This window comes from Nocardioides sp. YJ-D4, from assembly GCF_054031495.1.
Genome location: NZ_CM132932.1, coordinates 4725702 through 4838436, shown reverse-complemented (window position 1 = coordinate 4838436; position 112735 = coordinate 4725702). Strand labels below are relative to the sequence as shown.

Here is a 112735-nt window from a genome sequence, read left to right as displayed (position 1 = left end):
CATCTTCACGGCCCGCTCGTCGGTGCGCATCACGTAGTGCGCCGCGATCCCCTTCAGCAGCGCGATCTCCAGGCGGGTCTGCTCCGGCACCACCAGGTCGGCGCCGTAGCGGACGTAGGGACCGCCGCCGGCGGCGTACGTCGCCTCCCGCACCGCACCGCAGAACCGGCCGATGATGTCGGAGGTCAGGTTCTTGAGCATGGCCCGGGACCGGCGAGAGGCGTCGTACGCGGCGCCCTCGGGGATCCAGCAGCCGGCGGCACTCAGGTCGGCGATGGTCGAGACCGCGAGAGTGCGGTCGAAGCCCGGGACGTACCAGTCGGCGACGGTCGCGGCGACCCCGTCGAGGTCGAGGCGGGCGAGGTCGATCTTGCCCGCGACGATGCCGTCCTCGACGTCGTGGACGGAGTAGGCGACGTCGTCGGAGAGGTCCATGATCTGCGCCTCGACGCACTGCCGCTGTCCCGCGTCGGCCGCTCGCAGCCAGGTGAAGACCGGCAGGTCGTCCTCGTAGACCCCGAACTTGGACCCCTTCCGCTCACCGAAGCCCCACGGATACTTCGTGCAGGCGTCCAGCGTCGCCCGGGTCAGATTGAGTCCGACCGAGCGCCCGTCGGCGTCGAAGGTCTTCGCCTCCAGCCGGGTCAGGATCCGCAGCGTCTGCGCGTTGCCCTCGAACCCACCGATGCCCTTCGCCTGCTCGGCGAGCACGTTCTCGCCGTTGTGCCCGAACGGTGGGTGCCCGAGGTCGTGGGCGAGAGCCGCGGTCTCGGCGATGTCGGGCTGCGGCGAGTCCGGTCCGTTCAGGGCACGCGACAGATCTCGCGCAACCTGGGCCACCTCGAGCGAGTGGGTCAGCCGGTTGCGTACGAAATCGTCGGCCTGCGGTCCCACGACCTGGGTCTTCGCCGCCAGCCGCCGGGTCGAGGCGGCGTGCACCACGCGGGCGCGGTCGCGCTCGAACTGCGTACGCTCCGGCGCGACCACCCGCTTGGGCGGCTCGGCGACGATCCGCTCGCGGTCGGCGGCCCCATATAGCTCCACATCCAGGAGGCTATCGGCTACAGCGGGATCGCCGTGGTCAGCACCCCGATGGCCAGCATCGTGAGCGACACCGCAGCCGCGCGCCACAGCACCTTCTTGTGGTGATCGGCGAGAGGCACCCGTGCCAAGGTCACCAGCAGCAGGATGGCGGGCACGAGCGGGCTCTGCATGTGGAAGGTCTGACCGGTGATCGAGGCACGCGCCATCTCCTCCGGAGCGATGCCGTAGGTCGAGGCCGCCTCGGAGAGCACCGGGAGGACGCCGAAGTAGAAGGCGTCGTTGCTCATGAAGAAGGTGAACGGCAGGCTGAGTACGCCGGCGATCACCGCCATGTGCGGGCCCAGCGCGGGCGGGATGATGTCGATCAGCCACCGCGCCATCGCCTCGACCATGCCGGTCCCCTGGAACACTCCGGTCAGCACGGCCGCGGCGAACACCATCGCCACCACGGAGACGATGCTCGGGGCGTGCCGGGTGATCGCCTCCTGCTGCTCCTTGACCTGCGGGAAGTTCACGACCAGCGCGATCGCGGCGGCGACCATGAAGAGCACCAGGATCGGCAGGACGTCGATCACCAGGACGACCAGCAGCGTGGCGGTCAGGAGCGCGTTGAACCAGAACAGCCGCGGTCGCAGCGTCGAGCGGTTCGGGTCGAGCCCGTCCGCGAACCAGTCGGCGTCGTCGTCCTCCGCGTCGTCGCCCGAGCCGCCTCCTGCACCCGCCGAGGCCGACGCGGGGGCACCGGCACCGACCAGCACCCGCTCCTCGGTCGTCCGGGTCATCTCGGTCAGCTCCAGCGAGCCGATCCGGCGGCGCTCGAGGTATCCCAGGTGCACGGCGAAGACCAGCACGACCGCCAGGCCCGCGATCATCGACGGGATCATCGGCACGAACACGTCGGACGGGGAAACCCCGAGCGAGGCGGCGGCGCGGGCCGTCGGACCACCCCACGGGAGGATGTTCATCGCGCCGTTGGCGAGGCCGGCCACGACGGTGAGCACGACCGGACTCACCCCGAGCTTCAGGTAGAGCGGGAGCAGCGCGGAGGTCACGATGATGAACGTGGTCGACCCGTCGCCGTCGAGCGAGACGACCATCGCGAGGACAGCGGTCCCGACGACCAGACGCATCGGGTCGTAGCCGACCATCCGCAGGATCAGCTTGACCAGCGGGTCGAACAGGCCGACGTCGATCATGATCCCGAAGAAGATGATCGCGAAGAACAGCATCGCGGCGGTCGGTGCGAGCTCCTTGACCGCATCGACGATCATGTCGCCGATGCCCAGCCCGGCGCCCGCGGCGATGCCGAACGCCACCGGCACCGCGATGAGGCCGACGACCGGGGTCGCCCGTCTGGACATGATCAGGAACATGAAGAGGGCGACCATCATGAAGCCGAGTGCTACGAGCATTGCCGATCCTGGTTCTGTACGCCGTGTGCTGACCGTCACGTGGTGACACCCGAGACTGCGGGTGACGCGCACCACAGGTCAACGTTGCCGTCGTAACGGACGTTGTGGTCGTTGCGGTCAAGCGCGAGACGGCCCTCAGGGCAGCAGGATCGCGAAGTCCTCCGCGTTGAACCCGGCCGTCGACATCACGTCGTCGAGCGTGATTCCCGAGAGCTCGTCGAGGACGGCGCGGGCGACGCGGCGGTCGAGGTCGACGAGGACACCCTGGATGTTGGCACCCACCGCGCAGGCGGGGTTGGGGCCATGGATCCCGAGGACCTGGTCGTCGCCCTGCAGCACCTGCCACACCTGGGCGAGGTTCACCGTCTTCGGGTCGACCGCCAGCTCCCATCCCCCGTGGGCGCCGGGCCGGGACCGAACCAGACCGGCCGTACGAAGCGGACCGAGCACCTTGCGCACATGGACCGGGTTGACCGCGGTGCTGCCGGCGAGCTCGTCGGAGCTGACGGGGGTCGTGCGGCCGGCGGCAGCGCACGAGGCGAGGTACGTCAGGACATGGACGGCCACCGCGAAACGGGTGTTCGTCGGGGCGGCCATACCCCCATCTTGCCTTATTGCCATCGGTATGACTACATTTATGAACCGTCATCGCCGTGATTACAGTTACGGCACTACCGATAGGACTCCCATGACCATCGCCATCACCGGCGCCTCCGGCCAGCTCGGCCGCCTCGTCGCCGACCAGCTCCTCACCACCGTCGACCCCGCCGAGCTCGTGCTTCTCACCCGCGACCCCGCGAAGCTCGCCGACTACGCCGAGCGCGGTGCCGACGTCCGTGCCGCCGACTTCAGCAAGCCCGACGAGCTGGTCGAGGCCTTCGCCGGCGTCGAGCGCGTGCTGCTGATCTCCACCGACGCCGTCGGCGCCCGTGTCGAGGGCCACCTCGCCGCGATCGACGCGGCCGTCAAGGCGGGCGTGCGCCACATGGCCTACACCTCGGTCTCCGGGCCGACCGCGGACAACCCGGCCGGCGTCGTCGCCGACCATGCCGCCACCGAGGAGGCGCTGCGCGAGAGCGGCCTGGCGTGGACCATGCTCCGCAACAACCTCTACGCCGACATGCAGGTCGACTCCGTCACCCAGGCCGCCGCGACCGGGCAGCTGGTCACCAACTTCGGCGACGGCGGCGCGGCCTACGTCACCCGGGCCGACTGCGCGGCTGTCGCCGCCGGGGTCCTGACGGGCGAGGGACACGAGGGCAAGGCGTACGACGTCACCGGCCCGCACGCCTACACCGCGGCCGACCTGGCCGAGCTCGCCACCGAGAAGTCCGGCAAGCCGGTCGAGGTCGTCCAGGTCGACGACGAGGCCTACACCGCCGGCCTGGTCTCCGCCGGGCTCCCCGACTTCATCGCCCCGCTGCTCACCTCGTTCGGCACCGCGACCCGCCTCGGCAAGCTCGCCACCGTCACCGACGTCGTCGAGCAGGTCGGCGGCCGCAAGCCGACCCCGCTGAGCGCGCTGATCTGATCTCGCCTTGGCGACTCGGCGTAGATTTGGGGTGACTGACCGGGGATGAGGCTCCATTCGGACACCTCTTGTGCCGGTCGAGAGGCGGGCACCATGTCGACGTCGCGAGAGATCGGGCTGTGACCATGGCCGGCATCGTCCTTCGCGTACGACTCATCGGCGGTGACAGCCTGGACGTCATCTACGACGACGCAGAGACGGCGAGCGAGGCCGAGACGATCGACCACCTCGCCGCCGTGCTGTCGAGCGACACCGGCGTCATCCGCTGCAAGCACGGCGAGCGACTGCTGCTGTTGTACGCGCGAGGGGTCTCCACGGTGGAGGTAGCGCCACGGGGCGCGGTCCTCTGAGCGACAAGCCCCGCCGAGTCGGCTCGAACTGACCAAAACCACCGCCGAGTCGGCGCGTCATGACGCGCCGACTCGGCGGCGTACTCGGTCAGGACGAGCCGACTCGGCGAGTCAGTTGACGGCTACGTGCACGTGGTCGTAGTGGTTGGCGGTCGGGTCGCCGCGGTCCTCCATCGGGCGCCAGCCCTCGTCGGCCCGGATCACGGACCGCATCATCACGGCCCGGGAGGTCTAGCATGGAGACAAGCGCCACGGACTCCCCGAGGCGGCGAAGGAGAGCGGCATGACTCGGCCGTTTGCGGTGCGGGCCGGCGACGGCCGGGCCATGACGACGCCCACGGGTGACCAGGTCACGGTCAAGGCGGACACCGGAAGAACCAGCGGCTCGATGACGGTGCTCGAGTTCGTGATGGGCCCGAAGCAGGGACCGGCGCTGCACACCCATCTCCGTGAGGACGAGCTCTGGTACGTCCTCGAGGGAGAGTTCCGATTCAAGGCGGGTGATGCGATGTTGCAGGCATCGACCGGCGGCATGGCCTTCGGGCCCCGCGGTGTACCGCACTGCTTCCAGAACATCGGCGAGACCCCCGGTCGGTTGCTGGTCGTCACCACGCCGTCGGGACTGGAGCGGTTCTTCGAACAGGGCGCCGAGGTGTTGCTCTCCGACCCGGTCGATCCGGACGCCCTGGCTTCGCTGGGACGGGCCAACTGGCTCGACTTCGTGGGTCCACCGCTGAAGGTCTCCGACCCTATTTGACCCCACGAACGGACGGGGCGTGCCCTCTCAGATCGATATTCTGCTGTTCGAAGGAGACGGCGGGTGAACGAGGCTGCAGACATTGTGACGCTGGCGCGGCAGGCGCACGGGGACCACGACTGGGTCACTGCCGCGGCACGGTTCGATGTTGCCGGGCGCGAGCAGCTCACCGCCGACGACCTCGCCGCCTACGCGGATTCGCTGTGGTGGCTGGGCCGGGCCGAGGACAACCTGCGGCTGGAGGCCGCGGCGTTCGAGGCGTTCATGGACGCCTCCCGGCACGCTGAGGCCGCGTGGACGGCCGTACGTCTCGGACTCTTCCACCTGGGACGGGGCGACGTTCCTGTGGGCACGGGCTGGATCCGCCGCGCCGGGCGTCTGGGCCAAGAGCTCCCCGAGTGCCCCGCACAGGGTCTGCTGCTCCAGGTGACCGAGGTCGAGCCGAGCCTGCAGGCTGGGCGGCCGACGGCCGCGGTCGACGCGGCCCGCCGGATGCAGGACCTCGGCAGGCGCATCGCCGAACCGTGGTTGATGCTGCTGGGCCTCAACTGCGAGGGACGCGCGTTGATCCGGGCCGGCCAGGTGGTCGACGGGATGGCGTTGCTCGACGAGGCCATGATCACCGCTCCGGGCAGCGACCTCGCGCCGTTCATGGCGGGATCGCTCTACTGCCACACCATCGCCGCTTGTCACGAGGTCGGCGACCTCCACCGGATGACCCGCTGGACCGACCTGACCGAGCACTGGTTGTCGACGCTCGCCGGCATGGGGGTCTTCGGTGGACTGTGTGCGGTCCACCGGGCGCAGCTCCACCTCCTCCACGGCAGCTGGAAAGACGCCGAGATGTCCGCGTCGAAGGTCGTGACGGACGTTACGATGCGGGTCGACTACGTCGCGGAAGCCTGGTACCTCGTCGGTGAGACCCGCCGGCTGCGAGGAGACCCGACCGCCGCTCAGGCCTACGGCGAGGCGCACGCACGTGGTCGGGACCCGCAGCCGGGTCGAGCGCTCCTGCAGCTCTCCGGAGGCGATACCGCCGGAGCCGCGACAACGGTACGCACCGCCGTAACCGCGGTCGGCGACGATCCCTTGCGACGGGCACCGCTCTGCGCCGCCGCCGTGGAGATCGAGCTCGCCGCAGGGCGACTCGATGATGCGAGGGCGGCTGCAGCCGAGCTCGTGGAGACCGCGACGACGTACGCCACCTCTGGGCTGGAGGCGATGGCGACCGCTGCACGTGGTGCGGTGCTCCTTGCCGAGGACAACGCCCAGGCGGCCCTCCCGGTGCTGCGCGACGCCTGCCGACGCTGGCAGGAGCTGGGCGCGGCGTACGAAGCCGCAGGCACCTGTGCCCTCCTCGCCGAGGCCTACCGATCACTCGGCGACGAGCTGTCCGCGGCGGCAGAGGCCGCGCAAGCGGAAGCGACCTACGTACGGCTGGGGGCGCACCGGCCAGCACCGACGCTTCCCGACGGACTGAGCCGACGCGAGTGCGAGGTGCTGGCACTGGTGGCAGACGGCCGCTCCAACCGGGAGATCGGCGAGACGCTCTTCATCAGCGACCGTACGGTCGCCCGGCACCTGACGAACATCTTCCACAAGATCAGGGTCACCTCCCGGACCCAGGCCGCCCGCTACGCCATCGACCACGGGCTGACCGTCACCCGGTGAGCCGACTACGCAGAACCGCGTAGTCGGCACCGACAGGTTGGCCGATGACACCGATGCCGGCCACCCGCCGCGCGTCCGAAGATCCCCGTAGACGCGCCGAACGGCGGCGCCTCGATCAGGAGCGATCACCATGACCGACACGAGAATTCACCGAGCGGTGTCCGCCGACGGCGTCACGATCGCGGGACGCGTCTTGGGAGACGGGCCGGCACTGGTCCTGGTCCACGGCGGCATCGGCGACGGCGAGACCGCGTGGGACGCCATGCTGCCCCACCTCACCGACCGTTTCACCTGCTATCTGCCGAGCACCCGCGGGCGGGGCCTGTCGTCGGATGACCCGGACCACTCGCCGCCGCGCCTCGAGGACGACATCACGGCGTTTGTCGACAGCATCGGCGAGCCGGTCCACCTCGTCGGCTGGTCGGGCAGCGGGGCGTGGGTCCTGGGCGCGGCCGCGCGCAGTGACGCTGTCGCTGCCGTGGCGGTGTACGAGCCGACGCTGGTCCCGCTCATGTCTGAGGACGACCTCGTGGAGACCTTGGGCACGATGCACCATGTCGGCGCAGCGGCCGCCGACGGCGGGCTCGTCGATGCGGTACGCGTCTTCACCTCGTGGATCTGCACCGAGGAAGAGACCGCCGCGCTGACGCAGACGACCTTCGACGACGTGTGGGCCTTGCGGGTGCCGGCGATGCTCAGATTCGTGCAGCAGGACGGGTCGTACGAGGGGCCACGGTCCACCGACGCCGAGGCGCTCGCTCGGGTCACGGTGCCACTGCTGGTTCTGACGGGTCAGAAGACCCGACTGCGGTCGTTCTTCACCGCAGTGGCGGAGTTCATCGCCCAGCACGTCGCCGGCTCTCAGGTCTGGGAACTGCCAGGGGCCGGACACTTCGCGCCGGTGCTCGCGCCGCAGTCGGTCGCCGATGAGCTGATCACCTTCTTCGAGGCCTTGCCCGCCGAGTCGGCTCGAACTGACCAAAACCACCGCCGAGTCGGCGCGTCATGACGCGCCGACTCGGCGGCGTACGTGGTCAGGACGAGCCGACTCGGCGACTCAGTTGACGGCTACGTGCACGTGGTCGTAGTGGTTGGCGGTCGGGTCGCCGCGGTCCTCCATCGGACGCCAGCCCTCGTCGGCCCGGACCGGGGTCCAGATGCGCTGGTACCAGATGATGTCGTAGATGTTCAGCGCCGCGGCGTGCTCCTGGACGAAGGCGGCGATGGCGTCGCCGAGCTCCTTGTCGTCGGTCATGAAGTCGAGCGCCTTGCCGTTGATGTGCTCGCCGTGCGGGTCGTAGCCGTACGTGGTGCCGGAGGCGACCGCGGGGAACGCGTTGCAGACGGCGCGGTAGAGGTCGACCGCGTCGGGGACGAGACCGTCCTCGACCGAGGAGTCGCCGCAGGCCGAGAAGTCGAGTCCCGCCGGGGCGTCCTCCGACGGCGTCGGGGAGGGCGTGGGGGTCGGCGTCGGAGTGGGCTCCGGCGGGGGTTCGGGCTTGGTCTTGCCGAGGTTGCCCTCGGGGATCCACACCGGGTTGCCCTCCAGGACGATCTCCTGCCGGCCACCCTCGTCGCGGCCGGTGTAGTAGACCGCGCGCCCGAGCTTCAGCTCGCCGAGCTCCTTGGCGCGCTTCCCGTAGGAGGCGTAGACGGTGACGTCCTCCTGTACGTAGCGCAGCACCGCCTTCTGAGCACCGCCGCTGACCGACGTCGGCCGCTCGATCAGCGACTCGATCGTGGCGACCTCGCTCAGCGCATTGATCGCCGCCTCTCCCCCACGCTCACCGCTGCGGCTGACCGTCGTCTCCCGGCCGGTGACCTCGCGGCGGTCGTTCGACATCCGGGTGTCCTCCCGGGTCGTCGGCAGCGGCGGGACCTTCGCCTTCGCCTCGGCCTCGGCCTCGATGCGCCGATCGGCCAGCGACGGCAGCCGGAGTCCGGACTTCTCCTCCACCTCGGAGATCACGACGCCGGGGTTCGCCGCGGCCGCCCCGGCGGCCATCGCACCGCTGGTCGCGAACGTCACGATCCCTGCGGTCGCCACGGCGTTCTTGGTTCTACGGACAGCTCGATAATCGCCTCTGTGGCTGGTGGCCACTGCGCAATCCTTCGCTCGACAATGTGGGGGTATCGCCCGAGAGCACCCTTCGCCACGTCCGCTGAAGCTGGGTCGTGAGCCCGGGCACAGCGCCTGAGTCAAGCACACACCTGCGGGGGTATCCCACGACGGGTCGGAGACTTTTGCGAAGTTGTTGATCTTCCGACGGAGCGAAAACGCAGGTCGGCCCGGGCTTCGAGAGCCCGGGCCGACCTGTCGTCGAGACCAGTTGTGTCAGTTCGTCGAGACGTGCACGTGGTCGTAGTGGTTGGCGGTGGCGGACCCGCGGTCCTCCATGTAGCGCCACCCCTCCGAGGCACGCACCGGCGTCCAGATCCGCTGGTACCAGATGATGTCGTAGAGGTTGAGCTCCGCGGCGTGCTGCTGCAGGTAGGCGGCGATCGAGTCGCCGAGCGCCTTGTCGGAGAGCATGAAGTCGAGCGCCTTGCCCGAGGAGTGCTCACCATGGTCGTCCCAGCCGCCGACGGTCATCGAGGCGACCTCCGGGAAAGCGTTGCAGACCGCGCGGTAGACGGTGACCGCGTCGGAGACCAGGCCGCTCTCGACCGAGGGGTCCCCGCACGCGGCGGTGCTGATGCCGGCTGCGACGCCTGTCGTCTCGGGCTTCTCGTCGCTGAGGTGGCCGCTGGTCACCCAGGCGACCTCGCCGTCGACGAGGATCTCGTCGCGGCCGGACTCGGTGCGGCCGGTCGCGTAGACCAGCTCGCCGGCCTCGATCTCACCGGACTGGGTGGCGTGCTTGCCGTAGGCGGACCAGAGGTTGAGCGTCTCGTCGGTCCAGCGCTTGACCGCCTTGGCGGTGCCGGTCTCGACCTGCTCGGGACCCTTGGTCAGCGTCTCGACCGAGGAGACCGACTCGCGGTCGCCTCCGTCACGGCTGACGACGGTCTCCCGACGGTCGCCGGCGACGCGCGCGTCGTCACGGGTGCTCGGCACGTTGGCCTGAGACGAGGAGAGGGAAGCGCCTGCGTTCTTCGCGATCAGGGAGGAGGTTGGCTCCGCGAAGGCGGCTCCGGCGCCGACTGCGGCACCTGTCGCGAGAACCGCGACCCCTGCGCTGACAACTATGGATTTGGTCTTACGGACGGCCCGAGTGTCGCCTCTGTGGCTGCCGGCCACTCGCAATCCTTTGCTCGACTACATGGTCTGTGCCCGAGATTCCCACGGTTTCAACGGAAGAAACCCGTCGAGAGTTGTGCTGGTGGGGGCTCGGCACGGCAATGAGTACAACACACACGACAGGGGGTATTCCAATTCCCTTACCGAGTTTTTGCGTAGTTTTGTACCTGTCGAGCGACTGATTCCGAAGGCTCGAAACGCGCCTCGAGACCCGTCCGAACGGGCCCCGGAACCTCAGCCGCCGGAGGTCTCCGACACGTTCTCGGCGAAGCCGCAGCCGCGCCCGTCGGCGTCGTCGAGCCACCCCTCCGGAAGGACCACCTTGTCCCGCGGCGCACCCTGCCGCCCACGCGGCGTACCCAGCTGTGACGAGGGGAAAGGCTCGTTCCGGTCGAGCCTGGCGAGCATCTCGTCGAGGTCGGCGAGACTGTTCACCAGGCCGAGGGTGCGGCGCAGCTCGCCACCGGCGCCGAAGCCCTTCAGGTACCACGCGATGTGCTTGCGGATCTCCTTGCAGCCGCGCACCTCGCCCATGTGCTCGCAGAGCAGCTCGGCATGGCGCCGCATGATGTCGGTCACTTCGCCGAGATTCGGCAGTACGTTGACCGTCTCACCGGCGAAAGCGGCCGCCAGGTCGCGGAAGAGCCAGGGACGTCCGAGGCAGCCGCGGCCGATGACGACACCGTCGACACCGGTCTCCTCGACCATCCGGATCGCGTCGGCCGCCTCCCAGATGTCGCCGTTGCCGAGCACCGGGATGTCGACCGAGGCCTTGAGCTCGGCGATGGCGTCCCAGTCGGCGGTGCCGGAGTAGGCCTGGGCGACCGTACGTCCGTGCAGCGCGATCGCGGCGGCACCGCTCTCCTGGGCGATCCGGCCGGCGTCCATGTAGGTCAGGTGGGCGTCGTCGATGCCCTTGCGGGTCTTCATCGTCACCGGTACGCCGTAGGGCTCCGCCGCGCGCACGGCGTGCTCCAGGATCTCGCCGAGCAGGCCGCGCTTGTAGGGCAGGGCTCCCCCGCCACCCTTGCGGGTCACCTTGGGCACCGGGCAGCCGAAGTTGAGGTCGACGTGCGCCACCCCGTAGTCGGCACAGAGGATCTCGGTCGCCTTGCCGACGTAGACCGGGTCGGTGCCGTAGAGCTGCACGCTGCGTACGGTCTCGGCCTCGTCGAAGACGAGCATGTCCTTGGTGTGCTGGTCACCCTCCACCAGGCCGCGGGAGGTGATCATCTCGCAGACGTAGAGACCGGCACCCTGCTCGGCGCACAGCCGACGGAATGCGGCGTTGGTGACACCGGCCATCGGCGCGAGCACCACAGGGGTGTCGACGGTCAGGCTGCCGAACTTCAGAGGGCCAGGGAGGGACATGGCCTCTATTGTCCGGCCAACCTCGAAGCGTACGAAATCTAAGGAGTCGGGGAGGCGGACGGGGAGCCGGAGGGCTTCGGCGCCACGTACGGCGTCGGCTCGCTCTCCCAGGTGATCGGGTCGAACTCCTCGTAGGGCCGGAAGCTCACGCCGACGAGCTTGCCCTGGTCGGGGACGAGCATGACCAGGCAGGCGTTGACGCTGTCGCCGGCCGCGAACGGCTTGGGGAGGGTCTTGCCGTCGCAGGGCTTGAACGGCTCCTTGAACGCGGCCGCCTCGACCAGGTTGCCCTCGTCGTCGAGACCCCACAGCGGTACGTCGTAGCCACCGAGGTCGACGTCGCCGTCGTTCTTGATGGTGGCGCGGACGAAGTAGGGAGCGCGGGCCAGCGTCGCCTCGTCGAGCTTCCAACCGGAGAAGGTCTGCTTGTAGGAGGTCGACTCGAGCTTGGTGACGGTGATCGAGAGCTTGCCGTCGACACCCTCCTTGGGTGACCACTCGACGGTCGCGGACTCACCGAGATCGCGGTCGGCACCGGGCTCGGTGAGCGCCCCGGCGGAGGGCGAGGCCGATGCCGAGGGCGATGCGGAGGCCGAAGCGGAGGCACTCTCGGACGGCTTGGGCGCGTTCGTCCTCGGCGCGGTGCCGCTGCACCCCATCACTGACATCGCCATGACCGCACCCGTGAGGGATGCGGCGAGTACGGACCCCGCTCGTTGCATAGGGATATCCTGCCGCACGCCTTTCGAGATCGTGCGGCAGGACGCCCCCTGCAAGGTTTACGAGGTGGTAACGGCCCGGCGTCGAGCTACGTGCTCAGGCGCCGATCAGACGCTCGGCGAAGTAGCGGCTCACGCCCTCGAGCGGGATGCGCTCCTGCTTCATGGTGTCGCGCTCGCGGATGGTGACCGCGTTGTCCTCGAGGGTGTCGAAGTCGACCGTGACGCAGTACGGCGTGCCGATCTCGTCCTGGCGGCGGTAGCGCTTGCCGATCGACTGGGAGTCGTCGAAGTCGACGGCCCAGTTCGCACGCAGCTCGGCCGAGAGCGCCTTCGCCTTCGGCGAGAGCGCCTCGTTGCGGGACAGCGGGAGCACGGCGATCTTGACCGGCGCGATCCGGTGGTCGAGACGGAGCACGACCCGCTTGTCGACACCGCCCTTGGCGTTGGGGGCCTCCTCCTCGGCGTACGAGTCGACGAGGAAGGTCATCAGGGCACGGGTCAGACCGGCCGCGGGCTCGATGACGTACGGCAGGTAGCGCTCGTTGTTGGCCTGGTCGAAGTACTGCAGGTCCTGGCCGGAGTGCTTCATGTGGGTGCCGAGGTCGAAGTCGGTGCGGTTGGCGATGCCCTCGAGCTCGCCCCACTCGCTACCGGGGAAGTTGAAGCGGTACTCGATGTCGACGGTGCGCTTGGAGTAGTGGCTCAGCTTCTCCTTGGCGTGCTCGTAGTGGCGCAGGTTGTCGGGGTTGATGCCGAGGCCGGTGTACCACCGCGTGCGCTCGTCGATCCAGTACTGGTGCCACTCCTCGTCCTCGCCCGGCTTGACGAAGAACTCCATCTCCATCTGCTCGAACTCGCGGGTGCGGAAGATGAAGTTGCCCGGCGTGATCTCGTTGCGGAAGCTCTTGCCGGTCTGGGCGATGCCGAACGGGGGCTTCTGGCGGGTCGAGGTGACCACGTTGGCGAAGTTGACGAAGATGCCCTGTGCGGTCTCGGGACGCAGGTAGTGGAGGCCCGACTCGTCCTCGAGGACACCGAGGTGGGTCTTGAGCATGCCGGAGAACTCGCGCGGCTCGGTCCAGGCGCCACGGGTGCCGCAGTTCGGGCAGGCGACGACCTCGTTGATGTCCACGGTGTCGGGGTCGTCGATACCCTTCTTCTCCGCGTACTCCTCCTGGAGGTGGTCGAAGCGGTAGCGCTTGTGGCACGACTGGCACTCGACCAGCGGGTCGTTGAAGGTCTCGACGTGGCCGGAGGCGACCCAGGTCTGGCGCGGCAGGATGATGCTCGAGTCGAGGCCGACGACGTCGTCGCGCTGCTGGACCATCGCCTTCCACCACTGGCGCTTGATGTTCTCCTTGAGCTCGACACCGAGGGGGCCGTAGTCCCAGGCACTCCGGGTGCCGCCGTAGATCTCGCCGCTGGGGAAGACGAATCCGCGCCGCTTGGCGAGGGAGACGACGAGGTCAAGGGTCGATGCTGGCGGCTTTGCCACGATGAATGCTCTCTGCTCGAGGTGAGCCCGGCCGGCTGCCGGGCCCGGTGTTGAGGGGGATGTCTACAGCGACAGGGAAATCCTATCCGTGGTGTCATCTTGTTATGTACGCCGCCCGCGGGGCCAATTCGCTCGGCCGCTCGGGCATCTGCCGATAGCGTCGCTGGGCATGGAGTCGAACGCGCGTCGTCTGTGGAAGCTGCTCGAGCCGATCCATGCGGTGGGCTACTTCTCACCCGAGCCGATCGCCCAGCTCAAGGAGGCCGGCTACCGCGGCTACTGGATGGGCTACTTCGCCGCTCGGTCCGCTCCGCTGGGCGCCGTTCCGGGCGAGGTCGTCCATGCCGTCTTCTACAACTTCGCCTTCTCACACGTCTCCCGGGCGCTTCCCGACGCCTGGACGTACGCTCCGCCCGAGGCCGCGCACGATGCCCGCCGCTCCGGCGCCGTCGCCGCGCTCCGCCGTCAGCTCGGCCCGCTCGCCGATTCCGACGACCTGGCCCGGGCTGCGTCGCTCGCCTCGCGAGCCGCTCTCGGCGCTCCGTTGGAAGGCCGACCCCTGTACGCCGCACTGCGCTCGCTCCCCGTCGCCGACGACCCGCTGACCCTCCTGTGGGAGTCGGCGACGCTGCTGCGGGAACACCGCGGCGACGGTCACGTCGCGACGCTGTTGGCTAACGGGATCGGGGGCCGCGAGTCGCACGTCTTCCATGCCCTCGCCAACGGCACCTCCCCGTCGGTCTACGCCACCTCCCGCAACATCCACGAGACCGAGTGGGACACCCTCGTCTCCGGACTGCAGTCCCGCGGGCTCGTCACTGACGACGGCCAGTCCCTCACCGAGGCAGGCCGGGAGACCAAGGCCGGGATCGAGTCGACGACCGATGCGCTTGCCGGCACGGCGTACGCGACCCTGGAGCCTGCCGAGATCGACGAGCTCATCGCGCTGCTGCGGCCACTGACCAAGGCCGTCGTCGCCTCCGGTGAGATCCCCGGCCAGTCGCCGATGGGCCTGAACCTCGACGACATCTAACCCGTTGCCGCTCCGAATCCAGGGGGTCATGCTGGGACCCATGGCCATGAAAGACCTCGATCCCCGGCTCGCACCGATCCTCGAGCTGGCCGCGGTCGCCGCGCAACGCCCCGAGGTCGACGTCGATGAGGAGACCCTGCGCGAGATCTTCGAGGAGGCCGCGATGTTGCTCGACCTCGGAAACGTCCTCGACGAGCTCGACGACCACGACTCCGGCAGCGTGGTCGCCGGCCTGTGCACCGACCTGCTGGCCACCGACCCCGCCGACAGCGTCCGCGCCCGCGCCGAGCTCGCCCTGGCCGACGAATCGCTGCACGACCCCGAGGCCGCCGCCGTCGCCTTCCGCATGGCTGCCCACGCCCTTCGCCTCTGACGCACACGGTGTCGGCAGCAGGTGGGGCGCGATCGTCTCGGCGGTCTCCACGGACATCAGCGGCTCGGGTCGTTGAGGGAGAGGATCTGGCGGCGCTCGGCGTACTCGTCTCGGAGGTCGTCGCGCCGGCGTAGGATGTCGCGGACGGCCAGGTGGTTGCGTACGTTCATGGTGCCGGCCGCGCACACGTACACGTGGCGCCGGGGTCGCCCGTTCGGCGCGACGGTCATCGCACCGGCTTCTAGGATCTCGGCATGAGCCAGCCCGCGACCACCTCCCCTCTCCAGCTCGGCCGACAGGGGTTCGGTGCCATGCGCCTGCGCGACACCGAGCCCGGCGACCCGGACCGGGACCCGTTCCGTGTCGTCAACACGGCGCTGGACGAAGGGGTCGCGATGATCGACACGGCTGAGCTGTACGGCAACGAGGAGCTGGTCGGCCGCACGATCGCCGCCCGGCGCGACGAGGTGGTGCTGGCCAGCAAGTTCGGAGTCGTACGGACCGACGGCCGTTTCGATGGCCCTCCCGACGGCTTCGAGGTGCGAGCGGACGCCGGGCAGGTTCGGCGCTCCTGCGAGGCCAGCCTTCGCCGGCTCCGGACCGACCGGATCGACCTCTACTACCTGCACCACCGCAGCGAGACGGTCCCCATCGAGGAGACGGTCGGAGCGATGGCGGACCTCGTCCGGCAGGGAAAGGTCGGCGCGATCGGGCTCTCCAACGTCACCGCCGAGGATCTCCGACGCGCCCATGCCGTCCACCCGGTGGCGGCGCTCCAGGAGCACTGGTCGTTGGCCGAGCGCACGGTCGAACGTGACCTCGTGCCGGCCGCGGCCGAGCTGGGCGTCGCGCTCGTCGCCCACTCGCCTACCTCGCACGGTGTGCTGCACGGTGCCGCGGGCGACGCTGCCCCGACCGACGAGAGGCAGGTGGTCCTCCGCGAGATCGCCGCAGCGCACGGGGTGTCGGCAGGTCAGCTCGCGATCGCGTGGGTTCACAGCCGTGGGCCCCTGCACGGCCTCGAGGTGGTGCCGTTGCCCGGGACGACGCGCGCGAGCCACGTTCGTGCGAACGTGGCTGCCCGGGCGATCGTCCTCGGTGCCGAGGAACTACGGCGACTGACGGCGGCGTGGTCACCGACCGCCTGACCGCAGCGGTGCTCGGGCGCGCGCGACCTGCTCACCGCCGACCCGGCCGCCAGCAGCCGCGCCGGAAGCATCAGCGGCTGGGGTCGTTGAGGGAGAGGATCCGGCGGCGCTCGGCGGCGGTCAGGTCGGCGGCGGCGAGGACCTTCTGCAGGACGTCGGACTTGCGGGCGATGTAGGTGTCGATGTCCATGTCGGGGTCGGCGGCCAGCGCCAGCTTCACGGCTGCGTACTCGTCGCGAAGGTCGTCGCGGCGGCGTAGGACGTCGCGGACGGCGAGATGATTACGTACGTTGAGCGTCCCCGCGGCGCAGACGTAGACGTGGCGTCTCGGGTCATCGTCGGGGGCGAAGAACGCCTCGCGGCCGGCGACGCCGAGGTCGCCGCGGTGGACGTAGCCGATGCGTACGAGCGCAGCGACCGCAGCGGGGACGTCCTCCGGCGCGACGATCACGTCGATGTCGAGGATGGGCTTCGCGGCCAGCCCCGGGACCGAGGTCGAGCCGACATGCTCGATGCTCGCCGACGGGCCGTCGGCCAGCGCGCCGCTCAGCGCCGCGGCGACCTTCTCGAACCGGTCCTGCCACGAAGGGTCGTACGCCACTACCTCGATGCTCACAGGCACCAGAGTCTGGCAGGTCGGCTCAGGCTTCGGCGGCGAAAGACCCAAGCCGCCGACGCGGGCCGGTGACGAACCCGGCGACGGCGTCGGAGAGCGCGAGGACGAGCGCCGCGGGGGTCGCGGCGCCGACCAGGACCGCGGAGGTGACCACCGGGCTTCCGGACAGGTCGAAGAGCAGCCAGGCCAGCCAGGTGGCTCCGGCGGTGAGGAGCACGAGGATCGCGGAGCCGGCGAGGAATCCCTTGAGCCCACCGACCACACGGGCGGCGAGCGCCGCAGGGGCCGCGATGGCCACGCAGAGCGCTCCGACGGCAGCCCCGAGAATTACGAGCACCGGGCCCGCGAGCGGTCCGCCCATCCCGTGGCCGCCGGTCGCTGATGCGACCAGAAGGCCGAGGTAGACCAACCCTGCGAGCACCGGGTAGGCGAGCCCGACGAGCACCATGGTGACGACGAAGGAGGCGATGCGAACGGCGGTCACGGGCATACTCATGCGCTCATGATGCCCGGCACCCCCGCGCGCCGCCGCAGACGTTGACCCTTCGTTGACGAACAGAGCCATGGTCAATCGATCCGCGGTCAGCCGACGTGCGCCTCGACCTGGGCGAGGAGCGGGTCGCGAAGACCGACGGCGTCGTGCGCCCAGAACGCCTCACAGTAGACGAACGCACCGGTCATCCAAGGCTCGTACGCCGGGAGCCGGGTCACCTGGAACGCCTGCTGCGGAATGCGGGACGAGGGGGCGGTGAAACCGAGCGGCGTCGCGGCCGAGAAGCCGCGGGAGCCGTAGTAGTCCCAGCCTCCCTCGAGAAAGACCGCCGGAGCCTCGAGGCGCTCCGCCTCCGCGAGCGCCGCTGCGACCAGCGCCGTGCCGATCCCGGCCCGCTGGCGGTCCGGGCGCACCGAGAGCGGACTCAGCACGAGCACGTCGACGAGCCGCTCGCGCGCGTCCACCCACGAGCGTGACAGCGCGAGATGGCCCACGATCTCGCCACCAGCGACCGCGACCAGGCTCGCTCGCAGCGCACCGGAGTCGGCCAAGGCACGCAACAGCCGCACGATCCGCCCGTCGGTCTCCTCCTCGAAGGCGCCTGCGGCAACGGCCTCGATCGCGGCCTGGTCGTCGGGAAGGGCAGCTCGGATCTCCATGGCCGAACCGTTTCACGGCTGCATCACCGCCGCTAACGGGTTTCGCCAGCGCGGTCAGACCCGCCCACGGACCATCCCGATGAGGCGGTCCAGGACCTCCTCGGGGGCGACTTGGACGCCGTTGTGGAGGTGGGCGTTGGTGATCCAGGGGCGGAGGGTGGGGACCAGCTCGGCGGTGGCGAGGGAGTGCTCCCGCAGGACGTAGGGGTCGTCGTAGTAGACCGCGGCGGCGCACGGGACGTCGACGGCGGCGAGCACGCTGGGGTCGTAGAGGCTCGGCCACTGGCGCTCGGCCAGCAGGTCCGCCGTCTCGGCGAAGGGAGCCAGCAGCGGATCCTCCGTCAGGTGCCATGGGAAGAGGTGCTCGGCGGTGAAGAGGGTCGGGTCCTCGTACGCCGCGGGCTGCACGCGCGCGGAGGCCCACCGGGTGGCCTGGGCATCGGCGTAGCAGGCCTCGTGGACGAGTACGTAGAGCGGCGAGTGGCCGCTGAAGGGCAGCAGCGACGCGACCTCGTGACCGAAGCCGAGTCCGGCCGGGTCGCGCTCGAGGAGGTAGTGGATCTGCTCGGAGCCGCCGGTCATGCCGAGGCGGTTGCCGATGGAGCGCGCCTGGCGCGCGGAGAGCGGGCCGCCGTGCGGGAGCCGGATCTCGCCGGCGTCGCACCGCTCGATCAGCGCCCGCATCCGGTCGCGGTCCCGGGGAAACCTGGCGTAGTGGCGCTCGGTGAGCTCGATCGTGCGGGCGAACGTCGCGGCGTAGATCTCGTCGACGGGCAGCCCGACCGGCGGCACTCCCCCGGTGAACATCACCTCACGCAGCGACTCGGGATGGGCGGAGAGGTAGCGCAGCGAGCAGAACCCGCCGAAGGACTGGCCCAGGAGCGACCAGCGCTCGATCCCCAGGGACACGCGGAGGAGCTCGGCGTCCTCGACGATCGAGTCGGCGCGGAAGTGGGCCAGGTGGTCGGCCTGCTCCTGCGGGCTCATCCCGGTCATCGCGGTGAGCGGTGTCGACCGTCCGGTCCCGCGCTGGTCGAGGAGGATCAGCCGATAGTCCTCCAGCGCCCGTTCGAGCCATCCCGGCACCATCGGCAGGTCGATCGGGCGCGGGCTCTCTCCGCCCGGGCCGCCCTGGAGGAAGAGCAGCGCGTCGCGGTCGTCGCGATCCTCCGGACGGCGCACCTCGCGGGCGAAGACGGTCAGCGTCTCCGGCCCACCGCCGCGATGATCCAGCGGCACCTCGATCTCGTGCTCGATCAGGACCAGTCCGGGGATCGTCTCGGTGTGCACCAGCCGATCCTATGCCGGTCAGATGGACGGCGGCGTTGCGGTACGGCCCGACAGAACCTAACCTGAACACCGTTCAACTGAACGTTGTTCAGGTAGCCATCCCGAGGAGACTCCCGCATGACGACAGCCTTCGACCAGCTAGCCGACCGGATCCTGTCCGGCGGGGCCGCCACCGCGGAGGACGCAGTGGCCGTGCTGCGTACCCCCGACGCGGAGCTGATGGGCGTCGTCGCCGCGGCGGGGCGACTGCGGCGCGAGCACTTCGGCAACACCGTGAAGGTGAACTACCTGGTCAACCTCAAGTCAGGGCTGTGCCCGGAGAACTGCAACTACTGCAGCCAGGCCCTCGGCTCGCAGGCGCCGGTCCTGAAGTACTCCTGGCTCTCGAAGGACGAGACCCTCGAGCAGGCCGGTGCCGGGCTGCGTGGTGGCGCCACCCGTGTCTGCATGGTCTCCTCGGGCCGCGGACCGTCCGATCGCGACATCGACAAGGTCGTCGAGATGACCTCCGCGCTGAAGGACGCGCACGAGGGCGTGGAGGTCTGCGCCTGTCTCGGACTGCTCAAGGGTGGCCAGGCCGAGCGGCTCAAGGCCGCCGGGGTGGATGCGTACAACCACAACATCAACACCGCCGAGTCCAACCACGACAACATCGTCCAGACCCACACCTACGAGGACCGCGTCGACACGATCGGCAAGGCCAAGGACGCCGGCCTCTCGCCGTGCTCAGGCCTCATCGCGGGTCTGGGCGAGACCGACGAGCAGCTCGTCGAGGCCCTCTTCGCGCTCAAGGAGCTCGACGCCGACTCGATCCCGGTGAACTTCCTGATGCCGTTCGACGGAACGCCGTACGAGAACACCTGGGAACTCTCCCCCACCCGCTGCGTGAAGATCCTGGCGATGGCGCGCTTCGTCTGCCCGGACAAGGAGATCCGGATCGCAGGCGGCCGCGAGATGCACCTGCGCTCGCTGCAGGCTCTTGCCCTCCAGGTCGCCAACTCGATCTTCCTCGGTGACTACCTGACCTCCGAGGGGCAGGACGCGTTGGCCGACCTGGAGATGCTGCGCGACAACGGCTTCATCATCCTCGGCATGGACGAGAGCGCGTTCGGCGAGCTCATCGAGGAGCACCGCACCAAGGTTGCCGCGCGAGCAGCGGGCGGATGCGGCAGCAGCTGCGGTGATGGCTGCGGCTCTGCTTCTGGCGGGGCATGCGGTGGTCACGACGAGCAGGGCGGCCCGGTGATCCGGCGCCGCGGAGCGGGGACCGATGTCGCTGCCAATGCTTGATCTGGGCGCTGATCGGGGCGCTGATCGGGCCCACGACCTGCTCGCGTTCGACCGCGAGCACCTCTGGCACCCCTACACCTCGATGACCGACCCGGCACCGGTGCGGCTCGTCACCGGCGCCGAGGGCGTACGCCTACACCTCTCCGACCACGACGGCGAGCGGCTCGAGGTCGTCGACGCGATGTCGTCGTGGTGGTCCGCGGTGCACGGCTACCGGGTGCCCGAGCTGGACGCCGCGCTCGCCGAGCAGGCCGGCCGGATGGCGCACGTGATGTTCGGCGGCCTGACCCACGCGCCGGCGATCGACCTCGCCGAGCGGCTCGTCTCGATGACCCCGGACCCCCTGCAGCACGTCTTCCTCGCCGACTCCGGCTCGGTCAGCGTCGAGGTGGCGATCAAGATGGCGCTGCAGTCGCAGCGCGGCCGCGGTCAGCCGGAACGGACCCGGCTGCTGACCGTGCGCGGCGGCTACCACGGTGACACCTTCGGGTGCATGAGCACCTGCGATCCGGTCGGCGGGATGCACTCGATGTTCACCGACATGCTCGCGCCGCAGGTCTTCGCCGAGCGCCCGCCCGCGCCGGGCGGCGACGTGGAGGCGTGGGCCGAGGGCGTACGCCGCCTGGCGGCCGAGCACGCCCACGAGCTCGCCGGGATCATCCTCGAGCCGCGGCTCCAAGGTGCTGGCGGGATGTGGGTCTACGACGACCAGTGCCTGGTCGTGCTCCGCGAGATCGCCGACGAGCACGGCCTCGTGCTGATCTTCGACGAGATCGCCACCGGCCTCGGCCGCACCGGCGACCTCTTCGTGTCCTCGCTGGTCACCCCCGACATCCTCTGTCTCGGCAAGGCGCTCACCGGCGGCTACATGACCCTGGCCGCGGTGCTGACCACCACAGATGTCGCGCACGCGATCTCCCGGAGCGAGTCGGGCGTGCTCATGCACGGGCCGACCTTCATGGGCAACCCGCTCGCCTGCGCGGTGGCACTGGCCTCGCTCGACCTGCTGGCCGCCCGAGGCTGGGAGCAGGACGTACGCCGGGTCTCCGCCGCGCTCTCGACAGGCCTCTCTCCGCTGGCCGCCGCGCCCGGCGTCAGCCAGGTCCGCGTCCTCGGCGCCGTCGGCGTGGTCCAGCTCGACCATCCGGTCGATGTCGCCAAGGCCACCGACGCCGCGCTGCGTGAGGGTGTCTGGATCCGGCCGTTCCGCGACCTGATCTACACGATGCCGCCCTACATCACCGGCGAGGACGACCTCGCCCGCATCTGCCGGGCCGTCGCCGCGGCCGCGGAGGTGGCCTGAGATGGGGTGGCAGACCTGGCTGGAGGAGGCAGCCACCGCGCGCGAGGCGGCAGGCCTGACCCGGCGACTGCGACCGCGCGGACCCGACGACGCCGTCGTCGACCTGGCGGGCAACGACTACCTAGGACTCTCCCAGCACCCCGAGGTACGCCGCGCGGCAGCCGAGGCGGCGATGCTCTGGGGCGGTGGCGCGGGTGCGTCTCGGCTGGTCACGGGCACCTTGACCCTGCACGGCGACCTGGAGGCCGAGCTCGCCGACTGGCTCGGCCAGCCGGGCGCGCTGACGTTCTCGACCGGCTACCACGCCAACCTCTCGGTCGTCGGCGCACTCGCCGACCGGACCGCCCACGTCGTCTCCGACGCGCACATCCATGCCTCGCTGATCGACGCGGTGCGGCTCTCCCGGGCGCAGCTGACGGTCGTGCCGCACAACGACGTGGCGGCGGTCCGGGCGGCGCTCGCCGCGCGCCCCGGCGTACGCAGCCTGGTGCTGGCCGAGTCCGTCTACTCGGTCCTCGGCGACGAGGCACCGCTGACGGAGCTGGCCGAGGTCTGCGCGGAGCACGGCGCGCTGCTCGTCGTCGACGAGGCCCACGGCGTCGGCGTGCACGGACCGGGGCTCGTCCACCGCCACGGCCTCGCCGGGCGGCCCGACGTACTCGTCACCGCGACGCTCTCCAAGAGCCTCGGCAGCCAGGGCGGAGCCGTCCTGGGGCCGCAAGCGGTCCTCGACCATCTGGTCAACACCGCCCGCCCGTTCATCTTCGACACCGGCCTGGCGCCGGCCTCCGCCGCCGCAGCCCTGGCCGCGGCGCGGGTCGCGCGCGCTCGACCGGACCTCGCCGACACCATCCGCGCTCGCGTCACCGACCTGGCCCGGACCCTCGGGGTCCCTGCCCCCGCCGGCGCGGTGCTGTCGGTGCCGATGCCGTCGCCCGAGACAGCCGTCTCCGCGCAGGCGGCCCTGCTCGCCGAGGGCGTACGCGTCGGCTGCTTCCGCCCGCCGTCGGTCCCCGACGGCGTCTCCCGGCTGCGGATCACCGCCGGGGCGGGCGTCACCGCCGAGGAGTGGGAGCGGGCAGCCAAGGCCATCGACACGATCGTGGGTGAGGTGCGGTGAGCGAGCGGCCGAATGTTCACCGAGGTAACTCGGTCAGCGCTCACTTCCTTCGCGGAACTCCACGAAGGAAGTGCACCGACACCGAGGTAACTCGGTCAGCATCCCGAGGCATGGCATGAGCGGGCGGGTGGTGATCGTCACCGGCACCAACACCGGCGTCGGCAAGACCGTCGCGACGGCGACCCTGGCAGCCCGGGCACGTACGAACGGCGATAAGGTCGCGGTCGTGAAGCCGGTGCAGACCGGCACCGCTGACGGCGACTGCGACGCCGCGGAGATCCACCGGCTGACCGGGATCGAGGTCCACGAGCTCACCAGCCTGGAGGAGCCGCTCGCACCCGACACCGCCGCCCGGCGGGCGGGGGTGGAGATCCCGCCGGTCGCTGCGTACGCTCCGACGATCTCGGCCCTGACCAGCGAGAACGACCTGGTTCTCGTCGAAGGTGCCGGTGGTCTGCTGGTACGCCTGGACACCGACGGCGGCACGCTCCTGGACCTGGCCGACGCACTCCTCGCCGGCGGCGTACCGACCTCGTTCATCGTCGTCACCGCGGCGGGACTCGGCACTCTCAACCACACCGAGCTGACCGTGGCCGCGCTGAGCGCTCGTGGGCACGAGCCCGACGGGCTGATCATCGGCTCCTGGCCGGGCGATCCAGGGCTGGCCGAACGGTGCAACCGCATCGACCTGCCCCGTGTGACCGGCGTACCCCTGCTGTTCGGCATCCCGGAAGGAATTGACAACCATTCTCAACTGACCTGAGAATGGTTCTCATGACCCCCACTACCCGCTCCGTAGGCCTCCTTGCCGCCGGCGCACTCCTGCTCACCTCGGGCTGTGCCGCCCTCTCCGACGACTCCGGTTCCTCCGCCTCCGGTTCCGACTCGGGGAAGGTCCAGATCGCAGCCGCGTTCTACCCGCTGGAGTTCGTCGCGGAGCGGGTAGCGGGTGACCTGGCCGAGGTCACCCCCCTCACCAAGCCGGGCGTCGAGCCGCACGACCTCGAGCTCAGCATCAACCAGACGGCCGCGCTGCAGAGCGCTGACCTGATCCTCACCGAGCACGGCTTCCAGCCCGCCGTGGACGACGCGGTCGAGCAGGACGTCAAGGGCGAGGTCGTCGACGTCGAGAAGCTCGTCGAGCTCCGCAAGGCCGAGGAGGGCCACGAAGAGGGCCACGAGGACGAGCACGCCGAGGGCGAGGAGGCCGCCGCCGAGGAAGAGCACGCCCACGGCGAGTCCGACCCCCACTTCTGGCACGACCCGCTGCTGATGGCGCAGTACGCCGAGGGCGTACGCGACGCTCTGGTGAAGGCCGACCCCGACAACGCCGAGACCTACGAGGCCAACGCCAAGTCGCTGACCGAGGACCTGACGACGGTCGACGAGGAGTTCAAGACCGGCCTGGCCCAGTGCAAGATCAAGGACGTCGTGGTCTCCCATGACGCCTTCGGCTACCTGGACAAGTACGGCCTGGAGTTCGAGTCGATCGCCGGTCTGACCCCCGACGCCGAGCCCAACCCGGCCCAGCTGGCCGAGATCGGCGAGCACGCCAAGGAGCACGGCGTGACCACGATCTTCTCCGAGCGCCTGGTCAGCACGGCCCTCGCCGACACCCTCGCCGACGACCTCGGTCTGAAGACCGCGGTGCTCGACCCGATCGAGGGCCTCTCGGCAGACACCGAGGGAGAGGACTACCTTTCCCTCATGCGCCAGAACCTCGACGCCCTGAAGGCGGCCAACGGTTGTCAGTGACCAGATCAGGGACCGGAAGCACCGTCCCCGCCGATGTCCCCGTGCAGCTCCTGCACGGGGATGTCGCCCTGTCCGGACGTCCCGTCCTTCGCGAGGTGGACCTGACCGTCAAGCGCGGTGAGTTCGTCGCGCTGATGGGCGCCAACGGCTCCGGCAAGTCGACGCTCGTACGCACCCTGGTCGGCCTCAACCCGCTCTCGGCCGGTCGCCTGGAGCTGTTCGGCCGCCCCCTGGCCGGCTTTCACGACTGGTCGCGGGTCGGCTACGTGCCGCAGCGAAGCACGGCCACCGGCGGCGTACCCGCCTCGGTCTGGGAGGTCGTCGCCTCCGGCCGGCTCACCCACCGCAAGCTGCTGCGGCCGCTGCGCAGCGCCGACCGGGCCGCGATCCGGGCGGCGCTCGAGGTCGTCGGGATGGATGCGTACGCCCACCGCGGGGTCGCCCAGCTCTCCGGCGGTCAGCACCAGCGGGTGCTGATCGCGCGGGCGCTCGCCGGCCGTCCCGAGCTGCTGCTGCTCGATGAGCCCACCGCCGGCGTCGACCTGCCCAACCAGCACGCGCTGGCCGGGGCTCTCGGCCGGCTCAAGGACGACGGCGCCACGATCGTGCTGGTCGCCCACGAGCTCGGGCCGCTGGCTCCGCTGGTCGACCGCGCCGTCGTCATGCGCGACGGGCGCAAGGCCTACGACGGCCCGCCCCTCTCCGATGCCGACGTCCACGCCCAGGGCTTCGACGCCGGTCACGTCCACTGCGACGACGCCTCGACCCCCAACCCGAACGCCGCCGTCCCGACCCCCCTCAAGGAGCTCTGATGACTCTCCTCGAGCTCTTCTCGGTGCCGTTCATGCAGCGGGCCCTGATCGCGGCGTTCCTCGTCGGGATCGCCGCTCCCGCGGTCGGCACCTACATCGTGCAGCGACGGCTGGCGCTGATGGGCGACGGCATCGGTCACGTCGCCGTCACCGGCGTCGCGATCGGCCTGTGGACCCAGACCTCGCCGACCTGGGCCGCGGTGGTCGTGGCCATCGCCGGGGCTGTGGTCATCGAGGTCGTACGCGAGCGCGGCCACGCCGAAGGTGACGTCGCCCTGGCGATGCTCTTCTACGGCGGGCTCGCCGGGGGCATCTTCGTCACCGGGCTGGCCGGCACCGGCGCCTCCCGGCTCCAGGAGTTCCTCTTCGGCTCGATCCTGACGATCTCGGTCGACGACCTGCTTGTGACGATGACGCTCGCGGTGGTGCTCATCGTGATCTGTGTCGGCCTCTCGCCGCAGCTGTTCGCTGTCTCCCAGGACGCCGACTACGCGAAGGTCGCCGGGCTGCCGGTGCGGTTCTATTCGATCCTGGTCGCCGTGCTCGCCGCCCTGAGCGTGGTGATCGCGATGCGCACCGTCGGGCTGCTGCTCGTCTCCGCACTCATGGTCGTGCCGGTCGCGATCGTGCAGCAGCTGACCCGGTCGTTCCGGATGACGCTGCTCGGCGCGATGGGCGCCGGCCTGGTCGCCTCGGTCGGCGGCCTCGTGCTGGCGGCCGCACTCTCCCGCACCGGCGCCAACGTCCAGCCCGGCCCCAGCATCGTGCTGGTCGCGCTGGCTGGGTTCTTCCTGGTCTGGCCGATCGGCGCCTGGCTGCGCCGGCGGCGGGCCCTGGTGGCCCCGTTCCCGGAGACCGAGCCCGTGGAGAAGCCGGTCGATGAGGCCCACCCGCACCACCACGGCGAGAAGTGTGGCCACGTCGCGGTCGAGCACGGCGACCACGTCGACTACATCCACGACGGGCACCGGCACGCGGCGCACGTCGGCACGGAGGGAGAGCACTATGACGAGCATTGATCCGCCGAGCTCCCTGCGCCCCACCAAGCAGCGGCTCGCCGTGGCCGAGGCACTACGGGCGTACGACGGCTTCCACTCCGCCCAGGAGATCCACTCCCGGCTGGACGGTGCCGTCGGCCTGGCCACCGTCTACCGCACGCTGACGGCGCTGGCCGAGGCCGGCGCGGTCGACGCGATGCGCTCCGAGGACGGCGAGACGATCTACCGCCGCTGCTCCGACACCCATCACCATCACCTGGTCTGCCGTCAGTGCGGCCGGACCGTCGAGGTGGAGGGCCCTGCCGTCGAGCGGTGGACCAAGACCATGGCCGAGGACAACGGCTTCACCGACGTCTCCCACACCCTGGAGATCTTCGGCACCTGCACCGACTGCCGCTAGGGCTGGACCGGGTTCGGCAGCGCGCCGCCGTAGCGGCGGTCCCGGGAGGCGTACGTCTCGATGGCGTGCCACAGGTGGCGACGGTCGACGTCGGGCCACAGCACGTCGGTGAAGACGAACTCGGAGTAGGCGGCCTGCCAGAGCATGTAGTTGGAGAGCCGCTGCTCACCGGAGGTGCGCCAGATGAGGTCGGCGTCGGGGAGGTCGGGGACGTAGAGGTAGCGCTCGAAGGTCTTCTCGGTGATCTTCTCCGGACGCAGCTTCCCGGCGCGTACGTCCTCCCCCATCCGCCGCACGGCGTCGGTGAGCTCGGCACGACCGCCGTAGTTGACGCACATCGTCAGCGTGCAGACGGTGTTGTCCTTCGTCATCTCCTCGGCGATCTTGAGCTCGTTGATGACGGACTTCCACAGCCGCGGCGCGCGACCGGCCCAGCGCACCCGGACCCCGAGCTCGTTCATCTCGTCGCGGCGGCGGCGGATGACGTCGCGGTTGAAGCCCATCAGGAACTTCACCTCGTCGGGCGAGCGCGACCAGTTCTCGGTGGAGAACGCGTAGGCCGAGATGGCCTTCACGCCGATCTCGATGGCACCTTCGACGACGTCGAAGAGCGAGGACTCACCCTCTTCGTGGCCCTTGGTCCGGGGGAGGCCACGCTCCTTGGCCCATCGGCCGTTGCCGTCCATGATGATCGCCACGTGGTGCGGGACGAGGTCCTTGGGGACCGGGGGCGGGGTAGCCCCGGACGGGTGGGGTGTTGGGGTACGGACCGGCTTGCTCACGAGGTGCAACCCTAGTCGGGCGATACCCAGGAGGCGGCTGCGGCCCGGGAGGCTGCGGCCTGGGCGGGACCATCGGGCGCCGGGGCGCGTCGTACTCCATCTCCTCGGGTCGACCGGCCGGGCCGGGGACGGTCAGCGCGCCGACGATCGTGGTGATCGGCATCGCCAGGACGACCCCGATGCCCGCGGCCATGGTGGCGACGATCTCGCCGGCCATCTGCTCGGTCGTCAGCAGCGAGAGGAAGGTGCGGTCGTAGAGCTGGATCACCAGCAGCAGGGTGAGCGCGCTGCCGACGTAGGCGAACACGATCGTGTAGATCGTCGAGGCGACGTGGTCGCGGCCGATCCGCATCGCGCCGCGGAAGACGTCCCAGCGCGAGGTGTCCGGGCCGGCGGCACGCAGCTCCCACACCGCGGAGGCCTGGGTGATGGTGACGTCGTTGAGCGCGCCGAGGCCGGCGATGATCACCGCGGCGACCAGCAGGGTCTGCAGGTCGAGCGCGGCGTCGAGCGAGGAGAGCGTCTGACCGCTCTCCGAGCCCAGTCCGGACAGCCGGCTCGCACCGATCGCGAAGGTGCCGATCAGCGCGGTCACCGTGACTCCGGCCAGGGTGCCGGCGAGCGCCACCGACGTACGCACCGAGAACCCGTGGGTGGTGTAGAGCACCACGTAGAGGATCAGCACCGAGGAGACCAGCGCGACCCACGCCGCGGGCTCGCCGGAGAGCAGCGCGGGCAGCAGGAACAGCCACACCACCGCGCCCGCGAACCCCAGGCCGAGCACCGCCATCAGCCCGCGCATGCGGGCGACCGCGACGACACAGACCACGAAGAGCCCGACCAGCAGGAGCAGCGGCGGCCCGCGCTTGACGTCGAAGAAGGCGTACGTCGCCTCCCCCTCTTTCTCGGTGCGGGAGAGCTCGACCTCGTCGCCGGCCTCCAGCCCGGAGCGGGCCATCGGGGTCGAGATCTCCACCGCGACCTCGGCGCCGGTGTCGGGTCCGCTGGTCAGCGTCGCGGCGGCGGTGTTGCAGCCCTTGGGAGTGCCCTCGGCGCTGCACGGCTCGGCGACCGAGGTGATCTCGGCCGTCTCGAAGACGACGCCGTCGGCGACGAACTCCTGCGACCCCTGGAGCTTCTCGACAGCGGCGCGGTCGGGCCACCACAGGGCCACTCCGACGACGGTGATGACGGCCACGAGCACGAGCGAGACGGTCAGCACCATCCGCGGCAGGGCCTCGACCTCCACCTCGGCGTCGTGCCCACCGTGGGAGTGGCCGTGGGAGTGGGCCATCGTTCCTCAGCTCTCGACGTATTCCAGCGAGCGCAGGTTGCGGTCCAGATGCCAGGAGAGGTACGCGGCGACCAACCCGCTCGCCTGCCTGCTGGTCCGGTCCTCGGCGCCGCCGACGGTATCCCAGTCACCTGAGAGCAGCGCACCGAGGTGACTGAGCGTCTCGGGCGAGGGTGTCGCCGAGCCCGGCACCCGGCAGGTCGTGCACAGCGCGCCGCCCATGGAGACGTTGAACCACCGGTGCGGACCCTCCAGGCCGCACCTGGCACACGCCTCGAAAGAGGGCGCGTAGCCGGCGACGGCCAGCGAGCGGAGCAGGTAGGAGTCGAGGACGTGCCGGGGCAGCCGGTCGCCCTGGGCGAGCACGCGCAGCCCGCCGACGAGCAGCAGATACTGCTGCGGCGCCGGCTCGCCCTCCTCGTGGACCAGCCGGTCGGCGGTCTCGAGCATCGCGGTGCCGGCGGTGTAGCGGTCGTAGTCCAGTCCGATCCCGGCGTGGAACAGGGTGAGCGTCTCGGCCTGGGTGATCGTGTCGAGGTTGCGCCCCTCGGCGAACTGCAGGTCGACGTGGGTGAACGGCTCCAGCCGCGCACCCCACCGCGAGGTGGTGCGCCGCACGCCCTTCGCCACCGCACGCACCCGTCCGTGGTGACGGGTGAGCATGGTGATGATGCGATCGGCCTCACCGAGCTTGTGGGTGCGAAGCACGATGGCCTCGTCGCGGTAGAGGGGCACGGTCCCATTCTGCAGCACTCGCCCGGCCATCGGGTGCCGCCGGGTCCGCGTCGCCGAGAAACCGGATAATCCGGCGAGAAACCAGATCATAATGCGCCATGCCCAGGATCAGCCCTCGGTCCACCTTCGCCGTAGCCGACGTACCTCGAAGGCTGACCTTCGACCAGCTCAGCCTGTTCACCATGCTCTGGGCCGGACAGGGTCTGATCCAGCTCCTCACCTATGAGTACTTTCCCCACGACGCCCTGTTCGGCCTGCTTCTGGTGGCAACGCTCGTGGCCATCGTCCTTCCCAACCGTACCCTGGCGCTCGCGACGATGGTCGTGCTCAACCTGGCCTACTCCTGGGCGCACCTGCCCTATCAGGTCAACCATCATCTGCTCGAGGACTGCATCAATCTGATCCTGCTCGGCGCGCTGGCCATCGGGTGGATGCGGCGCAGACGCGGTCGAGCCGAGCTCGGCATCCGCTCGGCGACGTACGAAGCGTTCGCGGGTCCGGCCCGCGGTGCCGTGGTCGTCATGTACCTGTGGTCGGGGATCGCGAAGGCCAACACCGACTTCTTCGACCCGATGGTGGGTTGCGCGACCACGCTGCTCGGCACCGCCCTCCATGCCGAGCAGAACAGCGCGATCGTGGCGTGGCTCGCGACTCCGGTCACGGCCGGCACCTTGGTCACCGAGATCGCCTTGGGACTGCTGCTCGCCTTCCGCAGAACGCGGTTCCTCGCCATTCCGATCGGGCTGTTGTTCCACCTCTCCCTTGCGGTGGTCCCGATCGCGGCGATCCAGGCGTTCAGCTACGCCGCCGTCGCGACGTACGCCTTGTTCCTCAGCCCCCAGGTTGCCAACGCAGCCAGCGACCTGGTCGGCAACAGCCTTCGTCGGCTACGACGCCACCTGGTCGCGACCGTCGCGAGCGGTGCGGTGGCGGTCGGCGTCCTGATGGTCGCCGTGACGCTCGCATCCAGGGCCATCGGGGACGACGAGGCCTTCACCTATGCCCGGGTGGGCCTGTGGTTCCTCGGCCTCGTGGTTCTCATCGTCGTATATTTTCGATCCCTGCTCACGGTGGTACGCCGCGACGGGCCGCGTGCGGTAGCCGTCTCCGACCCGCTGTTCACCGGATCGCCCGTGCTGTGGGGTGTGACCTTGCTCGTCCTGGTGAACGGCAGCCTCCCCTACCTCGGTTTCAAGACACAGACATCGTTCACGATGTTCAGCAACCTCTGGACCGAGGACGGCCGGACGAACCATTGGTTCATCAGCCCGGCCATCCAGATCGGCGACTATCAGGGCGACCTGGTCGAGATCATCGAGACCGATGACCCCGAGCTGGCCGCGGTCGCTGACGCCGAGCACTCGTTGACCCGGTTCGAGTTCGAGCGGATTCTGAGCGCGAAGGACGACATCTCCGTGGAGTGCAGCTGTTATGGGCAGATCCGTCGGATCGAGAAGGTCGACGGCGAGTTCATCGGATATGAACCCCAGTTCTCCTACAGCCCGTTCTTGGGCAGGGTGTTCTCGTTTCGCTCGGTCCCGGACGGCAAGGTCGCCTGCACCCAGTGACCACGCTGCCGACCTCACGTCGCAGCCACACGATGGCAACGACGCGTGTGGGTGACCGAGATCGGTCGGCTCGTCTCCTATCGTGCCGGTCATGAGCTCAACAGGCATCGCGACCGTGCCGACCGACCCCGCGCACGACGACCGCAAGCCCGGCACCGCCGCCGGACCGCCGGTCACGGTCGTCGACTGGCTGATGCTGGCGCTCGCCATCGTCTCGGTCGCGGCGGCCGTGTGGGTGACGTTCTGGGACGTGCCGCAGGTCTGGTACGACCGGGTCGTCGCGGCCGACTACGTCGTGTGCGCCGTCTTCGCCATCGAGTTCGTGTGGCGCTGGACCCGCTCGGGGCTCGGGTGGAAGTTCCCTCTTCTCTACTGGTACGAGCTGCTCGGGATGATCCCGCTCGGTGTCGCCGCCAGCCCGGCCTTCCGCGGCCTCCGGCTGCTGCGGATCGTGCTGATCCTGCTCCGGCTGATGCGTGCGGCCGACCGGGCCTTCGGCGACCGCGTCTCGGCGTACGTGGTGGGGAGGTTCTCGGGGGCGATCGTCAACGCGATCCGCAAGCCGATCACGGTCGCGGTGCTCGACGAGGTGATCGCGGTGATCCAGACCGGCAACTACACCCGGCACATCTCCAGCGCGATCGAGGAGAACCGGGCCGAGATCGACACGCTCATCGTCGACCTCATCCGCCAGGACCAGGCGACCGGGAAGCTGAGATACCTCCCCTTCCACGACGACGTCGTCCGTCTCGTGGCCGATACGGTGCTGCGCCTGGTCGACGAGGGCCTGGCCGACCCACGGGTCCACGAGATCATCTCCGACGCCATCCGCGAGTCCGCCAAGGAGCTGCGGGAGAACGTCGGATCGGACCAGCACGCCGCGGTCAAGCGCGACCAGGAGCGGTTCGGGAAGTAGGTCTCGTTTTCTTTGCGAAACCGACTGAAGTAGGTGTCACCGCGGCCCGTCGGGTCGGATTCAGGGCATGATTCGGCCATGAGCGCGACCTTCCCGACACATCTCGGGCGGCTACAACAGGTCCGCCACATCGGTGCCGGCGCATTCGCCTCCGTGTGGCTCTACTACGACCCCGATCTCGACTCCCATGTCGCGGTCAAGGCGCTCTCCCCCGGCTGGGTGTCGAACCCCGAGATCCACAAGCGATTCCTCCAGGAAGCGCGGCTGCTCCGCTCGGTCGACTCACCCCATGTCGTACGTGTCTACGACATCGGCCAGACGTCCACCGGCATCCCCTTCTTCGTGATGTCGTACGCCGACGGCGGCTCGGTCGCCGACCTGCTCAAGGGCTCGCCGGCCGGCCTGGACGTGCGCGAGGTCGCCGACATCGTCTCGCAGGCCGCCGACGGCCTGATGGCCCTGAAGGCACGCGGGGTGATCCACCGCGACATCAAGCCCGCCAACCTGCTCCTCACCTCCGAGACCTCCGGTGGCACCGCCGGCGCTCGCCGGGTGATGATCGCCGACCTCGGCGTAGCCCGCTCGCTCGACTCGCTCAACGAGGTCACCCGCGACATCGGCACCCCGTCCTACATGGCGCCCGAGCAGCTCGACCCGTCACTGCCGATCGACCACCGCGCCGACGTACGGGCCCTCGGCGCCGTCGCCTGGGCCCTGCTCGCCGGCCGCTCCCCCGCCCCCGCGCTCGGCCTCACCTCCCGGGTGCCCGAAGCCGGCACCGTGCGTCCCCTTCCCGCCTCGATCAGCCAGGCCATCGGCCGGGCGCTGGAGCCCCGGGCCGAGGACCGCTGGCCCGATGCCCGCTCCTTCGGCGACGCCCTTCGCGCAGCGGTCCAGGGCGCTGGTGCCGCCGGCGCGCCACACACCCCCACCGCGCTTCAGCCTCCCCCGCCCACCTCGACCTCGCCGTGGCAGAAGTCGGCGGCCCCCGTGCCGCCCGTCGGCCCGCCCAGCGGACCACCACCCAGCGGGCCGCCCAGCAGGCCACCCACCGGATCGCCGTTCGACCAGCCGACCACCGTTCCGACGAGCGCCGGGTCCCAGCAGCGGCCGAAGCGGCGCACCGGGCTGCTCGTCGGCGGCGCGATCGCCGCGGTCGTGGTCATCGGCCTGATCGGCGGCCTCATCTATCTGGTGAGCAGCGCCGGAAGCGACATCCCCGAGGCCGGTGAGTGCCGCGACCTCGACTTCGACGCGGGCAACACGTTCGTCGACGAGACGGCCCCGGTCGACTGCGCGGAGCCGCACACGCTCTACACGTTCCACGTCGCCACCGACGTCGAGAACTACAACGACAACGAGGCCGCCGGCGCCGCCTGCTACAGCCGCATCGAGACTGGGCTCGGGCTGCGTCCCGAGATGATGGCCCGCACGGCCTACCTGGTGAACTGGTACTGGCCCAAGGAGTCGACCTGGAACGACGGCGACCGCTATGTCAGGTGCGACATCGTCGTGACGGTCCTGAAGGCCCCGCTGGTCGACCTGCCCGAGGACCCGATCCCGGCCCCGGCGGACCTGCGAGCGTGCATCGACAGCACCGTCGACAAGATCGTTCGCTGCGGGACGACCCATGACTACGTCGTGGTCGACACCTTCGAGATGACCGGTGACGCCTACCCCGACCAGGCCGAGACGAACGCCCAGGGTCTGGCCGGCTGTCCGACGGACGCGACCATGTTCAAGCCTCCGTTCGAGTCTGCCTGGAACTCCGGCAGCCGGATCGGCCTCTGCGCGAAGTACGACGTCGGCTCCTAGGAGACCCTAGGAGATCAGCGGCGCCAGGCGCCTGACCGCCTCCCGGAGGCGGTCAGGGGTCGTCGCCGCGTAGCCGATCACCAGGCCGGGCGGCCCCTCACCCTCGCGGTGCCGGCTCAACGGGTGGACGGCGATGCCCGCCTCGAGCGCGGCCTCGGCGACCGCCGCGTCGTCGACGCCGTCGGGCAGCGTCGCCAGCACGTGCAGCCCGGCCGCGACGCCTCGGACCCGGACCGCCGGCAGGTGCTCGCCGAGCGCCTCGAGCAGTGCATCGCGGCGAGCCTTGTGTCGCTGCCGGACCAGCCTCAGGTGCCGTTCGAAGGCACCCGAGGTGAGCATCCGCGCCAGGGTGATCTGGGGTAGCGCCGGGCTGGCCAGGTCGAGCCAGTAGCGCGCCTCGACCAACTCCTCCTGCATCCCGGACGGGGCGACCAGCCAGCCGATCCGCATCGCGGGCGCGAGCGTCTTGGAGACGCTGCCGAGGTGGACGATCTGGTCGGGTGCGAGCACCTTCACGGCCGCGACCGGCGGCCGGTCGTAGCGGTGCTCGGCGTCGTAGTCGTCCTCGATCACCAGCCGGTGTGGCACCGCCCGGACCCACTCGACCAGCTCCCGGCGCCGCTGCGGGGAGAGCACGACCCCGGTCGGGAACTGGTGCGCGGGCGTGACCACGACGGCATCGACACCGCTGGCATCGAGCGCCGCGACGTCCAGACCGTCGCCGTCCACCGGCACCGGGACCGTCGTCATCCCCCACCGCTGCAGATGCACGCGGCCGCCGTACGATCCCGGCTCCTCGAAGCCGACCCTGGTCCGGCCGCGCTCCTCGAGCCAGCGTGCCAGGAGCACGAGTCCCTGGGCGACGCCGTTGATCACCAGGATCTCGTCGGGAGAGACCGTGAGGCCGCGGGTCCGGCCCAGCCAGACCGCGAGCGCCTCCCGCAGCGCCGGCACGCCGCGCGGGTCGCCGTAGCCGAGGTCGGCGCTGCCGATCTCGGTGAGCACCTCCCGTGACGCCTTCGCCCACGCGGCCCGCGGAAAGGCCGAGAGGTCGGGCACTCCCGGGGAGAGGTCCAGCTCGGGCGTCGGCAGGCGCGTGGCGGCGCCGAGGCGGCGTACGGCTCCGGGGACCGCGCTCACGCGGGTGCCGCCGCCGCTGCGGGCCGAGAGCAGTCCCTCGTCGGTGAGCCGCTGGTACGCCTCGACCACCACCCCGCGCGAGAGGCCGAGCTGGGTGGCGAGGGTGCGCGACGCCGGCACCCGAGCCCCGACCGCGAGCCGGCCGTCGGCCACCGCGTCGCGCAGGGCACCGGTGAGCCAGGTCGCCAGGCCGCCCGGCGGCACCCCGGCCGGGTCGAGCTGGAGGAAGTCCGCTCCGGTCACTTGGTCCACTCTGCCATGTCGATCTTGGATCTGTCTGCCAGACCAAGTTGGAGCGAACCTCGTAGACATGACCACCGAAGCCCTCCCACACCCCGATACCGCCGACGGAACAGCGCTGCACCGCGGCACCCTGATCGGCATCGCCTTCGCCGCGGCCGGGATGGTCTGCGTCGGCAGCAGCGTCGCGGTCTCGGCGGCGATCACCGATGCTCCGCTCTTCACCCTCCAGTCCGTCCGCTACGCTCTCGCCGCCCTGCTCCTGCTCGTGGTCGCGCGCGTCACCGGCTGGCGGGTGCCGCGCCCGCGCGGGCGCGAGTGGCTCTGGCTGGCCGGGGTGGCGACCGTGGGGCTGGTGCTCTTCAACGTCGGCGTCGTTCGAGGCGTCGCCCATGCCGAACCGGCGGTGATCGGGGTGGCCGTGGCCGCGGTCCCGATGCTGCTCGCGGTCGCCCCGGCGATCGCGACCCGCACGCTCCCGGCGCGCCCGGTGATCATCGGCGCCACAGTCGTGACGACGGGAGCGATCCTGGTCCAGGGCTTCGGACGGACCGATGCGGCGGGCATCGGCTACGCGATCCTCGTCCTCGTCTGCGAGGCGGGCTTCACGCTGCTGGCGGTGCCGGTCCTCGCTCGCCTGGGTGCCTTCGGCGTCTCGTTCCACTCGGTGTGGATGGCGGCCGCCGGCATGGCCGTCATCGGTGTCGCGGCCGAGGGTCCGGCGGCCGTCACCACGCTCGACGCCGTCGACCTGCTCGCGGCGCTCCATCTGGCCGTGGTCGTCACCACGCTCGCGTTCCTGCTCTGGTTCACCGCGGTCGGGCGGCTCGGCTCCGGGCGCGCCGGCCTGCTCACCGGCGTCGTGCCCGTGGCCGCGGCCGGCCTCGGCGTACCTCTCAACGGGGTCGTGCCCGGCCCGATGGTCTGGCTGGGCACGGCCGTCGTCGCGCTCGGCCTGGTGATCGGGCTGCCCGGGACGCCGAGTCGGCGCGTTCGAACGCGCCGACTCGGCAGGTCCCGGCAGAACCTCAGCCGCGCGGGATCGTGACCGCCTGGGCGCGGTTGGCCGCGCAGACGACGGCCCGCAGGGAGGCGGTGACGATGTTCTCGTGGATGCCGATACCCCAGACGATCTCGCCGGCGATCTCACACTCGACGTACGCAGCCGCGGACGCGTCGCCACCGGCGGAGAGAGCGTGCTCGGCGTAGTCGAGGACCCGGATCTCGGCGCCGGCCTCCTTCAGCGCGTCGACGAACGCGGCCACGGGGCCGTTGCCGACGCCCTTGTAGGTGCGCTCCTCGCCGCGGACCCGCAGGTCGACGACCTGCTCGTCGCCACCTTCGGCGTCGGTCACCGAGGACCAGCTCTCCAGGGCATACGGCTCCTCGCGCTCGAGGTACTCGGCGGAGAAGATCGACCAGATCTCCTCGGGGCTGACCTCGCCACCCTCGGTGTCGGTGTGCTGCTGGACCACGCGGCTGAACTCGATCTGCGCGCGACGCGGCAGGTCCAGGGAGTGCTCGGTCTTGAGCAGGTAGGCCACGCCGCCCTTGCCGGACTGGCTGTTGACCCGGATGACGGCCTCGTAGGTGCGGCCGACGTCCTTGGGGTCGATGGGCAGGTAGGGCGCCTCCCACGGGATCTCGCTGGTCGGCTTGCCGGCCTCGGCGGCGATCCGGTCGAGGTCCTCCAGACCCTTCTTGATGGCGTCCTGGTGGGAGCCGGAGAAGGCGGTGTAGACCAGGTCGCCCGCGTAGGGGTGGCGCGGGTGGACGTTGATGTTGGTGACGTACTCGACCGTACGGCGGATCTCGTCGATGCCGCCGCCGACCCTGAAGTCGATCTGCGGGTCGATGCCCTGCGAGAAGAGGTTCATACCCAGGGTGACCAGGTCGACGTTGCCGGTGCGCTCACCGTGACCGAACAGGCAGCCCTCGACGCGGTCGGCGCCGGCCATCAGGCCCAGCTCGGTGGCCGCGACCGCGGTGCCACGGTCGTTGTGCGGGTGGAGGCTGATGGCGGAGTGCTCGCGGCGGGTCAGGCCCCGGCCGAAGTACTCGATCTGGTCGGCGTAGGTGTTCGGGGTGGACATCTCCACGGTGGCGGGCAGGTTGAGGATGATCTCCCGGCCGGCCTCCGGCTGCCACACGTCCGAGACCCGCTCGCAGACCTCGAGCGCGTAGTCGGTGTCGGTCTGGGTGAAGATCTCCGGGCTGTACTGGTAGCCGAAGTCCTCGGTGCCGATCAGCTCGGGGACGTGCTCCTCGGCGTACTTCATCACCATCTCGGTGCCGCGGACCGCGATCCCGATGCACTCGGCCGGGGTCACGTTGAACACGACCCGGCGGAACAGCTCGGCGGTGGCGTTGTAGAGGTGGATCGTGGCGCGCGGAGCACCGGCGATCGACTCGGCGGTGCGCGAGATGAGGTCCTCACGCGCCTGGGTCAGGACCGAGATCTGTACGTCATCGGGGATCCGGTCGTCCTCGATCAGCTTGCGTACGAAGTCGAAGTCGGTCTGGCTCGCGCTCGGGAAGCCGACCTCGATCTCCTTGTAGCCCATCGCGACCAGGAGCTCGAACATCCGCAGCTTGCGGGCCGGCGTCATCGGGTCGATCAGGGCCTGGTTGCCGTCACGCAGATCGGTGGAGAGCCAGCGCGGAGCCTTGGTGATCTTCTTCGTCGGCCAGGTGCGGTCGGGTACGTCGACGGGCACGAACGCGCGATAGCGCTCGAACGGCATCCCCGACGGCTTCTGCTGGTTGCTGGAGTTGCTCAGGTTGGTCATGGAGTCCTCATCAGGTGGGAGCGAGTGCCGGCGCACGTCGGACCTCCGCAGCGAGGGAGTCCGGCTTTCTCAGACCCCGCTGCGGCAGCTAAGGAGGAGGCTGCGCATCATGACTCGGTAACAATAACAGAACAGAACTGGCAGACTGGCACCGAAGTGACAACCAAGGGGAGGAACAGGCGTGGCCCAACTGGAAGAGCTCACGGTCGAGGAGTCCTGGCGGCTCGCGACGGACACCCAGGTGTCCCGGATCGGCTGGACCGGCCCGCGCGGCCCGGTGGTGCTACCGGTCAACCACGTCGTGCACGAGGAAGCGCTCTGGATCCGCACCTCCGCGCACTCCTCGATGGCCGAGCAGATCGACGAAAGCGCCGTCGCGCTGCTGGTCGACGACCTCGACCCCGACACCCATGTGGGCTGGTCGGCGCTGTTCAAGGGACACGCGGAGATCCTCTACCGCGACGACCAGATCCCCGACCTCGTCAAGAACCTCCACCCCTGGCCGGCCGGGCCGCGTCCGTTGTGGGTACGGCTGCGTCCCAAGGAGGTCACCGGCCGCCGTCTGGGCGCTGACGGCTGATGCCTCGCCTGCTCGTCGTCCACCACTCCCCCACCCGGTCGCTGCGGCGTCTGACCGACGCGGTGGTCTCCGGCGCCAACGATCCCGAGATCGAGGGGGTCGAGGTCGTCGTACGACCCGCGCTGGAGGCGACGGCCGACGACGTCCTGGCCGCCGACGGCTATGTCCTCGGCACGAGCGCCAACTTCGGCTATATGTCGGGCGCCCTGAAGCACTTCTTCGACTCGATCTTCCTGGACGTGGGCGGCGCGCTCGACCCCTCTGGCGGCGCCGGTGAGTCGGCGGGTGCCACCGCCAAGCGGCCCTATGGCTTCTACGTCCACGGCCGCTACGACACCACCGGCGCGATCCGCTCGGTGCAGTCCATCGTCGGTGCGCTCGGGTGGGCCCAGTCCTACGACATCCTCGACGTCCTGGGAGACGTCGAGGACGCGCATGTCGAGGCGGCGTACGAGCTGGGAGCCACGCTCGCGGCCGTCCTCGACTGAGCTGTGCTCCGCTCTGGGCTTTCGGCCCTGCTCAGGATTCGCAAGTAGAGTCGATCCCCGTGATCGGCCATACCCCCAGACGTACGACATCTGTGTCGCTCCTGATCGTGGTGCTCGCCGTCCTCGCGCTCAGCGGGTGCGGCGGTGATCGGGCGGCTGCCAAGGGCGAGGACCCGAAGCAGGTGGACTCGACCGCGCTGCCCGAGGTCGGCAAGTGCCGCAACCTCACCCACGAGGACGTCGCCGAGGCCTACAACTTCGACAAGTACGTCGCCTGCGACGAGCCGCACAACGCCGAGACCTTCGGCGCCGGACCGCTCCCGGACGAGTTCAAGGACGCGGAGTACGGCGACGAGAAGGTCAACGAGTGGGCCTTCAGCCAGTGCCGCAAGCTGCTGGAGAAGTACGTCGGCACCAACCAGAGCGTGCTGATGCGCTCGATGCTCTCCCACGTCTACTTCGGACCTTCGGAGAAGGCCTGGGACGAGGGCGCGCGCTGGATCCGCTGCGACGTGGTCGGTGGCGGCCAGCAGGGCGCCGAGTACGTCGACCTGCCGACCACCACCCGCAACCTTCTCAAGGTCAAGAACATCGAGGACATCGAGGACCGCTGGATGGTGTGCGCGCAGGGCAAGACGGTCGCCTCCGCGAAGGTGCCCTGCTCCGAGCCGCACCAGATGCGCGCGGTCACGACCATCAAGCTGGGCGAGGACAAGACCAAGTTCCTCGGTGTGGCGGAGTCGAAGAAGAAGGCCTCGCAGTACTGCAAGGGCTCGGTCCAGGCCTGGATGGGTTACCCGGAAAGCTTCGACTACGGGTACACATGGTTCGGAGAGAAGGAGTGGAACGCCGGCAACCGCTGGGCGGTCTGCTGGGCGGTGACCGAGGAGTGAGCATGCGAGACACGCTGAAGCGGAGCCCGAAGCGAGCGGCGCCGTTGTGGGGCGCTCTCGTCGTCGTGGGGGCCATGGCTCTCGCCGGATGCGGCGGCAGCGAGCCGAAGTCGGCTCCGTCACCCTCGTCAGCGCCTCCGTCCGCCTCCGCATCCGCGGCGCCCTCCCCGAAGGAGGGGGCCTGCTACAACCTCACCTACGACGAGGCGCTGGCCCCGACCGCCGGCGGCACCGCGGTCTCCTGCAAGGGAAAGCACACCACCCAGACGTACGCCGTGGGCCGGCTGAGGAACGTCGTCGACGGCCACCTCGTCGCGGTCGACTCGGAGCAGGTCGCGGCCCAGGTCGCCGAGGCGTGCCCCAACAAGGTCACCAAGTACCTCGGTGGCGACGCCGACGACCTGCGCCTCTCGATGCTGCGCCCGGTCTGGTTCACGCCGACGATCAAGGAGTCCGAGGCCGGCGCCAACTGGTTCCGCTGCGACGTCATCGGCATCGCCGGCCCCCAGGCCCTGATGACCCTCAAGGGCAACATGAAGGGCGTCCTGGGCGACTCCAAGACCGCCGAGCCGTTCCGGATGTGCGGCACGGCCTCGCCGAAGTCCGAGTCCTTCAAGCGCGTCCCCTGCTCCCTCAAGCACACCTGGCGCGCCCTGTCGGTCATCGACCTCGGCTCCGGGAAGTACCCCGGCGAGTCGAAGGTCAACAGCGCCGGCGCCGAGGACTGCAAGGCCGCTGCCGCCGAGGTCGCCGACGACCCGCTCAAGTACGAGTGGTCCTGGGAGTTCCCCAGCGCCGAGCAGTGGCAGGGCGGGCAGACGTACGGGATTTGCTGGGCGCCGAGCTAGGGCTGTTGGAATACCCGGTTAACCGGGTATTCCTGCACTTCTCGGGCATTGCAACACCTGAGAAGTGCAGGAAACACCCGAGCGCTGTGACCGGTGAGACGTCTGGGACTAGAACCCGAGCTTGCGCAGCTGCCGCGGATCCCGCTGCCAGTCCTTGGCGATCTTGACGTGCAGATCGAGGTAGACCGGCATGCCGAGCAGCTCCTTGATCTGCAGGCGGGCGCGCTGACCGACGTCCTTGAGGCGTGAGCCCTTGTGGCCGATCACGATGCCCTTCTGGGAGTCGCGCTCGACGTAGAGGAAGGCGTGGATGTCCATCAGCGGCTTGTCCTCCGGGCGGTCCTCACGCAGACGCATCTCCTCGACGACGACGGCGATGGAGTGCGGGAGCTCGTCGCGTACGCCTTCCAGGGCTGCCTCGCGGATGAGCTCGGCGACGATGATCTCCTCGGGAGAGTCGGTGAGCTCGCCGTCGGGATAGAGCGGCGGTCCCTCGGGAAGGAGCTTGATCAGCAGGTCACCGAGGAGGTCGACCTGGTCGCCGCCGACGCTGGAGACCGGGACGATCTCGGCCCACTCGATGCCGAGCTCGACCCCGAGGGTCTGGATCGACATCAGGTGCTCGCCGATCTGCTCGGGGGTGGCGAGGTCGGTCTTGGTGGCGACCGCGACCCGCTTGATGCCCTTCTTGAGCTTGTTGGCGTTCTCCGCGATCCGGCGGTCACCGGGGCCGATCTTCTCGTTGCACGGGAAGCAGATCGCGACCACGTCGACCTCGGTCCAGGTGGCCTCGACCAGGTCGTTGAGGCGCTCGCCGAGCAGCGTACGCGGCCGGTGGATGCCCGGGGTGTCGACCAGGATCAGCTGGCCGTCGGGCCGGTGGACGATGCCCTTGACCACGGTACGAGTCGTCTGCGGCTTGTCGGAGGTGATCGCCACCTTGGTGCCGACCAGCGCGTTGGTCAGGGTGGACTTGCCCGCGTTGGGGCGTCCGACGAACGACACGAAGCCGCTCCGAAATTCTTGTGCTGGCGGCGCCGGGCTCGGCTCGGTCACTGTTGCTCCTGTTGCTCGTCGTATCGCTGCCAGATCTGCTCGTCGGTGAGCCCCTGGGCCTTGCCCTCGCGCCACACCGGTCCGGGATCGACCGAGCGCGGCTGCCGCTTCTGGCCGCCTCCGCGCCAGTAGCCCATCACGTCGTAGGCGTGGGAGTCGAGCTTCCGCTCGCGCATCAGATGCTTGCGGATCGCCCGCATCTGGCTGGACTCACCGGCCATCCAGAAGTAGCCGTCGCCTTCGGGCCACTCGATCTTCTCCACGGCTGCCGCCAGGTCGGAGGAGGTCTCCGACGGTGGCGTGGACCAGGTGACGTCGGCGGTCTCAGGAAGGTATCCGGGCAGGTCGTCGGGGGTCTCGGCCCAGATCCGCGTCGGCAGCGTGGTGGTCTCGGCGATCCTAGCCATGGCCGGCATCGCGGTCAGGTCGCCGACCAGCAGCAGCCACTGCGCGCCGTCGGGCGCGGCGTAGGAGCCCTTGGGCTCGGTGATCGTGACCGTCTGCCCGACAGGGTCGGTGCGCGTGGCCCACTCGGTCACCAGACCGACGTCGTGGACGACGACGTCGAGGGTCAGCTCGCCACCCTGCCATGACCGGACGGTGTAGTAGCGCGACTGGAACTGCCCCGGGACGACCAGCCCGACCCATTCGTCGGGGATACCGGTGGACTCGAACCCGGCCAGGCCGGGACCGCCGAGCACCAGGCGTACGAGGTGGGGCGTGATCTGCTCGCGCCGCAGCACCTCCGCGGCGTACTGCTGGGCCTTGACACTCATCGCCTCAAGGTTATCCGCGCAGACGCGGCCCGCCCGCATCAGCGCCGCACTCATTCGTGGCTGATGGCGAGCAGAGCCTCTCGAGTCGCGTCGTCTGCCGGGAACATCGCCTCCACCGCGATCTCGTCGACCGTCACATCGCGAGGCGCGCCGATCACGGAGAGGACGTAGAGGAAGGACAGATCGCCGAAGCTCGTACGCAGCAGCAGCGGCAGCACCGGCAGGGCACCGTCCCTCGCCGTGACCGCCGGCGCCTCCACGTCGGCTCCGGGCGGAGCCGGATAGCCCTCCACGTCTTCGAGGAGCTCGACCAGCCCGTCGGCCGCGGTGCGGTCGAGCTGCCGGCGGATGCGGCCGACGACGTGTGCCCGCCACTGCGTGTAGTTGCGCACCTGCGCCGCCAGGCCGTCGGGATGCAACGTCGCGCGCAGCATGTTGAGCCGTGGCTGCCGCAGCGCGGCCGGCAGCGGAGCCAGGAAGAGCTCCATGGGCCGGTTGGACGCCACCATGTCCCAGCGGACGTCGACCGCGCAGGCCGGATAGGGCTCGTGGGCGGTGAGCACCGCGTCGACGGCGGACCTGGCGGCGCCGAGGTCGTCGAGCGGCCTCTCCTGGTAGACGGGCGCGAACCCTGCCGCGAGGTAGAGCCGGTTGCGCTCACGCAGCGGCACCTCGAGCTCCTCGCAGAGCCGCTCGATCATCGTCCGGCTCGGGCCCGACCGGCCGGTCTCGATGAAGCTGAGGTGGCGGGCCGAAACGTCGGCCGCGATCGCCACCTCGAGCTGCGAGCGACGGCGCCGCTCGCGCCAGTCCCGAAGCAGCTCTCCGACGCTCAGCTGGGCCGTTGTCATGCACCCAGGCTGCCGGGCGGAGCGCGGCGCGGCAACTACCCCAGAGGTAATCGACAGGGCTCGCCCGGAGGCGGATCGTCGTGGCCATGACGACTGAAACCACACCCCGCTCACCTGCCGCCACCGCCGAGGCGTACGTCTCGTTCTGGAACCTCTCCGCCGAGGAGCAGCGCACCCTCGGCGCCACCCTTTTCGCCGACGACGTCGCTCGCTCCACCCCGATCGGCGAGTCCACGGGCCTCGAGGCGCTGATCGACTTCACCCACCAGTTCGCCGAGGGCGTCGGCGACTTCACGTTCGTGGCCCGCACCGAGCCCGACTCACACCACGGGCACGTCCGTGTGCGCTGGGACATCCGCAAGGAGGAGGGCTCGTTCGCCGAGGGTACGGACGTCCTGGATCTGGACGGGTCCGGGCGGATCGCCGCGATCACCGCGTTCATCGATCGCGCTCCCGACGGCTTCGACCCCGAAGCCCACCACGAGGGGGCCTGACGTGTTCCTGATCGAGATCGCCGCTCCGGCCGGCGCACTCACCGACGGCGACCGCGCGACGCTGACCAACGCGGTGATCTCGCTCCTCACCGCGGGCGTCAGCGCGCCGGAGGAGACGATGGCTCGCGGCCGGGCGGTGACCCACATCGCCTTCCGGGAGCTCGTCGGATGGAGCACCGGCGACGGGGCGTGGGCAGCGCCGGCCCCACCGCCCCTGGTCATCACGGCCACCGTTCCCGAGGGGTGGCGGGAGGAGATGTCTCGCCCGTTGTCCGGAGCCGTCCGTGCCGGCGTACGCAGACTCGACCGCGACCACGGCTGGACCAGGCCGGGCGGGCACCTCTGGATCAACCTCGTCGGCATCGCGGACGGCAGCATCGGGCTCAACGGCAGACCGGCGACGGCGGACGACCTGACGAGCTGGATGACCGAGGAGTTCCGTGCGCGACAAAGCGCGGGCGAGGTCGACCTCCCCGAGGGCGTCGTCATCGATCCGGTGTGCGGCATGCAGGTCACCCTCGGCCGCGGAGCGATCACGTTGGAGCACGACGGCGAGACCATCGGCTTCTGCGCCGCATCGTGCCGACGTGCCTACGCCAAGGAGCACGGCATCCCGGCCTGATCAGGCCGGGCCACCGCCCAGCCCGATCTCGTTGCCGTCGGGGTCGCGGAAGATGGTCTTGCGGACCCCGTTGTCGTACGTCTCCTGCGACTCCGGCCGCAGACCACGGTCGGCGATCGCGGCGAGGCGGGTGTCCAGGTCGTCGACGAAGAGGGTGACGAAGCCGCTGCCGGCGAGCTCGGGCTTCACCTCGACGTAGACGTAGCCGTGCTCGATCACCTCGAAGACGGCCTCGACGTCGTTGGGGTAGAAGGCCGGCGGGCCGCCGAGCAGGGCCTCGTACCAGCGGGCCGCTCGGGCCAGGTCCGCGACCGGCAGCCCGGCGAACAGGTCGGTCATCAGAACCTCCAGCGGGTCGCACCGTAGGGCTCGACGGTCGCGACCGCGTGGGCGGAGGTCGCGTCGATGCGGAAGACGTGCCAGGGCGCCGGGCCCGCGCTCTGCGCGTTGAACGGCGCGGTGACGGCCTCGCCCGACTCGTCGACCTCAGCCGGCCAGCCCTCGTCGTCGTGGTAGTGCTTGGCCACTCGCTCGAGCTCGTCGCCGAGCACCCGCGTTACGCGGCCCTCCACGACCAGGTCGAACTCTCGCACCGAGAGCGACAGCGCGCAGCGGGGATCGCGGGCGAGGTTGCGCCCGCGCCGCGTCCCCGGGCCGGTGACCAGGTAGAAGCTGCCGTCGAGCCAGATCGCGCCGATGGCGTTCACGTGCGGACCGCCGTCGGCGTTGATCGTGCTCACCCAGGTCGTGTAGCGCCCGGGCTCGCCCTCCTGCGACCCCGGGCCCTGGTTGAACCCCTGGTCGAGGCGAGCGGTGACCTCCTCCCAGGACATGGGCGGGGCGTCGTACATCTCAGCAAGGTTGTGGGTCTTCATGGCGGTCTCCTTCAGTTGGAAAGGATGTTTCACCTACTCCACGAACAGGATGCGTCGATTCCGACACCGCCGCACGACGAAGTGGGCGAAAGGGGCACCCGGCTCACAGGACTCCCTGCCACTTTCGCCCATTGTTGCTGGTCAGGCCGGGAGTGTCGGTGCTCCCGGGGATGCTGAGGCGTATGACCACGAAAGGGAAGCGGCGACGGCCGCGGCAGCCTCGGCGCCGGGGGCCGACCTGGGAGCGGATCGGCCATGGCGTGTACGTGCCGGCCGGCCTTGACGGAGACGAGCGCTGGCGCGCCGAGCTCGCCGCGTGGGCCGAGGTGCTTCCGGATTCGGCCACGTTCACCGGACTGACCGCGGCCCGGCTCCACGGTCTCTGGCTCCCGCCACTCCCGGACGACGTCCCGACGTTCGTCGCGCTGCTCGAGTCGTCCGTACGCATCCGCCGGCCCGAGCTGCGCATCACTCGGCATCGGCGGGCCCCGGCCGCGACCGAGATCGATGGTCTGTGGGTCGCCCCGGTGGCCGAGGCGATCCTGGCCTGCGCCCGGGACCTCGGCGTGCTCGACCTGGTCGTGCTGATAGACAGCGCTCTCCATCTGGAGAAGTGCACCCTCGCCGACCTCGAGGCCGTCGCCGCGACCGGGCGGCCGGGCTCCCCTCGGCTGCGCGAGGCATCACGCTCGTGCGACCGTCGCGCCGAGTCGGCCTGGGAGTCGGTCCTCCGGATCCTGCACACCGCCTGCGGGATCGAGGTCGAGCCCCAGGTCGACATCCATGACGCTCGTGGAGTCTTCATCGGACGCGCCGACCTCGTGGTGACCGGGACCAGGACGCTGCAGGAGTACGACGGCGCCCAGCACCGCGAGCGTGGCCAATACCGCCGCGACCGCACCCGGGACGCCGACCTCGCCAAGGCGGGATACGTACGCCACGGCTGGATCGCCAGCCAGGTCCGTCACGACGGCTGGCAGATCCTGCGGGCGGCGACGGACGCGCTCGGCCGAGAGCTCACCGTCGACGACGTCCGACCGTGGTGGAGGCTTCTGGAGGCCTCACTCTTCTCGAAGCCCGGCACCGCGGCGTTGCGACGCATCTGGGGACTGCCGGACGACCGGGTGGGCGAAAGTGGCCGTCAGATCGCCGCCTGACCTGCCACTTTCGCCCACCCGAACGCCGGTCCTGCTCAGAAGGTGTGCCGCAGCGGGTAGCCCGAGAGCCCGTCGACGGTCTTGGTCGCGAGCACGTGGTGGAGCTGGATGTTGTTGCGCTCGAAGCCGATCCGGGAACCGGCCATGTAGATGCCCCAGACCTTCGCGGTCCCGAGGCCGACCTCGTTGACGCAGGCGTCCCAGTTGTCGCGGAGGTTGTCGTTCCACGCCGTGAGGGTCTTGGCGTAGTGGACCCGGATGTTCTCGTGGTGCTGCACCTCGAGGTCGGCGTTCTCGATCGCGGACACGATGGTGCCCGAGCCGATCAGCTCACCGTCGGGGAAGACGTAGCGGTCGATGAACGCTCCCGCGTTCGCCTTCGAGACGTTGTCGGGACGGGTGATGCAGTGGTTGAGCAGCCGGCCCCCGTCACGCAGCTTGCTCTTGATGAAGCCGAAGTAGGCCGGGTAGTTGGCCACGCCGATGTGCTCGGTGAGCCCGATGGAGCTGACCGCGTCGAAGTCCCCCTCGACCACGTCGCGGTAGTCGGAGAAGCGCACCTCGGCGACGTCGTCGAGGCGATCGGCCTTGATCGCCTTCTGGGCCCAGTTGGCCTGTTCGCGCGAGAGCGTGACGCCGAGCGCCTTGACGCCGTAGTGCTTGGCCGCGTGGCGCACCATCCCGCCCCAGCCGCAGCCGATGTCGAGCAGCCGCATCCCGGGCTCGAGCCCGAGCTTGCGGCAGATCAGGTCGTACTTGGCCGCCTGCGCCTCCTCGAGCGTGGCGTCATCGGTCGGGTAGAGCGCACACGTGTAGGTCATCGACGGGCCAAGGACGTACTCGTAGAACGTGTTGGAGACGTCGTAGTGGTGGTGGATCGCATCGGCGTCGCGCTCGGGCGAGTGCCGCGTCCACGGCAGCGCGCTGATCGCCCGGCCGGAGAGGTGGCGTACGTTCTCGGCCCGCTGCCGCCACGCCGGCAGGTGCTCCTGCGGCGGTGGCTTGGGCGGGACGAAGTTCTTCGCCCCGAGCGCGCGCACCATGTCGACCGTCTCGCGAGGGCTCGGCCGTTTGAAGTCGGTCTTGTCCAGGATCAGGTCCAGGAGCGGGTAGGGGTCGCCCGGATGGATGCCGTGCAGGGCCATGTCACCGCTGACGTAGGCACGTGCCAGGCCGAGGTCGCCCGGCGCGGTCAGCAGGTACGCGAGCCCGCGCGGGTTGAGGATCTCCATCCCGAAGGGAGAGTCCTTGTCGCCGGCGACACTGCCGTCGTACGCGGTGAGCTTGATGGGCAGCCCACCGTCGAAGAGTTCGTTGATGGTCTCTGCAATGTGGTTCACAGTCTCTTCACCGCCTTGCTGTACAGATCGGTCAACCGGTTGGCGGGGTCATACCTCGCCTTCACGGCCGCGAGGTTGTCCCCGTCATAGAGAGCGTTGAAGACATCCTTGTCGTAGAACGCCTCGGAGTAGAGCGATTTATGCCCGCCGAGCTCGTGGACCTGATCCTCGATCGCACGGTTCTTGGGCGCGTTGACGGCGCCGGGGCCGACGTGGACCGTGCCCCAGAAACCGACGTTGACGTACGTCCGGCCCGCCTCGAGCGGGTAGGTCGGCCATTTTCCTCCTGTGCTCGTGCCGTGGGACACCAGCGGGCACAGCCACACCGGCCGCATCCCGATCTCGGCGTCGAACCACTCCAGGAACGCCGGAAGGTTCTCGACCGGGACCTCGATGTCCTGGATCACCCGTTCCCTCAGGAGCCGTCCGGCACGCGCGTCGAGCTTGTCGGCGATGCCGAACCTCCGGTCCAGGCCGACCAGCTTCATGTAGACGTCCGAGCGCCGCAGCCGGCGCGGCCACACCCTGCGGAGGTACTTGTTCTGCGCACCGAAGGCGCCCGAGCACCAGAACCAGTCGGTGTCCCAGCGCCACAGGTAGTCGTAGGTCGTGAGCAGGTCAGCCCCGGAACCGGACGCAGCACGCTGCTGGATCGAGCGGTAGTAGATCTGCTGGCCGCCGTAGTCGCTGGGGTCCTGCGTTGCCTGGTCGGTCCAGGTCGCGAGGGTCAGGTAGTACTCACCCGGCTCGAACGCGACACCGTCGAGCCCGTCGACCCGCTCCCCCTCGTACGTCCTGCTCTCGGTGATCTGCGCGATCGTCTTGGTGAGCAGGCCGAGGTCGTCGAAGCGTACGTGCCGCAGCGCGACGTAGCCCGGCACCTTCTCCAGCTTGATCTTGAGCCGGGTGGCGTAGCCGAGGGAGCCGTAGGAGTTGGGGAAGGTGTCGAAGAGGTCCTCCCCCGGTCGGGTCGTGACGATCTCGCCCGACCCGGTCAGGATGTCCATCTCCAGCACCGACTCGTGCGGCATCCCGTTGCGGAACGAGGTCGACTCGATGCCCATCCCGGTCACCGCACCACCGAGCGTGATCGTGCGCAGCTGCGGGACGACGTACGGGATCATCCCGTACGCCAAGGTGGCGTCGACGAGGTCCTCGTAGGTGCACATCCCCTGTACGTCGGCAGTGCCCGCCGCGGCGTCGACCTCGATCACGCCGCCCAGGCCGGAGACGTCGAGGCCGGGGGCGTCGGTGGACGCCCGGGCCCGGAAGAGGTTGGTGGTGCGTTTGGCCAGCCTGACGGGAGCGCCGTCAGGGATCCGCTTGTAGGAGGCCGTCAGCCGCTCGACGGCCTCGGTGTGTCGTTGCCAACCAGTCTCACCCGTCACTCCACGCACTTTACTCGCGCCCTGGGATCTCGGGTTTCGATTTTCACGTTCGTTCGCTTACAGTCACAAGCGCCGACTGCTCCCGTCGAGCGCCCCCATCTCGTGCACCCTGGAGGGTCCCCATGTCCAGTGCTGCCCATCGTGACGCTGTGTCAACGCTCGCCGAGAAGGCAACCCCCTACTTCACCGAGAACCAGGTCAAGTGGCGCAACAAGTCCGTGTCCCAGGCCCGGCTCGCGCTGGCGATCGATCAGATCGTCGTGCACATGCGTGAGAAGGGCGTCGACATGGCGACCATGAACGGTCTCACCGCCTACCGGGACGAGGACGGGATCCACGTCACGATCGAGCTGGGCACCCTTCCGCTCCTCGCCGAGTCCGGCGGGGCCGGCGGCGGTACCGGCGGCCACCGCGCCGCTCGCTGAGCAGCCCGCAGGAGATCAGCGGAGGTTGCCGCGCGGGTCGCCGACGAGGACCGGGACATCCTCGCCCGCGAACTCCTTGACGATCGAGAGGTCGTTCGCGGAGGCCTCCTCGGCCTCGCCCAGCACGACCACGGCCTCGAGTCCCTTGGAGCCGGAGGCCACCGCCATCGCCACGCAGACGCCGATCGCGGAGACCTGGAGCGAGGGCAGGTCCACGGTGGCAGCGGCGTAGGTGCGGCCGTCGAGGTCGCGTACGGCTGCTCCTTCGGCCGCGCCGGTGCGGGCACGCGTCGCTCGGGCCAGGGTCACCAGCTTGCGGTCCTCCGCGGAGAGCTCACTCTGCTCGGGCATGTGCCTCTTTCTTCCTGTCGGTCTTCTCGCTCTGCTCGTCCTCGCCGTCGGCCTCGGTCTCGGCCGGAACGACGACGCTGATGCGTACGGTACCGATCTTGTTCCGCCGGCCGGCAGCCTCCTCGGCCACGAAGCGGAGCCCGTGGGCCTCGACCTCGGTGCCCGGGATCGGCACGAGGCCGAGATGCTTGGCCATCAGACCACGTACGGAGTCGACGTCGTCCTCCTCGACGGGCAGGCCGATGAGCTCTTCGATGTCGCTGACCAGGAAGCGCGAGGGCACCCGCCAGGAGCCGTCGCCGAGGTGGAGGGGCTCGCGGTCCTCGATGTCGTACTCGTCGGTGATCTCGCCGACGATCTCCTCGAGGATGTCCTCGATGGTGATCAGGCCGGCGGTGCCGCCGTACTCGTCGACGACGACCGCGATGTGCTGGCGGTGCTGCTGCATCTCGGCGAGCAGCTCGTCGACCGGCTTGGAGTCGGGGACCCAGGTCGGCTTGCGCATCAGCGACTCGACCCGCTGGGTGGTCTCGACCTCCGGCGCCTCGAAGTCCCGCGCGACGACGTCCTTGAGGTAGACCATCCCGATGATGTCGTCGAGGCTGTCGTCGATCACCGGCATCCGGGAGTAGCCCGAGCGCAGGAACAGCGACAGCGCCTGGCGCAGGGTCTTGCGGCGCTCCAGGAAGACGATGTCACCGCGGGGCACCATCACCTCGCGGGCACGGGTGTCGCCGAGCTCGAAGACCGAGTGGATCATCCGGCGCTCGTCTGCCTCGATCAGGTCGGAGGCCTCGGCGATGTCGACCAGCTCGCGCAGCTCGGTCTCCGTCGAGAACGGGCCCTTGCGGAAGCCCTTGCCGGGGGTGAGCGCGTTACCGAGCATGATCAGCAGGCTCGGGATCGGGCCGAGGATGGCGGTGATCGCGCCGATCGGGCCGGCGACCGCGAGGGCGATGCCCTCGTGGTGCTGACGCCCCAGCGTGCGGGGACCGACACCGATGACCACGAAGGAGACCACGGTCATCGTCGCGGTCGTGGTGAGCACGGTCGGCCACCAGCGCCCCTGGTAGAGGTCGTACGCCCACAGCGCGACCAGCACGGTCGCACCGATCTCGCACAGCATCCTGAGCAGCAGCACCGTGTTGACGTAGCGGGCGGGGTCGCCGACCACCGCCACCAGGCGCTTGGCGCCGGCCCGCCCCTCGGAGACCAGCTCCGCGGCCCGGGCGCGGGAGAAGGCGCTGAGCGCCGCGTCGGCGGCTGAGAAGATGCCGGCGATCAGGACCAGAACTGCGGCTGCGATCAGCAGCCTCGCATCGTCCATGGGTGGTGGTGGTGCTCCTACTCGGGTGCGGTGGCCGAGGAGCCCCAGGCCTTGAGCAGCTTGGCCTGCAGCCCGAACATCTCGGCGTGCTCGTCGGGGTCCACATGGTCGTAGCCGAGCAGGTGGAGGATGCCGTGGGTGGTCAGCAGCTCGATCTCCGCCACGGTGCCGTGGCCGGCTGCCTCTCCCTGCTTGGCCGCGATCGTCGGGGCGATGATGATATCGCCCAGGTCGCCCTCCTCGGGCTCCTCGTCGAGGCGGCCGGGGAGCAGCTCGTCACCGGGGAACGACAGCACGTCGGTCGGGCCCTCGGTGTCGAAGTAGCGCTCGTTGAGCTCGGTGATCGTGGCCTCGTCGCCGAACTTGATCCGGAGGTCGGCCTGCGGGTGCACGCGCAGCTGCTGGAGCAGGAAACGAGCGAGCTTGGCGACGTGCTCGACGTCGATCTCCTGCTCGGACTCGTTGATGATCTCCGTGCTCATCGAACCTCTCCAGAGGCCCGGCCCTGGCTCTGCACGTCGTGCGCCTCGTAGGCGGCGACGATCTTGGCGACCAGTCGGTGGCGTACGACGTCGTGGCTGGTCAGGTTGTTGAAGCTGATGTCCTTGACGTCGTCGAGGATGCCCTCCACGACCCGGAGCCCGGACTTCTGGCCGTTGGGGAGGTCGGTCTGGGTCACGTCGCCGGTGACCACGATCTTCGAGCCGAAGCCGAGGCGGGTCAGGAACATCTTCATCTGCTCGGGCGTGGTGTTCTGCGCCTCGTCGAGGATGATGAAGGAGTCGTTGAGGCTACGCCCACGGAGGAACGCGAGCGGGGCGACCTCGATGGTCCCGGACGCCATCAGCTTGGGGATCAGCTCCGGGTCCATCATGTCGTGCAGCGCGTCGTAGAGCGGGCGCAGGTAGGGGTCGATCTTCTCGGTCAGGGTGCCGGGCAGGAAGCCGAGCTTCTCGCCGGCCTCGACCGCCGGGCGGCTCAGGATGATCCGGGTGACCTGCTTGGTCTGCAGCGCCTGGACCGCCTTGGCGACCGCCAAGTAGGTCTTCCCGGTGCCGGCCGGGCCGATCCCGAAGGTGATCGTGTGCTTGTCGATCGCGTCGACGTAGCGCTTCTGGTTGAGCGTCTTGGGGCGGATGCTCCGGCCGCGGTTGGAGAGGATGTTGAGGCTCAGCACGTCGGCCGGCTTCTCGGTCGTGTCGGCCTGGAGCATGCCGATCACGCGCTCAACGGTCTCGCCGCTGACGCCCTGGCCGGTGCGGATGATCTGGACCAGCTCCTCCAGGACCCGCTCGATCATCGCGATCTCGCTGGGGGCGCCGTGGAGAGTGATCCGGTTGCCGCGCACGTGCACGTCTGCGTCGAAGTGGGCCTCGATGATCCCGAGGTGCTCATCGGCCGGACCGAGGACGGTCACCATGTCGACGCTGTTCGGAACGACCACGGTGTGCTTGGTCGTAGCGGAGACCCCCTGGGCGGAGGCGTCGGTCGGAAGCGGACTTGGGTGTCGATCGGTCATGGATGCCCGGAGCGGGCCCTTTCTCGTCATGAGGCTGGTGCGTCCATGGTACGCGGGTGTTCGGCCCCGCTCCTACTGGATAGTTCCGGCGTCAGCTCGCGAGCAGCGATTCGACGCGTACGGTCTCCTCGGCGAGCTCGTCGCGCTCGTCCGGGGTGAGGTCGCGGAGCAGCTTGACGACCTCGACCTTGCCGTCGACCGGCTTCCAGAGACCGATGAGGTGGCCGCCGGCGATGATGACCGCGCCGCCGCCACCGATGCCCCACTCCTTCCGGGTCCCCTTGGCGGTGATCCGCTCCCGGTTGGCGTGCGAGAGCCAGACGTTGTCGAACCTCCCCAGGAGTCGCACCGGGGCGTGCTCGTCACCGGTGGCGAGCGGAGCGTCCGGGACGTCGTAGAGGGTCTTGCCTGCCTCGTCGCGGTAGGTCACCAGCCCCTCGATCCGCTTGACCACCGGGCCCAGTCGCGTCAGCGACGACCACGTGGTGATGTCGGCGGCGGTCGCCGGCCCGAAGGCGAGCAGGTAGCGGCGTACGATCTCCGGCGCCAGTGTCGGGACGACATCGTCCACCTCCACCGGGGGCACCCCGGTCCAGCGTGGGAGCAGGTCGTAGACGAGTCCGCCCGAGCCCTTCCACAGGCCTCGCGGCGGGAGCTGGACCAGCGGCAGCTCGTTGCGCGCCCGCAGACCCAGCGCCTTGGCCGGTACGCCTGGGAAGTGCTCGACCAGACCGGCCTCGAGGGCCGCGTTGGGCAGCGCCCCGAGAGCGAGTACGTCCTCGGCCGCCTCCACGAAGCCCTCCAGCTGCGCCGCCGGGCGGACGATCTCGACCCGCTGGGTGTAGAAGTCGTGGACCGGCTGGGTCCAGGCCCTGATCAGGGCCGCATCGGCGGCGGTGTGCATGTGGATCGTCGAGCGCAGCGAGGAGAGCCGGACCAGCGCGCTCGACTCGAGCTGTGCGCTGAGCGCGTAGGGGTCGAACGACTCCAGCCGGGCGGCCAGCCCGAAGAACGGCGGCGAGGTCTCCTGCGCCTGCAGGCCGACCAGATGCTCGATCATCTCGGCCGGGGTGAGCGAGGCCCGCGACAGCAGGTGCTGGCGGAGCAGGAGGGTCCGGTTGAGCTGCCGTTCGGTGAGGATCACGGTAGCGATGATCTCCTACTCGACGGTGATCCGGGCGCCAACCTCCTCAGAAGGCTTCCCCTCGCCGTCGGAGGTGTCGTCGGTGCGAGCGATGAAGAGGTACGTCCCGGGCTCGAGCTCGGAGACGTCGACCGTGGTCTTCCACGGGTAGAGCTTGTCCATCCAGCCCTCGGCCGTCGCGTGGCCCTCCAGCACCGTCTCGCCGGTGGTGTCCCGGACCTCCCATGGCACGTTGGCCTCGGTCGAGTTCGCCTTTCCCGACGCCTCGAAGCTGTCCGAGACCGTCGCACCCTCGGCCGGCGCCGCCAGCGTGATCAGTCCGGAGGTACGTGGCAGCGTCGACGGCTCCTCGGACGGCTCTGCCGACACCTCGGGGTCCTCGGCGACGGCATCGCTGCTGCCGCACCCGGCAGCCAGCACGCCGCAGAGAGCAAGAGCGATCATGGCGCCCGCCGGACGCGTACGTGTGCTCCTCATGCCTCCATACTCACCCGGCATCCACGAAGGACGAACCCACCACGCCGAGCAGTCGGCGGTCAGTCGGCCGGTCAGTCCCAGCGGCGGGTGCGGGCCAACAGGGCGGCGCTCGCCGCCACGCCTGCCGTGGAGGTGCGCAGGACCTCGCCGCCGAGACGGATGGTGGTGGCGCCGGCCTTCTCGAACAAGGAGATCTCCTCCTCCGTCAGACCGCCCTCGGGGCCGACCACGACCAGGATGGTGCCCTCGTCGATGACGGGGACCGCGCCGAGCGGGAGGGTGCCCTCCTCGTGGAGCACGACGGCGACGTCGGCCGCCTCGATCTTGGCCACGACGGCGTCGGTGGTGGCCAGCGGCTCGACCTCGGGGTGCCACAGCCGGCGCGACTGCTTGGCGGCCTCGCGGGCCGTGGCCCGCCAGCGGGCCAGGGACTTGACCGCGCGCTCGCCCTTCCAGACGGCGACCGAGCGGGTCGCCGCCCACGGGACGATGCTGGCGGCGCCGATCTCGGTGAGCATCTCGACGGCGAGCTCGCCGCGGTCGCCCTTGGGCAGCGCCTGGACGACCGTCAGCGCGGGCTCGGGCGGCGCGTCGCCGAGGATGATCTCGTCGACACGTACGGTCATCGACTTCTTGGTGGTCTGCGTGATCGTGCCGGTGACGCCCTCGCCGGCACCGTCGGTCAGCACGACCTCCTCGCCGACCCGGAGGCGGCGTACGACGACCGCGTGGTGGCCCTCGTCGCCGGTCACCTCGATGTCGTCGCCGACACGAGTGCCGACGAGCGACTCGACGAGGTGAACAGGGAGAGTCATCGAGGATCAGTGCCCGTTGAGGGTGTCCTTGAACCAGGAGAAGACGCCGCCCTTGTGGGCCGCCTTGAGCTGGCCCTGGACGGACTCCTCACCGCGCATCTCGGCGAGCTGGCGCAGCAGCGCCTCCTGCTCGAGGTCGAGCTTGGTGGGGGTCTCCACGTTGATGGTCACGATCAGGTCGCCGCGACCGCCACGCAGACCGGGCACACCGCGGCCACGCAGGACGTGGTCGGTGCCGGACTGGGTGCCGGGCTTGAGGTCGATCTGGATCGAGGCGTCCTCGGGGTCGATCTGGTCGGCGCCCTCACCGACGAGGTCGGCCTCGAGCGTCGGCAGGTTGAGCGTGGTGCCGAGCGCGGCCGCGGTCATCGGCACCTTCGCGGTGCAGTGCAGGTCGTTGCCCCTGCGGGTGAAGGTGGCGTGCTTGGCGACGTGGATCTCGACGTAGAGGTCGCCGGCGGGGCCGCCGCCGGGACCGATCTCGCCCTGCTCGGCGAGCTGCACCCGGGTGCCGTCGTCGACGCCCGGCGGGATCTTGACGGTCAGGGTGCGGTGGGAGCGCACCCGGCCCTCGCCGCTGCAGTCGCGGCACGGGTCGGGGATGACGGTGCCGAAGCCGTTGCAGGCCGAGCACGGGCGCAGCGTGCGGATCTCGCCCAGGAAGGAGCGCTGCACGACCGCGACCTCACCCTGGCCGTGGCAGGTCTCGCACGGGATCGGGTGGGAGCCTTCCGCTGCGCCCTCGCCACCACAGGTGTCACAGACGACGGCGGTGTCGACCTTGAGGTCGCGGGTGACGCCGAAGGCGGCCTCGGCCAGGTCGATGTCGAGACGGATGAGGGCGTCCTGCCCGCGGCGTACGCGCGGACGGGGGCCACGCCCCGCGCCTCCGGTGCCAGCACCGGCGCCGCCGAAGAAGGCGTCCATGATGTCGGTGAACGAGAAGCCCGCGCCCTGCGCACCGAAGCCGCCCGCGAACGGGTCGCCACCGCGGTCGTACGCAGCCCGCTTCTGCGGGTCGCTCAGCACCTCGTAGGCGTGGGAGATCTCCTTGAACTTCTCCTGCGACTCGGCGTCCGGGTTGACGTCAGGGTGGTACTGGCGCGCCAGCTTCCGGTACGCCTTCTTGATCGTTGCGTCGTCGGCGTCCTTGTCGACACCGAGGAGCTCATAGGGGTCCAACGTCGGTCTTCCTGCCATCGAAGTTCGCTGATCTTCCTTGAATCGAGTCTGCTGCTCAAGCCTCGTCGAGGATCCGGGAGAGGTAACGCGCGACCGCGCGCACCGCCGCCATGGATCCGGGGTAGTCCATCCGGGTGGGGCCGACCACGCCGAGCGTGGCCAGCGCCTCGTCGCCAGGCCCGTAGCCGGTCGCGACCACGCTGGTCTGGGAAAGCTCCTGGTAGGGGCCCTCGGCGCCGATCCGCACCGTGACCAGCCCGCCCGCGGTCGCCTCGCCCATCAGCTTGAGCAGGACGACATGCTCCTCGAGGGCTTCCAGGAGCGGGCGTACGGCGGTGTCGAAGCTGTCGCCGAAGCGGGCCAGGTTGCTGGTGCCGCCGATGGAGATCCGCTCGTCGGAGCGGTGGTCGTTCATCGCCTCGATCAGGGCCTCGGCCACGGCGGAGGCGAGCGGGTCCTGCGGGGCGTCGGCGGGCGCGTCGGCCGGCTGGGCGATAGTGCGCAGCGCCTCGCCGGCCTCGGCGATGACGGCGCCGGAGACCGCGGTGTTGATCTTCGTGCGCAGCGCGGCCAGGGTCTCCTCGGAGACCTCCTCGGTCACCTCGAGCAGTCGCTGCTCGACGCGGCCGGTGCTGAGGATGAGCACGAGGAGAAGCCTGGTCGGGGCCAGCGCGACCAGCTCGACGTGGCGGACCGTCGAGCGGCTCAGGGTCGGGTACTGCACCACCGCGACCTGGCGGGTCAGCTGCGAGAGCAGCCGGGTCGAGCGGGTGACGACGTCGTCGAGGTCGACCGCGCCGTCGAGGAAGCCGGCGATCGCCCGCTTCTCGGCCGCGGTCATCGGCTTGACCGTGGTCAGCCGGTCCACGAAGAGCCGGTAGCCCTTGTCAGTGGGCACCCGGCCGGCGCTGGTGTGGGGGGCGGTGATGTAGCCCTCCTCCTCCAGCGCGGCCATGTCGTTGCGCACCGTCGCCGGGGAGACGCCGAGGCCGTGACGCTCCACGAGCGCCTTGGAGCCGACCGGCTCCTCGGTCTTCACATAGTCCTCGACGATCGCCCTGAGGACGGAGAGCCTGCGTTCGTTCTGCATCTGCCCTCCTATCGCCCTGGCTGCTTGGCACTCATTCCGTGCGAGTGCCAATCCTACCGGTTCGTGTCACAGGCACCAGTTCTCGGTGGCTGCTCCGCTCTGTGGAACGGAACACGTCTCTCGCCATCGAGATAGCCTTAGGTTAGGCTGACCTTAGAGTCACCCCGCTGCACTGCTTCCGCCCCACTGGAGAGTCCTATGATCGCCGACGATCTGCTGGTCCGCATCACGGCCCACGCCAACGACGAGCACCAGGCGGACCTGTGCCGCTCGCTCTCGGCACGGCTCGGGCTGCGGCCGCGTCACATCGTGGGCGTACGCCTCTCCCACCTCACTGCCGAGAGCGTCGACGTCTCCTGGATCACCCTCGACGGCGGCCACCACGTGACCTTCCGGTTCCCGGAGACCGCGGCCACTCCGGACGACGTTCTCGAGCAGCTCGGGCGCGTGCTCACCGGTTCTCGCTGCTGACTCCACTACCGTTCTCCGGATGAGCGATCGCTACGGCTCCGACGTACTGGCCGGCGACTGGCGCAAGCCCAAGAACGGGCGTGCCGTCGAGACTCCCGCAGAGCTGGGCGCGGTGGTGGAGGAGGTCGAGACCGACTTCGTCGGCGAGATCGTGCGGATCGACCGCGACCTGCACACGCTGACCCTGGAGGACCGGAAGGGCAAGCGGCGTACGTTTCCGCTCGGGCCGGGCTTCTGGCTCGAGGGCAAGCCGGTCATCCTCACTCCCCCGGTGACCCGCACGGCGCCCGCGAAGCCGACCCGCACCGCGTCGGGCTCGGTGGCCGTGGACAACGTCAAGGCCCGGGTCGCGCGCGAGTCGCGGATCTTCGTCGAGGGGCGTCACGACGCCGAGCTGGTCGAGAAGATCTGGGGTGACGACCTGCGGATCGAGGGTGTCGTCGTCGAGTATCTGGGCGGTGTCGACGATCTCGCTGACCACCTGGTCTCGTTCAAGCCCGGACCGCAGCGGCGGGTCGGGGTCCTGGTGGACCACCTGGTGAAGGGCTCGAAGGAGGCCAGGATCGCGGAGTCGATCCGGCGCTCCGCGGTCGGCCAGCACGTGCTGATCGTCGGTCACCCGTTCATCGACGTGTGGCAGGCGGTCAAGCCGGCCCGGCTCGGGCTCGAGGCCTGGCCGAACGTGCCGCGGTCGATCGAGTGGAAGAAGGGCATCTGCCAGCACATGGGCTGGCCGCACCGGGATCAGGCCGACATCGCCCGGGCCTGGAAGCACATCCTGGGGCGGGTCAACTCGTTCGGTGACCTGGAGCCCGCCCTGCTCGGGCGGGTCGAGGAGCTGATCGACTTCGTGACCGAGCCCGTCTGAGGCTCCGTCAGTAGGACGACTTCTTCGGCATGATGATCCACAGCACGATGTAGACGATGAACTGCGGTCCGGGAAGCAGGCAGGAGATGACGAAGGCCAGCCGGATCAGGTTCGAGTTGATGCCGAAACGTTGACCGAGGCCACCGCAGACGCCGGCGATCCATTTGTCGTTGCTGGGACGGGAAAGAGTTGTGGTTGCCATAGCTCCACTCTCCCCTGTCGGACCCTCTTTACCAATCAGGATCACCCCTGATCCTTCGATCAGGACCAAGGTCCCGAACTCAGGGATGCTCAGGGGAGCAGGTCTCGGACCACCGCGTCGGCGAGGAGTCTGCCGGTCTCGGTGAGGAAGATCGTGTCGTCGGCGACGGTGACCAGGCCGCGGCGTACCTGCTCCGGGAGAGCGGCACGGCCCTCGTCGTCGAGAGCGTCCCCCGCGAGGCCGTCGGCGAGTCTCAGCTCGAGCAGGACGCGCTCGACGCGGCGGTCCTCATCGGCCAGGATCTCGCGCGCGTGGGCGGGGCTCTGGTTGCTGGTGATCCGGTCCGCGTACGCCTTGGGGTGCTTGACGTTCCACCACCGGGTGCCGCCGACGTGGCTGTGGGCGCCGGGGCCGACTCCCCACCAGTCGCCACCCTGCCAGTAGAGCATGTTGTGGCGGCAGCGCTGGGTCTCGTCGGTGGCCCAGTTGGAGACCTCGTACCAGGTCAGGCCGTGGTTTTGGAGGGCCTTGTCAGCCAGCTCGTACTTGTCGGCCAGGTCGTCCTCGTCGGGCATCTCGATCTCGCCTCTTCTGACCTGTCGGGCCAGGGCGGTGCCGTCCTCGACGATGAGCGAGTAGGCCGAGATGTGGTCGGGGTCGCTGGCCAGGGCGGCGTCGAGGCTGGTGCGCCAGTCGTCGATCGACTCACCGGGGGTGCCGTAGATGAGGTCGAGGGAGACCTGCTCGAAGCCGGCCTCGCGGGCCCACTCCACGACCAGCGGGACCCGCTCGGGGTCGTGGGTGCGGTCGAGGGTCTTCAGTACGTGCGGGACGGCCGACTGCATGCCGAAGCTGAGCCGGGTGAAACCGCCCTCGCGCAGGGTGCGCAGGTAGTCGAGGTCGACCGAGTCGGGGTTGGCCTCGGTCGTCACCTCGACGTCGTCGGCGAGGCCGAACTCGTCCCTGATCGCTCCGAGCATGCCGGTCAGATCGCTGGCCGGCAGGAGCGTCGGGGTGCCGCCGCCGAAGAAGACGGTGTCCACCTGCTTGTCGCTGTCGGCCAGCACGCGGCGGGCCAGCCTGATCTCCTCGATGGCCTGGTCGGCGTACGTCTGCCGGCTCACGCCGGGACCCAGCTCGATCGCGGTGTAGGTGTTGAAGTCGCAGTAGCCGCACCTGACCGTGCAGAACGGGACGTGGACGTAGAAGCCCAGCCCCTTCTCCCCCAGCGTGCTCAGCGATTCGGCCGGTAGCGACCCGTCGGTGGGGGCGGGGTCGCCGGGGGGCAGAGCGGAAGGCACCCCTCCATTATCGATCCACCTGTCGAAAAGGGTTAACCGTGACTGGGGCGGGGTGGGAAAATTCCGGCGTGCCCGTCTCGCAGCCTGATCTTCTTCTCGACGATGTTCTCGACAACCCGGTCTGGCACTCGCTGACCGGGGCGCATGCCTCGCTCGCCGAGGGCTCGGGGCTCGCCCGTCGCTACCGTCCCGACGTCTCGCCCTTCGCCGCCGTCTCGGACCCTCGCGAGCCACAGGCGTGGCGCGACCTGGCCGCGGCCGTCGGACCCGGTGGCACCGCGCTGATCACCGGCGCGGCCGGGGTCTGCGGGGACGGGTGGGAGATGGTCGGTGGCGGCGAAGGGGTCCAGCTCGTCGAGACGTCACGGGTCGCTGCCGCACCCGATCCCGAGGCGGTCGTGCTCGGGGCCGCCGACGTCCCCGAGATGCTCGACCTCGTCGCCCGCACCGAGCCCGGGCCGTTCGAGAAGGCGACCCACACGATGGGTACGTATCTCGGGCTGCGCCACGAGGGCCGCCTCGTCGCGATGGCCGGCCAGCGGATGCACCCGGGCGGCTGGATCGAGATCAGCGCCGTCTGCACCGCCCCCGAGGCCCGCGGCCGCGGCCTCGCCGGCCGCCTCGTCCGCGCCGTCACCGCCGACATCCACGCCCGCGGCTCTCGTGCGCTGATGCACGCCTCCGTCGCCAACACCGGCGCCATCTCGGTCTACCTCGGTCTCGGCTTCGAGGAGCGGCGGCGTACGACCTTCGAGCTCTTCCGCGCGCCCGCCTGAGTCCCTGCCGAGACTGTAGTTCTGGCGGGCGAAACTGCAGTTGTGGGCGACGAATCTCTACTTTCGCCGCCCACTTCTGCAGATTCGCCCGCCAGTTCTGCGGACTCGGCTGTCAGTGGAAGTCGCGGGAGCGGTGGCGGGAGGCGATGGCCTTGGCCGCCTCGGGGTGGATCTCCTCGAGCGGGGCGAGGCGGTCGGCGACCAGGTTGGTGACTCCGTCGTTGCGCTCGAGGATGCCGCGGATGAGCATGACGGAGGTGGAGACGGCGATCTTGCGGTGCTTCCTCCACAGGCCGGCGGAGCAGACGACGTTGAGCATGCCGGTCTCGTCCTCCAGGTTGATGAAGGTGACGCCGCCCGCGGTTCCTGGGCGCTGGCGGTGGGTAACCAGACCGGCGACGGTGATGCGTCGGCCGGGCTCCGAGGTGGGGAGGTCGCTGATCTTCGGGAGCCCCGCCGCGGTCAGGCCGGCCCGGAGATGGGCGAAGGGATGGCTGCCTGGGGTCACGCCGGTCGCCCACAGGTCGGCGAGGGTCTCCTCGACCGGGTCGAGGCCGGGCAGCGCAGGGGTCTCGGCGGTGAACCGCACCCCTTCGAGCTGATCCTCGGTCTCGGTCCAGCCCGCCTGCCACAGCGCCTGCCGACGGCTCGATGTGAACACCTCCAAACATCCAGCGGTCGCCAGCGCCTCGAGCTGAGCGCGTTCCAGCCCGGCGCGACGGGAGAGGTCGAGGGAGTCCTTGAACGGTGCCTCCTCGCGAGCCTTCACGATCCGCTTCGCGACGTCCTTGCCGATGCCGCGTACGGAATCCAGGCCCAGCCGCACCGCGAAGTTGCCGTCACGCCGGTGCTCCGGGGTCGGGTCGGGGGTGCCGGGTACCCACGGGGTCTTCTCGCCGTCCAGTCGGCAGTCCTCCTTCCCGGTCGGCGACACGACGTCGACATCGAGCGGCTCCAGGTCTGCCGCGGCCTGGCTGAGGACGAGGTCGGGGCGGCGTACCTCCACTCCGTGGCGGCGGGCATCCTGGGTCAGCGACTGCGGTGAGTAGAAGCCCATCGGCTGGGCGCGGAGCAGGCCGGCCAGGAAGGCGGCCGGGTAGTGGAGCTTGAACCATGACGAGGCATAGACGAGCTTGGCGAAGCTCAGTGCATGGGACTCGGCGAAGCCGAAGTTCGCGAAGGAGAGGATCTGGGTGTAGACCGCCTCCGCCGTCTCCTCGGTCATGCCCTTGGCCCGCATGCCCTCGTAGAGCTGCTCCTTGAGCGAGTCGATCCGCTCGAGACCACGCTTCGAGCCCATCGCCCGGCGCAGCAGATCGGCGTCGTCGTGGTTGAAGTCACCCAGGACGCGGCCCATCTCCATGAGCTGCTCCTGGAACAACGGCACCCCGAGGGTCCGCTCCAGCACCGGCTCCAGCAGCTCGTGGGCGTAGCTGACCTCCTCGCGCCCGGTGGCCCGGCGTACGTAGGGATGGACCGCTCCGCCCTGCACCGGCCCGGGCCGGATGAGCGCGATCTCGATGGCCAGGTCGTAGAAGCAGCGCGGCTGCAGGCGCGGCAGGGTGCCGATCTGCGCGCGCGACTCGACCTGGAAGACCCCGATCGAGTCGGCCCGGCAGAGCATGTCGTAGACCGCCGGCTCCTCCTTGGGGATGGTCGCCAGGGTCCAGCCCTCTCCCAGGTGCTCGAGAGCCAGATGCATCATGTGGTCGAGCGCCGCCAGCATCCCGAGCCCGAGCAGGTCGAACTTCACCAGCCCCATGTATTCGGCGGCGTCCTTGTCCCACTGGATCACGGTGCGCTTCTCCATGCGGGCACGCTCGATGGGTACGACCTCGCCGATCGGCTCCTCGGTCAGCACCATGCCGCCGGAGTGGATGCCGAGATGGCGCGGCGCTCCGTGGATCTCCTCGGCCAGCGCGAGGACCGGAGCGGGGATACCGACGTCGTCGGGTGCCTCGACGCGGGAGTAGCCGAGGTGCTTGGACCAGGCGTCCTGCTGGCCGGGGCTGTGGCCGAGCGCCTTGGCCGCGTCCCTGACCGCCATCTTCGGCCGGTAGCCGACGATGTTCGCGACCTGCGCGGCGTTGCGCCGGCCGTAGGTGTCGTAGACCCACTGGATCACCGTCTCGCGCTTGTCGGAGTCGAAGTCGACGTCGATGTCCGGCTCCTCCTCCCGATGCTCGGAGATGAACCGCTCGAATGGCAGCCTGTAGAAGACCGGGTCGATCGCGGTGATCCCGAGCGCGTAGCAGACCGCGGATGCGGCTGCCGACCCCCGCCCCTGACAGAGGATCTCCTTGCTCCGCGCGAACTCGACGATGTCGTGCACGATCACGAAGTAGCCCGGGAAGTCCTTGCGCTCGATGACGTCGAGCTCGTGCTCCACCCGCTTGCGGGCCTTCTCGACGAACTCCGGGTCGCTGGCGTACGCCTTCGCGTAGCGCTCCGCGAAACCCTCCTCGGTCAGGTGGCGCAGCCGGCTCGCGGCGGTCTCGCCCTCGGGGATCCCGCGCTTGGGCAGCTTCGGGGTGGCCTTGCGCAGGTCGAAGGCGCACTCCTCGGCGATCTCGACGCTGCGCGCCACCGCACCCGGGTAGCGCCGGAAGAGCTGGTCCATCTCCTCCCCCGACCTGACGTACGCCACCGGGCCCGCCGGCAGCCAGCCGGCGATGTCGCTCAGGGTGCGGCGCGCGCGGACCGCCGCGAGCGCATCGGCCACCCGGTGCCGGTCGGGCGTGGCGTAGTGGACGTTGTTGGTGGCGACCGTGGGCAGGCCGGCCTCGCGGGCGATGCCGGCGAGCAGGTCGTTGTCGTAGGAGTCGGTCGGATGGCCGCGGTCGGTCAGCTCGACGACGACGTTCTGGTGTCCGAAACGATCAGTGAGGTCGCGCAGCGCCCGGGCCGCGGCGATCGGACCGGTGCCGGTGAGCGCTTGGCGTACGGTGCCCTTGCGGCACCCGGTCAGGATCAGCCAGCTGCCGGCGCGAGCCCGGTCGGCGAGCTCGTCGAGGTCGTAGGCCGGCCGGCCCTTCTCGTCGCCGCGCAGCTGCGCCTCGGTGATCGCGCCGGCCAGCTGCCGGTAGCCCTCGACGCCCCGGGCAAGCACGAGGAGGTGGCTGCCCTCGGGGTCGGCGATCCCGTTCTGCGGCTTGGTCAGGCCCAGGGACAGCTCGGCGCCGTAGACGGTCAGCAGCCGTGCCGGCCCCGTCAGCTTCTGTGCCGCCTCCGCGAAGGCCGGCGCCCCGTAGAACCCGTCGTGGTCGGTGATCGCGATCCCGTGCAGCCCCTGCCGGATCGCCTCGCTGACCAGCGCCGACGGGGAGCTCGCTCCGTCGAGGAAGGAGAAGTCGGAGTGGGCATGGAGCTCGGCGTACGGCACCACCGGGCCCTCCGGCCCGCGCACCTCCTCATCGGGCAGCCGCTTCTTGCGCCGGGAGATCGGCGCGTCGCCGTAGGGGTCCTTCGGCGGGCGACCCGACAGTCGCCGCTCCAGCTCCTTCCACGGGATCTCGGGGTTGTTCCAGCCCATCAGCCGAGCCCATCAGTCGTAGCTGGCTTCGGTGAGCCAGTGGTCGGTGTCGAAGGTGGCCAGCCAGGCGCGGCCGTCGACCCCGACGAGCTGGAAGCGGGCGACCCGTCGCCCGCCGCCGGGCTCCCACCACGCCTCGGTGACCGGCCACGGACCGGCCCAGGAGGCGACCCGCTGCCAGGGCTGGCCGGCCGCGGGGCGATAGCGGGCGGGGTCGGCGGAGACGCCTCCGCGCGGGAGCACCAGCACCTGCCGCCCGGCCTGGTCGCAGACCTCCGCCGGCCACGGTTCGGCCAGGACCCGGGCAGGAGCCGGCGGCGGGATCGAGCCCGGCCACGGCAGTCCGCGATCACGGAGAGTGGTGGGGCGGTCGCCCCAGGGGACGTACGCCTGGCGGTCGCGTGGGGTCCGGCCGCCCTGGAGCACCGGGGCGACGACGGCCTCGTGGCCGAGCAGACCCTGCACCCGGGCGATACCGCGATCGACGCGCTCGTTCGTGCCGCCCCAGAGACCGTCGGCGTGGACCGCCTCGGAGACGGCGACCTCGGGGACGAAGCGGACCTCGATCACCGCCCCGCCTGCGACGACCCCGGCCAGCTGCCAGTGCAGCCGGTCGATGAGATCGACGGAGGAGAACCACCGCGGGTGCGCCCAGGTGCGTACCGAGTCCGGGACGTCCTCCATGACGACCTCGATCCGCACCTCGGTGCAGACCTCCTGGCGCGTCGCGAGGCCCTTGACGAACCCCTCTGCCGCCTGCCGGGCCGAGAAACAGACCGCCTCGGCGGAGTCGAGCGGCGGCTCGAAGGCCACCTCGGTGGTGAGCTCGGGCGGTGGCGTACGCCCCGTCACCGGCCGCGCTCCCTCGCCGTGGATCACCCGGCGGACCCAGGCGGCCTGCGCGCCGAAACGCGCCTTGACGTCGGCGCCGGGCAGGTCGGCGAGGCCGCCGAGCGTGGTCAGGCCGAGCCGCTGCAGCAGGCTGACCGCGTTCGCGTCTTCGAGCACGTGGACCGGCAGGGCGCGCAGGAACGCGGTGGAGCCTCCGTCTGCCGGGACGGCGTACGTCTCCTGCGGCCCGGCGCTCCGCGCGGCCTGCTCGGCGGTGAAGAGCTCATCGGCGATGCCGATGCGTACGTCCCAGATCCCGAGCTCGACCACGCACTCGGCGATCGCCGCGCCGGCCTCGGCCTCGCCGCCGTAGAAGCGTGCCGGCGAGCGCAGCGCGACCAGCCCGGGACGCAGCGGCATGACGCCGGGGCGCAGCTCCTCCAGGCGCACCAGCACCTCCTCGAAGACCCGCGCGTCACGGGCTTCGTCGGCGGCGAGCACCTGGATCTCCGGGCAGCGCGACTGGGCGTCGCGGCGCCGCATCCCGCGCTTGATCCCGAACTCCCGCGCCGCCTGGTTGTAGGCCTGGACCCGGTTCTGCGCGAAGACCGCGGCCGGCAGGTGCCGCGGCAACCCCGCCTCGCTCAGCGCCGCGGCGACCGGCCAGTCGGCACACCAGACCACCAGCGTACGACTCATGCCGACTCCTGTTTCCGCAGGTCAGCAAGGCCAGCGACCGGTTCGAGGACGCGCCGCAGACCGCCGTCCTCGGCCGGGAACCAGAGTGCCGTACGTCGCGGCGGAGCCGTCCCGCGCACCGCCTCGACCACCATCCTGCGGGCCCGGAGATGGCCGTCGCCGTTGCCCAGCCCGACCCAGCGCGGCTCGGTCGCCCGGAGGCGTACGTCTGCTCTCGGCCACTCCCCCAGCGCGACCAGCGCGGCGCCACGGGTGCGCAGCCGGGCACCGATCTTCTCGGCGACGCTCGGCGTCACCCGCCCCACCGGCCGGACCAGCACCAGCGTGGTCACGTCGACGAGCGCCGCGGTCGCCTCCAGCCAGGAGTCCTTCGGCCGTGGCACCAGGATGGTCCGCTCCAGGTCGACCCCGGCCTCGGCCGCCGCCTCGACACCGAAGTCCTCCACCCCGACGACGGCGGTCCACTCCCCCGCCGCCGACGGCCCCGCGAGCAGCAGCATCGCCAGCGACAGCGAGTCGGCCGCGTACGTTCCTCCGGCCCGGAGCTGCACCACCCCACCGAGCGCCTCGTGCGTCGCCAGCTCCGCGCCCATGCCCGGCTTCTGCTCCAGCCGTCGCACCTTCGACCGGAGCTGCTCGATCTGAGCCAGCTTCTGGTGTCGCTCAATCCCCGCTACCACTCCCACTCAATGAGTATCGAACATTTGTTCGAACACATCAAGGTCGAGTCCTCACTTCTGGCGAGCCGAATCGGTAGTTGTGACGAACGAAACTGTCGACTCGTCACCCACAACTACCGACTCGGCCGCCACAACTACCGATTCGGCCGCCTGGGGTCAGCCGCGGAGCGCGGAGGCGAGGTAGGTCAGGCGGGGATAGTCGGAGGTGGGGAGAGCGGTGACGGTGGTCGTCTTGGCCACCGCGATCTTCCAGTACGTCGTGCCGGCGACGACCAGGAAGTCGGCCTTCGACGAACCATCGCCCGACAGCGGCGTCGTGATCAGCTCGGGTACGCCGAAGGCCCGGAGGGCGGCGATGACCGGGGAGCTCTCCTCGAGTGCGGCGCGGGCGGCGGCGACGAGGCCGCCGTGGGCGTCGGGGACGGCGTTGACGCGCAGGGTCTGGATGCGCGGCTCGGCCTCCGGGGAGAGCATGACCTCGATGTCGTAGCGGCCCTTCTCGGCCGGCACCACGGCCAGCGCGACGCCCATCGCACGGGAAAAGTAGCCGTAGGGCGCGCCGCCCAGCGGCAGCCCGACCTTCGCGCGCGCCTGGGTGATCTGGACGCGCCGCCCGGCGTCGGGGGCGTCGAGCTCGACGTTGTCGGCGAAGAGCGACGGCAGCGCGAACACCTCAGCACCCGCAGGATCGAAGGTACGCAGCCGCTCGACCGCGGCCTCCAGCGCCGAGTCGAGCCGCGGCCGCAGGCCCTTGACCACCGTCGAGAACCGGTGCGAGCCACCACCTGCGAGCTCGTCGGACACCAGCGAGCGCAGCGCGGTCATCGCGGTCGGGTAGCCCCCGGCGTACGTGCTGTTGGACAGCGTGATCACACCCAGTCCGGTCTCGGGGTGCCACACCATCCGCGAGCCGTAGCCGGGGTAGCCGCCGGAGTGGTGGACGAGCTGCCCGAGCCTGCTGTCATGGTCGACCATCAGGCCGTAGCCATAGCCGGCGGCGACGGCACCGATCCCGGCCTCGGGGCCGTCGAAGCCGAGCGAGGCCGACACCGATCCGAACCGGTGCAGCTGCTGCATCTCCCGCCGCGACGCCTTCGACAGCGGATGCCCGTCGGCGGCAGAGGAGAAGGCGCCGAGGAAGCCGCCGACCCAGCGCGCCAGGTCGGCGACCGAGGAGTGCAGACCACCCATCGCCGCGAACGACCCGGACGGCACCGGCGCCGTCGCGGCCCACGTCGGCGGGCCCTCGAGCCGGTCGCCGGCCCAGGCCGGGTGCAGCGGCGGCACATGACCCGGCACCCGGTTCGGCACCGCATCGGGCGAGTAGGCCGAGGAGGTCATCCCCAGCGGCGCCAGCAGCTCGTGCTCGACGAAGTCCCGGTTCGCACCCTCGGGCGCGTCACCACCGACGACGTTCTCGATCGCGCGCCCGAGCAGCGCATAGCCGAGGTTGGAGTACTCGAACCCGACCCCCGGCTCCCGTCCGGTCGAGAAGCCTCCGTCGAGGAACGTGCCGAAGTCGTCGTAGGACAGCGACTCCTGCCGGTCGCCCCACGGGTCGTCGGTCGGCAACCCGGCCGACATCGACAGCAGCAGCCGCAGCGTCACCGCCGGGGAGTCGGCGGAGTAGGGCGCCTGGTCGACGAGCTCGGGCACGTACTGCGCGATCGCCTCGTCCAGGTCGACCAGCCCGCGGTCGCGCAGCAACAGCACCGCCGCCGCCGTGAACGACTTCGACATCGACGCGATCCGGAAGACGCTCTCGGCCGTCGGCGCCGGACCACCCTCGGTCGTCGCCCCGAACGCGCCGGAGTGGAGCAGCTCGGAGCCGCGTACGACCCCATAGGCCAGGCCCGGAGTCAGGTTCTCCTCGAAGCGCTGCTGGAAGAGCTCGTCGACGACGGAGGTGTTCAGGCTCATACGGGCGTTCCTTCGCTGGCAGGTTGCTCGACGCGTTGCAGCCTAACCACCGAGGGCACCGAGAGTGCGGCAAGGCAGACCGCGGCGTAGAGGACGCCGCTGGCCAGGAAGACCGGCCGCTCCCCGAACCAGCCCGCCAGCGGCCCATAGAGCAGCTGCCCGACCGGCATCGCGAGGAACGAGCCGAGGGCGTCGTAGGAGTAGGCGCGGGAGAGCATCTCGCCCGGGACGTTCTCCTGCATCGCCAGGCTCCAGCCGAGACTGAAGATCTCGATCCCGGCGCCGGCGACGGCCATCGCCACGATGAGCGGCACCGTCTCGGGCCACAGCGCGAGCGCGAAGAAGGGCAGCGAGAACGCCATGATCCCGAACATCCCCGCCCGCAGCGGGCGCCGGATCGTGGCCCGCATCAGCAGGATCGTCATGATGAGCATCCCGGCCGCGAGCGCGGAGTTGGCCAGGCCCCAGCCCTCGACGCCGAGCGATGAGGACTTCGCGTACGCAGGACCCAGCACGTGCAGCCCGCCGGACTGGATCGCGTTGAGGATCATGAAGGCGACCACCACGACCCACAGCCAGGTGGTGCTCCGGAAGTACGTCCACCCCGCCCGCAGATCCTCGATGGCCGAGGTCTTCTCCGCGTCCGCCGGGCGCGGCGGGATCCGCACCGGGAGCAGGAAGAGCGCCGCGAGCAGCCAGGTCAGCGCATCGACCGCCAGCGCCCAGCCGGCACCGACGCCGACCACGAGAGCGGCCGCGACGGACGGGCCCAGGACCGTCAGCGTGCCGCGCGACATCGAGAGCAGCAGGTTGGCCGGCTGCAGGTCCTTCTTGGCCACCAGCTGCGGCACCATCCCCTGCATCGCCGGGAACGCCATCGCCATCGTGGTGCCGTTCATCGCCTGCAGGACGACCAGATGCCAGATCTCGGCATGCCCGGTGATGACCAGCGCCGCCGCGGCCGCCTGGGTCAAGGCCGAGGCCACGTTGCTCAGCTGCAGCACCAGGCGACGCGGGAACCGGTCGGCGATCACCCCTCCGACCAGCAGGAACACGACCATCGGGATGGTGTGCGCGGCGACCACATAGCCCAGCGCGGAGGCCGAGTCGGTCACCTCGAGCACCGCGAACGCGAGCGCCACGTGCGACATCGACGACCCGGCGAGATTCACGAACCGCGAGGCGAAGAACCACCCGAAGTCGCGCTCCTTGAGGACGAAGAGGCTGTCCCGGACGCTCACTGAGCGTCACCCATCACGAACGCGGATGCGGTCAGGTTCACATGGATCGTGCCCTCCGTACGCGGCGGGCGAGCGTTGTCGTGGAGCAGACCGCTCGCCTCCCGGACGAGGTCGTGGACCCGCTGCCAGACATCAGGGTCGACCCACATCTCCGCGTCCGAGATGATGGCCGGCCCGTCGGCGCGCAAGCGGCGGCGGCGTACGAGCTCCTCGGCGATCGCACGGGTGTGGACCTCGTCGTCCTCCCTGGACGGCGGCCCCTGCGGGGCGTCGCGGCGCCAGGCGTACCGGTATCGCTTCGCGACCCCACCTCGGATCCGCTCCTCGCCCGCGACCTCGAGCAGCCCGGCGCTCTCGAGCAGCCGGAGGTGGTAGGAGGCGTTGGCATGCGTCAGGTCGAGCTCGCGCGCCACCTCCGCCGCCGACAGCTCCGCACCCGTCAGCAGTGACAGCATCCGGAGCCGCAGCGGGTGCCCGGCCGCCCGCAGCCGCGAGATCTCCTCGTCCACCGAACCTCCCAAGAGTTGTTTGGGAGTGAGTCTGGTGAGGCCGGGCAAGACCGTCAAACAGTTATTCGCCTCGCGCCTAAACCGATAATGGTGCGTGTGCGTCACTCAGGCGTGAGCCGAGAAGAATTCGCCGACTTCTACGTCGGCGCCAAGGACCGCTGCCTGCGTGCGGCGATCGCGACCGGCATGGATCCCGCGCGGGCAGAGGAAGCGACCGCCGAGGCCTTCGCACGCGCCTGGTCGCGCTGGACGACGGTCAGACTCGCCAACTCCCCGGCGGCATGGGTGGTGCGCACCGCGATCAACGTCGACATCTCCTGGTGGCGCAAGCGCCGCCGTGAGCTGACCGTTCCCGACACCCCCGACCACCTCCCCCGCCCCGGCTCCGGCGAGGACACCGACCACGACCTGTTGATGGAAGCCGTACGCCGACTGCCACCGCGGCAACGCCAGGTCGTCGCGCTGCGCTACTTCCTCGATCTCGACGCCGAGACGACCGCCCACGAGCTCGGGATCGCTCGCGGCACCGTCTCTGCCACGCTCCACCACGCTCTCAAGACTCTGCGGCTGCAGCTGACCAACCCCGAAGGGATGCTGTCATGAACGACATCGAGACCTTGCTGCGCAACAGCAGTCGCCAGACACTGGACGTCCCTGCCGCCGAGATCCTGCGCCGGGGCGACCGGATGCGTCGCCTCCGTCGCGGCACGAAGGCGGTCGCCGCCGTCGCCGCCTTCTCGGTCGCCGGAGTCCTGGCGTACGTCGCGATCCCCGACCGGCTGATCGACTCGGAGGTCGCGACCCCGGAGCCGCCCACCCAGAAGACTCCGGTCGACTGGTCCGGCAACCCGACCAACCTCACTCCCGAGGAGCTCGACGTGCTGAGCGATCGGTGTCTGATGACGGCCTGGGCCGACGTGAAGTCCATGTACGCGGACCCACCCCGGGCGGCCAACGCCATCAACCCCGACGAGGTCGAGCAGATCCCGGATGGCACCTGGCCGTTCCTCGCCGAGAAGCGTGGATCGACGGCGATGGCGGTCTTCGACGGCCGCGACTACGAGGTGACCTGCTCGACGGTGTACGACGCCAGCCGGAGCGCTGACCGCGGCCCCTACCTCGCGGGGGCCTTCGGCCGGCCCCAGGTCTGGGGCGCCTTCGCCGAGACCGGGCCGTGGGAGGACTTCTCCCGTAGCGGCACCGGCGCGGGTACGGAGTTCATGCTTCCCCTGCCGGAGACGATGGACGTCGCCAAGGTGGTCTTCACCTCGAGCGGAGAGGAGATCCCGGCCACCATCGTCAACGGCGTGGCGGTCGCGTGGACCGACCACGACGTCGACGTCGAGTCAGCGGACTTCCGTGCCTACGACGCCGACGGCAATCTGGTCCATCCCGATCCGGGTGAGGCGAGAATGGCACCGCCGACCACCGAGTGGACCGAGACCGCCGAAGGAGTGCGCGTCACCCGATCCCTGGGCAACGAGACGCTGGAGTCCGCCTGGTTCTGGGTCGGCAAGCAGCGGTTCGACGCGACCATCACCGAGGACAACGTGGCGGTCGCGGTGATCCCGACCGGAACGCTCACCACGGACCAGCTGAACAGCCTTCAGATCCAGGGCGTCTCGCCCGACGGTCTCTACCTGCGCGGATGCACCGGAAAGCCCTGCGGCCCTTAGCGCTGGGCTGCGACGTACCTCTCCGCCGCCGCCCGCGGCTTGTCCCCGAGCCCCTCGATCCCGATGAGGCTCGGGAGCAGGCTGCGGTCGGTGGTGAGCGCCTTGAAGAGCGTCGAGACGGTGATGCCGTGGCCAGGACGGTGGACGAGGACGATCTCGTCGCCGGCCTGCAGCTGCCCCTCCTCGAGCACACGCAGATAGGGGCCCGGCCGGGCCTCCTGGGTGAACTTCTTGACCCACCGGGCGTTGTCGTAGCCCGAGACGCCCATCCAGTTCTTGAAGTCGTTGCAGGGAGTACCCACGCTGCAGACCTGCAGCAGCACCGTGCCGATCCGCCACTGCTCCCCCACCAGAGCCGCGTTGATGTCGATCCCCTCGGTGGTGAGGTTCTCGGCGAACTGCCCGTCACGGAGCGTCACGCCCAACCGTGAGCCCCACACGTCGAGGTCCTCGCGGGCGAAGGCGTAGACCGCCTGCTCCTCGCCGCCGTGGTGGCGGCGGTCGGTCTGGGTGTCGGTGACGATGCCCTCCGCACCGACCGTCACCGGCTCGGGCGTGGCGAGCTTCTCCATCGAAGTGGCGCCCACCTCCGCCCACTCGGCTGGCTTGGACTGACCGACGTTGACGCTTCGCACGATGGGCATGGCGCAGATTCTCCTGGCTGCGCCGGATCGAGGCACGCGAGTTTCTCAGTCCTGGACGGCCTTCGCCACCGAGATCATCGCGGTGATCCACTCTTTATCAGGTCCAGCCTTGTCGGGGGTCCGGTTGTCGTCCAGCTCGCCCTTGACGTTGACGACCAGCCGCAGCACCGCCCAGGCCCGGGCCCGGTCCTCGTCGAGCTCGGCGGCGTCGACGAGTGCGAAGAATCGGTCGCGTACGCCATCCCGGATCCGCCCCGCATACTCGTCGAAGCGGTTCCAGAGCATCGGCGCGAGCTCGTAGTGCGGGTCGCCGGAGAGGGGCTTCGGGTCGATGACCAGCCACTCCTCGCGATCGCCCTGGAGGACGCTGCGTCGAAGTACGTTGGCGTAGTGCAGATCGGTGTGGATCAGCGTCCCGTCGGTGGCCTCGTCGGCGGCGAAGTCGCGGGCGATCGCGCGGGCCTGCTCGACCATCCGCGGCGGCACCGGAAGCCGTCGCTCCTTCTCTCCCAGCTCGCTCGCCCAGCGTGCGGCCTGCGCCGACAACGTACGCAGCTGCGGCGGGGCCGGCACATGCAGCCGCCGGTAGAAGCCGCCCACGATCTCGCACGCCTGCACGTCCCAGAGCTCCGAGAGGTCCTCGGTGTGCAGCCGTTCCAGCAGCAGGGCGAAGCGCTTCGGGTCGGCCCGGAGAAGGCGTACGGCACCCCGGCCGCCCCAGGTCTGCAGCGCCAGGGCCTCGTGCTCGGCCTCCCAGTGCGGCCAGCCGATCTTCAGCACCGCGGCCTCGTCATCGGCGGTCCGGACGGGAACCACGACCGCGGTGTTGCCGTGCGTCGCCTCGCCATCAGGTGTCAGCGACCACTCCTCGAGCAGATCGCGCACCAGCCCGGGCAGCCGGTCGAGCCACGCCGCCCAGTCGGGACCGTTCGCCGCGAGTGCCACGAAGGAGTCCGGCAGCGGCGTCACGCGAGCCACCTTAATCCGCTTCCCAACCCCGGACGGATCGGGCAGGTTGTGCCCATGTCACTTCCAGAGTCGATGGGGACCAAAGGTGTTCCCTACCCGCCCGAGCGCTACGACGGCGAGGCCGGTGAGGTCTCGGCGTTCTACCGTCCCGACAGCACCCCGCCCGATCTGTCCTACCCCAACGGCGTGAAGGTCGACTATCTCGCCACCGGAGCGACGACCGCGGGTGACTACGGGCTCTACCGCTGGCACTTCGGGCCCAACGAGACCGGCCCAGGGCCCCACTTCCACCGGGCCGTGGCCGAGTCCTTCTACGTGCTGACCGGGACCGTGCGGATCTACAACGGCGAGGAGTGGATCCCGGCCGGTGCCGGCGACTTCGTGCACGTGCCGGTCGGCGGCCTGCACGGGTTCCGCAACACCACCGACGAGCCCGCCTCGATGCTGCTCCACTTCACCCCGGGTGCGCCGCGGGAGGGCTACTTCGAGGGGCTGCGCGAGCTGGCCGAGGGCACCGAGCTCGGTCCGGACGAGATGGCCGAGTTCTACAAGCTCCACGACAACTACTGGGTCGACTGAGCGACCTTCAGGGCCTCGATCCCCATCCGGACGATGGGGCTGGTCGTGTCGGCTTGGATCGCCGGGTCGTCCAGCCCGATCCAGGCGGCGTAGTCGGTGGTTCCGTCGACCTCCAGCGTGCCCAGCTCGCCCCCGACGATCCGTGCCTCGAAGACCACCCGAGTGGACTGGTAGGGCCGGCGACCGGGGTCGAACGGCACCACGTAGACATCGGTCGTCAGCGGAGCCCCGACCTCGACGTCGTAGCCGGTCTCCTCCTTCACCTCGCGCACGACGGCGGCGGGCATCTGCTCGCCGTAGTCGACGCCGCCACCCGGCAGCGTCCACCCCGGGTCGTTGCGGTGGTTGCCGTTGAACCAGCTCAGCAGGATCCGCCCCGCGTCATCGACGATGACGGCGTACGCCGCCACCCGGGTGTCGTAGTCGGTGAAATGCATCACCGCGAGACTAGCGCGGACCAGCCGGAAGTCAGTCGAAGACGAACGCGGTCGCGTCCTTCGGGAACGAGGTCCAGGCCCGGATCCGCCGCGGATGCACCGCGGGCGTCCCCTCGATGTAGTGCTTCGCCTCGAAGACGTTCTCGCCGTACTCGGGATACTTCGCGTTGAGCAACCCGGCGATCTTCTCGGCGACCTCGGGAGCGAAGGACGTCGTCCGCACCTCACCCTCGATGACGACCAGCTTCCACGGGTCCGGCAGGTTCACCGTCACCTTCGGATGCTCGGCCGCCAGCCGCCGGTGCAACGTCTCCGGGCTGCCGCCGTAGACCAGCTTGTCCTCGAACCAGATCCCGTCCAGCGGCGTCACGTGCGGGCTCCGCCCCGGCCTCTCGAACGCGAACCAGAACTGCTTCGCCTCGACGAGCTGCTGACGTACGTCCTCCCAGGCCAGCAGCTCGCTCGGTGTGCCGTATCCCTCCGGAAACCGGATCTGTTCTCTACGCATGTGCCTCACTCAACCACCGCCCGGCCCTGGCCGACCCGACCGAAATTGCTCAGCCGTACGCGGCAGTCAGCTCGGTCCCGATGCGAGCCAGCTCGCGGCGTACGTCCTCAGGCCCGGTGACCTCGATCATCGATCCCCATCCGGCCAGCTGCTCGGCGAGGGACCGGGCGGTGTGGGCGGCGAGGGTCACCTCGATCCGCTCCTCGTCGCCGGCCGCGGGCGCATCGCCGAGCACGTCGAGGTAGGTGCCGAAATGGTCGCGCAGGACCCACAGATGCCGACGCCGCACGAGCGCCGTGGCCCGCACCCGAGCCCGCCGCTCCTCGACGTACGACACCACCCGCTGCCACTCCCGGGCGAGGTCGAAGCCTTCGGGCCGATTCGCCGGCTGTGCGGTCACCTCGACCGAGGCGACCCGGTCCATCCGGTAGGTGCGTACGTCCGGGCCGTCCTCACGCGTGGCCAGCAGATACCAGAGGTCGTCCTTGGCGACCAGGCCCAGCGGATCGAGCAGGACGGTGCTGACCTGACCGGTGCGGTTCGTGTAGTCCACACGCACCTGCCGCCGGTCGATCACCGCCTGCTGCACGACGTCGACGACCTCGGGCCGCGAGCGACGCTGCTCACCCCAGGAACCGGCATCGAGCCGCACCGCCTCCGCGGCAGCCGCCGCATCTGCCCGGAACGGGCTCGGCAGCGCCCGGAGCAGCTTGCGCACGGCCTGCTGCGCCTCGGGCGACGTGCTCGCACCCGGTCCGACAAGCGTGAACAGGGCCTGTGACTCGGGACCGGTCAACCCGCTCAGGTCGGTGCGTGCGCCCCCGACGAGAGACCATCCCCCGCCCCTGCCCGGCTGTGGGTAGACCGGCACGCCGGCCGACGACAGCGCCTCGAGATCGCGGCGGGCGGTCGCGACCGAGATCTCCAGCTCGGTGGCGAGTTCGGCCGCCGTCACCCGGCCACGCGCCTGCAGCAGCAGGAGCGTGGCGATCATCCGCTCGGCTCGCACAGATCTGAGATTGCCACACAAAGTGCTCATGAGGTGAGCACTTTGAGCGGAAGCATGGGTGTCACCACTACGAAAGGAAGCGCACATGTTCCGCGGATTCACCACCATCAACTACCTCGTCGACGACGTGAAGGCGGCCGCCGCCTGGTACCAGGAGCTCCTCGGCGTCGAGCCCTACTTCGCACGGCCAACCGCCGACGACCCGGCGTACGTCGAGTTCCGCATCGGCGACAGCCAGGACGAGCTCGGCCTCCTCGACCGCCGCTACGCGCCTCAGGGCTACTCGTCAGCCAACCCCGCCGGCGCGATCATGCACTGGCACGTCGACGACGTGCAGAAGACGTACGACCACCTGCTCACCCTCGGCGCGACCGGCCTCGCTGCCCCGCGTCCCCTCGGCGAGCCCGGCTGGGAGATCGCCACCGTCGCCGACCCGTTCGGCAACGTGATCGGACTGATGCACAGCCCGCACTACCTGGCGATGCAGGCCGACCGCTGACCCATGGCGCGGCCGCTCGCCGCCTGTTGTGATGAACTGTCCGGCATGCATTCTCGGGCTGCACCCTTGATCGTCCTGATCGCTGCGACCTCGGCGTGCGGGGCCGGCTCGGGGCCGGTGACCACGGACGCACCGACGCCGTTCTCGGCATCCTCGACCTCGACGCCGGAGGGATTCACGGCGGCCGAGTGTGCGGGGGTGGTCGGCGGGAAGCAGGTGATTGTGAAGCTGGACGTGCCGAAGGAGTTCGAGCCGGAGTCAACCGACCCGAGCGACCAGACCCCCGACGGCCAGTGCACCTGGCGTACGTCCGAGGAGCGCTTCTTCAGTGTCGAGATCGGCGAGAAGGAGTCGCTCGCGGACCTGAACGACGAACTGAAGGAGTACGAGGACATCGGCGGTGACGACGAGGTCAGGGACGTCGCCTACGACGCCGCGACCGACACCTTCGGCGGCCTGGAGGGCGAGCGGCTCGGCTGGTGGTCCTACTCCGACGGCATGCCCGCCGACTGCGTCCACGTGCAGGCCAACGGCATCCGCGTGTTCTGGCAGAACCCCGACGATGTCGAGCAGCGGCTCGACGACCTCGACGCCGTCCTCGACAGCATCGAGCTCATCCGCTCCTGACCAAACGGTCTCCGCTGCTCGACCAGCGAAGATCTACTTCTTCCCGGCAGACTTGTCGGTGGAAGGCTGGGTGGTGGAGAGCGCGGCGACGAAGGCCTCCTGGGGGACCTCGACGCGGCCGACCATCTTCATCCGCTTCTTGCCCTCCTTCTGCTTCTCCAGCAGCTTGCGCTTACGCGAGATGTCGCCGCCGTAGCACTTGGCGAGGACGTCCTTGCGGATGGCGCGGATGGTCTCGCGGGCGATGACGCGGGCGCCGATGGCGGCCTGGATGGGCACCTCGAACTGCTGCCGCGGGATGAGCTCCTTGAGCTTGCCGGCCATCATCACGCCGTAGCCGTAGGCGGCCTCGCGGTGGACGATCGCGGAGAACGCGTCGACGGGCTCGCCCTGGAGCAGGATGTCGACCTTGACCAGGTCGGCGGCCTGGTCGCCGCTGAACTCGTAGTTCAGCGAGGCGTACCCCTTGGTCGAGGACTTGAGCTGGTCGAAGAAGTCGAAGGCGATCTCGCCCATGGGGAGGACGTAGCGCATCTCGACGCGGTCCTCGGAGAGGTAGTCCATGCCGCCGAGGGTGCCGCGCTTCTTCTGGCACAGCTCCATGATCGTGCCGATGTAGTCGGACGGCGAGAGGATGGTGGCGTTGACGACCGGCTCGCGGACCTCGCGGATCTTGCCCTCGGGGAACTCCGAGGGGTTGGTGACGATGTGCTCGGAGCCGTCCTCCATGATCACGTCGTAGACCACGTTGGGAGCCGTCGAGATGAGGTCGAGGTTGAACTCGCGCTCGAGACGGTCGCGGGTGATCTCCATGTGCAGCAGGCCGAGGAACCCGACGCGGAAGCCGAAGCCGAGCGCGCCCGACGTCTCCGGCTCGTAGGTCAGCGCCGCGTCGTTGAGCTGCAGCTTGTCGAGCGCCTCGCGCAGCACCGGGTACTGGTCGCCGTCGATCGGGTAGAGCCCGGCGAAGACCATCGGGTTGGGGTGGGAGTAGCCGCCGAGCATCTCCTTGGCCGGGCGGTTGTTGCCGGTGACGGTGTCACCCACGCGCGACTGGCGTACGTCCTTCACGCCGGTGATCAGGTAGCCGGTCTCGCCGACACCGATGTGGTCGGCCTTGACCGGCTCCGGGCTGATCACACCGAGCTCGAGCATCTCGTGGACCGCGCCGGTCGACATCATCTTGATCTTGTCGCGGTGGGTCAGCTTGCCGTCGAAGACCCGGACGTAGGTGACCACGCCGCGGTAGGTGTCGTAGACGGAGTCGAAGATCAGCGCCCGCGCCGGGGCGTCCGGGTCGCCGACGGGAGCCGGGGTCTGGGCCACGATCTCGTTGAGCAGCCCCTCGACGCCCAGCCCGGTCTTAGCGGAGACCTGGAGTACGTCCTCGGGCTCGCAGCCGACGAGGTTGGCCAGCTCCAGGGCGTACTTCTCCGGGTTGGCGGAGGGCAGGTCGATCTTGTTGAGCACCGGGATGATGTGCAGGTCGGCACCCATCGCCAGGTAGAGGTTGGCCAGCGTCTGCGCCTCGATGCCCTGCGCCGCGTCGACGAGCAGGATCGCCGCCTCGCACGCCTGCAGCGACCGGGAGACCTCGTAGGTGAAGTCGACGTGGCCGGGGGTGTCGATCATGTTCAGCACGAACGTCTTGTCGGCGTCCTCACCCTCGGTGACCGTCCACGGCATCCGCACGGCCTGGGACTTGATCGTGATCCCGCGCTCGCGCTCGATGTCCATCCGGTCGAGGTACTGTGCCCGCGCGGCACGCTCGTCGACCACACCGGTCAGCTGCAGCATCCGGTCGGCCAGCGTCGACTTGCCGTGGTCGATGTGGGCGATGATGCAGAAGTTGCGGATGATCGCCGGATCAGTGGAGCCGGGCTGTGGCGCGGAGTGAGTCACAGGCTGCTTTCGTAGATGCTCAAGAACGGGGGCGGGTACGTCACCGCCTAGTGTCCCACGCTCAGTACTGATGGAACCAAAGCGGCAGCTGCACCGACTCGCCCGGGCAGGTCACGTTGCGGTCGCGGCCGTCCTCGAGCCACTGCACCATCACCGCGGCACCGCCCTGGAACATCCACTCGCCACCGCACCGCTCCAGGGCCGCGGCCCGCGATGCCTCGCCGGCCGGACGCCACTCGGGCAGCTGCAGCTGCAGGTCGCCGACGATCGGCGTCCACAGTCCCTCGATCGAGTAGACCCCGACCCGCTTCCCGGCGTCCTGATAGCCGGCCACGGCACCCAGGACCACCGCCTGGTTGGCCTCGATGTCGCCGGACCACTCCCAGACCGCGACCGGCTCGACGTCGAGCCAGACCGAGGGCGACTCCAGGCCGGCGCGTTCCATCTGCTCGAGGTTCCACACCGCCTGCTGGTAGCCGACGTTGGTCAGCCGGCCGATCTTCGTGTCCGGGTCGCCCGGACCCTCCTCGCCCCGCTCGCGGAGTGTGGCGGCGGTGGGATAGGAGGTGACCGCATAGGCCGAGGTCATCACCTTGTTCTGCTTGGCCCACTCGACCTGCGAGGCCAGACACGGGTTGGGGATGAACGCCGGGCCGTTGGTGAGCCCGATGACCACGTACTCCGCCGAGGCGAGCGGCATCGGCAGCCCCAGCGTCCGGCGCTCCTTGATGCCCATCCCCTCGGGACACTGCGGCCAGCTCACATCACCGCCCTCGACGATGCCGCGATCGTCGGCAGGTGGGACGGACGGGATCTCCAGCGACTCGGGCGCGCGTGGCGGCACGCTCGCCGACGTCTCGGGCACCGGGCTCGCGGGCATGGACGGCGAGCCGGACTCCGCCTCGGCCGGGGGCTCGGCGGCGCAGCCGAACAGCACCGGCGCCGCCAGGACCAGCAGCACAGCGGCGAACACGCTCTTTCTTGCCCACATCACCGCAGATACTGCCACCCGCATCCCAGCGGGTCACACCTGCGCGAAGTCGTCCCCCATCACCGGCCGGATCTCGATCGGCTCCCCGAGGACCGCGACGATCCGCGACACGATGTCGATGGCGCGCTCCTGGCTGGCCACGTCGATGACGGCGAAGCTGGCCATGACCTCCTTCAGCTCGGCGAACGGTCCGTCGGTCGCGACCGGACCGTTCTCGCCCGGCCGGACGGTGACCGACACGGCCGGGTGCCCCAGGCCCTCGGTGCTGACCAGCTCGCCGTTGGCGACCAGTTCCTCCTCGAACTTCTGGTACTCCGCGAACGCCGCGAGCGCCTCCTCGGAGGCCGTGTCGGAGGCGTCCCACGCGTCGGCGGGCGTGTATCCCAGCAGCAGGTATTTCATGTCTCGAAACTAGACCCTCGAAACTAGGCTCTGTCGGCATGACCGGACCGGCGGCGCTCGAGGACCTGCTGCGGACCGAGGCGCCGTACGTCCTGAGCGCCCTGGTCCGCCGCTTCGGCCGGTTCGAGGCCGCCGAGGACGCGGTCCAGGAGGCGCTGCTGGACGCCAGCATCCAGTGGGCGCGCGACGGCGTTCCGGAGAACCCGCGCTCCTGGCTGACCAGGGTCGGCTACCGGCGGATGGTGGACCTGCTCCGCTCCGAGCAGGCGGCCCACCGCCGCGAGCTCCAGATCGGGATCGCCGAGGTGGTCACGCCGGCCGGCCCGGCGGCGGAGACCGACGACAGCCTGACGCTGTTGCTGCTCTGCTGTCATCCGGCGCTGTCGCGGACCGGCCAGGTGGCGCTCACGCTGCGCGCCGTGGGCGGGCTGACGACGACCGAGATCGCCCATGCGTACGGCGTCCCCGAGAACACCATGGGCACCCGAATCAGCCGGGCGAAGCAGACGCTGCGCAAGGCCGGCGCCCGGTTCACGCCGCCCGGGGAGGCCGAGCGCGCTGATCGGATCGGCGCCGTGCTCGAGGTGCTCTACCTCGTCTTCAACGAGGGCTACACCGCCACCGCCGGCCCCGAGCTGGGCCGGGTCGACCTGGCGCACGAGTCGATCCGGCTGACCCGGATGCTCGCCCGGATCGCTCCGGGCGAGCCCGAGGTCGCCGGCCTGCTGGCGCTGATGCTGCTCACCGAGGCCCGGCGGCCGGCCCGCACCGACCCCGACCTCGGCCTGGTGCCGCTGGCCGAGCAGGACCGCTCGCGGTGGGATCGCGCGCTGATCGAGGAGGGGTTGGCCGTGCTGGCGGAGGTGTGGGACGCCGGTGATCCGGGCCCGTTCCGGCTCCAGGCGGCGATCGCCGCGGTGCACGCCCACGCGACGTCGGCCGCGGACACCGACTGGCACGAGATCCTCGGCCTCTACCTCCTGCTGGAACGTACGCTGCCGACCGCACCGGTCCGCCTGGGCCGAGTCGTCGCGGCGGCGCACGCGTTCGGCCCGGTGGTCGGCCTGCAGCTGCTGGACGAGCTCGACGCCGAGCACGGCCTCGCCGGCGATCCGCTGACCGCGCAGCGGGTCCTGGCGGTGCGGGCGCACCTGCTGGACCAGCGGCGCGACCCGTCCGCCGCCGCCCAGTTCCGGGCGGCGGCGGAGCTGACCGCCAACGAGGCCGAGCGCGACTACCTGCTCCGGCGCGCGGATCAGGCCCGGGTCATCGTCGACTCGTAGCCGCCCTGGCCGGCGTAGTCCCACTCGCCGGTCATCACGTCGCCGGTCTCGTCGAAGGTGCCGACGAACTTCACCGGCGAGCCCTTCTCGCCTCCCCAGATGGTGAGAGTGTCGCCGTCGAGCTCGTAGACGTAGTCGAGGGTGGCGCCGGTGTTGTCGTAGTAGCGCGAGTGCACGTCGGCGCTCGGCTCCTCGCCGAAGGGGCGCAGGTTGCCGATCACCTCGATCCCGGTCGTGACCTGGCCGTACTGCTCCAGGCGTACGTCCTGCAGCAGGAAGTAGCCGCCTTCCATCCAGCGGTAGGTCACCTCGCCCTCCGCCCCGCCGGTCACCTTCCAGGTGCCGATCAGCCGGTCCAGGGCGCGGACGCCGGGGCTCGGTGCGGGCAGTGCGGGCATGGCGTACTCGTCGTTCATGATGTCGCTCCTCGTGTGCGGCCGGCTTCTCCGGCCTTCACCCCTCTCTCGGAGCCCGCCCGGGGATCTCGACATCCGGGTGAAAGAAACTTTTCTTCACCCGGGGACGGCACCCTTCGCGTACGTGTTCACCGACACGACCCGCGGAACTCACCGGTCGTTCCGCCGCAATCGGCAGGTTTGGCCCATGACCCCACTCAACCGCCGCTCCGTCCTCGGCCTCGGTGCCGCCGCCGGTGCCGGACTCGTCATCCCCACGACCGCAGCAGCCGCCCACGCCGCCCCCGCCTCGGCCCCCGCCTTCGTCCGCGGCAACCGACCGACCCTCACCCACGGCGTCCAGTCCGGTGACGTCGGCGCCCGCGGCGGCGTGCTGTGGAGCCGGGCGGACAAGACCTCCCGCCTGGTCGCGGAGATCTCGGCCGACGAGTCGTTCCGCCGGGCCCGGCCGGTCAGCGGCCCGGTGGTGACCGCGCGCAGCGACTTCACCGGGGAGCTGAAGGTCGACGGCCTCGAGGCGGGGCGCGACTACTTCTACCGGGTCCGTGCCGTCGACCCCGACGACCCGCGACGCGGCAGCGCCTGGGAGCTGGGCCGGCTGCGTACCGCTCCCGCACGCCGCCAGGACATCCGGTTCCTCTGGTCCGGCGACATCGCCGGCCAGGGCTGGGGCGCCAACCCCGACTTCGGCGGCTTCCGGATCGCGCCCGCGATGGCTGCGCGCGAGGCCGACTTCTTCCTGAGCTCGGGCGACAACGTCTACGCCGACGGCCCGCTCACCTCGACCGTGACCCTCCCCGACGGACGGGTCTGGAACAACATCGTCACCGAGGAGAAGCACAAGGTCGCCGAGACGCTGGCCGAGTTCCGCGGTCAGTACGCCTACAACCTGCTCGCCGACAACTGGCGCGCGTTCCTCGCCCAGACGCCGATCGTGGCGCAGTGGGACGACCACGAGGTCACCAACAACTGGTACCCGGGCGAGATCCTCCCCGACGACGGCCGCTACACCGAGCGCCGTGTGGATGTCCTCGCGGCGCGCGCGAAGCAGGCCTTCCACGAGTACATCCCGGTCGGCGACGCCTCCCCCGACCCCGACGGCCGGATCTACCGCAAGCTCTCCTACGGACCGCTGATGGACCTGTTCGTCCTCGACATGCGCACCCACAAGGACGCCAACACGACCAACGCCGAGACGAGCGCCGACGGGGGCGTCCTCGGTGAGCGTCAGACGAAATGGCTGCTGCGCGAGCTGGCTGCCTCCCTGGCCACCTGGAAGGTCATCGCCGCCGACCTGCCGATCGGCCTGGTCGTCCCCGACGGTCCGCTGCAGGAGGGCATCTCCCAGGGCGACGCCGGCGCCCCGCTCGGCCGTGAGCTCGACATCGCGACCGTGCTCTCCGGGCTCAAGCGCCTCGGCATCCGCAACCACGTCTGGCTGACCGCTGACGTCCACTACACGGCAGCGCACTCCTACGACCCCGGCCGCGCCGCGTACCAGGACTTCGACCCGTTCTGGGAGTTCGTCTCCGGCCCGCTCAACGCCGGCGCCTTCGGCCCCAACAAGCTGGACCCCACCTTCGGTCCGGCCGCCGAGTTCGTGGCCGCTCCCCCAGCCGCCAACACCTCACCCGCCGACGGCTTCCAGTTCTTCGGCGAGGTCGAGATCGACGGACGTACGCAGCAGCTCACCGTCACCCTCCGTGACGTCGACGGCGGTGCGCTATTTACGAAGACGCTGGACCCGAGTTTCCGTTAGGGTCTGCCGGCTAGGGCGTGTCTCTGCGAAGACACGCCCTAGCCGTCTCCCGTTCGGGCCCAGGAGGACCAGCAGACCATGAGCGAAATTCATGTCGTCCCCAAGGACATGAAGACATCCATCGGCATCGCAACGGACGCCGAGAGCGCCGTACGCAAAGCCGACTCCGCCGGCTATCTGAGCAAGGCGGGCGCTGCGGTCCCAGGGGCGGAGTCGGTCACCTACATGTCCGATCTCGGCACCCGCTGGACCGATGAGACGAAGGCCGCGGCCGACAGCTCCCAGAAGCTCGCCGCGGAGATGCAGAAGGCTCTCGACGAGTTCGAGGCCGCTGACCAGGCCGCCGGCGACAAGGGCGGAAAGGTCATGGGCCCGAACTGATGGCGATCACGTTCGGCCAGGTCAAGACCTGGAAGGCGGCACCACTGGGTGACGCCGGCGACGGGCTCAAGGCCGACCTGCGCAAGCTGGAGACCAGCCGCGACGAGCTCGAGGCCAACGGCGTGGCCAAGTCCTGGACCGGTGCGGCCGCCGACGCGGCCCGCGGCCACCGCGACACGCTGGTCAAGCAGCTGAGCGGCCACATCACCGGCAAGCAGCAGATGCAGAAGGCGCTCTACGCCGCCGAGCCCGAGGTCGAGGCCATCGAGCGTCTCGTCGCCGGGATCCTCGACCGGGCCAAGACCAACGAGTTCACCGTCGGTGACGACGGCTCGGTGACCAGCACCGCCACGCCGCCGACGTTCAAGAGCCGTTTCGAGGCCGAGGAATGGAGCAGCAGCCGCCAGTTCGTCGCGCAGGAGATCGCCGACGACATCACCGACGCCCTCGCCAAGGCGGCCGGTGTGGACCAGATCCTCACCGACGGCATCCCGACCGGCACCGACAAGGATCTCGATCACACCCGTGACGAGCGCGGCCTGGCCTCCCCCGAGGTGACCGAGCGCTGGGCCCAGCTCACCGATGCCGAGCGCAAGGCGATCATCGACCAGAAGATCGCGGAGCTCGCCGAGGAGTACGGCGTCGATGTCGAGGACATCGTCTGGGACGCCCAGGGCAGCACCAACGGCTACTGGAGCGAGGACGACCACACCGTGCACCTCAATCCGGGCAATGTCGACAATCCCGACATCCTGCACACCGTGGCTCACGAGATGCGCCATGCCCGGCAGTACGAGGCGATCGAGGACAACAACGACTTCCAGTTCTGGTGGGAGGACGACCCCTTCGACGAGCACAGGGAAGACGGGATCACCGAGGAGCAGGCCGAGGACTGGGAGGAGAACTTCGACGACTACAAGAGCACCGACAACGGCGACACGTACGAGGAGTACTACAACCAGCCCGTCGAGGCCGACGCCCGCAAGTCCGGTCGCGAATATCTCGACAACCTGACCGCCGCTGAGCTCGACCGTCTCCTGAAGGAGTCGAAATGACGACGTACGCCGACCTGGTCACCGCCTACCTCGACGCCCCCGGCCCCGAGACGCTCGCGCCGCTGCGCCGCGCGGTCCGCAACTCCGCCAACTTCACCGTCGACCTCGACCTCAGCGCCGTCGACAAGCTGCTCGACGAGGGCGCCTACGCCGAGGCCGCGACCGCGCTGCGGGCACTCATGCCCGGGGCAATCTTCAGCCCGTCGGCCCACCTGCGCCTGGCGACCGCCCTGGAGCGCTCCGGTGAGGAGCGCTCAGCGGCTCGCGAGCGTCAGGTCGCCAGCGCTGCCCTGCGGAGCATCCGGGCGACCGGCGACGGCACCCTGGAGCATCCTTGGACGGTGCTGCGGATCAATGACGAGTACGACCTGCTCCGCGCCCTGAAGAAGGTCCCCGGCCGCCAGGATCTCCTGGACGCCGACGGGCGGCGTATCGACCGCCACACCTGCACCGACGGGACCCTCGTCCACTTCGACGCGACCGCGCTCGTCTGATGGCGATCACGTTCGGCCAGGTCAAGACCTGGAAAGCCGCGCCGCTGGGTGACGCCGGCGACGGACTCAAGGCCGACCTCCGCAAGCTGGAGACCAGCCGCGACGAGCTCGAGGCCAACGGCGTGGCCAAGTCCTGGACCGGGGTGGCCGCCGACGCCGCCCGAGGGCATCGCGACGGCCTGGTCAAGAGCCTCAGCAGCCACATCACCGCCAAGCAGGAGATGCAGAAGGCGCTCTACACCGCCGAGCCCGAGGTCGAGGCCATCGAGCGTCTCGTCGCCGGGATCCTCGACCGGGCCAAGACCAACGAGTTCAACGTCAGCGACGACGGCACGGTGACCAGCACCGCCACCCCGCCGACCTTCAAGAGCCGTTTCGAGGCCGAGGAGTGGAGCAGCAGCCGTCAGAACATCGCCCAGGAGATCGCCGACGAGATCGAGAAGGCCCTCGCCAAGGCCGTCGGCGTCGACGCGATCCTCGCCCGCGGCCTGCCGACCGGCATCAACGAGCAGGGCGACGAGTACGGCAACATCGACCCGGCCATCGCGGAGAAGTGGGAGACGCTCACCATCGAGGAGCGCAAGGCCGTGCTCGAGGAGATGGTCAAGAAGATCGCCGAGGAGAGCGGCGTCGACATGCCCACCATCGACTGGTCCGATCTGGAGAACGACGACTGGAGCGACGGCAGCATCACCTACGGCTACTGGAACGACGAAGAGCCGACGATGGCGCTCAACCCCAACGTGCTCGACGACCCCGGCCAGCTGATCAACACCGTCGCCCACGAGGTCCGTCACGGTCGCCAGCACGAGGCCATCGACGACAAGAACGACTGGCAGTTCTGGTGGGAGGACGACCCCTTCGACGAGCACAAGGAAGACGGGATCACCGAGGAGCAGGCCGAGGACTGGGAGGAGAACTTCGACGACTACAAGAGCACCGACAACGGCGACTCCTTCGACGAGTACTACAACCAGCCCGTCGAGACCGACGCCCGCAACTCCGGCCGTGACTACCTGAACAACCTCACCGAGGAGGAGTTCAACCGGCTCCTGGAGGAGTCCCGATGACGACGTACGCCGACCTGGTCTCCGCCTACCTCGACGACCCTGGCCCCGAGACCCTCGGGCCGCTTCGCCGCGCCGTCCGTGGCGCGGCGAACTTCACCGCCGATCTCGACCTCGACTCGGTCGACAGACTGCTCGCCGAGGGGTCGTACGCCGCGGCCGCCGCCGAGCTGCGGCGGGCCATGCCGGGGGCGATCTTCAGCCCCTCGGTCCACCTGCGGATGGCCACCGCGCTGGAGCAGTCCGGCGACGGCCGGGCCGCCGCCCGCGAGCGGCAGGTCGCCGGTGCCGCGCTGCGCAGCATCCGCTCCACCGGCGACGGCAGCGAGCAACATCCGTGGTCGGTGCTGCGTATCAACGACGAGTACGACATGCTCCGAGCCCTCGACAAGGTCCGGGACCGCCAGGACCTCGTCGAGACCGGGGGCCGTCGACTCGACCGTCTCACCTGCACCGACGGCACCGTCGCCTACTTCGACGTGTCCTCGTTCGCCTGACCGATCTCTCCAGAAGGACCGATGAAACCCCGAACGTACGTCCTCAGCGTCCCGCTCATCGGCGTGCTCGCCGCCGCGCTCCTGGCCGGGTGCGCCGGCGACCCCGACCAGGACGGCTGCGACATCTCCGCGCTCGGGACGTCCGGCGGCACGATCAGCCTGGCCGCAGCGGTCATGCCGTCGCGGGTCGACGCCGGCTCGCTAGTCACCGACCCCGACGGGAAGTACGTCGTGGCCAGCTGCACCGACGGCACCTGCCGCTGGAGCGCTGCCGGGGGTGCATACGAGACGATCTCCGACACCGGCTACGGCGCCATCAGCCCCGACCTCACGCTCGTCGCGCGGAAGGTCGGTTGCTCGGACATCGCGCTGGTCGAGGTGGACGGCGACAAGCAGGTCCAGCGGCTCGAGGGCCTGCCGAACCCGCAGGTCACCGACGCCAGCCCGGTCGGCGAGATCGCGTTCAGTCCCGAGGGTCGGCTCGTGGCCGGCGCCGGGCTCGAGGGCGACCTGATCATCTGGTCGGTCGAGGACGGCGACGAGGTGGCGAGCACCGATCTCGGCAACGGTGTCGGATCGATCTCGTTCAGCCCCGACAGCAAGCAGGTGGCGGTCGCCTCCGGCGACAGCGTCTCGATCCTCGAGGCCGAATCGGGCGACGAGGTCGGCACCCTCGTGGCCGCAAACGTAGCCGACCCGGTCTGGAGCCCGGACGGCCGCTGGATCGCCGGCGCCACCACCGAGGGCTACCCCACGATCTGGGACGCCGAGACGCTCGAGGCCGTCGAGACGCTACCTGATCACCCGGTCGGCGCCGTCGCTTTCTCCCCCGACTCTCGCACGCTGGCTGTCACGAGCGACTCCGCCGATGCCGAGCTGGTCCTGTGGGCACCGAAGGCGCTGGGCGGTACGGGCGAGTCCCGTGACCTCGTCCGGTCCGCGGTGCCGGGTTCGAACGTGATCTTCAGCCCCGACGGGAAGACCCTCTACACCGCGTCGGCCGAGGAAGGCGTCGCCGCCTGGGACGTCGCCACCGGCAAGCCCGCCGCACAGCTCGACCAGCCGCCGATGTCCTAGCTTCCGGTGCCGTGGTGCGCTGGCGCATCATGGCCGGCGTACACAAGGATGTGGTCGTGAGCGCGATCCCGACGAACATCCCGCACGGGCAGACCGCCCGCCGCCTGGAGTGGCCGCACCTGCCGCCGTTCCTGCGGTCCTCGATCGAGAAACGCCTCGGCGGTGGGCCGGTGGTCTCGGCGGAGTCGCACGGGGCCGGGTTCACGCCGGGGTTCGCCTCGGTGCTGACCTGCCAGGACGGATCCCAGCACTTCGTGAAGGCGGCCTCCGCCAAGGCGCAGCGCGACTCCGCCGCGCTCTACCGGGAGGAGGCCGCGAAGCTGAAGAAGCTCGCCGGCTGGGTCCCCGCCCCGAAGCTGAGGTGGTTCGACGACGGCGAGTGGGTCGTCCTGGCCTTCGAGCACATCGAGTCGCGGCTGCCTTCGCGGCCCTGGACTCCCGCGGACCTCGAGGTCGTCTCCCAGGCGCTGGTCGAGACCACCGCCGCGCTCACCCCGGCCCCGGGCATCGGCTGGCCGACCTTCGCCGAGGAGCACGCCTCGTACCCCGCCTTGTGGGACCGGGTGGCCGGCTACCCGCACGCCGACCGGGCGGCCGAGATCGCCGCCGGGTTCGCGGAGCACACCGCCGGCGGGACGCTGGTCCACCTGGACGTACGCGACGACACCATCCGCATCCGCCCCGACGGCGGCGTCCTGCTGGTCGAGTGGACCTGGCCGGTTCTCGGCGCCGACTGGATCGACTCGCTCCTGCTGCTGGTCGGACCTCGCGGTGACGGCCTCGACGCCGAGTCGTTCCTGGCCACCCATCCGCTGCTGTCGCAGGCCGCCCCGGAGGCCATCGACTCCGTCCTGGCCCTCTTCGCCGGCTACTTCCTGGCCGCCGCCGACCAGCCGGTCAAGACGACCTCGCCCCACCTCCGCAGGATGCAGCGGTGGCAGGGCGAGGTGTGTCTGGACTGGCTGGCGGAGCGCCGAGCCTGGGATCAGGACCCGGCGTAGAACGCGTCGATCCGCGCCTGCTCCTTCGCCTCCACGACGTTGCGCTTCACCTTCAGCGACGGGGTGAGCTCACCGCTCTCGACGGTCAGGTCGTGCTCGAGGATCTCCCACTTCTTGATGGTCTCCCAGCGGTTGAGGCCGGCGTTGAGCTCGTCGACGTAGCCGCCGATCAGCTCACGCACCTGCGGCGAGGTGACGATCTCCTCGTACGACTTCCCCTCCAGACCGTGGGAGGCGCCCCAGGCGGTGATCGACTCGGGGTCGAGGGCGATCAGGGCGCTGACGAAGTTGCGGTTGGCACCGAAGACCAGGAACTGGCTGGTGTAGGGGCACAGCGCGGCGAACTTCGACTCGATCGCCGGCGGCGCGACGTACTTCCCGCCCGAGGTCTTGAAGAGCTCCTTGATCCGGCCGGTGATGGTGATGTAGCCCTCCTCGTCGATCGAGGCCTTGTCACCGGTGTGGTACCAGCCCTCGGCGTCGAGCGCCTTGGCGGTCTCCTCGGGCAGGTTGTGGTAGCCCGGCATCACGTGCGGGCCACGGATGAGCAGCTCGTCGTTCTCGCCGATCTTCACCTCGCTGCCCGGGAACGCCTTGCCGACGGTGCCGAGCTTGTTCTCCGTCAGGGTGCCGACGGACGCGCCCGCGGCGTTCTCGGTCGAGCCGTAGCCCTCCATGATCAGGATCCCCGCGGCCCGGAACCACTCGGCGATCTCGCGGTTGAGCGGGGCCGAGCCGGAGATGAAGAACCGTACGCGGCCACCGAAGCGCTCACGCACCTTGCTGAGCACCAGCTTGTCGAGCACGGCGTGCTTGAGCGCCATCGAGGTCGGCACGGACTTGCCCTCGCGCAGCAGCCGGTCGCGGGCGATGCCGTTGGCGAAGGCGGCGTCGAAGAGCTTCTTCTTCACACCACCGTCGTTCTCGACCATCATCGTGATCCTGGCGTGCACCTTCTCGAAGATGCGCGGGGCGGCGCCCATGAAGGTCGGCTTCACGATCGCCAGGTTGTCGACGATCTTGTCCATCCGGCCGTCGATCGCGGTCGGGAAGCCGCAGGCGATCTGGACCGAGAGCAGCACCTTGCCGAAGACGTGCGACATCGGCAGCCACAGGAACTGCAGGTCGTCGGGGCCGAGCACGTCGCCCTTGGCCCGGAACACCTCGCCCTCGTAGACCCACGCGCGATGGAGCAGGCGTACGCCCTTCGGCCGGCCGGTGGTGCCGGAGGTGTAGACCAGCGTGGCCAGGTGGTCCGGGGTGATCTTGGCCGCGGTCTCCTCGATCACGTCCGGGTGATCGGCGAGGTACTTGTCGCCGATGGCCGCGAGGTCGTCCAGACCGATGACCCGCTCACCGTCGGTCTGACCGTCGAAGGTGATCACCTTGACGATCTCGGGCAGATCGGCGGCCCTCTCGGCGATCTTGGCGAGCTGACCGTCGTCCTCGGCGAAGACGAAGCGGCACTCGGCGTCGCCGAGGATGTAGGCGGTGTCGTCGACGTTGGTCGTCGGGTAGACAGTCGTGGTGGCGCCACCGGCGAGCATCACCGCGAGGTCGGCGATGATCCACTCGTAGCGGGTGGTCGAGGCGATGCCGACCCGCTGCTCGAGCTCGAGGCCGAGTGAGACGAGGCCCGCGGCGAGGCGGCTGGCCAGGTCGCTGGCCTCCTTCCAGGTCAGCGACTTCCACTCCTCTCCGCCTGCCTCGGTCGTCGAGCCGACCACGGGATAGCGGAACGCTTCCGCATTCGGGGTCGCCTTGACCCGGTTGAGGAAGTGAAGGGCGAAGTTCGCCGGCATCTCGTCGAGGAATGCGAGATCGATCGCGGACTGGGTCGGCATGATTCTCCTGGCCTGCAGTGTGTGCGTGGGGGGTGAACGGTGGGCGGTTAGCACGAGAGGGACCGCGCGGGGGACCCTAGACGCTGGAGCCGAGCCGCAACAGGGGGTTCCGCCGGAAATCTCGTGACCGAGATCACCACAGCCTACCCCGGAGTAGCTATGGGAGGTACGGCGATTTGAGGCCAAACGACGCGAGTCTGTAATCTTGACCGCAAGCGTGTTCGCGTAGGCCTCTCCCCTCTCATTTCCCCGAGGGGCCGGATTGAGAGCTCGCACCACCACACGTCGAAGCACTGGAGATCATTCACCCATGGCGAACATCAAGTCGCAGATCAAGCGCAACAAGCAGAACGAGAAGGCGCACGAGCGGAACAAGGCCGTCAAGAGCGAGCTCAAGACCGTCATCCGCAAGTTCCACGCCGCCGCTGAGGCCGGCGAGAAGGACGCGGCGGTCGAGACCGCCAAGGTCGTCGCCAAGAAGCTCGACAAGGCCGCCTCCAAGGGCGTCATCCACAAGAACCAGGCCGCCAACCGCAAGTCGGCGATCGCCAAGAAGGCTGCCTCCCTCTGAGGTAAGCCCCACCGAAGCCCCCGTCCTCCGCGACGGGGGCTTTCGTCATTCCCCGAGGCGTCGCTTACGTCGGCCGAGGCGTCACTTACGTCGGTCGAGACGTCACTTAGCTGCCGTCTCGGCCGACCGGGGTGACGTCTCGGCCGACCGGGTGACGCCTCGGCGGGGTCAGCGCTGGCGGAGGGCAGCGATCGTGAGGACGAGGCGCTCGAGCGTGTACGCCGGATCGCTGGCGGCGCCCTTGAGGTCGGCGTCGGCTCGGGCGACCGAGCGGAGGGCCTCGCCGATGCCTTCGCGGGACCAGCCGCGGGCGAGGCCGGCGATGGACTTCTGCTTCCAGGGCGGGGTGCCGCTGTCGCGGATCCCGGCGACGTGGTTGGCGACCGTGCGCAGCTGGCCCGCGACGGCGGAGAGGACGTAGACCGGGGAGGAGCCGGTGTCGAGCGCCCAGCGGATCTCCTCGAGGGCCTTGACCCTGTCGCCGGAGATGATCGCGTCCGCGATCACGTAGTTCTTCACCTCGGCCCGGCCGCCGAAGTACTGCTTCACGTGCTCCAGGCCGAGTCGCTTCGCCTCGTTGTCGCCGGCGAGCTGGCTGGCAGCGGCGGCCAGGGCGCGGAGGTCCTGGCCGACGGCCTGGATCAGGAAGTCGGCGCCCTCCTCGTCGATGCTCGCTCCGTGCAGCCGCAGCTCGGCCTTCACGAAGCTGCCGAACTCACGCGCCTTCAGCTCGACCGACTTGTGCTCGGTCACCTTCGGGAGCTTGCGGAGCTTGGCGAGCGTGCCGCTGCCCTTCTGCCCACCACCGTGGACGAGGACGAGGGCGACCTCCTCCGCGGGCATCCCGGCATAGTCCATCAGGCCCGCCACCGACTCGTCCGGCAGGTTCTCGAGGTTCCGGACGACGACGCACCTGATGCTCGAGAAGAGCGACGGTGCGCTCAGCTCGCCGAGAGTCGCCAGCGTCAGATCGGCGGCGGTCGCCTCGGATACTTCAGCCTCGGCGTCGTAGGCCTTCACCGCGGCTTTCGCAGCCGCGACCGTACGCTCCCCCAGGAACTCCTCCTTGCCGGTCACCAGCGTCACCCGACCCAGGACGTCGGAGGCCGAGAGGTTGCCGGTGGGGCTCGGTGCGGAGGCGGTGCGTGCCATGCTCAAACCCTCCCACACGGCACCGACACTTATCTCGTCACCACGGCGGCCTCACCTCCCGACTCGACGACCGCGACCGAGCCGTCGCGGTCGGTGCGGTAGACCTCGGTGCCGCTCTCCGCGAGCCCTTGGACCGTGGCGGTGGCCGGGTGGCCGTAGTCATTGCCGGCACCGACCGGGACGAGAGCGACCTGCGCGCGCAGCGCACGCAGCCAGTCGAGGTCCTGATAGCGCGAGCCGTGGTGGGGCACCTTGAGCACGTCGATGTCGAGCTCGGCCAGGTCGTCGGCGAGTTGGTCCTGACCCTCCGGCTCGATGTCGCCGGTCAACAGCAGGCGCAGGCCGCGGGACTCGACGAGGAGAACCACGCTCGCGTCGTTGGCGGTGGAGCCGTCCCCGGGACCGCGGGTGTCGGACTCGCCCGTCGGCCAGAGCACCTGGATCCGTACCTCACCGATCGTGGTCGTGGCCGCGTAGGGGGCCGGAACCGGCACCACTCCGGCCGCACCGGCGGTCTCGCCGAGGACCCGTACGCCTTCGGGCGGGTCCTGGAGCCGTGAGGTCCACAGCTCCCCGACCCGGCGGCCGGCGAAGACGCCCTCGACGCCGTTGACGTGGTCGGCGTGGAAGTGGGTGATCACGGCGAGCGGAACGTCCTCGATCTCGAGTCGGTCGAGACAGTCGTCGACGAGGTCCGGATCGGGGCCGGCGTCCACCACGACGGCACTCCCCGATCCGGTGCGCACCACCAGGGCGTCTCCCTGTCCCACGTCGCACATCACGAGCACCCATCCCGGCGGGGGCCAGCCCGGGCTCGGCAGCCGCACCAGCGCGACCGCGAGCAGCACCAGGCAACCGGACACCCCGGTGACCGGATGCCGCAGGATCCGCGGCGCCAGGAAGGCGATGGCGACACAGACGACCACGAGCACCGCCAGGGCCAGCGGCCCGGTCGCCCACCCGACCTCCGCGGTCGGCAGCCCGGCACCGAAGCGGGCGACCGCGATGATCCAGGCGACGCACCAGGTCGCGATCGTGCCCGCGACCATGCCGAGCGGATCCCATACCAGCCCGAGCAGACCTCCCAGGAGACCGAGCACCGTCGCCGGTGCGACGGCGGGCTCGACCAGCAGGTTGGCGAGCACCGCGACCAGGCTGACCTGGCCGGAGATGGCGGCGACCACCGGAGTGCAGGCCAGCTGCGCCGCTGCCGGGACGGCGATCGCCTCCGCACACCACTGCGGCATCCAGCGCCGCAGAGCGTCCCGCCACGGTGGCCCGAAGAGCAGGATGCCGGCCGTGGCCAGAACCGAGAGGGTGAACCCGATCGAGGTCGCCAGCCCGGGGTCGATCAGCAGCAGCCCGATCACCGCCGCGCCGAGCCCGCGCAGCGCTCGCTGGCGTCCGTTGTGCGTCATCGCCAGCAGTCCGACCGCACCCATCGCGGCCGCCCGCACCACACTCGGCTCGGTGCGGGCGAGCACGATGAACCCGAGGATTCCGAGCACCCCGACGGCGTACAGCCCTCTCCCCCGCACCCCGGCCCAGCGGGCGACGATGAGCAGGAATCCCACCACCAGGGTCAGGTTGGTGCCGGAGACCGCGAGCAGGTGGGTCAGACCGGTCGTCCGGAAGTCGTCCGCGAGGTCGTCGGAGAGACCGGTGTCGTCACCGTCGACCAGCGCCGGAACCAATGCCGCCTGGTCCGGCGGCCGATGCGCCACCGCATCCCGGATCGAGCCACGCAGCGTCTCGGAGGCCCGCCACCAGATCCCCGGACCCGCGACGACTCGCGGCTGCCCCGCGATCAGCAGCGCCGACTCCTCGTGCGAGTCGCTCTCCCCCAGACGTCCGGTCGTCGACACCGTCGCCCCGAGCGGGATGTCCGCCCAGGGGTCGCCGCCGAGCACGACCACCGGCGTACGCAGCCTGTAGACCACCCCGCGGCCCCTGATCTCTCGCACGCTGGCGCGCCGGAGCTGGTACGTCCCGTGCTGACCCGTCACCTCCTTCGGGTCGGTGGTGACGGTGGCGACCACCCGCACCTGCGCCTTGCGCGCGGCCAGGTCCGCCACCGGGTTGTCGCTGACCCGGGCGGCGTGCAGCCCCGCGACGACGGCGGTCCCGGCGACCATCAGCACCAACGCCAGCGCCGTCGGGCGACGCTTCCGAACGGCCCATCCACCGCCGATGCCGAGGACCGCGGCGAGGAGCACGAGCAGAACCACCCCGGACCGTCCGCCGACCACCACCACCGGCCCGGCCAACGCCCCCGCCCACGCACCGGCTCCGAGTAACGGCAGTCGCAGGTCGTTCACAACGTGACCAGCGGTGCCAGCGAGTCGTAGGTCTTCGGTCCGATCCCGTCGACCTCGAGCAGCTCGTCGACGGAGGTGAACGCGCCGTTGGTCGTGCGCCAGTCGATGATCGCCTGCGCTGTCACCGGCCCCACCCCGGGCAACGTCTCCAGCTCCTCCAACGAGGCGGCGTTGAGGCTCACCCCCGCCCCTGGCGCACCAGCCGCCGGGGCACCAGAGCCGGGCGCCGCGACGCCACCTCCCCCGTTGGGCGCACCGACCACGATCTGCTGACCGTCGCTGAGCAGAGCAGCGAGGTTGAGCCCGGCGAGCTGCTTGTGGGAGGCCCCGCCGGCAGCCTCGACGGCATCCACCACCCGGGAGCCGACCGGCAGCACGACGATGCCGGGCTTGGGCACCTTGCCCTCGACGTCGACCGTCACCGTCCCGGCCGACGCTCCGCCCGACGGCAACGCGGCCGTGCTCCCGGGCGCCACCGAGGCGGTCGGCAGCGCGACCAGCGGGGAGGCCGAGGGCGAGGCCCGGGCGGCCGGCACCACCTCCGGGTCGGCGCGGATCATCCACCAGCAGGCCACCGCCAGCCCGGCGACCAGTACCAGCGAGACGACGACGAGATGCCATGGGCCGAGGCTCACCCGCCCGCGCAGCGGCTCGGGCAGCACCGCATCAGGCGAGATCACGACCTGACGCCGAGACGCGTGGCGTCCCGGGACCGGCACCAGCGGATCCAGCTCCGCGGTGTCGGTCGCTCTCGGCCCGTCCCACCACGGCGGCTGCCAGTCCTCCTCGCCCTCGTCCTCCTCCTTTGGCGGGTCCAGCTCGGCGCGCAGCTGCTCCAGCCGCCGGGCGACGGCATCGGCGTGATCAGAGGTCGGTCGGGTCCGCATGACGCCGAAGCTATGCGCCCGCGCCGACACTTCCGAGCGCGTTCTCAGCGCCTGTGGAGAACCCGATCCTCAACCGCCCCTGTGGACGGTAATCGGCCCAGAATCAGAGCTTGGGACCCACCACGACCGCCACACACCCCGGCCCGACATGCGCACCCAGTACCGCGCCCAGCACCCCGACGCGTACGTCGCCGTTGATCTTGCCGTTCAGCTCGGCGGAGAGTCCCTCGCTCATCGCGGCTGCCCGGTCGGGGCTGCCCAGGTGAGCGACGACGATCTCGACGGCGTCCGCATCCTCGCCCGCCTCGACCCCGAGTGCCTGCAGCCGCGCGATCGCCCGCTCAGCCGTACGCACCCGCTCGTGCGGCACGACCCGCCCGTCCTCGATCGTGAGCAGCGGCTTGACCGCGAGCGCCGTCCCGAGCAGAGCAGCAGCCGCGCCGATCCGCCCGCCCCGGCGCAGGTACTCGAGCGTGTCGACGTAGAAGTAGGAACGAGTGGCGGCGACCCGCGCCAGCGCGGCCTCGCGAGCCTCGGCAGCACTCCCGCCGCGCCCGGCCACCTCCGCGGCAGCCAGAACGGCGAACCCGACCCCGGGTCCGACCACCTTCGTGTCCACGGTGATCACCGGCACCGGAGCCTCCCGCGCCGCGAGCATCGAGGACTCGCACGTCGCGCTCAGCTCCGCGGAGAGGTGGATGGAGACGATCTCCTCGAAGCCCTGCGCCGCGAGCTTCGCGTAGACCTCCGCCAGGAGCGCCGGCGAGGGCCGGGAGGTCGTCACCGTCTTGTGTGCCGCCAACGCCGCCAGCAGCGCTTCGGGCGACGTCTCCTCCACCCCGTCGTCGTACGACGTCCCATCCACGATCACCTGCAACGGCACCGATGTGATCAGCTCCGTGGCATCCCCGAGATCGGATGGAAGCATCGCGGTCGAGTCGGTCACGATCGCTACCCGGGCCATGTCAGAAGCCTACAGATCGACCCATCGCCTCGACAGCGCGAGCCGAGCCGATCAGACGACGATGTTGACGAGCTTCGGCGCGCGGACGATGACCTTGCGGACGGTCTGGCCCTCGATCGCTGCCGCGATCGTCGGGTCGGCCAGCGCGGCGGCCTCCAGGTCGGCCTCGGAGATCGAGGGCGAGACCTCCAGGCGCGCACGCACCTTGCCCTTGATCTGCACGACCGCCGTCACCGAGTCCTCCACGAGCAGGTGGGGCTCGACCGTCGGCCACGCAACCCGCGCAACCGTCGGCTCGTGCCCCAGACGCTCCCACATCTCCTCGGCGGTGTAGGGCGCGACCAGCGAGAGCAGGATCGCGACCGTCTCCGCGGCCTCACGTACGGCGGGGTCGGCGGGACCGACACCGGAGTCGATCGCCTTCCGGGTCGCGTTGACCAGCTCCATCACCCGAGCCACCACCACGTTGAACCGGTAGGACTCGATCAGCTGCTCGGCCTCGGCGACGGTCTTGTGAGTCGTACGCCGCAGCGCGACGTCGCCACCGGAGACGTCGACGCCCGGGGACGACGTCACGTCTCCGGCCAGGCGCCAGGCTCGCTGCAGGAACTTCACCGAACCCGCCGGGGAGACGTCGGCCCAGTCGATGTTGTCCTCCGGCGGGGAGGCGAAGACCAGCGTCAGCCGGGTCGCGTCGACGCCGAACTCCTCCAGCACGTCCGACAGGTTCACACCGTTGCCCAGCGACTTCGACATCTTCTTGCCGCCGTTGATGACCTTGCCCTGAGACAGGTACGCCGAGAACGGCTCGTCCCAGTCGATCAGGCCGATGTCGCGCAGCGCCTTGGTGAAGAAGCGGGCGTACATCAGGTGCAGCACAGCGTGCTCGTCGCCGCCCAGGTAGAAGTCGACCGGGCCCCACTCGCGTGCCAGCTCCGAGGAGAACGCCTGGGTCTCGTCGGTCGGCGACAGGTAGCGCAGGAAGTACCACGACGAGTCGACGAAGGTGTCCATCGTGTCCGAGTCACGCGTGGCCGGACCGCCGCACTTCGGGCAGGTGACGTTGACCCACTCCGAGGCCGCGGCCAGCGGCGAGACGCCCTTCGGCTTCAGGTCGGCGCCCTTCAGCTCCGGCAGCTGCACCGGCAGCTGGGCCTCAGGAACCGGCACCTCACCGTCGACCGGGCAGTGGATGATCGGGATCGGCGCGCCCCAGTAGCGCTGCCGCGACAGCAGCCAGTCACGCAGCCGGTAGTTGATCGTGCCCTTGCCGTGGCCCTCGGCCTCCAGCTTCTCGATGATCTTGTGGATGCCGCTCGCCTTGTCGGCGACGCCCTCCAGCTCCGGCGAGTTCACGTACGCGCCGTCACCCGCGGTCGCGACGTACGTCTCCTCGGGGTTGTCCGCGCCCGGCACGTCGACGACGCGGCGCACCGGCAGCGAGAACGCCTTGGCGAAGTCCAGGTCGCGCTGGTCGTGGGCCGGGACGGCCATCACGGCGCCGGTGCCGTAGTCGGCCAGCACGTAGTCGGCCGCCCACACCGGGATCTGCTCGCCGTTGACGGGGTTGGTCGCGGTGACGCCCAGGTCGACACCGGTCTTGGGACGGTCGGTCGCCAGGCGGTCGATGTCGGAGGCCTTGCGTACGTCCTCCAGGTAGCCCTCCAGCGCAGCAGCCTGCTCCGGGGCCACGATCTCCTTGGCCAGGTCGGCATCGGCGGCGACGACCATGAAGGTCGCTCCGTACAGCGTGTCGGGGCGCGTCGTGAAGACGGTGACCTTCTTGGTCCCACCAGTGGTCAGCGAGATCTCGAAGTCGACGTGCGCACCCTCGGACCGACCGATCCAGTTGCGCTGCATGTTGACGACCTTGCCGATCCAGGTGTCCTGCAGCTGGTCCAGGCCGTTGTAGAGCTCCTCGGCGTACGCCGTGGTCTTGAAGTACCACTGCGTCAGGTCACGCTTGGTGACCACCGCGCCGCAGCGCTCGCACTCGCCGTTGACGACCTGCTCGTTGGCCAGCACGGTCTGGTCATTGGGGCACCAGTTGACCGGCGACTTCTTGCGGTAGGCCAGGCCGGCCTCGTACAGCTTCAGGAAGATCCACTGCGTCCACTTGTAGTACTCCGGGTCGGAGGTGTGCAGACGGCGCGACCAGTCGAAGGAGATGCCGTAGCGCTTGAACGACTCCGCCTGGGTCTCGATGTTGGCGTAGGTCCAGCCGGCGGGGTTCTCGTTGCGCTTGATCGCGGCGTTCTCGGCAGGCAGGCCGAAGGAGTCCCAGCCGATCGGGTTCAGGACGTCGAAGCCCTTCAGCCACCAGTAGCGGGCCAGCACGTCGTGCAGCGCGGTCACCTCGGCGTGGCCCATGTGCAGGTCACCCGACGGGTAGGGGAACATCGTGAGTGCGTAGCGCTTCTCGGCCCCCTCGCGTTGGCCCGCCTTGAACGGCTCCAGCTTCTCCCAGATGGGGCGCCACTTGTCCTGCAGCTCGGTGACGTCGTACGTCGCGTGCTCGGCCTGCTCCTGCGTCATTGGTCTTTCGTCCTTGTCGAGTGTCGTGCGTCAAGACTGCTTCTGGAACGATCCCTAGAAATAAGAAGGGCCCCTCACATGGAGGGGTAGCCGCGTGACCGGGGTGTGTCCCTCAGGGTCAGCGCGGCTGCCTAAGAAGCAGGACAGACATCTGCATGTGTCCAGGGTAGCCGACCACCGCCGCCATCGTCATACGCAGCCCGGCCATACTCCCGCGCGCGGCGCCGGAGACAGGGTCGAAGTCCTCTAGAAAGGCACTTTCGATAGTCCATGAGTTCTGCCCTGCGGATCGACCGACAGAAAATATCGCCGGAGGGGCTCTCACCTATTGCGACGACAAGTTCGAGCGTGCCAAACTGGCGACGCTCCGCTGCTCGTGATGTCGGTCGTGAATGAGGACCCCCCCATCTCATCCAAGGAACGCTCCGAGCAGCGGAGTCCAAGTTTTAGGGCACTCTCGCGCGCCAGGCCGAGGTCCCGTGCTTGCTCTCGACCAGCGCCGCGGCCTCGTCGATCGTGGCCTGATCCAAGCCGACGTACGCTGCCCCGAAGCTCTGCTCGAACTCCGAGAGCAGGGCGTCGATGACCTTCTCGCGGCTCAGCCCGGTCTGGGAACGGATCGGGTCGACGCGCTTGGCAGCGCTCCGGGTGCCCTTGTCGGACATCTTCTCCCGGCCGATTCGGAGCACCTCGAGCATCTTGTCGGCGTCGATGTCGTAGGCCATCGTGACGTGGTGCAGGACGCCGCCGGGGATCCGCTTCTGCGCGGCGCCGGCGATCTTGCCGACCGGCGAGGCGATGTCGTTGAGACCGGCGTAGGCGGCCTCGATGCCGACGCTGCGCAGGCCGCGCAGCACCCACTCGTCGAGGAAGGCGTACGACTCCTGGAAGGACATGCCGGCCACGAGCGTGTCGGGGACGGCGAGGCTGTAGGTGATCGTGTTGCCCGGCTCGATGAACATGGCGCCGCCACCGGAGATGCGGCGTACGACCTCGATGCCGTGACGCTCGGCGGCGGCCTCGTCGACCTCGTTGGAGATCGACTGGTAGCTGCCGATCACGACCGCGCTGCTGGCCCAGTCCCAGAACCTCAGGTTGGGGGCGCGGCGACCCTCGGCGACCTGGCGGACGATGACCTCGTCGAGCGCCATCTGCATCCGCGGCGACAGCGGCCCGGTCTCGACGATCTCGAGGTCGAGGTCGTCCCAGGTCGTGGCCCGTCCCAGCGCCCGCAGCACAGTCAGGGCGACGTCGCGGGTGCCGAAGCCGACCAGCTCGGCATCACGGGCGGCGACGTCGAGCACCGCGGTCAGCTGGTCGAGGGAGGCGTCGACCGACTGCCCCTCCAGCGCTTCGGTCAGCCAGCCCAGCGCCTCGTCGGGTTCCAGGAAGAAGTCGCCCGAGAGGACGACGTCGATGATCGTGTCAGCGGAGACTGTCGCGTCGACGACGACCAGCTTGCCGCCGCGTACCTTCCGCTCGCCATGCACTCTTTCACTCACAGTCTCTCAACACCGTGAGCGCCCCGAATCATCCCGTCGAGACGTCACGCCGGTCGACCGAGACGTCACCCCGGTCGACCGAGACGTCGCCCCCGTCGGCCGAGACGTCACCAACTGCCCACTCGGCCGACGCAACTGCCAACTCGGCCGACGTAACTGACGTTTCGGCCGACGTAGCTGACGCCTCGACAGGCGTCCCTCAGACGGCGGCGCCGCAGGAGCCGGCGGTGTCGGCGAGACGGGTCAGGCCGGCCGGGCCGACGAGCGGGCGCGGGTCCTCGGCGAGCGTCCAGGCCCCGTCGACGAGGACGTAGTCGCCTCGGACGTCACCCGCGAGAAGAGCACGTACGCCGGCCACGAGCCGGTCCACCTCGGCGACCGAGGTGCCGATCCCGATGCTCGCGCGGACCGCGCCGCCGGTGAGCCCGAGGCGCTTGAGGAGCGGCTGGGCGCAGAAGCGGCCGTCGCGTACGCCGAGGCCGTGCTCGGCGGAGAGGTACGCCGCGACCCGGCCGGGCTCGATGCCGTCGACCGTGAATGTGACGACCCCGACCGGCTCCTCGGAATCGGGCCACAAGCGCAGGACGTCGACACCCTCCAGTGCGGACAGGCCGGCCACGAGACGCCCCCTCAGTGACGCCTCGTGGCGGTCCAGCTCGGCGGGCTCGAGGCCGCCGAGAGTCGTACAGGCAGCGGCCAGAGCGGCGGCGCCGATGACGTTGGGCGACCCGCCCTCGTGGCGTGCGGGGGCGGGCTGCCAGGTGGTCTCGACAAGCTCGACCTCCGACGCGTGAGTGACGTCGTCGACGGCCCCTCCCCCGGCGAGATAGGGGGTGCCGACGTCGAGCCAGTCGCGGCGCCCGACCAGGGCGCCGGCGCCGTAGGGCGCGTAGAGCTTGTGGCCGGAGAGGACGACGTAGTCGGCGCCGGTGGCGGCGAGCGAGAAGTGGCGGTGGGCGAGCAGCTGGGCGCCGTCGACGAGGACCCGCGCGCCGTGAGCGTGGGCAAGGGTGACGATCTCGGCGACCGGCAGCGCCTCGCCGGTGACGTTGGAGGCGCCGGTGATTGCGACCAGGGCGAAGCTGTCCCGGGCCAGCTCACCGGCGAGGGCGTCGATGGTGCCGGCGAGGGTGTCCCGGGCGGCGACCACGGTGACGCCGGCCTCGACGCGGCGCCACGGGAGCAGGTTGGCGTGGTGCTCGATGTCGAGGACGAGCACCCGGCCGGGTACGCAGCCGGCCAGCAGGTTCACCGAGTCGGTGGTGTTGCGGGTGATGACGGTGACGTCGTCCTCGCGGGCGCCGACATAGGCGCCGATGGTCGCGCGCGACTCCTCGTAGAGGGCGGTCGAGACCTGGGACAGGTAGCCGGCGCCGCGGTGGACCGAGGCGTACCAGGGCAGGACCTCGGCCACCCGGTCGGCCACGCTCTGCAGTGCCGGCGCCGAGGCGGCGACATCCAGGTTGGCGTACGTCGTGGTCGTTCCGTCCAGCAGCGGGACCTGCGTGTTCGAGCCGACGAGCGGAAGCAGGGACATGGGGGCACCCTTCGGGTCATGGCTCCCCAGGGCTGCCCGGCGAAGCACGCGCTTGCCCGCGCCACCTCGGCGAGGGCCTGGTCGTCACCCGGAGCACCCCACCGCGTGGGAGGGTTGCCCGCCAGCAAGCCGGGGCTTCGCGCTGGCAGTCGTGACCTTCGCCGAAGATCGTGCCCGAGACCGCGTCAGCCCACCAACCCGACGTCTCGATCAGTGGACACCGATCTCACATCACGGACGACCTTCCCAGGGGTTGCCGCCGCCTCCCCAGCCGCCCTCGCCGTCACCCTCGCAGGTGCCGAAGAACTCCGAGACCGGGTCACACTCCTCGCCGTCGTCCTCCTCCTCCGGCGGAGCGGGCGGAGCGATCAGCTCCTCCTCGTGCCCGGTCTCGGGATCCTGGCCGTCGACGTAGACGGGCTCGGGGAAGTTCTCGACCTCCTTGCCCTCCATGGCCTTCACCATGATGGCCGCCCAGGTCTCGGTGGGATAGTCGGCACCGAAGTAGGACGGCATCCAGCCGCCGTCGAGCTTGCCCTCGCCGTTGCCGCGCGAGTAGCGCACGGCGGTGGCGATCTGCGGGGTGAACCCGACGAACCACGACGAGCAGACGTACTGCGCGCTGGTGCAGGTGCCGGTGCCGGTCTTGCCGGCCACCGGGCGGCCGATGCTCTGGGCCTTCTGGCCCGAGCCGCTCTGCACCACACCCTGCATCGCGTACGTCACATCGGCGGCGATGTCCTCGGAGATCGCGTGCCGGGCGTTCTTCCGGCCGTTCCAGCTGTAGAGGACGTTGCCGGCGCGGTCGCGGACCTTCTTCACCACGTGTACGTCGTGGCGGTAGCCGCCGTTGGCGATCGTGGCGTAGGCGTTGGCCATGTTGATCGGGCTGACGTTGGCGCGGCCGAGGGCGATCCGGTCGTCGGTCTGGTGGTCGAAGTCGGTGGTGGTGCTGGGGATCCCCGGGAACTTCGGGTCCGCCTTCGCCGGGGCGACCCCCGCGGCCACCGCGGTGTCGTAGATCGCCTTGCGGCCCTCCTCGGGGCCACCCATCGACTCGGTCATGTCGATGTAGGCCGTGTTCACCGACTGCTCCATCGCCTTGAGCATGGTGATGTGCTGGCCGTAGTCCATCCCGTCCGCGATCCCGGCCTGCTCACCCTCGTTGACGACCTCGGAGCCGGCGTAGGTCGTGAACGGCGAGTCACCGGCCCACGTCGAGTTCAGCGAGTAGCCCTTCGCGATCGCCGCCGCCGTGGCGAAGGCCTTCATCGTCGACCCGGCGTGACCACCGGTCGCCGCCCAGTTGTGCTGGCTGTCGAGGTAGTCCTGGCCGCCGTAGAAGCCGAGCAGCGCACCGGACTCGACATCGACCGACGCGGTCGCCACGTGCAGGGCGTTCTTCTGCTCGGGGTCGCCCTTGACGTACGCCTTCCGGTTCTTCGGCTTCACGGTCTTGGCCGCGGTCGCCGACGCCTTCATGATCTTGGGCGACAGCGTCGCGGTGATCCGGAGGCCACCGCTGTCGATCTTCTCCTCGGTGAACAGCGGCTTGCCGTCGGCGCCCTTCAGGCCGAGCAGCTCCGCCTTGATCATGGTGAGCGCGTGGCCGCGCTGACCGCCGAGCCGGCTCGGCACCGTCTTCGCGGGGAACTTCGGCAGCGCGTCCTTCACCTTGTCGGCGTCGGCCTGCTTCAGGTAGCCGAGCTCGACCATGCCGGAGAGGACGTACTGGTAGCGGCCGAGCAGCTTCTCCTCGCCACGGAAGGTGCTGCTGGCGGGGTCGAAGCCGGCGGGGTTGTTGAGGATGGCCGCGAGCGCGACCGTCTCCCGCAGCGAGAGGTCCTTGGTGGACTTCGCGAAGTAGGCCTTCGCGGCCGCCTCGATGCCATAGGCGCCGCGGTTGAAGTAGATCGTGTTGAGATAGTCGGTGAGGATCTGGTCCTTGCTCTTCTGCCTGGTCAGCTTCAGGGCGATGACCGCTTCCTTCAGCTTGCGGGAGTAGGAGCGCTCGGCGCTGAGGTAGTAGTTCTTGACGTACTGCTGGGTGATCGTGGAGGCACCACCGGAGGTGCCCTCGGTGGTGTTGGAGAAGGCGGCCCGCACGATGCCCTTCACGTCGACGCCGCTGTTCTCGTAGAACGTACGGTCCTCGGCGGCCACCACGGCGTGCTTGACGGTCTCCGGGATCTCGTCGGCCTCGAGCTTGATCCGGTTCTGGTCGCCGTCCTGGTAGCGGCCGAGCTCGGTCTTGCCGTTGCCGTAGTAGACGAAGGAGGTCTCGACCTCGAACGCGGCGTTGGGGTCCGGCACCGTGATCCGGTTGTAGGCCACGATCGCCGTCACCGACCCGATCAGGGCGATGGCCAGGAACCCGACCAGCACCACCTTCGCCGTGACCTTCCCCCAGCGGCGCCAGGTCGTGGCCGGTGGACGACCGCCGGTGCTCCTGGATCCGGTGCTCCTGGATCCTGTGCTCCGGGTGGCCCACTTCTCGGCTACCCAGGCCTTGGCCGGCTCGAGCTTGGCGAGCAAGTCGCGGGCCGCGGACGGCTTGGGATCTGCCCGACGCGCACCCGGTCGGCTGGGCACGACCCGAGGCGGCTCGGGCGCGATCCGAGGACCCTGCGCGGCGGGCGGAGGAGGCGGCCGCCACGACGGCGGCGGGCCGGTCGGACCCTTCGGAGGCTCGGCGCTCCGGTGTTCCATTGCTCCACCTGACCTAGGCGACTGACTGCGGCGGCCGTTGATCCTACCCGGGTGGGTATGACAACGGAGGCCGACCCCACAAGGGGCCGGCCTCCGTGTCATTCGTACGCCGCGGCGTACGGCCTCAGATCACTTCTTGAGGTCGAAGCGGTCGTTCTCCATGACCTTGACCCACGCCTTGACGAAGTCGTTGACGAACTTCTCCTTGGCGTCGTCGGCACCGTAGACCTCCGCCAGGGCGCGGAGCTCGGAGTTGGCACCGAAGACCAGGTCGACGCGGGAACCGGTCCAGCCGTTGGAGCTGGTGTAGGTCGCCTCGTCGGCGGACGGGGTCCACTGCTGGTCGTAGTCGAGCAGGTTGACGAAGAAGTCGTTCGTCAGCACGCCCGGGGTCTTGGTGAAGACACCGAGGTCGGAGCCGTCCCAGTTGTTGCCGAGCACGCGCAGGCCGCCGACCAGAACCGTGGCCTCGGGGGCCGAGAGGCCGAGGAGGCTCGCCCGGTCGAGGAACAGGAACTCGGTGGGGAGGTTGAGGAACCCGGAGTCGTAGTTGCGGAAGCCGTCGGCGACCGGCTCGAGCCAGGCGAAGTTGTCGACATCGGTCTGCTCCTGGGTCGCGTCGACGCGGCCGGCGGAGAACGGGACCGTGACGTCCTGGCCCGCGGCCTTGGCGGCCAGCTCGATGCCCACGCCACCGGCGAGGACGAGCACGTCGGCGAAGGAGACACCGGTCGCGGCCGCGATCTCCTCGTACTTCGCGAGGACCGGCTTGAGCTCCTCGGGCTGGTTGACCTTCCACGAGACCTGCGGCTCGAGCCGGATACGACCGCCGTTGGCGCCACCGCGGTGGTCGGACGTACGGTGCGTGGCCGCCGCCTTCCACGCGGTGGAGACCAGCTGCTGCACGCTCAGACCGGACTCGGCGATGGCCGCCTTGGCTGCGGAGATCGCGGCCTCGTCGGTCGCGCCGCCCTCGGCCGGGAGCGGGTCCTGCCAGAGCAGGTCCTCGGCCGGGACCTCGGAGCCGACGTAGCGGCTCTTCGGACCCATGTCGCGGTGGGTCAGCTTGAACCAGGCACGGGCGTACGCGTCAGAGAAGGCCTCCTGGTCGTCCCTGAACCGGCGCGAGATCTCGTCGAACTCCGGGTCCACGCGCAGCGCCAGGTCGGAGGTGAGCATGCGCGGCTCGCGCTTGCCCTCACCGTGCGCCTCCGGGACCATGTCGGAGCCCGCGCCGTTCTTCGGACGCCACTGCTTGGCGCCAGCAGGCGACTCGAACAGTTCCCACTCGTAGGCGTAGAGGATGTGGAAGAACTCGTTGTCCCAGCGGGTCGGGTGGTAGGTCCAGGTGACCTCGAGGCCCGAGGTGAGTGCGTCCGCGCCCACACCGGTGCCGTGGCCGTTCTTCCAGCCGATGCCCTGGTTCTCCAGCGGCGCGGCCTCCGGGTCGGGGCCGACCAGATCGTCGGGGTGGGCACCGTGGGTCTTGCCGAAGGTGTGGCCACCGGCGATGAGGGCGACGGTCTCCTCGGAGTTCATCCCCATGCGGCGGAAGGTCTCCTTGATGTCCACCGCGGACTTCATCGGGTCGGGCTCGCCGTTGGGGCCCTCCGGGTTGACGTAGATCAGACCCATCTGGACAGCGGCCAGCGGCGCCTGCAGGTCGCGGTCGCCGGTGTAGCGCTCGTCGTCGAGCCAGACCTTCTCCGGACCCCAGTAGATGTCGTCGTCGGACTCCCAGACGTCCGCGCGACCACCCGAGAAGCCGAAGGTCTTGAAGCCGCCCTCCTCCATCGCCACGTTGCCCGCCAGGACCATCAGATCGGCCCAGGAGAGGTTCTTGCCGTACTTCTTCTTGACCGGCCACAGCAGACGACGGGCCTTGTCGAGGGAGACGTTGTCCGGCCAGGAGTTGAGCGGCGCGAAACGCTGCTGGCCACGGCCGGCGCCACCGCGACCGTCGTGACTGCGGTAGGTGCCGGCGGCGTGCCACGCCATCCGGACGAAGAGCCCGGCGTAGCTACCGAAGTCAGCCGGCCACCAGTCCTTGGAATCGGTCATGACCGCGGCGATGTCCGCCTTGACGGCAGGCAGGTCCAGGGACTCGAAAGCCTTCGCATAGTCGAAGTCCTCGCCCATCGGGTCGCTCACAGGGGCGTCCTTGGCGAGAATCTTCAGGTTGAGCTTGTTCGGCCACCACTCCTGGTTGGCACTGCCGGCGGTGGGGTGAACGCGGCCTGCGTTCATCACCGGGCACTTGCTCACGGCCTCTTCAGACATGAGATTCCTATCCGTTTCTGATCGGACTGGCTGCTGCCAGACGCTGTGATTCACATGTGTTGCGCCGGCCGATGACAAGCTCAGCCGGCGCGGGCTCTACCCCTGGGACAGGCTGCAGTCCGCGCAGGTGCCCCAGTAGATGACCTCGGCCTCATCGACCGTGAAGCCGTTGTCATCAGATGCCGTCAGGCAGGGCGCATGGCCGACAGCGCAGTCGACGTCGGCGATCGCCCCGCAGGAGCGGCAGACCACGTGGTGGTGGTTGTCCCCGACCCGGGTCTCATAACGAGCCACCGAGCCGGACGGCTGGATGCGGCGTACGATCCCGGCCGCCGAGAGGGCGGCGAGGGAGTCGTAGACGGCTTGATGGGAGACGTCCGGAAGCCGCTCGCGCACCGCTCCGAGGATGGTCTCGGTGTCGGCGTGCGCGTTCTCGGTGACGGCCCCCAGAACGGCCACTCGCGGGCGAGTGACGCGCAGGGAGGCACCTCTCAGCAGCTGTTCGTAGTCCGCGTTCCCCACGCCTCAGACACTACGCCAATTCTTGAATGAGTCAAGAAACGGCGAGGAAATTTCTGACGGAAATCAACCCAGTTTCACGGTCTCCGGAGACTCCGGCGCCGGACGGGTCGCGAAGCGGCCCGCCATCAGCGGGATCAGCACGGAGATGGCCAGCGGGATGACGAACATCGAGCGCTCCCCGAAGACCTCGGCGACCGCGGCGATCAGGGAGGCGGCGGCGAGGTAGCCGGCGTAGTTGGCGAGGTTGACCCGGGCGATCGCGTCCTCGGCGTTGCCCGGGGAGATGTGCGCGGCGGCGACGAAGGACTGCGGAGGGACCATCGCCAGGCTGCCGCCGAGCACGGCGAAGCCGACGGCCGCCACGCTCCAGTGCGGGGCGACGACGATCAGCACCAGCGCACCGACCCCGACGATGCCGCCGGTGCGGATCACCCGCTCGGGACCGAAGCGGGCGACGAGGCGGTCGCCGGGGAGGCGTACGGCCAGGAGCACCAGCTGGTAGGCGGCGTAGATCGCCGGCGCGACCGCCGCCGCGGCCCCGAGTCCGTCGACGACATAGATCCCGCCCCAGGCGGAGGCCGCCGAGTCGATGAACCACATCGCGAACGTCGGCACTGCGACCAGGAGGAGGGGCAGCCACGGCAGCTGGACCTTGGGGCGCTGCGTACTGCTGGCTCGATGCTCCGCCGCGTCGACCGCCTCCGGCGGCAGCAGGAGCCGGAACGTGGCGAGGTTGGCGGCCAGGCCGATGACGGCGATGGGGATCATGTCCAGACCCAGAGGTACGCCGAGGGCGATCGTCGCGGTCGCATAGACGGCGCCGAGGACGGCCGCCGCGCTCCACATCGCGTGGAACCCGTTCATCAGCGGGCGTCCGTACGCGTCCTGGGTGGCCGTGCCCTGCATGTTCATGGAGGCGTCGACGCCGCCGAGGAAGAAGCCGTAGACGCCGTTGAGCACCAGCAGCGCCGCCATCGTCGGCGCGAAGGCGGGCGCGACCGCGGCCAGCGAGGCCCCGCCGAGCATCAGCGAGAGGGTCGCGGCGCTGCCGATCCTGGTGGCGAGGTGACCCGCGACGACACTGCCGATCGCCCCGACCGCGGTGGTGATGCCGAGCACCACGAACACGTCGCCGGCGCTGAGGTCGAGCTTCGTCGCGATCGACTCGAGCCTGGTGATCAGCGAGGCGAAGGTCAGTCCCTGGATCGCGAAGGCGACGAAGACCGCCATCCGGGCCAGCTGGAGTCGGGTCATGGACGCGAAGTCTGCACCTTCACGCCCGGTTGGTCGAGGGGTCAGTTGCCCTTCAGCAGGCCGTCGAGGATCTTCTCGCCGTCCTTGCCGTCACCCTTGCTCAGGCTGTCGAACTCCTCGCGGAGCTGCTCCATCTCGCGCTTGGCGCTCTCGCCCTTCTCGACGAGGTCGCGGATCTGCTGGATCTGGTCCTCCCACTCCTGGGACTGACCCTCGTCGATGACGTTCCAGCCCTCGAGGTTCTCGCGCCAGCGGTCGAGCCGGTCGAGACGGTTGAGGGTCTTGTTGTCCGACTTGTCGACGGGCTCGTCGGCGGAGTCGTCGGTGTTGTCCGAGTTGTCGGTGTTGTCCGCGGTGCTGGAGTTGTCGGAGCTCTGGGACGGCTGGGCCTCGGCGGAAGAGGGCTCGTAGGCGGCCAGCCAGGAGGCGGCGAAGACGCACGCGATCACGATCGCCACCGCGCCGAGCAGGCGGCCGGTCGGGAACTTCCGCAGCGACCTCGGGCGCGGCCCGCGGACCGGAGGCGGGGTGCCGGGGCTGGGCAGGACGCCGGTGCGCGAGTTGGCCAGCGCCATCGGCTCGTCGAGTGGGCGCGGCGCCATCGCCTGGGTCGGCCGCGGCGCCTGACCGGCGGAGAGCCGGTCGGTGGCGTCGGGGTCGGCTCCGCTGAGGACATAGCCGAGCTCGTGACCGACCTGGTCCATCGAGGGCCTGGCGGCCGGGTTCTTGTCGAGCATTCGGGTGACCAGCCGAGCCAGGGGCGCGGGCACCGCCCGGAAGTCGGTGATGCGCGGCACCGGCTCGCTGAGGTGCATGTGCAGGATCTTGACCGGGTGCGGCGCGGAGTAGGGCACCTTGCCGGTGAGCATCTCGAAGAGCACGCAGCCGAGCGAGTAGACGTCGGCGGGCGGCCCGACCGGGTCGCCGGAGGCCTGCTCGGGCGAGAGGTAGGACGGGCTGCCGATCACGTGGCCCGTCTGGGTCAGCCCGGCGTCGACCCCTGTCATGGCGTACGCGATGCCGAAGTCGAGCACGGTCAGCCGGCCGTCACCGTCGAACATGAGGTTGGCGGGCTTGATGTCGCGGTGCACCACACCGACCCGGTGGGCGGCGCCGAGCGCACCGGCGACCTGGCGGGTGTATTCGACCGCCATGTCGATCGGCATCGGGCCACGCTGCTGCAGCGGCTCGGCCAAGGTGGGCCCGGGCAGCAGCTCCATCACCAGGAAGACGTCGTTGTCGTCGCTGCCGGCGTCGAAGATCTTGACCACGTCGTCGTGGACGACCCGGGCGGTCGAGAGCGACTCACGGCGGAACCGCTCGGCCATCGTGGGGTCGTCCACGTCCCGCATCAGCTTCACCGCGACATCGCGGTCGAGGACGGTGTCACGCGCCCGCCAGACCTCGCCCATGCCGCCGGCTCCGAGCAAGGTGAGGAGCCGGTAGCGGCCGGCGATCGGGGGAAGCTCGTCCATGCCGGAAATTATGCCGGGGTCACCCAGGAGCCGAAAAGCGGGATACCCTCCCAGGCTCCCCCGCGTGCGACCGCCACCACCGCGTGCGGCCGGTCGAACCTCAGGTCGATCTGTCGCACCGTCGTCTCGCGCGGCGCCGCGGCGGCGGCGCGGACCATCATCCCGGTCACCGCAGCCGCCTTGAAGCCCTCCCGGTCGTAGGACGCGACCGCCTTCTGCACGCAGACGGCCTCCGTCTCCTCCGCGACCGCGGCCATCACTCCGCGGGCGATCTCGGCGACCCCCGGCGCGGCCGACATGTCGTGACGGTCCTCCGCGCTCCACTCCGGGAGATGGCTGCGCCAGCGGTCGGACGGAGCGCTGCCGAAGGCGGTGACCTCGCGGACCGTCCAGGCGTGCCCGTCCTCCTGCCCGGCATCGAAGGTGCGATCGTGGACCTCACCGGCGTCGATCCTCCGGACGACCTCGTCGGCGGCCCGCCAGACATCGTCGGCGGACACGCCCTCCTCGGCGATCACGGAGTAGACCGAGATGCCGTCCTCGCTCGGCGGGCAGGCGACCGCGACCGCTCCGGCGGCCTCTGTCGCCACCACCGCCTGAAAGCCGTCCTCGAGCACCAGCAACCCGTCATCGCCCTCCTCCAGCTGCTCGCTCCAGCGTGGCGTCACCACGAGCGCGGAGGCGAGCACGAGCAGCGTCTGGGCGTCGATCTCGAGCGGGAACTCCTTGATCAGCCCGCGGGTGTGCGCATCGGCCCACGCGTCGAGCCCGGCCTGGTCCGGGAGCGGGTCGAGCACGATCGGCAGGCCCTTGGTCAGCTCGACACCCGACCGCAGCCAGCCGGCGACCGCCGCCCCGATCGTGGGGTGCGGCGCATCCAGCAGCGTCAGTGCTGCGGCCCGCGCGTCGGCCTTGTTCAGGCCCAGGATCTCGTCGGTCTCGGTCTCCGCCGCGGGTGCCAGCGAGGCGAGGAGCAGCCACAGACCTGCGTACGAGATCACCGGGGACTCGGCGGACCCGA

At 69.9% G+C, this 112735-nt stretch carries 110 protein-coding genes, 1 pseudogene and 1 riboswitch (2 of these 112 only partly in view); of the genes and pseudogenes, 46 read left to right on the top strand and 65 right to left on the bottom strand.

Annotation, left to right across the window (positions count from 1 at the left end; genetic code table 11):
* The 3 genes from ACW14X_RS23200 to ACW14X_RS23190 all read right to left on the bottom strand — a co-directional run.
* On the bottom strand, positions 1 to 1044 hold the 5' portion of the coding sequence (locus tag ACW14X_RS23200) for a deoxyguanosinetriphosphate triphosphohydrolase (RefSeq protein WP_457163459.1). It extends 201 nt beyond the left edge of the window; the window shows 1044 of its 1245 coding nt (coding positions 1–1044); it begins with the start codon at positions 1042 to 1044; the stop codon falls past the left edge of the window.
* Positions 1045 to 1061: 17 nt separating this feature from the next.
* Positions 1062 to 2456 (bottom strand): CitMHS family transporter, encoded by a 1395-nt coding sequence (locus tag ACW14X_RS23195; protein ID WP_457163458.1) that lies wholly within the window; start codon positions 2454 to 2456, stop codon positions 1062 to 1064.
* 135 nt (positions 2457 to 2591) lie between these two features.
* Positions 2592 to 3053, bottom strand: a complete 462-nt coding sequence (locus ACW14X_RS23190; protein ID WP_160028336.1) for an Rrf2 family transcriptional regulator — start codon at positions 3051 to 3053, stop codon at positions 2592 to 2594.
* 91 nt (positions 3054 to 3144) lie between these two features.
* Between ACW14X_RS23190 and ACW14X_RS23185 the strand changes: the two genes are divergently transcribed.
* The 5 genes from ACW14X_RS23185 to ACW14X_RS23165 all read left to right on the top strand — a co-directional run bounded on the left by ACW14X_RS23185 (position 3145) and on the right by ACW14X_RS23165 (position 7774).
* On the top strand, positions 3145 to 3987 hold the full coding sequence (locus tag ACW14X_RS23185; protein WP_457163457.1) for an SDR family oxidoreductase: 843 nt from the start codon (positions 3145 to 3147) through the stop codon (positions 3985 to 3987).
* Between the two features lie 125 nt (positions 3988 to 4112).
* Positions 4113 to 4337 (top strand): hypothetical protein, encoded by a 225-nt coding sequence (locus ACW14X_RS23180; RefSeq protein ID WP_160028332.1) that lies wholly within the window; start codon positions 4113 to 4115, stop codon positions 4335 to 4337.
* A gap of 283 nt (positions 4338 to 4620) precedes the next feature.
* Complete coding sequence (locus ACW14X_RS23175; RefSeq protein ID WP_457163456.1) at positions 4621 to 5094, top strand: cupin domain-containing protein; 474 nt, start codon at positions 4621 to 4623, stop codon at positions 5092 to 5094.
* 63 nt (positions 5095 to 5157) lie between these two features.
* Positions 5158 to 6765, top strand: coding sequence for a LuxR C-terminal-related transcriptional regulator (locus ACW14X_RS23170; RefSeq protein ID WP_457163455.1), 1608 nt, complete (start codon positions 5158 to 5160; stop codon positions 6763 to 6765).
* Positions 6766 to 6895: 130 nt separating this feature from the next.
* Positions 6896 to 7774, top strand: coding sequence for an alpha/beta fold hydrolase (locus ACW14X_RS23165; RefSeq protein ID WP_457163454.1), 879 nt, complete (start codon positions 6896 to 6898; stop codon positions 7772 to 7774).
* Positions 7775 to 7822: 48 nt separating this feature from the next.
* Here ACW14X_RS23165 and ACW14X_RS23160 read toward each other — a convergent pair whose 3' ends face one another.
* From ACW14X_RS23160 to ACW14X_RS23140, 5 genes are all read right to left on the bottom strand, one after another.
* Positions 7823 to 8812: a mucin-2 protein gene (locus tag ACW14X_RS23160; protein ID WP_457163453.1), complete on the bottom strand. Its 990-nt coding sequence runs from the start codon at positions 8810 to 8812 to the stop codon at positions 7823 to 7825.
* Positions 8813 to 9100: 288 nt separating this feature from the next.
* Entirely contained in the window at positions 9101 to 9823 is a 723-nt protein-coding gene (locus tag ACW14X_RS23155; protein WP_457163452.1) for a mucin-2 protein, read from the bottom strand.
* 417 nt (positions 9824 to 10240) lie between these two features.
* Positions 10241 to 11377: a tRNA dihydrouridine synthase DusB gene (dusB, locus tag ACW14X_RS23150; RefSeq protein WP_457163451.1), complete on the bottom strand. Its 1137-nt coding sequence runs from the start codon at positions 11375 to 11377 to the stop codon at positions 10241 to 10243.
* Positions 11378 to 11415: 38 nt separating this feature from the next.
* Positions 11416 to 12099 carry a hypothetical protein gene (locus ACW14X_RS23145; RefSeq protein WP_457163450.1) on the bottom strand — a complete coding sequence of 228 codons (684 nt, stop codon included), beginning with the start codon at positions 12097 to 12099 and terminating at the stop codon, positions 11416 to 11418.
* A 94-nt stretch (positions 12100 to 12193) separates the two neighbouring features.
* The gene (locus ACW14X_RS23140) at positions 12194 to 13594 is read right to left on the bottom strand and encodes a glycine--tRNA ligase (protein WP_160028318.1); all 1401 of its coding nucleotides are present in this window, start codon (positions 13592 to 13594) and stop codon (positions 12194 to 12196) included.
* A gap of 169 nt (positions 13595 to 13763) precedes the next feature.
* On the opposite strand from ACW14X_RS23140, the gene ACW14X_RS23135 reads away from it, so the two are divergent.
* Together ACW14X_RS23135 and ACW14X_RS23130 are read left to right on the top strand one after the other, a co-directional pair.
* Positions 13764 to 14627: an SCO6745 family protein gene (locus tag ACW14X_RS23135; RefSeq protein ID WP_457163449.1), complete on the top strand. Its 864-nt coding sequence runs from the start codon at positions 13764 to 13766 to the stop codon at positions 14625 to 14627.
* Between the two features lie 40 nt (positions 14628 to 14667).
* Entirely contained in the window at positions 14668 to 15000 is a 333-nt protein-coding gene (locus tag ACW14X_RS23130; RefSeq protein WP_457163448.1) for a hypothetical protein, read from the top strand.
* Positions 15001 to 15056: 56 nt separating this feature from the next.
* Here the strand turns inward: ACW14X_RS23130 and ACW14X_RS23125 are convergent, their stop codons facing one another.
* Complete coding sequence (locus ACW14X_RS23125; protein WP_457163447.1) at positions 15057 to 15230, bottom strand: GrpB family protein; 174 nt, start codon at positions 15228 to 15230, stop codon at positions 15057 to 15059.
* 24 nt (positions 15231 to 15254) lie between these two features.
* On the opposite strand from ACW14X_RS23125, the gene ACW14X_RS23120 reads away from it, so the two are divergent.
* Positions 15255 to 16148, top strand: coding sequence for an aldo/keto reductase (locus ACW14X_RS23120; protein ID WP_457163446.1), 894 nt, complete (start codon positions 15255 to 15257; stop codon positions 16146 to 16148).
* A 70-nt stretch (positions 16149 to 16218) separates the two neighbouring features.
* Here ACW14X_RS23120 and ACW14X_RS23115 read toward each other — a convergent pair whose 3' ends face one another.
* The 4 genes from ACW14X_RS23115 to ACW14X_RS23100 form a co-directional block, all read right to left on the bottom strand.
* Positions 16219 to 16764, bottom strand: coding sequence for a GrpB family protein (locus tag ACW14X_RS23115; RefSeq protein WP_457163445.1), 546 nt, complete (start codon positions 16762 to 16764; stop codon positions 16219 to 16221).
* Positions 16765 to 16789: 25 nt separating this feature from the next.
* Positions 16790 to 17260, bottom strand: coding sequence for a hypothetical protein (locus ACW14X_RS23110; protein WP_457163444.1), 471 nt, complete (start codon positions 17258 to 17260; stop codon positions 16790 to 16792).
* Positions 17261 to 17346: 86 nt separating this feature from the next.
* Positions 17347 to 17916 carry a GNAT family N-acetyltransferase gene (locus tag ACW14X_RS23105; protein WP_457163443.1) on the bottom strand — a complete coding sequence of 190 codons (570 nt, stop codon included), beginning with the start codon at positions 17914 to 17916 and terminating at the stop codon, positions 17347 to 17349.
* A 54-nt stretch (positions 17917 to 17970) separates the two neighbouring features.
* Complete coding sequence (locus tag ACW14X_RS23100; protein WP_457163442.1) at positions 17971 to 19206, bottom strand: alpha/beta fold hydrolase; 1236 nt, start codon at positions 19204 to 19206, stop codon at positions 17971 to 17973.
* Between the two features lie 117 nt (positions 19207 to 19323).
* Here ACW14X_RS23100 and bioB point away from each other — a divergent pair, with 117 nt between their 5' ends.
* The 8 genes from bioB (at position 19324) to ACW14X_RS23060 (ending at position 26884) form a co-directional block, all read left to right on the top strand.
* Positions 19324 to 20496: a biotin synthase BioB gene (gene bioB / locus ACW14X_RS23095; protein WP_457163441.1), complete on the top strand. Its 1173-nt coding sequence runs from the start codon at positions 19324 to 19326 to the stop codon at positions 20494 to 20496.
* Positions 20477 to 21799, top strand: coding sequence for an adenosylmethionine--8-amino-7-oxononanoate transaminase (bioA, locus tag ACW14X_RS23090; protein ID WP_457163440.1), 1323 nt, complete (start codon positions 20477 to 20479; stop codon positions 21797 to 21799). Before bioB ends, bioA begins: the two co-directional genes overlap by 20 nt.
* 1 nt (position 21800) lies before the next feature.
* The gene (locus ACW14X_RS23085; protein WP_457163439.1) at positions 21801 to 22919 is read left to right on the top strand and encodes an 8-amino-7-oxononanoate synthase; all 1119 of its coding nucleotides are present in this window, start codon (positions 21801 to 21803) and stop codon (positions 22917 to 22919) included.
* Between the two features lie 115 nt (positions 22920 to 23034).
* Positions 23035 to 23682: a dethiobiotin synthase gene (gene bioD, locus ACW14X_RS23080; RefSeq protein ID WP_457163438.1), complete on the top strand. Its 648-nt coding sequence runs from the start codon at positions 23035 to 23037 to the stop codon at positions 23680 to 23682.
* A gap of 11 nt (positions 23683 to 23693) precedes the next feature.
* Complete coding sequence (locus ACW14X_RS23075) at positions 23694 to 24674, top strand: metal ABC transporter substrate-binding protein (RefSeq protein ID WP_457163437.1); 981 nt, start codon at positions 23694 to 23696, stop codon at positions 24672 to 24674.
* Complete coding sequence (locus ACW14X_RS23070) at positions 24671 to 25486, top strand: metal ABC transporter ATP-binding protein (RefSeq protein ID WP_350840136.1); 816 nt, start codon at positions 24671 to 24673, stop codon at positions 25484 to 25486. The genes ACW14X_RS23075 and ACW14X_RS23070 overlap by 4 nt, the downstream gene beginning before the upstream one ends.
* Positions 25486 to 26505 carry a metal ABC transporter permease gene (locus tag ACW14X_RS23065; RefSeq protein ID WP_160028292.1) on the top strand — a complete coding sequence of 340 codons (1020 nt, stop codon included), beginning with the start codon at positions 25486 to 25488 and terminating at the stop codon, positions 26503 to 26505. Before ACW14X_RS23070 ends, ACW14X_RS23065 begins: the two co-directional genes overlap by 1 nt.
* The gene (locus tag ACW14X_RS23060; protein ID WP_160028290.1) at positions 26492 to 26884 is read left to right on the top strand and encodes a Fur family transcriptional regulator; all 393 of its coding nucleotides are present in this window, start codon (positions 26492 to 26494) and stop codon (positions 26882 to 26884) included. Before ACW14X_RS23065 ends, ACW14X_RS23060 begins: the two co-directional genes overlap by 14 nt.
* Here ACW14X_RS23060 and ACW14X_RS23055 read toward each other — a convergent pair.
* From ACW14X_RS23055 to recO, 3 genes and pseudogenes are all read right to left on the bottom strand, one after another.
* Entirely contained in the window at positions 26881 to 27675 is a 795-nt protein-coding gene (locus tag ACW14X_RS23055; RefSeq protein WP_201451269.1) for an isoprenyl transferase, read from the bottom strand. The two genes, ACW14X_RS23060 and ACW14X_RS23055, sit on opposite strands and share 4 nt — an antisense overlap.
* A gap of 139 nt (positions 27676 to 27814) precedes the next feature.
* Positions 27815 to 28624, bottom strand: a pseudogene (locus ACW14X_RS23050) (YibE/F family protein); the annotation flags it as partial.
* 342 nt (positions 28625 to 28966) lie between these two features.
* The gene (gene recO, locus ACW14X_RS23045) at positions 28967 to 29695 is read right to left on the bottom strand and encodes a DNA repair protein RecO (protein WP_457163436.1); all 729 of its coding nucleotides are present in this window, start codon (positions 29693 to 29695) and stop codon (positions 28967 to 28969) included.
* 98 nt (positions 29696 to 29793) lie between these two features.
* On the opposite strand from recO, the gene ACW14X_RS23040 reads away from it, so the two are divergent.
* From ACW14X_RS23040 to ACW14X_RS23030, 3 genes are all read left to right on the top strand, one after another.
* Positions 29794 to 31263, top strand: a complete 1470-nt coding sequence (locus ACW14X_RS23040) for an HTTM domain-containing protein (protein ID WP_457163435.1) — start codon at positions 29794 to 29796, stop codon at positions 31261 to 31263.
* Between the two features lie 91 nt (positions 31264 to 31354).
* Positions 31355 to 32179: an ion transporter gene (locus ACW14X_RS23035; RefSeq protein ID WP_457163434.1), complete on the top strand. Its 825-nt coding sequence runs from the start codon at positions 31355 to 31357 to the stop codon at positions 32177 to 32179.
* Positions 32180 to 32257: 78 nt separating this feature from the next.
* The gene (locus ACW14X_RS23030; protein WP_457163433.1) at positions 32258 to 33994 is read left to right on the top strand and encodes a protein kinase domain-containing protein; all 1737 of its coding nucleotides are present in this window, start codon (positions 32258 to 32260) and stop codon (positions 33992 to 33994) included.
* Between the two features lie 6 nt (positions 33995 to 34000).
* Here ACW14X_RS23030 and pdxR read toward each other — a convergent pair whose 3' ends face one another.
* A complete protein-coding gene (pdxR, locus tag ACW14X_RS23025; RefSeq protein ID WP_457163432.1) occupies positions 34001 to 35377 on the bottom strand; it encodes a MocR-like pyridoxine biosynthesis transcription factor PdxR in 1377 nt (458 codons plus the stop codon).
* A gap of 67 nt (positions 35378 to 35444) precedes the next feature.
* Between pdxR and ACW14X_RS23020 the strand changes: the two genes are divergently transcribed.
* Positions 35445 to 36422, top strand: coding sequence for a DMT family transporter (locus ACW14X_RS23020; RefSeq protein WP_457163431.1), 978 nt, complete (start codon positions 35445 to 35447; stop codon positions 36420 to 36422).
* On the opposite strand, the gene leuA is transcribed toward ACW14X_RS23020, so the two are convergent.
* Positions 36403 to 38163, bottom strand: a complete 1761-nt coding sequence (gene leuA / locus ACW14X_RS23015; protein ID WP_160028276.1) for a 2-isopropylmalate synthase — start codon at positions 38161 to 38163, stop codon at positions 36403 to 36405. The genes ACW14X_RS23020 and leuA overlap by 20 nt on opposite strands.
* Positions 38164 to 38344: 181 nt before the next feature.
* Between leuA and ACW14X_RS23010 the strand changes: the two genes are divergently transcribed.
* From ACW14X_RS23010 to ACW14X_RS22995, 4 genes are read left to right on the top strand one after another with little or no spacing between them, the layout of a single operon-like run.
* Complete coding sequence (locus tag ACW14X_RS23010; RefSeq protein ID WP_160028274.1) at positions 38345 to 38743, top strand: pyridoxamine 5'-phosphate oxidase family protein; 399 nt, start codon at positions 38345 to 38347, stop codon at positions 38741 to 38743.
* The gene (locus tag ACW14X_RS23005) at positions 38743 to 39231 is read left to right on the top strand and encodes a flavodoxin family protein (RefSeq protein ID WP_160028272.1); all 489 of its coding nucleotides are present in this window, start codon (positions 38743 to 38745) and stop codon (positions 39229 to 39231) included. The genes ACW14X_RS23010 and ACW14X_RS23005 overlap by 1 nt, the downstream gene beginning before the upstream one ends.
* A 59-nt stretch (positions 39232 to 39290) precedes the next feature.
* Positions 39291 to 40124, top strand: a complete 834-nt coding sequence (locus ACW14X_RS23000) for a septum formation family protein (RefSeq protein ID WP_160028270.1) — start codon at positions 39291 to 39293, stop codon at positions 40122 to 40124.
* A gap of 2 nt (positions 40125 to 40126) precedes the next feature.
* Positions 40127 to 40972: a septum formation family protein gene (locus ACW14X_RS22995; RefSeq protein ID WP_457163430.1), complete on the top strand. Its 846-nt coding sequence runs from the start codon at positions 40127 to 40129 to the stop codon at positions 40970 to 40972.
* Between the two features lie 108 nt (positions 40973 to 41080).
* Here the strand turns inward: ACW14X_RS22995 and era are convergent, their stop codons facing one another.
* The 3 genes from era to ACW14X_RS22980 are packed head-to-tail and all read right to left on the bottom strand — an operon-like array spanning position 41081 to position 43655.
* Positions 41081 to 42028 carry a GTPase Era gene (gene era / locus ACW14X_RS22990; protein ID WP_160028266.1) on the bottom strand — a complete coding sequence of 316 codons (948 nt, stop codon included), beginning with the start codon at positions 42026 to 42028 and terminating at the stop codon, positions 41081 to 41083.
* A complete protein-coding gene (locus ACW14X_RS22985) occupies positions 42025 to 42804 on the bottom strand; it encodes a siderophore-interacting protein (protein WP_457163429.1) in 780 nt (259 codons plus the stop codon). Before ACW14X_RS22985 ends, era begins: the two co-directional genes overlap by 4 nt.
* Positions 42805 to 42854: 50 nt before the next feature.
* Positions 42855 to 43655 carry a helix-turn-helix domain-containing protein gene (locus ACW14X_RS22980; protein WP_457163428.1) on the bottom strand — a complete coding sequence of 267 codons (801 nt, stop codon included), beginning with the start codon at positions 43653 to 43655 and terminating at the stop codon, positions 42855 to 42857.
* Between the two features lie 86 nt (positions 43656 to 43741).
* On the opposite strand from ACW14X_RS22980, the gene ACW14X_RS22975 reads away from it, so the two are divergent.
* Both ACW14X_RS22975 and ACW14X_RS22970 read left to right on the top strand, forming a co-directional pair.
* Positions 43742 to 44149, top strand: coding sequence for an isomerase (locus tag ACW14X_RS22975; RefSeq protein WP_160028260.1), 408 nt, complete (start codon positions 43742 to 43744; stop codon positions 44147 to 44149).
* Between the two features lies 1 nt (position 44150).
* A complete protein-coding gene (locus ACW14X_RS22970) occupies positions 44151 to 44771 on the top strand; it encodes an eL24 family ribosomal protein (protein WP_160028258.1) in 621 nt (206 codons plus the stop codon).
* Here ACW14X_RS22970 and ACW14X_RS22965 read toward each other — a convergent pair whose 3' ends face one another.
* Positions 44772 to 45110 carry a VOC family protein gene (locus ACW14X_RS22965; RefSeq protein WP_201451268.1) on the bottom strand — a complete coding sequence of 113 codons (339 nt, stop codon included), beginning with the start codon at positions 45108 to 45110 and terminating at the stop codon, positions 44772 to 44774.
* Entirely contained in the window at positions 45110 to 45646 is a 537-nt protein-coding gene (locus tag ACW14X_RS22960) for a pyridoxamine 5'-phosphate oxidase family protein (protein ID WP_350840116.1), read from the bottom strand. The genes ACW14X_RS22965 and ACW14X_RS22960 overlap by 1 nt, the downstream gene beginning before the upstream one ends.
* Before the next feature lie 182 nt (positions 45647 to 45828).
* Here ACW14X_RS22960 and ACW14X_RS22955 point away from each other — a divergent pair, with 182 nt between their 5' ends.
* Positions 45829 to 46803, top strand: a complete 975-nt coding sequence (locus tag ACW14X_RS22955; protein WP_457163427.1) for a hypothetical protein — start codon at positions 45829 to 45831, stop codon at positions 46801 to 46803.
* Positions 46804 to 46838: 35 nt separating this feature from the next.
* Here ACW14X_RS22955 and ACW14X_RS22950 read toward each other — a convergent pair whose 3' ends face one another.
* Together ACW14X_RS22950 and ACW14X_RS22945 are read right to left on the bottom strand one after the other, a co-directional pair.
* Positions 46839 to 48143 carry a class I SAM-dependent methyltransferase gene (locus ACW14X_RS22950; protein WP_457163426.1) on the bottom strand — a complete coding sequence of 435 codons (1305 nt, stop codon included), beginning with the start codon at positions 48141 to 48143 and terminating at the stop codon, positions 46839 to 46841.
* Complete coding sequence (locus ACW14X_RS22945) at positions 48140 to 49531, bottom strand: FAD-binding oxidoreductase (RefSeq protein ID WP_457163425.1); 1392 nt, start codon at positions 49529 to 49531, stop codon at positions 48140 to 48142. Before ACW14X_RS22945 ends, ACW14X_RS22950 begins: the two co-directional genes overlap by 4 nt.
* A 149-nt stretch (positions 49532 to 49680) precedes the next feature.
* On the opposite strand from ACW14X_RS22945, the gene ACW14X_RS22940 reads away from it, so the two are divergent.
* On the top strand, positions 49681 to 49956 hold the full coding sequence (locus ACW14X_RS22940) for a hypothetical protein (RefSeq protein WP_350664563.1): 276 nt from the start codon (positions 49681 to 49683) through the stop codon (positions 49954 to 49956).
* A 15-nt stretch (positions 49957 to 49971) separates the two neighbouring features.
* Here the strand turns inward: ACW14X_RS22940 and ACW14X_RS22935 are convergent, their stop codons facing one another.
* From ACW14X_RS22935 to hrcA, 9 genes are all read right to left on the bottom strand, one after another.
* Positions 49972 to 50307: a cytidine deaminase gene (locus ACW14X_RS22935; RefSeq protein WP_160028248.1), complete on the bottom strand. Its 336-nt coding sequence runs from the start codon at positions 50305 to 50307 to the stop codon at positions 49972 to 49974.
* Positions 50291 to 51634, bottom strand: coding sequence for a hemolysin family protein (locus tag ACW14X_RS22930; RefSeq protein ID WP_160028246.1), 1344 nt, complete (start codon positions 51632 to 51634; stop codon positions 50291 to 50293). Before ACW14X_RS22930 ends, ACW14X_RS22935 begins: the two co-directional genes overlap by 17 nt.
* 17 nt (positions 51635 to 51651) lie before the next feature.
* Positions 51652 to 52116 carry an rRNA maturation RNase YbeY gene (ybeY, locus tag ACW14X_RS22925; protein WP_457163424.1) on the bottom strand — a complete coding sequence of 155 codons (465 nt, stop codon included), beginning with the start codon at positions 52114 to 52116 and terminating at the stop codon, positions 51652 to 51654.
* The gene (locus tag ACW14X_RS22920; protein ID WP_160028237.1) at positions 52113 to 53153 is read right to left on the bottom strand and encodes a PhoH family protein; all 1041 of its coding nucleotides are present in this window, start codon (positions 53151 to 53153) and stop codon (positions 52113 to 52115) included. The genes ybeY and ACW14X_RS22920 overlap by 4 nt, the downstream gene beginning before the upstream one ends.
* A gap of 91 nt (positions 53154 to 53244) precedes the next feature.
* The gene (locus tag ACW14X_RS22915; RefSeq protein WP_457163423.1) at positions 53245 to 54297 is read right to left on the bottom strand and encodes a winged helix DNA-binding domain-containing protein; all 1053 of its coding nucleotides are present in this window, start codon (positions 54295 to 54297) and stop codon (positions 53245 to 53247) included.
* A 15-nt stretch (positions 54298 to 54312) separates the two neighbouring features.
* On the bottom strand, positions 54313 to 54774 hold the full coding sequence (locus ACW14X_RS22910) for a Gmad2 immunoglobulin-like domain-containing protein (protein ID WP_457163422.1): 462 nt from the start codon (positions 54772 to 54774) through the stop codon (positions 54313 to 54315).
* Positions 54775 to 54845: 71 nt separating this feature from the next.
* A complete protein-coding gene (locus ACW14X_RS22905) occupies positions 54846 to 55589 on the bottom strand; it encodes a 16S rRNA (uracil(1498)-N(3))-methyltransferase (RefSeq protein WP_160028231.1) in 744 nt (247 codons plus the stop codon).
* 6 nt (positions 55590 to 55595) lie between these two features.
* Positions 55596 to 56771: a molecular chaperone DnaJ gene (gene dnaJ, locus ACW14X_RS22900; protein ID WP_457163421.1), complete on the bottom strand. Its 1176-nt coding sequence runs from the start codon at positions 56769 to 56771 to the stop codon at positions 55596 to 55598.
* 55 nt (positions 56772 to 56826) lie between these two features.
* Positions 56827 to 57861, bottom strand: a complete 1035-nt coding sequence (gene hrcA, locus ACW14X_RS22895) for a heat-inducible transcriptional repressor HrcA (protein ID WP_160028227.1) — start codon at positions 57859 to 57861, stop codon at positions 56827 to 56829.
* 198 nt (positions 57862 to 58059) lie between these two features.
* Between hrcA and ACW14X_RS22890 the strand changes: the two genes are divergently transcribed.
* Entirely contained in the window at positions 58060 to 58332 is a 273-nt protein-coding gene (locus ACW14X_RS22890) for a hypothetical protein (protein WP_160028225.1), read from the top strand.
* Between the two features lie 19 nt (positions 58333 to 58351).
* Positions 58352 to 59200, top strand: coding sequence for a DUF3097 domain-containing protein (locus ACW14X_RS22885; RefSeq protein WP_160028223.1), 849 nt, complete (start codon positions 58352 to 58354; stop codon positions 59198 to 59200).
* Positions 59201 to 59207: 7 nt separating this feature from the next.
* Here ACW14X_RS22885 and ACW14X_RS22880 read toward each other — a convergent pair whose 3' ends face one another.
* A complete protein-coding gene (locus ACW14X_RS22880) occupies positions 59208 to 59402 on the bottom strand; it encodes a PspC domain-containing protein (RefSeq protein WP_160028221.1) in 195 nt (64 codons plus the stop codon).
* 89 nt (positions 59403 to 59491) lie between these two features.
* Positions 59492 to 60703 (bottom strand): radical SAM family heme chaperone HemW, encoded by a 1212-nt coding sequence (hemW, locus tag ACW14X_RS22875; RefSeq protein WP_457163420.1) that lies wholly within the window; start codon positions 60701 to 60703, stop codon positions 59492 to 59494.
* A gap of 68 nt (positions 60704 to 60771) precedes the next feature.
* Here hemW and ACW14X_RS22870 point away from each other — a divergent pair, with 68 nt between their 5' ends.
* Positions 60772 to 61479 (top strand): GNAT family N-acetyltransferase, encoded by a 708-nt coding sequence (locus ACW14X_RS22870; protein ID WP_457163419.1) that lies wholly within the window; start codon positions 60772 to 60774, stop codon positions 61477 to 61479.
* A 112-nt stretch (positions 61480 to 61591) separates the two neighbouring features.
* On the opposite strand, the gene ACW14X_RS22865 is transcribed toward ACW14X_RS22870, so the two are convergent.
* From ACW14X_RS22865 to ACW14X_RS22840, 6 genes are all read right to left on the bottom strand, one after another.
* A complete protein-coding gene (locus ACW14X_RS22865) occupies positions 61592 to 65011 on the bottom strand; it encodes an error-prone DNA polymerase (protein ID WP_457163418.1) in 3420 nt (1139 codons plus the stop codon).
* 12 nt (positions 65012 to 65023) lie between these two features.
* Positions 65024 to 66541, bottom strand: a complete 1518-nt coding sequence (locus ACW14X_RS22860) for a Y-family DNA polymerase (protein WP_457163417.1) — start codon at positions 66539 to 66541, stop codon at positions 65024 to 65026.
* Positions 66538 to 67227: a hypothetical protein gene (locus tag ACW14X_RS22855; protein WP_350840089.1), complete on the bottom strand. Its 690-nt coding sequence runs from the start codon at positions 67225 to 67227 to the stop codon at positions 66538 to 66540. Before ACW14X_RS22855 ends, ACW14X_RS22860 begins: the two co-directional genes overlap by 4 nt.
* 150 nt (positions 67228 to 67377) lie before the next feature.
* Entirely contained in the window at positions 67378 to 69141 is a 1764-nt protein-coding gene (locus tag ACW14X_RS22850) for a serine hydrolase domain-containing protein (RefSeq protein ID WP_457163416.1), read from the bottom strand.
* Positions 69138 to 70382: an MFS transporter gene (locus ACW14X_RS22845; RefSeq protein WP_457163415.1), complete on the bottom strand. Its 1245-nt coding sequence runs from the start codon at positions 70380 to 70382 to the stop codon at positions 69138 to 69140. Before ACW14X_RS22845 ends, ACW14X_RS22850 begins: the two co-directional genes overlap by 4 nt.
* Positions 70379 to 70891 (bottom strand): ArsR/SmtB family transcription factor, encoded by a 513-nt coding sequence (locus tag ACW14X_RS22840; RefSeq protein WP_350840084.1) that lies wholly within the window; start codon positions 70889 to 70891, stop codon positions 70379 to 70381. Before ACW14X_RS22840 ends, ACW14X_RS22845 begins: the two co-directional genes overlap by 4 nt.
* Positions 70892 to 71002: 111 nt before the next feature.
* Between ACW14X_RS22840 and ACW14X_RS22835 the strand changes: the two genes are divergently transcribed.
* The gene (locus ACW14X_RS22835; protein ID WP_457163414.1) at positions 71003 to 71494 is read left to right on the top strand and encodes a sigma-70 family RNA polymerase sigma factor; all 492 of its coding nucleotides are present in this window, start codon (positions 71003 to 71005) and stop codon (positions 71492 to 71494) included.
* Entirely contained in the window at positions 71491 to 72567 is a 1077-nt protein-coding gene (locus ACW14X_RS22830; RefSeq protein ID WP_457163413.1) for a hypothetical protein, read from the top strand. The genes ACW14X_RS22835 and ACW14X_RS22830 overlap by 4 nt, the downstream gene beginning before the upstream one ends.
* Here the strand turns inward: ACW14X_RS22830 and ACW14X_RS22825 are convergent.
* Both ACW14X_RS22825 and ACW14X_RS22820 read right to left on the bottom strand, forming a co-directional pair.
* On the bottom strand, positions 72564 to 73211 hold the full coding sequence (locus tag ACW14X_RS22825; protein ID WP_457163412.1) for an MOSC domain-containing protein: 648 nt from the start codon (positions 73209 to 73211) through the stop codon (positions 72564 to 72566). The two genes, ACW14X_RS22830 and ACW14X_RS22825, sit on opposite strands and share 4 nt — an antisense overlap.
* Before the next feature lie 45 nt (positions 73212 to 73256).
* Positions 73257 to 74180: an aminoglycoside phosphotransferase family protein gene (locus ACW14X_RS22820; RefSeq protein ID WP_457163411.1), complete on the bottom strand. Its 924-nt coding sequence runs from the start codon at positions 74178 to 74180 to the stop codon at positions 73257 to 73259.
* A gap of 54 nt (positions 74181 to 74234) precedes the next feature.
* Here ACW14X_RS22820 and ACW14X_RS22815 point away from each other — a divergent pair, with 54 nt between their 5' ends.
* Positions 74235 to 74759, top strand: a complete 525-nt coding sequence (locus ACW14X_RS22815) for a cupin domain-containing protein (RefSeq protein ID WP_350840078.1) — start codon at positions 74235 to 74237, stop codon at positions 74757 to 74759.
* On the opposite strand, the gene ACW14X_RS22810 is transcribed toward ACW14X_RS22815, so the two are convergent.
* The 3 genes from ACW14X_RS22810 to ACW14X_RS22800 are packed head-to-tail and all read right to left on the bottom strand — an operon-like array spanning position 74744 to position 76698.
* Complete coding sequence (locus ACW14X_RS22810) at positions 74744 to 75196, bottom strand: NUDIX hydrolase (RefSeq protein WP_201451264.1); 453 nt, start codon at positions 75194 to 75196, stop codon at positions 74744 to 74746. The genes ACW14X_RS22815 and ACW14X_RS22810 overlap by 16 nt on opposite strands.
* A 31-nt stretch (positions 75197 to 75227) precedes the next feature.
* The gene (locus ACW14X_RS22805) at positions 75228 to 75704 is read right to left on the bottom strand and encodes a pyridoxamine 5'-phosphate oxidase family protein (RefSeq protein WP_160028198.1); all 477 of its coding nucleotides are present in this window, start codon (positions 75702 to 75704) and stop codon (positions 75228 to 75230) included.
* A 49-nt stretch (positions 75705 to 75753) separates the two neighbouring features.
* Positions 75754 to 76698: a helix-turn-helix transcriptional regulator gene (locus ACW14X_RS22800; RefSeq protein WP_457163410.1), complete on the bottom strand. Its 945-nt coding sequence runs from the start codon at positions 76696 to 76698 to the stop codon at positions 75754 to 75756.
* Between the two features lie 100 nt (positions 76699 to 76798).
* On the opposite strand from ACW14X_RS22800, the gene ACW14X_RS22795 reads away from it, so the two are divergent.
* Both ACW14X_RS22795 and ACW14X_RS22790 read left to right on the top strand, forming a co-directional pair.
* Positions 76799 to 77212, top strand: a complete 414-nt coding sequence (locus ACW14X_RS22795; protein ID WP_160028194.1) for a VOC family protein — start codon at positions 76799 to 76801, stop codon at positions 77210 to 77212.
* Between the two features lie 45 nt (positions 77213 to 77257).
* Positions 77258 to 77839: a hypothetical protein gene (locus ACW14X_RS22790; RefSeq protein WP_457163409.1), complete on the top strand. Its 582-nt coding sequence runs from the start codon at positions 77258 to 77260 to the stop codon at positions 77837 to 77839.
* Positions 77840 to 77872: 33 nt separating this feature from the next.
* Here ACW14X_RS22790 and lepA read toward each other — a convergent pair whose 3' ends face one another.
* The 3 genes from lepA to ACW14X_RS22775 all read right to left on the bottom strand — a co-directional run bounded on the left by lepA (position 77873) and on the right by ACW14X_RS22775 (position 81134).
* Positions 77873 to 79741 carry a translation elongation factor 4 gene (gene lepA, locus ACW14X_RS22785; protein WP_160028190.1) on the bottom strand — a complete coding sequence of 623 codons (1869 nt, stop codon included), beginning with the start codon at positions 79739 to 79741 and terminating at the stop codon, positions 77873 to 77875.
* Positions 79742 to 79802: 61 nt separating this feature from the next.
* Positions 79803 to 80714 carry a hypothetical protein gene (locus tag ACW14X_RS22780; protein WP_457163408.1) on the bottom strand — a complete coding sequence of 304 codons (912 nt, stop codon included), beginning with the start codon at positions 80712 to 80714 and terminating at the stop codon, positions 79803 to 79805.
* Between the two features lie 51 nt (positions 80715 to 80765).
* Positions 80766 to 81134: a YciI family protein gene (locus ACW14X_RS22775; protein WP_400465752.1), complete on the bottom strand. Its 369-nt coding sequence runs from the start codon at positions 81132 to 81134 to the stop codon at positions 80766 to 80768.
* Between the two features lie 38 nt (positions 81135 to 81172).
* Here ACW14X_RS22775 and ACW14X_RS22770 point away from each other — a divergent pair, with 38 nt between their 5' ends.
* Positions 81173 to 82417, top strand: coding sequence for an RNA polymerase sigma factor (locus ACW14X_RS22770; RefSeq protein WP_457163407.1), 1245 nt, complete (start codon positions 81173 to 81175; stop codon positions 82415 to 82417).
* On the opposite strand, the gene ACW14X_RS22765 is transcribed toward ACW14X_RS22770, so the two are convergent.
* On the bottom strand, positions 82390 to 82833 hold the full coding sequence (locus tag ACW14X_RS22765) for a hypothetical protein (protein WP_457163406.1): 444 nt from the start codon (positions 82831 to 82833) through the stop codon (positions 82390 to 82392). The two genes, ACW14X_RS22770 and ACW14X_RS22765, sit on opposite strands and share 28 nt — an antisense overlap.
* 187 nt (positions 82834 to 83020) lie before the next feature.
* Here ACW14X_RS22765 and ACW14X_RS22760 point away from each other — a divergent pair, with 187 nt between their 5' ends.
* The 8 genes from ACW14X_RS22760 (at position 83021) to ACW14X_RS22725 (ending at position 90164) form a co-directional block, all read left to right on the top strand.
* Positions 83021 to 84592 (top strand): alkaline phosphatase D family protein, encoded by a 1572-nt coding sequence (locus tag ACW14X_RS22760; protein ID WP_457163405.1) that lies wholly within the window; start codon positions 83021 to 83023, stop codon positions 84590 to 84592.
* A gap of 78 nt (positions 84593 to 84670) precedes the next feature.
* On the top strand, positions 84671 to 84973 hold the full coding sequence (locus ACW14X_RS22755; RefSeq protein WP_160028178.1) for a hypothetical protein: 303 nt from the start codon (positions 84671 to 84673) through the stop codon (positions 84971 to 84973).
* Positions 84973 to 86028, top strand: coding sequence for a hypothetical protein (locus ACW14X_RS22750; protein WP_457163404.1), 1056 nt, complete (start codon positions 84973 to 84975; stop codon positions 86026 to 86028). Before ACW14X_RS22755 ends, ACW14X_RS22750 begins: the two co-directional genes overlap by 1 nt.
* Positions 86025 to 86522 (top strand): DUF4919 domain-containing protein, encoded by a 498-nt coding sequence (locus tag ACW14X_RS22745; protein WP_457163403.1) that lies wholly within the window; start codon positions 86025 to 86027, stop codon positions 86520 to 86522. Before ACW14X_RS22750 ends, ACW14X_RS22745 begins: the two co-directional genes overlap by 4 nt.
* Positions 86522 to 87592, top strand: a complete 1071-nt coding sequence (locus tag ACW14X_RS22740) for a hypothetical protein (RefSeq protein ID WP_457163402.1) — start codon at positions 86522 to 86524, stop codon at positions 87590 to 87592. Before ACW14X_RS22745 ends, ACW14X_RS22740 begins: the two co-directional genes overlap by 1 nt.
* Positions 87589 to 88086, top strand: coding sequence for a DUF4919 domain-containing protein (locus tag ACW14X_RS22735; RefSeq protein WP_160028170.1), 498 nt, complete (start codon positions 87589 to 87591; stop codon positions 88084 to 88086). Before ACW14X_RS22740 ends, ACW14X_RS22735 begins: the two co-directional genes overlap by 4 nt.
* A 21-nt stretch (positions 88087 to 88107) precedes the next feature.
* Positions 88108 to 89163 carry a WD40 repeat domain-containing protein gene (locus ACW14X_RS22730; RefSeq protein ID WP_457163401.1) on the top strand — a complete coding sequence of 352 codons (1056 nt, stop codon included), beginning with the start codon at positions 88108 to 88110 and terminating at the stop codon, positions 89161 to 89163.
* 56 nt (positions 89164 to 89219) lie between these two features.
* Positions 89220 to 90164 carry a hypothetical protein gene (locus tag ACW14X_RS22725; protein ID WP_457163400.1) on the top strand — a complete coding sequence of 315 codons (945 nt, stop codon included), beginning with the start codon at positions 89220 to 89222 and terminating at the stop codon, positions 90162 to 90164.
* Here the strand turns inward: ACW14X_RS22725 and ACW14X_RS22720 are convergent.
* Complete coding sequence (locus ACW14X_RS22720) at positions 90149 to 92008, bottom strand: AMP-dependent synthetase/ligase (protein WP_160028164.1); 1860 nt, start codon at positions 92006 to 92008, stop codon at positions 90149 to 90151. The genes ACW14X_RS22725 and ACW14X_RS22720 overlap by 16 nt on opposite strands.
* Positions 92009 to 92318: 310 nt before the next feature.
* On the opposite strand from ACW14X_RS22720, the gene rpsT reads away from it, so the two are divergent.
* A complete protein-coding gene (gene rpsT, locus ACW14X_RS22715) occupies positions 92319 to 92579 on the top strand; it encodes a 30S ribosomal protein S20 (RefSeq protein ID WP_160028162.1) in 261 nt (86 codons plus the stop codon).
* A 168-nt stretch (positions 92580 to 92747) separates the two neighbouring features.
* Here rpsT and holA read toward each other — a convergent pair whose 3' ends face one another.
* The 13 genes from holA to ACW14X_RS22650 form a co-directional block, all read right to left on the bottom strand.
* Positions 92748 to 93731 carry a DNA polymerase III subunit delta gene (gene holA / locus ACW14X_RS22710; RefSeq protein WP_160028160.1) on the bottom strand — a complete coding sequence of 328 codons (984 nt, stop codon included), beginning with the start codon at positions 93729 to 93731 and terminating at the stop codon, positions 92748 to 92750.
* A 29-nt stretch (positions 93732 to 93760) separates the two neighbouring features.
* On the bottom strand, positions 93761 to 96049 hold the full coding sequence (locus ACW14X_RS22705) for a ComEC/Rec2 family competence protein (protein WP_160028158.1): 2289 nt from the start codon (positions 96047 to 96049) through the stop codon (positions 93761 to 93763).
* On the bottom strand, positions 96046 to 96936 hold the full coding sequence (locus tag ACW14X_RS22700; RefSeq protein ID WP_201451263.1) for a helix-hairpin-helix domain-containing protein: 891 nt from the start codon (positions 96934 to 96936) through the stop codon (positions 96046 to 96048). The genes ACW14X_RS22705 and ACW14X_RS22700 overlap by 4 nt, the downstream gene beginning before the upstream one ends.
* A gap of 103 nt (positions 96937 to 97039) precedes the next feature.
* Positions 97040 to 97900 carry a DegV family protein gene (locus tag ACW14X_RS22695; RefSeq protein ID WP_160028156.1) on the bottom strand — a complete coding sequence of 287 codons (861 nt, stop codon included), beginning with the start codon at positions 97898 to 97900 and terminating at the stop codon, positions 97040 to 97042.
* A 51-nt stretch (positions 97901 to 97951) separates the two neighbouring features.
* Positions 97952 to 100435 (bottom strand): leucine--tRNA ligase, encoded by a 2484-nt coding sequence (gene leuS, locus ACW14X_RS22690; protein WP_160028154.1) that lies wholly within the window; start codon positions 100433 to 100435, stop codon positions 97952 to 97954.
* A 446-nt stretch (positions 100436 to 100881) separates the two neighbouring features.
* Positions 100882 to 101937 carry a lipoate--protein ligase family protein gene (locus ACW14X_RS22685; RefSeq protein WP_457163399.1) on the bottom strand — a complete coding sequence of 352 codons (1056 nt, stop codon included), beginning with the start codon at positions 101935 to 101937 and terminating at the stop codon, positions 100882 to 100884.
* Positions 101938 to 102136: 199 nt separating this feature from the next.
* Positions 102137 to 103474, bottom strand: a complete 1338-nt coding sequence (locus ACW14X_RS22680) for an aminotransferase class V-fold PLP-dependent enzyme (RefSeq protein WP_457163398.1) — start codon at positions 103472 to 103474, stop codon at positions 102137 to 102139.
* Positions 103475 to 103517: 43 nt separating this feature from the next.
* Positions 103518 to 103631: riboswitch (SAM riboswitch) on the bottom strand.
* A gap of 74 nt (positions 103632 to 103705) precedes the next feature.
* Positions 103706 to 106183, bottom strand: a complete 2478-nt coding sequence (locus tag ACW14X_RS22675; RefSeq protein WP_457163397.1) for a transglycosylase domain-containing protein — start codon at positions 106181 to 106183, stop codon at positions 103706 to 103708.
* Positions 106184 to 106312: 129 nt separating this feature from the next.
* Positions 106313 to 108463 (bottom strand): catalase/peroxidase HPI, encoded by a 2151-nt coding sequence (gene katG, locus ACW14X_RS22670; protein WP_350840038.1) that lies wholly within the window; start codon positions 108461 to 108463, stop codon positions 106313 to 106315.
* Between the two features lie 96 nt (positions 108464 to 108559).
* Positions 108560 to 108985 (bottom strand): Fur family transcriptional regulator, encoded by a 426-nt coding sequence (locus ACW14X_RS22665; RefSeq protein WP_160028146.1) that lies wholly within the window; start codon positions 108983 to 108985, stop codon positions 108560 to 108562.
* Positions 108986 to 109048: 63 nt separating this feature from the next.
* Positions 109049 to 110239, bottom strand: coding sequence for an MFS transporter (locus ACW14X_RS22660; protein WP_457163396.1), 1191 nt, complete (start codon positions 110237 to 110239; stop codon positions 109049 to 109051).
* A gap of 41 nt (positions 110240 to 110280) precedes the next feature.
* On the bottom strand, positions 110281 to 111714 hold the full coding sequence (locus tag ACW14X_RS22655; RefSeq protein ID WP_457163395.1) for a protein kinase domain-containing protein: 1434 nt from the start codon (positions 111712 to 111714) through the stop codon (positions 110281 to 110283).
* 8 nt (positions 111715 to 111722) lie between these two features.
* Positions 111723 to 112735, bottom strand: the 3' portion of a protein-coding gene (locus tag ACW14X_RS22650; protein WP_457163394.1) for a hypothetical protein. 85 nt of this gene lie beyond the right edge of the window; the window shows 1013 of its 1098 coding nt (coding positions 86–1098); the start codon falls outside the window, past its right edge — the gene reads right to left on this strand; the stop codon is at positions 111723 to 111725.

Bases quoted from the DNA above. Each gene is read 5' to 3' on its own strand.
- ACW14X_RS23195 (WP_457163458.1), bottom strand. From the start codon at position 2,456: ATGCTCGTAGCACTCGGCTTCATGATGGTCGCCCTCTTCATGTTCCTG.
- ACW14X_RS23190 (WP_160028336.1), bottom strand. From the start codon at position 3,053: ATGGCCGCCCCGACGAACACCCGTTTCGCGGTGGCCGTCCATGTCCTG.
- ACW14X_RS23185 (WP_457163457.1), top strand. From the start codon at position 3,145: ATGACCATCGCCATCACCGGCGCCTCCGGCCAGCTCGGCCGCCTCGTC.
- ACW14X_RS23180 (WP_160028332.1), top strand. From the start codon at position 4,113: ATGGCCGGCATCGTCCTTCGCGTACGACTCATCGGCGGTGACAGCCTG.
- ACW14X_RS23175 (WP_457163456.1), top strand. From the start codon at position 4,621: ATGACTCGGCCGTTTGCGGTGCGGGCCGGCGACGGCCGGGCCATGACG.
- ACW14X_RS23165 (WP_457163454.1), top strand. From the start codon at position 6,896: ATGACCGACACGAGAATTCACCGAGCGGTGTCCGCCGACGGCGTCACG.
- dusB (WP_457163451.1), bottom strand. From the start codon at position 11,377: ATGTCCCTCCCTGGCCCTCTGAAGTTCGGCAGCCTGACCGTCGACACC.
- ACW14X_RS23145 (WP_457163450.1), bottom strand. From the start codon at position 12,099: ATGCAACGAGCGGGGTCCGTACTCGCCGCATCCCTCACGGGTGCGGTC.
- ACW14X_RS23135 (WP_457163449.1), top strand. From the start codon at position 13,764: ATGGAGTCGAACGCGCGTCGTCTGTGGAAGCTGCTCGAGCCGATCCAT.
- ACW14X_RS23130 (WP_457163448.1), top strand. From the start codon at position 14,668: ATGGCCATGAAAGACCTCGATCCCCGGCTCGCACCGATCCTCGAGCTG.
- ACW14X_RS23125 (WP_457163447.1), bottom strand. From the start codon at position 15,230: ATGACCGTCGCGCCGAACGGGCGACCCCGGCGCCACGTGTACGTGTGC.
- ACW14X_RS23120 (WP_457163446.1), top strand. From the start codon at position 15,255: ATGAGCCAGCCCGCGACCACCTCCCCTCTCCAGCTCGGCCGACAGGGG.
- ACW14X_RS23110 (WP_457163444.1), bottom strand. From the start codon at position 17,260: ATGAGTATGCCCGTGACCGCCGTTCGCATCGCCTCCTTCGTCGTCACC.
- ACW14X_RS23105 (WP_457163443.1), bottom strand. From the start codon at position 17,916: ATGGAGATCCGAGCTGCCCTTCCCGACGACCAGGCCGCGATCGAGGCC.
- bioB (WP_457163441.1), top strand. From the start codon at position 19,324: ATGACGACAGCCTTCGACCAGCTAGCCGACCGGATCCTGTCCGGCGGG.
- bioA (WP_457163440.1), top strand. From the start codon at position 20,477: ATGTCGCTGCCAATGCTTGATCTGGGCGCTGATCGGGGCGCTGATCGG.
- ACW14X_RS23085 (WP_457163439.1), top strand. From the start codon at position 21,801: ATGGGGTGGCAGACCTGGCTGGAGGAGGCAGCCACCGCGCGCGAGGCG.
- bioD (WP_457163438.1), top strand. From the start codon at position 23,035: ATGAGCGGGCGGGTGGTGATCGTCACCGGCACCAACACCGGCGTCGGC.
- ACW14X_RS23075 (WP_457163437.1), top strand. From the start codon at position 23,694: ATGACCCCCACTACCCGCTCCGTAGGCCTCCTTGCCGCCGGCGCACTC.
- ACW14X_RS23065 (WP_160028292.1), top strand. From the start codon at position 25,486: ATGACTCTCCTCGAGCTCTTCTCGGTGCCGTTCATGCAGCGGGCCCTG.
- ACW14X_RS23060 (WP_160028290.1), top strand. From the start codon at position 26,492: ATGACGAGCATTGATCCGCCGAGCTCCCTGCGCCCCACCAAGCAGCGG.
- ACW14X_RS23040 (WP_457163435.1), top strand. From the start codon at position 29,794: ATGCCCAGGATCAGCCCTCGGTCCACCTTCGCCGTAGCCGACGTACCT.
- ACW14X_RS23035 (WP_457163434.1), top strand. From the start codon at position 31,355: ATGAGCTCAACAGGCATCGCGACCGTGCCGACCGACCCCGCGCACGAC.
- ACW14X_RS23030 (WP_457163433.1), top strand. From the start codon at position 32,258: ATGAGCGCGACCTTCCCGACACATCTCGGGCGGCTACAACAGGTCCGC.
- ACW14X_RS23020 (WP_457163431.1), top strand. From the start codon at position 35,445: ATGACCACCGAAGCCCTCCCACACCCCGATACCGCCGACGGAACAGCG.
- leuA (WP_160028276.1), bottom strand. From the start codon at position 38,163: ATGACCAACCTGAGCAACTCCAGCAACCAGCAGAAGCCGTCGGGGATG.
- ACW14X_RS23005 (WP_160028272.1), top strand. From the start codon at position 38,743: ATGCCTCGCCTGCTCGTCGTCCACCACTCCCCCACCCGGTCGCTGCGG.
- ACW14X_RS22995 (WP_457163430.1), top strand. From the start codon at position 40,127: ATGCGAGACACGCTGAAGCGGAGCCCGAAGCGAGCGGCGCCGTTGTGG.
- ACW14X_RS22985 (WP_457163429.1), bottom strand. From the start codon at position 42,804: ATGAGTGTCAAGGCCCAGCAGTACGCCGCGGAGGTGCTGCGGCGCGAG.
- ACW14X_RS22980 (WP_457163428.1), bottom strand. From the start codon at position 43,655: ATGACAACGGCCCAGCTGAGCGTCGGAGAGCTGCTTCGGGACTGGCGC.
- ACW14X_RS22975 (WP_160028260.1), top strand. From the start codon at position 43,742: ATGACGACTGAAACCACACCCCGCTCACCTGCCGCCACCGCCGAGGCG.
- ACW14X_RS22965 (WP_201451268.1), bottom strand. From the start codon at position 45,110: ATGACCGACCTGTTCGCCGGGCTGCCGGTCGCGGACCTGGCCCGAGCG.
- ACW14X_RS22960 (WP_350840116.1), bottom strand. From the start codon at position 45,646: ATGAAGACCCACAACCTTGCTGAGATGTACGACGCCCCGCCCATGTCC.
- ACW14X_RS22955 (WP_457163427.1), top strand. From the start codon at position 45,829: ATGACCACGAAAGGGAAGCGGCGACGGCCGCGGCAGCCTCGGCGCCGG.
- ACW14X_RS22935 (WP_160028248.1), bottom strand. From the start codon at position 50,307: ATGCCCGAGCAGAGTGAGCTCTCCGCGGAGGACCGCAAGCTGGTGACC.
- ACW14X_RS22930 (WP_160028246.1), bottom strand. From the start codon at position 51,634: ATGGACGATGCGAGGCTGCTGATCGCAGCCGCAGTTCTGGTCCTGATC.
- ybeY (WP_457163424.1), bottom strand. From the start codon at position 52,116: ATGAGCACGGAGATCATCAACGAGTCCGAGCAGGAGATCGACGTCGAG.
- ACW14X_RS22920 (WP_160028237.1), bottom strand. From the start codon at position 53,153: ATGACCGATCGACACCCAAGTCCGCTTCCGACCGACGCCTCCGCCCAG.
- ACW14X_RS22910 (WP_457163422.1), bottom strand. From the start codon at position 54,774: ATGAGGAGCACACGTACGCGTCCGGCGGGCGCCATGATCGCTCTTGCT.
- ACW14X_RS22905 (WP_160028231.1), bottom strand. From the start codon at position 55,589: ATGACTCTCCCTGTTCACCTCGTCGAGTCGCTCGTCGGCACTCGTGTC.
- hrcA (WP_160028227.1), bottom strand. From the start codon at position 57,861: ATGCAGAACGAACGCAGGCTCTCCGTCCTCAGGGCGATCGTCGAGGAC.
- ACW14X_RS22890 (WP_160028225.1), top strand. From the start codon at position 58,060: ATGATCGCCGACGATCTGCTGGTCCGCATCACGGCCCACGCCAACGAC.
- ACW14X_RS22885 (WP_160028223.1), top strand. From the start codon at position 58,352: ATGAGCGATCGCTACGGCTCCGACGTACTGGCCGGCGACTGGCGCAAG.
- ACW14X_RS22880 (WP_160028221.1), bottom strand. From the start codon at position 59,402: ATGGCAACCACAACTCTTTCCCGTCCCAGCAACGACAAATGGATCGCC.
- ACW14X_RS22865 (WP_457163418.1), bottom strand. From the start codon at position 65,011: ATGGGCTGGAACAACCCCGAGATCCCGTGGAAGGAGCTGGAGCGGCGA.
- ACW14X_RS22860 (WP_457163417.1), bottom strand. From the start codon at position 66,541: ATGAGTCGTACGCTGGTGGTCTGGTGTGCCGACTGGCCGGTCGCCGCG.
- ACW14X_RS22850 (WP_457163416.1), bottom strand. From the start codon at position 69,141: ATGAGCCTGAACACCTCCGTCGTCGACGAGCTCTTCCAGCAGCGCTTC.
- ACW14X_RS22830 (WP_457163413.1), top strand. From the start codon at position 71,491: ATGAACGACATCGAGACCTTGCTGCGCAACAGCAGTCGCCAGACACTG.
- ACW14X_RS22825 (WP_457163412.1), bottom strand. From the start codon at position 73,211: ATGCCCATCGTGCGAAGCGTCAACGTCGGTCAGTCCAAGCCAGCCGAG.
- ACW14X_RS22815 (WP_350840078.1), top strand. From the start codon at position 74,235: ATGTCACTTCCAGAGTCGATGGGGACCAAAGGTGTTCCCTACCCGCCC.
- ACW14X_RS22810 (WP_201451264.1), bottom strand. From the start codon at position 75,196: ATGCATTTCACCGACTACGACACCCGGGTGGCGGCGTACGCCGTCATC.
- ACW14X_RS22805 (WP_160028198.1), bottom strand. From the start codon at position 75,704: ATGCGTAGAGAACAGATCCGGTTTCCGGAGGGATACGGCACACCGAGC.
- ACW14X_RS22800 (WP_457163410.1), bottom strand. From the start codon at position 76,698: ATGATCGCCACGCTCCTGCTGCTGCAGGCGCGTGGCCGGGTGACGGCG.
- ACW14X_RS22795 (WP_160028194.1), top strand. From the start codon at position 76,799: ATGTTCCGCGGATTCACCACCATCAACTACCTCGTCGACGACGTGAAG.
- ACW14X_RS22790 (WP_457163409.1), top strand. From the start codon at position 77,258: ATGCATTCTCGGGCTGCACCCTTGATCGTCCTGATCGCTGCGACCTCG.
- ACW14X_RS22775 (WP_400465752.1), bottom strand. From the start codon at position 81,134: ATGAAATACCTGCTGCTGGGATACACGCCCGCCGACGCGTGGGACGCC.
- ACW14X_RS22770 (WP_457163407.1), top strand. From the start codon at position 81,173: ATGACCGGACCGGCGGCGCTCGAGGACCTGCTGCGGACCGAGGCGCCG.
- ACW14X_RS22765 (WP_457163406.1), bottom strand. From the start codon at position 82,833: ATGAACGACGAGTACGCCATGCCCGCACTGCCCGCACCGAGCCCCGGC.
- ACW14X_RS22760 (WP_457163405.1), top strand. From the start codon at position 83,021: ATGACCCCACTCAACCGCCGCTCCGTCCTCGGCCTCGGTGCCGCCGCC.
- ACW14X_RS22755 (WP_160028178.1), top strand. From the start codon at position 84,671: ATGAGCGAAATTCATGTCGTCCCCAAGGACATGAAGACATCCATCGGC.
- ACW14X_RS22750 (WP_457163404.1), top strand. From the start codon at position 84,973: ATGGCGATCACGTTCGGCCAGGTCAAGACCTGGAAGGCGGCACCACTG.
- ACW14X_RS22745 (WP_457163403.1), top strand. From the start codon at position 86,025: ATGACGACGTACGCCGACCTGGTCACCGCCTACCTCGACGCCCCCGGC.
- ACW14X_RS22740 (WP_457163402.1), top strand. From the start codon at position 86,522: ATGGCGATCACGTTCGGCCAGGTCAAGACCTGGAAAGCCGCGCCGCTG.
- ACW14X_RS22735 (WP_160028170.1), top strand. From the start codon at position 87,589: ATGACGACGTACGCCGACCTGGTCTCCGCCTACCTCGACGACCCTGGC.
- ACW14X_RS22730 (WP_457163401.1), top strand. From the start codon at position 88,108: ATGAAACCCCGAACGTACGTCCTCAGCGTCCCGCTCATCGGCGTGCTC.
- ACW14X_RS22720 (WP_160028164.1), bottom strand. From the start codon at position 92,008: ATGCCGACCCAGTCCGCGATCGATCTCGCATTCCTCGACGAGATGCCG.
- rpsT (WP_160028162.1), top strand. From the start codon at position 92,319: ATGGCGAACATCAAGTCGCAGATCAAGCGCAACAAGCAGAACGAGAAG.
- holA (WP_160028160.1), bottom strand. From the start codon at position 93,731: ATGGCACGCACCGCCTCCGCACCGAGCCCCACCGGCAACCTCTCGGCC.
- ACW14X_RS22700 (WP_201451263.1), bottom strand. From the start codon at position 96,936: ATGCGGACCCGACCGACCTCTGATCACGCCGATGCCGTCGCCCGGCGG.
- ACW14X_RS22695 (WP_160028156.1), bottom strand. From the start codon at position 97,900: ATGGCCCGGGTAGCGATCGTGACCGACTCGACCGCGATGCTTCCATCC.
- leuS (WP_160028154.1), bottom strand. From the start codon at position 100,435: ATGACGCAGGAGCAGGCCGAGCACGCGACGTACGACGTCACCGAGCTG.
- ACW14X_RS22680 (WP_457163398.1), bottom strand. From the start codon at position 103,474: ATGTCCCTGCTTCCGCTCGTCGGCTCGAACACGCAGGTCCCGCTGCTG.
- ACW14X_RS22675 (WP_457163397.1), bottom strand. From the start codon at position 106,183: ATGGAACACCGGAGCGCCGAGCCTCCGAAGGGTCCGACCGGCCCGCCG.
- katG (WP_350840038.1), bottom strand. From the start codon at position 108,463: ATGTCTGAAGAGGCCGTGAGCAAGTGCCCGGTGATGAACGCAGGCCGC.
- ACW14X_RS22660 (WP_457163396.1), bottom strand. From the start codon at position 110,239: ATGACCCGACTCCAGCTGGCCCGGATGGCGGTCTTCGTCGCCTTCGCG.
- ACW14X_RS22655 (WP_457163395.1), bottom strand. From the start codon at position 111,714: ATGGACGAGCTTCCCCCGATCGCCGGCCGCTACCGGCTCCTCACCTTG.